This is a genomic window from Empedobacter sedimenti, assembly GCF_030005555.1.
Classification (GTDB): Bacteria; Bacteroidota; Bacteroidia; order Flavobacteriales; family Weeksellaceae; genus Empedobacter; species Empedobacter sedimenti.
The window spans coordinates 1-115,343 of the sequence record NZ_JASCQG010000010.1 but is presented as its reverse complement, the minus strand read 5'-3'; the positions used below and the strand labels follow the sequence as shown (position 1 = coordinate 115,343).

General features: G+C 32.4%; 102 protein-coding genes and 1 tRNA gene (1 of these 103 running past the window's edge). 52 read left to right on the top strand and 51 right to left on the bottom strand.

The genetic code is table 11. The annotated features are described in order from the left end of the window. Positions 1-178 carry the 5' end (the start) of a tryptophan synthase subunit alpha gene (trpA, locus tag QHG34_RS10765; protein ID WP_282630197.1) on the bottom strand. It extends 590 nt beyond the left edge of the window, so the window shows 178 of its 768 coding nt (coding positions 1-178); its start codon is at positions 176-178; the stop codon falls past the left edge of the window. Next, positions 175-1,386 (bottom strand): endonuclease/exonuclease/phosphatase family protein, encoded by a 1,212-nt coding sequence (locus tag QHG34_RS10760; protein WP_282630196.1) that lies wholly within the window; start codon positions 1,384-1,386, stop codon positions 175-177. The genes trpA and QHG34_RS10760 overlap by 4 nt, the downstream gene beginning before the upstream one ends. Before the next feature lie 78 nt (positions 1,387-1,464). Between QHG34_RS10760 and QHG34_RS10755 the strand changes: the two genes are divergently transcribed. The 4 genes from QHG34_RS10755 to QHG34_RS10740 all read left to right on the top strand — a co-directional run bounded on the left by QHG34_RS10755 (position 1,465) and on the right by QHG34_RS10740 (position 10,424). Beyond that, the gene (locus QHG34_RS10755) at positions 1,465-4,221 is read left to right on the top strand and encodes a carboxypeptidase regulatory-like domain-containing protein (protein WP_282630195.1); all 2,757 of its coding nucleotides are present in this window, start codon (positions 1,465-1,467) and stop codon (positions 4,219-4,221) included. A 26-nt stretch (positions 4,222-4,247) separates the two neighbouring features. After that, positions 4,248-5,597, top strand: a complete 1,350-nt coding sequence (locus tag QHG34_RS10750; RefSeq protein ID WP_282630194.1) for a DUF5689 domain-containing protein — start codon at positions 4,248-4,250, stop codon at positions 5,595-5,597. 381 nt (positions 5,598-5,978) lie between these two features. Continuing rightward, positions 5,979-8,975 (top strand): SusC/RagA family TonB-linked outer membrane protein, encoded by a 2,997-nt coding sequence (locus QHG34_RS10745; protein WP_282630193.1) that lies wholly within the window; start codon positions 5,979-5,981, stop codon positions 8,973-8,975. A 12-nt stretch (positions 8,976-8,987) separates the two neighbouring features. Beyond that, positions 8,988-10,424 carry a RagB/SusD family nutrient uptake outer membrane protein gene (locus QHG34_RS10740; protein ID WP_282630192.1) on the top strand — a complete coding sequence of 479 codons (1,437 nt, stop codon included), beginning with the start codon at positions 8,988-8,990 and terminating at the stop codon, positions 10,422-10,424. A 66-nt stretch (positions 10,425-10,490) separates the two neighbouring features. Here QHG34_RS10740 and QHG34_RS10735 read toward each other — a convergent pair whose 3' ends face one another. The 4 genes from QHG34_RS10735 to QHG34_RS10720 are packed head-to-tail and all read right to left on the bottom strand — an operon-like array spanning position 10,491 to position 13,344. Then, positions 10,491-11,450 carry a YheT family hydrolase gene (locus QHG34_RS10735; protein ID WP_282630191.1) on the bottom strand — a complete coding sequence of 320 codons (960 nt, stop codon included), beginning with the start codon at positions 11,448-11,450 and terminating at the stop codon, positions 10,491-10,493. 2 nt (positions 11,451-11,452) lie between these two features. Next, positions 11,453-11,755, bottom strand: coding sequence for a DUF721 domain-containing protein (locus QHG34_RS10730; RefSeq protein ID WP_282630190.1), 303 nt, complete (start codon positions 11,753-11,755; stop codon positions 11,453-11,455). Beyond that, positions 11,752-12,831, bottom strand: a complete 1,080-nt coding sequence (recF, locus tag QHG34_RS10725) for a DNA replication/repair protein RecF (protein WP_282630189.1) — start codon at positions 12,829-12,831, stop codon at positions 11,752-11,754. Before recF ends, QHG34_RS10730 begins: the two co-directional genes overlap by 4 nt. Before the next feature lie 39 nt (positions 12,832-12,870). Further along, positions 12,871-13,344, bottom strand: a complete 474-nt coding sequence (locus QHG34_RS10720) for a cupin domain-containing protein (RefSeq protein ID WP_282630188.1) — start codon at positions 13,342-13,344, stop codon at positions 12,871-12,873. A gap of 186 nt (positions 13,345-13,530) precedes the next feature. Here QHG34_RS10720 and hisS point away from each other — a divergent pair, with 186 nt between their 5' ends. The 4 genes from hisS to QHG34_RS10700 all read left to right on the top strand — a co-directional run bounded on the left by hisS (position 13,531) and on the right by QHG34_RS10700 (position 16,628). Next, on the top strand, positions 13,531-14,904 hold the full coding sequence (gene hisS / locus QHG34_RS10715; protein ID WP_282630187.1) for a histidine--tRNA ligase: 1,374 nt from the start codon (positions 13,531-13,533) through the stop codon (positions 14,902-14,904). A gap of 58 nt (positions 14,905-14,962) precedes the next feature. Then, the gene (locus QHG34_RS10710) at positions 14,963-15,883 is read left to right on the top strand and encodes a PfkB family carbohydrate kinase (RefSeq protein ID WP_282630186.1); all 921 of its coding nucleotides are present in this window, start codon (positions 14,963-14,965) and stop codon (positions 15,881-15,883) included. 78 nt (positions 15,884-15,961) lie between these two features. After that, positions 15,962-16,183 carry a hypothetical protein gene (locus QHG34_RS10705; protein WP_282630185.1) on the top strand — a complete coding sequence of 74 codons (222 nt, stop codon included), beginning with the start codon at positions 15,962-15,964 and terminating at the stop codon, positions 16,181-16,183. A gap of 1 nt (position 16,184) precedes the next feature. Beyond that, the gene (locus QHG34_RS10700) at positions 16,185-16,628 is read left to right on the top strand and encodes a hypothetical protein (RefSeq protein ID WP_282630184.1); all 444 of its coding nucleotides are present in this window, start codon (positions 16,185-16,187) and stop codon (positions 16,626-16,628) included. Positions 16,629-16,669: 41 nt separating this feature from the next. Here QHG34_RS10700 and QHG34_RS10695 read toward each other — a convergent pair. The 4 genes from QHG34_RS10695 to QHG34_RS10680 form a co-directional block, all read right to left on the bottom strand. Then, positions 16,670-16,743: transfer RNA gene (locus QHG34_RS10695), tRNA-Arg, on the bottom strand. An 85-nt stretch (positions 16,744-16,828) separates the two neighbouring features. Continuing rightward, positions 16,829-17,425 (bottom strand): LURP-one-related family protein, encoded by a 597-nt coding sequence (locus QHG34_RS10690; protein WP_282630183.1) that lies wholly within the window; start codon positions 17,423-17,425, stop codon positions 16,829-16,831. 73 nt (positions 17,426-17,498) lie between these two features. Next, on the bottom strand, positions 17,499-17,951 hold the full coding sequence (locus QHG34_RS10685) for a lipocalin-like domain-containing protein (protein ID WP_282630182.1): 453 nt from the start codon (positions 17,949-17,951) through the stop codon (positions 17,499-17,501). 71 nt (positions 17,952-18,022) lie between these two features. Further along, the gene (locus QHG34_RS10680; protein ID WP_282630181.1) at positions 18,023-18,718 is read right to left on the bottom strand and encodes a YjjG family noncanonical pyrimidine nucleotidase; all 696 of its coding nucleotides are present in this window, start codon (positions 18,716-18,718) and stop codon (positions 18,023-18,025) included. Between the two features lie 51 nt (positions 18,719-18,769). Between QHG34_RS10680 and QHG34_RS10675 the strand changes: the two genes are divergently transcribed. From QHG34_RS10675 to QHG34_RS10660, 4 genes are read left to right on the top strand one after another with little or no spacing between them, the layout of a single operon-like run. Beyond that, a complete protein-coding gene (locus QHG34_RS10675) occupies positions 18,770-20,020 on the top strand; it encodes a lipopolysaccharide biosynthesis protein (protein WP_282630179.1) in 1,251 nt (416 codons plus the stop codon). 3 nt (positions 20,021-20,023) lie between these two features. Then, on the top strand, positions 20,024-21,892 hold the full coding sequence (gene asnB, locus QHG34_RS10670) for an asparagine synthase (glutamine-hydrolyzing) (protein WP_282630178.1): 1,869 nt from the start codon (positions 20,024-20,026) through the stop codon (positions 21,890-21,892). Further along, positions 21,882-23,009 carry a glycosyltransferase gene (locus QHG34_RS10665; RefSeq protein WP_282630177.1) on the top strand — a complete coding sequence of 376 codons (1,128 nt, stop codon included), beginning with the start codon at positions 21,882-21,884 and terminating at the stop codon, positions 23,007-23,009. Before asnB ends, QHG34_RS10665 begins: the two co-directional genes overlap by 11 nt. Further along, positions 23,006-24,256, top strand: coding sequence for an MATE family efflux transporter (locus tag QHG34_RS10660; protein WP_282630176.1), 1,251 nt, complete (start codon positions 23,006-23,008; stop codon positions 24,254-24,256). The genes QHG34_RS10665 and QHG34_RS10660 overlap by 4 nt, the downstream gene beginning before the upstream one ends. On the opposite strand, the gene QHG34_RS10655 is transcribed toward QHG34_RS10660, so the two are convergent. The 7 genes from QHG34_RS10655 to QHG34_RS10625 form a co-directional block, all read right to left on the bottom strand. Beyond that, positions 24,239-25,021: a hypothetical protein gene (locus QHG34_RS10655; protein ID WP_282630175.1), complete on the bottom strand. Its 783-nt coding sequence runs from the start codon at positions 25,019-25,021 to the stop codon at positions 24,239-24,241. The two genes, QHG34_RS10660 and QHG34_RS10655, sit on opposite strands and share 18 nt — an antisense overlap. A gap of 95 nt (positions 25,022-25,116) precedes the next feature. After that, on the bottom strand, positions 25,117-26,346 hold the full coding sequence (locus tag QHG34_RS10650) for a polysaccharide deacetylase family protein (RefSeq protein ID WP_282630174.1): 1,230 nt from the start codon (positions 26,344-26,346) through the stop codon (positions 25,117-25,119). A gap of 27 nt (positions 26,347-26,373) precedes the next feature. Continuing rightward, on the bottom strand, positions 26,374-27,075 hold the full coding sequence (gene radC / locus QHG34_RS10645) for a RadC family protein (RefSeq protein ID WP_282630236.1): 702 nt from the start codon (positions 27,073-27,075) through the stop codon (positions 26,374-26,376). Then, positions 27,053-27,517: a hypothetical protein gene (locus QHG34_RS10640; protein ID WP_282630173.1), complete on the bottom strand. Its 465-nt coding sequence runs from the start codon at positions 27,515-27,517 to the stop codon at positions 27,053-27,055. The genes radC and QHG34_RS10640 overlap by 23 nt, the downstream gene beginning before the upstream one ends. 78 nt (positions 27,518-27,595) lie before the next feature. After that, positions 27,596-29,278: a glutamine--tRNA ligase/YqeY domain fusion protein gene (locus tag QHG34_RS10635; protein WP_282630172.1), complete on the bottom strand. Its 1,683-nt coding sequence runs from the start codon at positions 29,276-29,278 to the stop codon at positions 27,596-27,598. Between the two features lie 128 nt (positions 29,279-29,406). Continuing rightward, entirely contained in the window at positions 29,407-29,931 is a 525-nt protein-coding gene (gene rimM, locus QHG34_RS10630; RefSeq protein ID WP_282630171.1) for a ribosome maturation factor RimM, read from the bottom strand. Between the two features lie 24 nt (positions 29,932-29,955). After that, positions 29,956-30,483, bottom strand: a complete 528-nt coding sequence (locus QHG34_RS10625; RefSeq protein ID WP_282630169.1) for a 30S ribosomal protein S16 — start codon at positions 30,481-30,483, stop codon at positions 29,956-29,958. A gap of 158 nt (positions 30,484-30,641) precedes the next feature. Between QHG34_RS10625 and QHG34_RS10620 the strand changes: the two genes are divergently transcribed. From QHG34_RS10620 to QHG34_RS10605, 4 genes are read left to right on the top strand one after another with little or no spacing between them, the layout of a single operon-like run. Beyond that, positions 30,642-31,241 (top strand): HD domain-containing protein, encoded by a 600-nt coding sequence (locus tag QHG34_RS10620; protein ID WP_282630168.1) that lies wholly within the window; start codon positions 30,642-30,644, stop codon positions 31,239-31,241. A gap of 2 nt (positions 31,242-31,243) precedes the next feature. Then, on the top strand, positions 31,244-32,080 hold the full coding sequence (locus QHG34_RS10615; RefSeq protein WP_282630167.1) for a hypothetical protein: 837 nt from the start codon (positions 31,244-31,246) through the stop codon (positions 32,078-32,080). Positions 32,081-32,129: 49 nt separating this feature from the next. After that, complete coding sequence (locus tag QHG34_RS10610) at positions 32,130-33,749, top strand: S41 family peptidase (RefSeq protein ID WP_282630166.1); 1,620 nt, start codon at positions 32,130-32,132, stop codon at positions 33,747-33,749. 4 nt (positions 33,750-33,753) lie between these two features. Continuing rightward, positions 33,754-35,328, top strand: a complete 1,575-nt coding sequence (locus tag QHG34_RS10605) for a S41 family peptidase (protein WP_282630165.1) — start codon at positions 33,754-33,756, stop codon at positions 35,326-35,328. Between the two features lie 128 nt (positions 35,329-35,456). On the opposite strand, the gene QHG34_RS10600 is transcribed toward QHG34_RS10605, so the two are convergent. From QHG34_RS10600 to hisG, 15 genes are all read right to left on the bottom strand, one after another. After that, complete coding sequence (locus tag QHG34_RS10600) at positions 35,457-36,068, bottom strand: class I SAM-dependent methyltransferase (protein ID WP_282630164.1); 612 nt, start codon at positions 36,066-36,068, stop codon at positions 35,457-35,459. A gap of 55 nt (positions 36,069-36,123) precedes the next feature. Next, complete coding sequence (locus QHG34_RS10595; RefSeq protein ID WP_282630163.1) at positions 36,124-36,921, bottom strand: alpha/beta hydrolase; 798 nt, start codon at positions 36,919-36,921, stop codon at positions 36,124-36,126. 32 nt (positions 36,922-36,953) lie between these two features. Then, a complete protein-coding gene (locus QHG34_RS10590) occupies positions 36,954-37,901 on the bottom strand; it encodes an FAD:protein FMN transferase (protein WP_282630162.1) in 948 nt (315 codons plus the stop codon). A 90-nt stretch (positions 37,902-37,991) separates the two neighbouring features. Next, positions 37,992-40,181 (bottom strand): PepSY domain-containing protein, encoded by a 2,190-nt coding sequence (locus QHG34_RS10585; protein ID WP_282630161.1) that lies wholly within the window; start codon positions 40,179-40,181, stop codon positions 37,992-37,994. Between the two features lie 3 nt (positions 40,182-40,184). Further along, a complete protein-coding gene (locus tag QHG34_RS10580; RefSeq protein WP_407080911.1) occupies positions 40,185-40,628 on the bottom strand; it encodes a DUF2271 domain-containing protein in 444 nt (147 codons plus the stop codon). Between the two features lie 56 nt (positions 40,629-40,684). Next, entirely contained in the window at positions 40,685-42,148 is a 1,464-nt protein-coding gene (locus tag QHG34_RS10575) for an ankyrin repeat domain-containing protein (RefSeq protein ID WP_282630159.1), read from the bottom strand. 178 nt (positions 42,149-42,326) lie between these two features. After that, entirely contained in the window at positions 42,327-42,938 is a 612-nt protein-coding gene (gene hisIE / locus QHG34_RS10570; RefSeq protein WP_282630157.1) for a bifunctional phosphoribosyl-AMP cyclohydrolase/phosphoribosyl-ATP diphosphatase HisIE, read from the bottom strand. Continuing rightward, positions 42,935-43,687 carry an imidazole glycerol phosphate synthase subunit HisF gene (gene hisF, locus QHG34_RS10565; RefSeq protein ID WP_282630156.1) on the bottom strand — a complete coding sequence of 251 codons (753 nt, stop codon included), beginning with the start codon at positions 43,685-43,687 and terminating at the stop codon, positions 42,935-42,937. The genes hisIE and hisF overlap by 4 nt, the downstream gene beginning before the upstream one ends. 76 nt (positions 43,688-43,763) lie before the next feature. Further along, positions 43,764-44,123, bottom strand: a complete 360-nt coding sequence (locus QHG34_RS10560; RefSeq protein WP_282630155.1) for a four helix bundle protein — start codon at positions 44,121-44,123, stop codon at positions 43,764-43,766. Between the two features lie 129 nt (positions 44,124-44,252). After that, positions 44,253-44,966 carry a 1-(5-phosphoribosyl)-5-[(5-phosphoribosylamino)methylideneamino]imidazole-4-carboxamide isomerase gene (gene hisA / locus QHG34_RS10555; protein ID WP_282630154.1) on the bottom strand — a complete coding sequence of 238 codons (714 nt, stop codon included), beginning with the start codon at positions 44,964-44,966 and terminating at the stop codon, positions 44,253-44,255. Between the two features lie 83 nt (positions 44,967-45,049). Next, positions 45,050-45,649, bottom strand: a complete 600-nt coding sequence (hisH, locus tag QHG34_RS10550; protein ID WP_282630153.1) for an imidazole glycerol phosphate synthase subunit HisH — start codon at positions 45,647-45,649, stop codon at positions 45,050-45,052. 83 nt (positions 45,650-45,732) lie between these two features. Further along, a complete protein-coding gene (gene hisB, locus QHG34_RS10545) occupies positions 45,733-46,866 on the bottom strand; it encodes a bifunctional histidinol-phosphatase/imidazoleglycerol-phosphate dehydratase HisB (RefSeq protein WP_282630152.1) in 1,134 nt (377 codons plus the stop codon). Between the two features lie 142 nt (positions 46,867-47,008). Next, the gene (gene hisC, locus QHG34_RS10540) at positions 47,009-48,055 is read right to left on the bottom strand and encodes a histidinol-phosphate transaminase (RefSeq protein WP_282630151.1); all 1,047 of its coding nucleotides are present in this window, start codon (positions 48,053-48,055) and stop codon (positions 47,009-47,011) included. Positions 48,056-48,076: 21 nt separating this feature from the next. Beyond that, complete coding sequence (hisD, locus tag QHG34_RS10535; RefSeq protein ID WP_282630150.1) at positions 48,077-49,363, bottom strand: histidinol dehydrogenase; 1,287 nt, start codon at positions 49,361-49,363, stop codon at positions 48,077-48,079. A gap of 71 nt (positions 49,364-49,434) precedes the next feature. Next, positions 49,435-50,292, bottom strand: coding sequence for an ATP phosphoribosyltransferase (hisG, locus tag QHG34_RS10530; RefSeq protein WP_282630149.1), 858 nt, complete (start codon positions 50,290-50,292; stop codon positions 49,435-49,437). 407 nt (positions 50,293-50,699) lie between these two features. Between hisG and hflX the strand changes: the two genes are divergently transcribed. Then, on the top strand, positions 50,700-51,920 hold the full coding sequence (gene hflX, locus QHG34_RS10525; RefSeq protein WP_282630148.1) for a GTPase HflX: 1,221 nt from the start codon (positions 50,700-50,702) through the stop codon (positions 51,918-51,920). 80 nt (positions 51,921-52,000) lie between these two features. Next, positions 52,001-52,711, top strand: a complete 711-nt coding sequence (locus QHG34_RS10520) for a DNA alkylation repair protein (protein ID WP_282630147.1) — start codon at positions 52,001-52,003, stop codon at positions 52,709-52,711. A 58-nt stretch (positions 52,712-52,769) separates the two neighbouring features. On the opposite strand, the gene QHG34_RS10515 is transcribed toward QHG34_RS10520, so the two are convergent. Then, the gene (locus tag QHG34_RS10515; protein WP_282630146.1) at positions 52,770-53,477 is read right to left on the bottom strand and encodes a Crp/Fnr family transcriptional regulator; all 708 of its coding nucleotides are present in this window, start codon (positions 53,475-53,477) and stop codon (positions 52,770-52,772) included. Between the two features lie 75 nt (positions 53,478-53,552). On the opposite strand from QHG34_RS10515, the gene QHG34_RS10510 reads away from it, so the two are divergent. The 18 genes from QHG34_RS10510 (at position 53,553) to QHG34_RS10425 (ending at position 78,611) form a co-directional block, all read left to right on the top strand. Continuing rightward, a complete protein-coding gene (locus tag QHG34_RS10510) occupies positions 53,553-55,949 on the top strand; it encodes a heavy metal translocating P-type ATPase (protein WP_282630145.1) in 2,397 nt (798 codons plus the stop codon). Positions 55,950-56,028: 79 nt separating this feature from the next. Further along, complete coding sequence (gene ccoS / locus QHG34_RS10505; protein WP_019974626.1) at positions 56,029-56,193, top strand: cbb3-type cytochrome oxidase assembly protein CcoS; 165 nt, start codon at positions 56,029-56,031, stop codon at positions 56,191-56,193. After that, positions 56,193-58,460 (top strand): cytochrome-c oxidase, cbb3-type subunit II, encoded by a 2,268-nt coding sequence (gene ccoO, locus QHG34_RS10500; RefSeq protein WP_282630143.1) that lies wholly within the window; start codon positions 56,193-56,195, stop codon positions 58,458-58,460. Before ccoS ends, ccoO begins: the two co-directional genes overlap by 1 nt. Further along, positions 58,460-58,660: a cbb3-type cytochrome c oxidase subunit 3 gene (locus tag QHG34_RS10495; protein ID WP_282630142.1), complete on the top strand. Its 201-nt coding sequence runs from the start codon at positions 58,460-58,462 to the stop codon at positions 58,658-58,660. The genes ccoO and QHG34_RS10495 overlap by 1 nt, the downstream gene beginning before the upstream one ends. Next, positions 58,657-59,604 (top strand): cbb3-type cytochrome c oxidase N-terminal domain-containing protein, encoded by a 948-nt coding sequence (locus QHG34_RS10490; protein ID WP_282630140.1) that lies wholly within the window; start codon positions 58,657-58,659, stop codon positions 59,602-59,604. Before QHG34_RS10495 ends, QHG34_RS10490 begins: the two co-directional genes overlap by 4 nt. 104 nt (positions 59,605-59,708) lie before the next feature. Continuing rightward, on the top strand, positions 59,709-61,190 hold the full coding sequence (ccoG, locus tag QHG34_RS10485; RefSeq protein WP_282630139.1) for a cytochrome c oxidase accessory protein CcoG: 1,482 nt from the start codon (positions 59,709-59,711) through the stop codon (positions 61,188-61,190). Positions 61,191-61,195: 5 nt separating this feature from the next. Then, on the top strand, positions 61,196-61,639 hold the full coding sequence (locus tag QHG34_RS10480; RefSeq protein ID WP_282630138.1) for a FixH family protein: 444 nt from the start codon (positions 61,196-61,198) through the stop codon (positions 61,637-61,639). Continuing rightward, positions 61,624-62,340 (top strand): sulfite exporter TauE/SafE family protein, encoded by a 717-nt coding sequence (locus QHG34_RS10475; protein WP_282630137.1) that lies wholly within the window; start codon positions 61,624-61,626, stop codon positions 62,338-62,340. Before QHG34_RS10480 ends, QHG34_RS10475 begins: the two co-directional genes overlap by 16 nt. A gap of 71 nt (positions 62,341-62,411) precedes the next feature. Continuing rightward, positions 62,412-63,548 carry a helix-turn-helix domain-containing protein gene (locus tag QHG34_RS10470; RefSeq protein WP_282630136.1) on the top strand — a complete coding sequence of 379 codons (1,137 nt, stop codon included), beginning with the start codon at positions 62,412-62,414 and terminating at the stop codon, positions 63,546-63,548. A gap of 126 nt (positions 63,549-63,674) precedes the next feature. After that, the gene (locus tag QHG34_RS10465) at positions 63,675-65,180 is read left to right on the top strand and encodes a serine hydrolase (protein WP_282630135.1); all 1,506 of its coding nucleotides are present in this window, start codon (positions 63,675-63,677) and stop codon (positions 65,178-65,180) included. A 105-nt stretch (positions 65,181-65,285) separates the two neighbouring features. Beyond that, positions 65,286-66,581 carry a serine hydrolase gene (locus tag QHG34_RS10460; RefSeq protein ID WP_282630134.1) on the top strand — a complete coding sequence of 432 codons (1,296 nt, stop codon included), beginning with the start codon at positions 65,286-65,288 and terminating at the stop codon, positions 66,579-66,581. Positions 66,582-66,642: 61 nt separating this feature from the next. Beyond that, positions 66,643-67,344 carry a Dph6-related ATP pyrophosphatase gene (locus tag QHG34_RS10455; protein WP_282630133.1) on the top strand — a complete coding sequence of 234 codons (702 nt, stop codon included), beginning with the start codon at positions 66,643-66,645 and terminating at the stop codon, positions 67,342-67,344. Between the two features lie 68 nt (positions 67,345-67,412). Then, entirely contained in the window at positions 67,413-68,837 is a 1,425-nt protein-coding gene (locus QHG34_RS10450) for a S41 family peptidase (RefSeq protein WP_282630132.1), read from the top strand. Positions 68,838-69,038: 201 nt separating this feature from the next. Further along, positions 69,039-69,992 carry a hypothetical protein gene (locus QHG34_RS10445; protein ID WP_282630131.1) on the top strand — a complete coding sequence of 318 codons (954 nt, stop codon included), beginning with the start codon at positions 69,039-69,041 and terminating at the stop codon, positions 69,990-69,992. Positions 69,993-70,071: 79 nt separating this feature from the next. Beyond that, positions 70,072-70,653 (top strand): Holliday junction branch migration protein RuvA, encoded by a 582-nt coding sequence (gene ruvA / locus QHG34_RS10440; protein ID WP_282630130.1) that lies wholly within the window; start codon positions 70,072-70,074, stop codon positions 70,651-70,653. Then, the gene (gene sov / locus QHG34_RS10435; protein ID WP_282630129.1) at positions 70,653-77,837 is read left to right on the top strand and encodes a T9SS outer membrane translocon Sov/SprA; all 7,185 of its coding nucleotides are present in this window, start codon (positions 70,653-70,655) and stop codon (positions 77,835-77,837) included. Before ruvA ends, sov begins: the two co-directional genes overlap by 1 nt. A gap of 20 nt (positions 77,838-77,857) precedes the next feature. Further along, complete coding sequence (gene gcvH, locus QHG34_RS10430; RefSeq protein WP_282630128.1) at positions 77,858-78,238, top strand: glycine cleavage system protein GcvH; 381 nt, start codon at positions 77,858-77,860, stop codon at positions 78,236-78,238. After that, a complete protein-coding gene (locus QHG34_RS10425; protein ID WP_282630127.1) occupies positions 78,231-78,611 on the top strand; it encodes a VanZ family protein in 381 nt (126 codons plus the stop codon). Before gcvH ends, QHG34_RS10425 begins: the two co-directional genes overlap by 8 nt. Before the next feature lie 235 nt (positions 78,612-78,846). On the opposite strand, the gene nadE is transcribed toward QHG34_RS10425, so the two are convergent. Then, positions 78,847-79,641: an NAD(+) synthase gene (gene nadE / locus QHG34_RS10420; protein WP_282630126.1), complete on the bottom strand. Its 795-nt coding sequence runs from the start codon at positions 79,639-79,641 to the stop codon at positions 78,847-78,849. Between the two features lie 133 nt (positions 79,642-79,774). Here nadE and gldB point away from each other — a divergent pair, with 133 nt between their 5' ends. The 5 genes from gldB (at position 79,775) to QHG34_RS10395 (ending at position 83,747) form a co-directional block, all read left to right on the top strand. Further along, on the top strand, positions 79,775-80,824 hold the full coding sequence (gldB, locus tag QHG34_RS10415; RefSeq protein WP_282630125.1) for a gliding motility lipoprotein GldB: 1,050 nt from the start codon (positions 79,775-79,777) through the stop codon (positions 80,822-80,824). Positions 80,825-80,842: 18 nt separating this feature from the next. Next, entirely contained in the window at positions 80,843-81,169 is a 327-nt protein-coding gene (gene gldC, locus QHG34_RS10410; RefSeq protein WP_282630124.1) for a gliding motility protein GldC, read from the top strand. A 96-nt stretch (positions 81,170-81,265) separates the two neighbouring features. Then, on the top strand, positions 81,266-82,588 hold the full coding sequence (locus QHG34_RS10405; RefSeq protein WP_282630123.1) for a TolC family protein: 1,323 nt from the start codon (positions 81,266-81,268) through the stop codon (positions 82,586-82,588). 88 nt (positions 82,589-82,676) lie between these two features. After that, on the top strand, positions 82,677-83,348 hold the full coding sequence (gene tsaB / locus QHG34_RS10400) for a tRNA (adenosine(37)-N6)-threonylcarbamoyltransferase complex dimerization subunit type 1 TsaB (RefSeq protein WP_282630122.1): 672 nt from the start codon (positions 82,677-82,679) through the stop codon (positions 83,346-83,348). Positions 83,349-83,363: 15 nt separating this feature from the next. Then, positions 83,364-83,747 carry a DUF423 domain-containing protein gene (locus QHG34_RS10395; RefSeq protein WP_282630121.1) on the top strand — a complete coding sequence of 128 codons (384 nt, stop codon included), beginning with the start codon at positions 83,364-83,366 and terminating at the stop codon, positions 83,745-83,747. A gap of 51 nt (positions 83,748-83,798) precedes the next feature. Here QHG34_RS10395 and QHG34_RS10390 read toward each other — a convergent pair whose 3' ends face one another. After that, on the bottom strand, positions 83,799-84,317 hold the full coding sequence (locus tag QHG34_RS10390; protein ID WP_282630120.1) for a hypothetical protein: 519 nt from the start codon (positions 84,315-84,317) through the stop codon (positions 83,799-83,801). 161 nt (positions 84,318-84,478) lie between these two features. Continuing rightward, entirely contained in the window at positions 84,479-85,156 is a 678-nt protein-coding gene (locus tag QHG34_RS10385) for a YceI family protein (RefSeq protein ID WP_282630119.1), read from the bottom strand. 142 nt (positions 85,157-85,298) lie between these two features. On the opposite strand from QHG34_RS10385, the gene QHG34_RS10380 reads away from it, so the two are divergent. Together QHG34_RS10380 and QHG34_RS10375 are read left to right on the top strand one after the other, a co-directional pair. After that, entirely contained in the window at positions 85,299-86,258 is a 960-nt protein-coding gene (locus QHG34_RS10380; RefSeq protein WP_282630118.1) for an ABC transporter ATP-binding protein, read from the top strand. Beyond that, entirely contained in the window at positions 86,255-86,782 is a 528-nt protein-coding gene (locus tag QHG34_RS10375; RefSeq protein WP_282630117.1) for a GNAT family N-acetyltransferase, read from the top strand. Before QHG34_RS10380 ends, QHG34_RS10375 begins: the two co-directional genes overlap by 4 nt. Before the next feature lie 88 nt (positions 86,783-86,870). Here QHG34_RS10375 and QHG34_RS10370 read toward each other — a convergent pair whose 3' ends face one another. Genes QHG34_RS10370 through QHG34_RS10360 form a run of 3 tightly spaced genes read right to left on the bottom strand, consistent with a single transcriptional unit; the run spans position 86,871 to position 89,657 of the window. Next, positions 86,871-87,647, bottom strand: coding sequence for an alpha/beta fold hydrolase (locus QHG34_RS10370; RefSeq protein ID WP_282630116.1), 777 nt, complete (start codon positions 87,645-87,647; stop codon positions 86,871-86,873). A gap of 3 nt (positions 87,648-87,650) precedes the next feature. After that, positions 87,651-88,376 carry a pyridoxine 5'-phosphate synthase gene (locus QHG34_RS10365; RefSeq protein ID WP_282630115.1) on the bottom strand — a complete coding sequence of 242 codons (726 nt, stop codon included), beginning with the start codon at positions 88,374-88,376 and terminating at the stop codon, positions 87,651-87,653. A gap of 9 nt (positions 88,377-88,385) precedes the next feature. Next, positions 88,386-89,657 carry a mechanosensitive ion channel family protein gene (locus tag QHG34_RS10360; protein ID WP_282630114.1) on the bottom strand — a complete coding sequence of 424 codons (1,272 nt, stop codon included), beginning with the start codon at positions 89,655-89,657 and terminating at the stop codon, positions 88,386-88,388. Positions 89,658-89,711: 54 nt separating this feature from the next. Here QHG34_RS10360 and QHG34_RS10355 point away from each other — a divergent pair, with 54 nt between their 5' ends. The 6 genes from QHG34_RS10355 (at position 89,712) to ggt (ending at position 99,916) form a co-directional block, all read left to right on the top strand. Beyond that, the gene (locus QHG34_RS10355) at positions 89,712-90,197 is read left to right on the top strand and encodes a DUF456 domain-containing protein (RefSeq protein WP_282630113.1); all 486 of its coding nucleotides are present in this window, start codon (positions 89,712-89,714) and stop codon (positions 90,195-90,197) included. Positions 90,198-90,307: 110 nt separating this feature from the next. Next, complete coding sequence (rimP, locus tag QHG34_RS10350; protein WP_282630112.1) at positions 90,308-90,769, top strand: ribosome assembly cofactor RimP; 462 nt, start codon at positions 90,308-90,310, stop codon at positions 90,767-90,769. Positions 90,770-90,784: 15 nt separating this feature from the next. Then, on the top strand, positions 90,785-92,020 hold the full coding sequence (gene nusA, locus QHG34_RS10345) for a transcription termination factor NusA (RefSeq protein WP_282630111.1): 1,236 nt from the start codon (positions 90,785-90,787) through the stop codon (positions 92,018-92,020). A gap of 65 nt (positions 92,021-92,085) precedes the next feature. Next, positions 92,086-95,139, top strand: a complete 3,054-nt coding sequence (infB, locus tag QHG34_RS10340) for a translation initiation factor IF-2 (RefSeq protein ID WP_282630110.1) — start codon at positions 92,086-92,088, stop codon at positions 95,137-95,139. Between the two features lie 230 nt (positions 95,140-95,369). Then, positions 95,370-98,171 (top strand): TonB-dependent receptor, encoded by a 2,802-nt coding sequence (locus QHG34_RS10335; RefSeq protein ID WP_282630109.1) that lies wholly within the window; start codon positions 95,370-95,372, stop codon positions 98,169-98,171. 77 nt (positions 98,172-98,248) lie between these two features. Beyond that, entirely contained in the window at positions 98,249-99,916 is a 1,668-nt protein-coding gene (ggt, locus tag QHG34_RS10330; protein WP_282630108.1) for a gamma-glutamyltransferase, read from the top strand. A gap of 64 nt (positions 99,917-99,980) precedes the next feature. Here ggt and metQ read toward each other — a convergent pair whose 3' ends face one another. The 10 genes from metQ to hutH all read right to left on the bottom strand — a co-directional run bounded on the left by metQ (position 99,981) and on the right by hutH (position 109,110). Continuing rightward, on the bottom strand, positions 99,981-100,790 hold the full coding sequence (gene metQ, locus QHG34_RS10325) for a methionine ABC transporter substrate-binding lipoprotein MetQ (RefSeq protein ID WP_282630107.1): 810 nt from the start codon (positions 100,788-100,790) through the stop codon (positions 99,981-99,983). Between the two features lie 8 nt (positions 100,791-100,798). Continuing rightward, on the bottom strand, positions 100,799-101,452 hold the full coding sequence (gene metI, locus QHG34_RS10320) for a methionine ABC transporter permease MetI (RefSeq protein WP_280037273.1): 654 nt from the start codon (positions 101,450-101,452) through the stop codon (positions 100,799-100,801). Next, positions 101,433-102,470 carry a methionine ABC transporter ATP-binding protein gene (locus QHG34_RS10315; protein ID WP_282630106.1) on the bottom strand — a complete coding sequence of 346 codons (1,038 nt, stop codon included), beginning with the start codon at positions 102,468-102,470 and terminating at the stop codon, positions 101,433-101,435. The genes metI and QHG34_RS10315 overlap by 20 nt, the downstream gene beginning before the upstream one ends. Positions 102,471-102,726: 256 nt before the next feature. Next, positions 102,727-103,008, bottom strand: a complete 282-nt coding sequence (locus QHG34_RS10310) for a GNAT family N-acetyltransferase (protein WP_282630105.1) — start codon at positions 103,006-103,008, stop codon at positions 102,727-102,729. A gap of 25 nt (positions 103,009-103,033) precedes the next feature. Beyond that, positions 103,034-103,906 carry a pirin family protein gene (locus QHG34_RS10305; RefSeq protein ID WP_282630104.1) on the bottom strand — a complete coding sequence of 291 codons (873 nt, stop codon included), beginning with the start codon at positions 103,904-103,906 and terminating at the stop codon, positions 103,034-103,036. A gap of 289 nt (positions 103,907-104,195) precedes the next feature. Next, entirely contained in the window at positions 104,196-104,573 is a 378-nt protein-coding gene (locus QHG34_RS10300; protein WP_282630102.1) for a hypothetical protein, read from the bottom strand. Continuing rightward, on the bottom strand, positions 104,573-106,552 hold the full coding sequence (locus QHG34_RS10295) for a urocanate hydratase (protein WP_282630101.1): 1,980 nt from the start codon (positions 106,550-106,552) through the stop codon (positions 104,573-104,575). The genes QHG34_RS10300 and QHG34_RS10295 overlap by 1 nt, the downstream gene beginning before the upstream one ends. Positions 106,553-106,624: 72 nt before the next feature. Further along, positions 106,625-107,002: a ribosomal maturation YjgA family protein gene (locus QHG34_RS10290; RefSeq protein WP_282630100.1), complete on the bottom strand. Its 378-nt coding sequence runs from the start codon at positions 107,000-107,002 to the stop codon at positions 106,625-106,627. A 1-nt stretch (position 107,003) separates the two neighbouring features. Beyond that, positions 107,004-107,558, bottom strand: a complete 555-nt coding sequence (locus tag QHG34_RS10285) for a hypothetical protein (RefSeq protein WP_282630098.1) — start codon at positions 107,556-107,558, stop codon at positions 107,004-107,006. A gap of 4 nt (positions 107,559-107,562) precedes the next feature. Further along, positions 107,563-109,110 (bottom strand): histidine ammonia-lyase, encoded by a 1,548-nt coding sequence (gene hutH, locus QHG34_RS10280; protein ID WP_407080910.1) that lies wholly within the window; start codon positions 109,108-109,110, stop codon positions 107,563-107,565. 100 nt (positions 109,111-109,210) lie between these two features. Here hutH and folE point away from each other — a divergent pair, with 100 nt between their 5' ends. From folE to QHG34_RS10265, 3 genes are all read left to right on the top strand, one after another. Continuing rightward, a complete protein-coding gene (folE, locus tag QHG34_RS10275; protein WP_282630097.1) occupies positions 109,211-109,888 on the top strand; it encodes a GTP cyclohydrolase I FolE in 678 nt (225 codons plus the stop codon). Positions 109,889-109,905: 17 nt separating this feature from the next. Continuing rightward, on the top strand, positions 109,906-111,378 hold the full coding sequence (cysS, locus tag QHG34_RS10270) for a cysteine--tRNA ligase (RefSeq protein WP_282630096.1): 1,473 nt from the start codon (positions 109,906-109,908) through the stop codon (positions 111,376-111,378). A gap of 95 nt (positions 111,379-111,473) precedes the next feature. Then, positions 111,474-113,447, top strand: coding sequence for a putative porin (locus QHG34_RS10265; protein WP_282630094.1), 1,974 nt, complete (start codon positions 111,474-111,476; stop codon positions 113,445-113,447). A gap of 135 nt (positions 113,448-113,582) precedes the next feature. Here QHG34_RS10265 and QHG34_RS10260 read toward each other — a convergent pair whose 3' ends face one another. Both QHG34_RS10260 and QHG34_RS10255 read right to left on the bottom strand, forming a co-directional pair. Continuing rightward, on the bottom strand, positions 113,583-114,677 hold the full coding sequence (locus QHG34_RS10260; RefSeq protein ID WP_282630093.1) for a hypothetical protein: 1,095 nt from the start codon (positions 114,675-114,677) through the stop codon (positions 113,583-113,585). A gap of 97 nt (positions 114,678-114,774) precedes the next feature. Continuing rightward, the gene (locus tag QHG34_RS10255; protein ID WP_282630092.1) at positions 114,775-115,173 is read right to left on the bottom strand and encodes an SH3 domain-containing protein; all 399 of its coding nucleotides are present in this window, start codon (positions 115,171-115,173) and stop codon (positions 114,775-114,777) included. Between the last annotated feature and the right edge of the window lie 170 nt (positions 115,174-115,343).

The window sequence follows — 115,343 nt, the reverse complement described above, 5'->3', positions numbered from 1 at the left end:
TTGGTCCATCAGCTAAAGGATCAGAATAAGGAATTCCAACTTCGATGATGTCAACTTTGTTAATGTCCAATTCTTTTATAACTGTTGGTGTGTCATTTAAATTTGGGTATCCAGCAGTGGTATATATTGTGATAAGATTGTTGCTTTTTTGATCGAATAATTGATCTAATTTGTTCATTTTATTTCTTTTAATAGGATTGTATAAACAGGAAAGTGGTCAGAATATCCATTTGCACGATACGTGTCACCGCTCCACATACGATTAGGTGAGCCTTTGTACGCGCCTTCTGTAGCTTTTAGGTAATCTTTATTGTACACTTCTGTTTTATAAATTTTATAACTTGAGTAATCTTTTTTTGCAGTTGTTAGTGAGCTTGTTGCAATAAATTGGTCAAACAAATTCCAAGCGTCACGATAAGATAATGTTCCGACACCTTTTTTGAATAATGGTAACATCGGATCGTAATATCCGTTTTCTTTTACAGTTGAAGATTCACCAGCTGGATCAAAAGTGTTTTTGATACTTGGAGACGTTGGATCATCATTAAAATCTCCCATCGCAATTACTTTAGCATTTGGATTTTTTGATTTCAATTCGTCAAAAATTCCTTTCATAACTTTAGCAGCTTCCATGCGAGATGGCATCGAAACTTTTTCGCCTCCACTACGAGATGGCCAGTGATTGACCAAAAAAGTGATTTCTTCTCCGTCCAATAATCCTGTTACTTGCAAAATATCACGTGTATATTTTCTGCTACCATCTGCATCATATATATAAATTGGATGAGGTTTTGCGTCTAAAACTTTGAAGCGAGATTTTTGATACATCAAGCCAGTATCTACTCCACGTGCATCAAATGAATTAAAATGTACTACACCATAATTGTATTTTTTAAGGAAAGATGAGTTGGCAAAATCTTCAATAACTTCTTTAGATTCAATTTCACAAAGACCAACTATTACAGGAGCAGAGCCTGTTACATCAGCGCCTAATTCGCTAATAACTTTTGAAATATTATTCACTTTCTGGAAATATTTCTCTGTATTCCAACTTTTTTTACCATTAGGCAAAAATTCTTCTTGTAAGATTAATGGTCTGATGATTTTCTTTCCACTAATATTTTCATACGTGTAAGCTTGTTTAAACTCTTCTGTTTGATATTTGGGAATATCAGCTTCAGCAATCTGAATATGATAGTTTGGGTCATTATAGTTTAAAGTTCCGTCTATATAACCAACAGATTTTATTGTGTCAAAAGTATTTTCAACATTGTAAAAAGCAACAGTTGCACTTGCAAATTTAGTTTGTGCTTCTACTTTTATACTCGAAGTTAAATAAACGCTTAAAATTACTAAAAATGTTAAAGATTTATTAATTTTAATCATATGATGTCTATTGTAAAATTATTAATTTTGGAAGATTATCTTTTAAGATAGCTAATTTATAAATAAAAATTCGTTTGAATGAACAAATTATTGTTAAGTATTTCACTCTTTGCTGCTACTGTAGCTATGGCGCAGGCGCAGACAAAGGTTACTGGTGTAGCTAAAAATGCTGCTACAGGTGAAGAGGTGTATAACCTCACTGTACGATTAGACGGAGGAGCGGTTTCGGATGCTGCCATAACAGATCGTATAGGTTATTTTCAGTTTGTTGATATTCCTGATGGAACATACAAATTGCAAGTTTATGGCGTAGGATATGATCCTTTTGAAAAAGTAATCACTGTAGCAGGTCAAAAAGAGTTAGACTTAGGTGATATAAAATTAACTTTTAATCCAAATACAGCAGAAGTTGGAATTATTACCTTGACAGACGATGAATTGTCTGATGACGAAAGTTCTACAGCTTCTAATTCAGGACTTTTACAATCTTCTCGCGATGTTTTTGCACGCGTATCTGCTTACGAACTTGGTTCGTATTGGTTTAAACCAAGAGGTTTAGATAATAAATATAGCGATGTACATTTTAATGGCGTTCGTATGAACAAAATGGATAATGGACGCGCTACATTTGGTAACTGGGGAGGTCTTAATGATGTGACTCGTCGTCCAGATGAATTAACGTATGGAATTGAACCTTCTTCTTACGCTTTTGGTGATTTAGGAGGAGTTACAAATTTTGATACTCGTCCTTCTACAATGCGTAAAGGAACAAGTTTAGCTTATTCGAGCACAAATCGTTCATATAGAAATCGTGTTATGGCAACCTATAATACAGGGATGATGGACAACGGTTGGGCTTTTATGGTTTCGGGAAGTAGACGTTGGGCGAAAGAAGGAATTATAGAAGGAACTTTTTATGATGCTTACGCTTATTTTGTAGGAATTGAGAAAAAAATCAACGATAAACATACCCTTAATTTTACAAGTTTTGGAGCGCCTACTCGTCGTTCTACAGGATCACCAAATACACAAGAAGTTGTGGATATGATGGGAATTTATTACAATTCTTATTGGGGATGGCAAGATGGAGACAAGCGTAACGAACGTGTAAAGAAAACGTTTGAACCTGTAAATATGTTGACGCACTTCTGGAATATTAGCAATAAATCTAAATTAACAACTACAATATCGTATCAATTCGGGAAAGATAGTGGATCACGTTTAGATTGGTTTAAGGCAAATAATCCGTCGCCAACTTATTATAGAAATATGCCAAGTTATTTAGCTTTTAATGGAGCAAATGCAGCAGCTATTTCGGATAGAGAACAATTATGGAAAAGCGGACAAATTTCTCAATTAGATTGGGGAAGTATGTATCGTGCGAATGAAAATAGTGCGAATGGTAGAGCTGCTTATTGGTTAACAGCAGATGTTAACGAAGATAAAATAGCAACGGCGTATACTAACTTTCAGACGCAATTATCAAATGATATCGATTTAACAATTGCAGCATCTTATCAAAATACGAAATCTAAACTATATCGTGAAATTCAAGATTTGTTAGGAGCTCAATATGTATTAAATGTTGATGATTTTAATGTGACAACGGGTTTACCAGTAAATCATTTCTATAATTATAATTTATTGGATCCTGATTATGTTGCCAAGAAAGGTGATAAACAAGAGTATTATTACGAAATCAATCGTGATTATGCCGATTTGTACGCGCAATCTAAGATCAAAGGAAAGTTATTGGATGTAACAATCGGAATGAAAGCTTCGTTAACTAAGTTTTATCGTGATGGTAAATACCAAAATGAGATGTATAAAGATAACTCTTACGGAAAAAGTAAAACCTATGATTTTACAAATTTCGGAGTGAAATCTAACTTCTTGTTAAAACTTGATGGGCGAAATTTTGTTCAAGCAAATGTAATGTATCAAACAGAAGCGCCAACTTCGGACGAAATTTTCCCAAATGCTCGTCTTAACGATGTTTCAGTAGATGGTATAGAAAGTGCGAAAGTTTTTTCAAGTGATATTTCGTATATCCTAAGAGCGCCACGTATTAAGGCGCGCGCAACAGCTTTTTATACAAGAACGAAAGATGAAATAGAAAAAGCTTTTGGATACATTGACGGAGCTTCGGAACAACTTTTTGTGTCTGAGGTAATGACAGGTGTTGGAAAAGAATATTTGGGAACAGAATTGGCTGTTGAAGCACAAGTTCTACCAGTTCTTACATTATCTGCAGTTGCATCTATCGGTCAATATGTATACAAAGACAATCCGAGTTATAATTTATATTCTGATGAGTTCGGAATTAATGGAGTTCCTTACAAAAATTACGGAACAGCTTACTTAGAAAATTACAAAGTGGCTTCAGGTCCGCAATCAGGATTTTCTTTAGGAGCGGAATATCGTGATCCTAAATTTTGGTGGGTTGGTATTTCTGGAAATTATTTAATGAATAATTATACGGATCCTTCTCCTTACAGAAGAACAATAAGCTTTACTACACAAAATGGAGTTCCAATTAATGGAATAACAGAAGAAGGATTAAAAAGTTTATTGAAACAAGAAAAATTTAGTAACGAATTTATGTTGAATCTTAATCTTGGGAAAACTTTCCGTATAGGTAAATATTCAGCCGGAATTTCAGGTACTATTAATAATGTATTGAATAACAAAAACTACGTAACAGGAGGTTTTGAGCAAATGCGTATTGGGAAATATAACAATGCTATTGACAAAAACTACCAACGCATGTTTGGATCGAAAATGTTTTACGGAATGGGTACAACATATTTTGCGAACATTTATTTCAGATTTTAATTTATTAACTACGAACAAGATTTAAGATGAATAATACAATCACAAAATTATCAATCGCTTTAACATTAAGCGCTGGTTTATTTTTTACACAATCGTGTGTGCAAGACGATGATTATGCAACACCACCTATCGAATGTAATTTGCCGCAAGCAAATATATCTTTAGCAGATTTAGTTGCAAAAGCTACAGCTGGAGGAATTAAGTTGGATGCTAACGGAGCGGTTGCAGAAGAGTTAATCGTTAAAGCTTATGTTATCTCTAGTGACGAAACAGGAAACTTTTATAGTACAATTTCTTTACAAGATAAGGTTGAAAATCCTACAACAGGAATTCAGATTGAAATTGCAGGAGATAAGTTATTTAATAATTATCCAATTGGAGCACAAGTACAAATTAATCTAAAAGGTTTAATTGTTGCAACTGACAGAGGGGTAATGAAAATTGGTTCTGTAGATCCTAAATATCCTGTTGGTCGTATTCCAAGTACTGTTATTTCAACTTATATGGTAAAAACGTGCGAACCAATACAGGCGATTAAACCAAAAGTTGTTACGTCTTTAGCTGATGCTTTGAAACCTGCTAATTTAAATACATTAGTTACAATAGAAGGTATTCAGTTTAAACAACCAGAAATTGACAAAACATACGGAACAGCAACAGAAACTGTAAACAGAGTTTTGGTTGATAAAAAAGGAAGAGAAACAGATTTACGTAATTCTAATTTTGCAAGTTGGGCCGGAGATGCTTTACCAAACGGTAGTGGTGCTATAACAGTTGTGGTTTCTAAGTACAATTCTACTTACCAATTGTTTATTCGTGATACAAAAGATGTAAAATTTGATCAAGCTCGTTTTACAATTTTACCAGAAGGTGTAGAAGAAATAAAAGGAACAAAAGAAGATTTTGAGTTGGCTAAGAAAAATAATTATAATGTCGCGGATTTAGCATTGTCAACTGGAACTTGGATTTTTTCTGATGGAGGAGTTTTCGATCCATCTGATAGTGACTTAAAAACATCAGGAACTAGTTCGGTTCGTTTAAGAGGTACATCAACAGTAGATGGTTTTATACAATCGAAATTTTTTGCAACTGGTCTTAAAACATTAAAAGTAAAATTTGGAGGAGCTACTTTTAGCGAAAGTACAGATGCGGATAAAGAAATCAAATTAGAGGTGTTAATCTCTACTGATTTTGGTGTTACATGGAAATCTGTTGGAGAGAAAACTAGTGAAAGAGGCAAATTAAACTCATTAGAGTTTTCAATTAATGCGGCTTCTACTGACAGGGTTTCGGTTAAATTAGTTAATAAGTCTTTTTTAAGATCAAACAATAATCGTTTACGTGTAAATATTGATGACATAGAGTTTGTTAAGTAATTTAAATTATACTCTTATTAAAAAAGACAGCCATTTGGCTGTCTTTTTTAATTTTATACTGATCTAGGCATGAATTTTATTAATTAAAAATTCAGAATTATTTAACGTTGATATTTTGGTTAAATAATTTTAAGACTTCAATATTTATAGCTATTAAATTATCAATAAACTAATACAGGATTGTGTTAAATTTGTCTTTTTTCATTAATTAGCTATTTTAATTATCATATTAAGTATGAAATAGAATAAAGTTGTGTAATTGTAAAAATATTAGACATTTTTTTTAAAAATATTTGAAAATCAAAAAAAATAGTAATATGTTTTTTGGAAATCTTAAAAAAAAGTTAGAGTTTTGTCCTAAATGTTATAAAAATTAAAACTATGAGGAGAAGATTAACATCTTTGGGCTTACTAGCATTCCTAGGGTTAGGAACTTTTGCTTTTGCCCAGGTAACAGGTGTAGTTAACGATGCAGATAATTTCCCAGAGGCTGATGTAGAAGTTATTGTAAAAGGTACAGACAAAGTTGCTTACACAGACGAAAACGGGAATTTTAACATTGACGCTAAAGTAGGAGATATTTTAGTTGTTAATGGAAAAGAATTTAAAGTTACATCTACAAACTTAGGTGTATTAAAATCTGTTAAAGAAAACGTAGATTTAGGAGAAGTAGTAGTAGTAGGTTTTGGTTTAACAAAATCTGTTAAAGAGATTACAGGATCTACAAGTACAATGACTTCAAAAGCAATCGAAGATGTTCCTGTTGCTTCTGTAGATAAAATGTTACAAGGACGTGTAACAGGTGTACAAACAGGTAATGCTTCAGGGCAACCAGGTGGTATGGCAAGTGTACGTGTACGTGGTATTTCTTCTATCAATGGTGTAACATCGCCAATTTGGATTGTTGATGGTGTACGTGTTTCAAGTGGTGATTTAACAAGAAACAGTACAACTGGTAACATCTTGGCTTCTATGAATCCTGATGATATCGAAAGTGTAACAGTTCTTAAAGATGCTGTTTCTACGGCAGTTTATGGTGCTGATGCTGGTGCAGGGGTTATTATTATTACAACTAAATCTGGTAAAAAAGGAGCTGCTAAATTTAACTTCGCTTCAAGTATTGGTTGGAATGATCGTGCAGTAGATACTTATAGAGGTTTTTCGGCTAACGAGTATAAAACATACTTAAAAGATCAAGTTAATAATTATTTAGGAACAAGCTATACAGATGCTGATATAGCAGCTGGTAAAGTGAATGCTACTTTTGCAAGTATTTTCAAATCTCCGTATTCAACGAATTGGAAAGAAGAAACACAAAAGAAAGGTTTCCAACAAAACGTAGATTTCAATGTATCAGGAGCGAATGATAAATTATCATACTATGCATCTGCAAACTACTTCAAACAAGAATCTGTTATTAAAAACTCAAACTATAAACGTTTAGCTTTTACTAACAAAGTTTCTTATCAAGCAACAGATAAATTAAAATTATCTACTGATATCCAGATGTCTTACTCTAATATGAGAACATTACCAGATGGAGGTGGATTTGCAAACCCAATTTTATCATCATATTTTAATAGACCTACGGATCCTGTAAGAAATCCTGATGGATCTTACTACTGGAATCCAACAACAGGAAGATTGTCAAATAGCCAATTTAACCCTGCTGCATTATTAGATTTAAACTATAGTAAAGCTGCAACAGCAAGAATTTTTGCTAATTTTAAAGCTGAATATGATATTTGGAAAAATATTAAATATACATTAGTATTTGCTCCAGAATATATTAATATAGAAGAAGATAGATACTATAGCCCATTACACGGAGATGGTGCAGGAGCAAGAGGAGGTATGAATAATGCTTATGTAAGTAGATATTTCAACTTCAACGTACAAAATATTGTTAGCTGGAACCAAAAATTTGATTTACATAATGTAGGTGTGTCTTTAATTCAAGAGGCTTACAAAGCAGATCAAAAATTCTTAAATGCTTCAGCTCAAAACGTTGGTTCTCCATCACTTGAAACTTTAACAAACTTTGTTGTTCCATTAGGTTATGGAGGTGATAGAGGAGTTAACTCTCGTTGGGGGTATGCTGCTACAGCTCACTATGATTATGATAAATTAATCTTAGTTGATGCATCTTACCGTCGTGATATTTTATCTCAATTCATGCCAGGACAAAAAGCTGGAGACTTCTGGTCTGCAGGTCTTGGAGTAGATCTTGCACGTTTAGGTAACTTAAGAGATAGTAAAACAATTTCTATGATGAAATTAAGAGCTTCTTATGGTAAAGTAGGTAACCAAGTTTCTGCTAATCCTTATGCAACATATAGTTTTACAACAAACTACAATGATGCAGCTGCAGCTTCTTATGGAGGATTCTTTAATCCAAATTTATCATGGGAAACAGTTAATCCATTAAATGTTGGTGTTGACTTCGGATTCTTAAATGATCGTATTAAATTCTCTGCAGAATATTTCAACAAGAAAACAAAAGACTTAATCTATAGTTTACCTTTATCAGGATCTCAAGGTATGACGTCTTATGTTGATAATATCGGAACTTTAGTAAATAAAGGGTTTGAATTCTCTTTAAATGCAGATATCTTTAGAGGTGATCGTAATCAATTTAACTGGAATTTAGGAGTTAATCTATCTACGTTAAAGAATGAGATTACTGAGTTATATGGAGGAGATGTAAAAACATCAACTACTATTTTAACAGAAGGTCAAGGAGTTCGTACGTTCTACTTAAGAAAATGGGCTGGTGTAGATGCTGCTAATGGAGATCCATTATGGTACAAAAATGGTAAAGATGGTGAAACGACGAATAACTATAATTTAGCTGAACAAGCTATTCAAGGTTCATTTATTAGTGATGTATATGGAGGTGTAAACACAACTTTAGCATACGCAGGTTTCGCACTTGATTTACAGTTTACTTTCGGATTCGGAGGAAAAATTTATGATGATTGGGCTTCTTACTCATTCAGTGACGGACAATATACAATCAACTATCCTGGATATGGTGATGTAATGGGAGATTATTGGACAAAAGATAACCCTAATGCTTCTAATCCTAAACCAGTTTATGGAGGAAATAAAAGATCTAATCAAGCTTCGACTAGATTTATGTATGATGCAGATTACATTCGTTTAAGTAATGCTAGATTATCTTATTCTTTTGATTCTAAAATGTTACAAGGGACTGGATTAAATTCTATCCAAATGTATGTTATGGCAAATAATGCTTGGACACACAGATTTGATAAAGATTTGAAATTTGATCCTGAGACAAACATTGCTGGTTACACAAACTTAAGTTTACCAGTATTGAAAACATTCTTAGTAGGTGTTAACGTTAGTTTCTAAAAAAAATTAAAAATGAAAAAAAGATTATTTACAATAGCAATATTAACAGCGTCAGTATTATCATTAAGCGTTTCTTGTAGTGATGATTTTGTTGATAGAGAGTTTCATCAATCAGTTGAGCAAGCTCCTTTGAAAAATTTACAAGAAATTCAAGCATTTGTTAAAGGTGCTTATGCTTCAATGAGATCAACAAACTATTATGGAGCTGATTATTTAGCTTTCGGAGAGGTTAGATCTGATAAAATGTATAGTAATTTGGCAGGAGGTTATTACCAAAACATCCAAAATTATACAATGCTATCTACTGATGCTTATGCAACTAACACTTGGAATAAAATTTACGAGATGATTGCTAAGACAAACATTGTGATTAATTCTGATGTTGCTGCATTCACTGGGACAGATACAGATAAATCAAGATCTTATTATTCTCAAGGACAAGCATATGGTTTAAGAGCAATTGGTTTCTTTGACTTATTAAGATTGTACGGACAAAAGTATACAGGAGGTAATTTAGGTGTTGTTTTACCAACAAAATATGATCCTAAAGCTAAAATGGCTCGTGCTACTATCGCTGAAACTGAAGCTCAAATTGTTGCAGATTTCGATAAAGCACTTGCATTAATGTCTACAAATACTCCTTTAGCAATTTCAGGAAAAACAGATTTAAGCATTCCTGCTTTAAAAGCTTTAATGTCTAGATTCTATTTATACAAAGGAGATTACGCTAAAGTAAGACAATTAACAAATGAATTAGCTGCTGCAGGTTATGCAGCGCCAATTTCAGCTGGATTAGTAAAAGAATCATTTAATTATACTTTAAATGGTGCAGCTTCTAACTCAATTTTCGAATTAGCAGTAGGTCAAGTTGCTTCATTAGGAACTACTTCATATGGTTATAGATTACAATATGGTGGTTATGCTAATATTCAACCTAAAAAAGATGTTGTAGAAAGTTTGTATGCTAATAATGATGTAAGAAAAACTTTGTTTACAGAGTTCCCAACTAAAGGTAATGGAAACTGGTTTATTTCAGGAAAATATACAAATGGTTCGGGTAATGATAACATCAAAATGGTGCGTAACGAAGAAGTTCTTTTAAATGGTGTTGAAGCAGAATTAAATGGAGGAAGTCCTATTAAAGCTTTAGATTATTACAAAACTTTATTAAGATTACGTTTATTACCAATTAAAAATGCTGATGGTTCTGAGAAATCTGTAGAAGATCAGTTACTTACAATTAATTCAGTAACAATGGACGATCTTAAGAAAGAGCGTTCAAGAGAGTTAATTGGAGAAGGACAAAGACAATGGGATTTATTACGTTGGGGAGACAAATCATTTGTACCTGCATCTGTAGATAAAAACCTTATTGCTTTCCCAATTCCAAGAGCAGAAATCAATATTGTAGATACTAAAATTGTTCAAAACCCAGGTTACGAAAAATAATATTTTAGATTTATATAAAAATAAAATCCCCTCACTGAGGGGATTTTTTTATGTTTTTAAATTCACTTAGATATTACGGATATATTCCCAAGCTCTTATCTCTGCCCAAGAATGCAAATTATTTTCTAAAGGAAAACCGCAATGTCCACCATATTTAGGCATTTCAAATGTGCAGAATTTATGGCTTTTGAAACGTTCGATAGAATAACAATCTTTACCCAGAAATGGATCATTTGTTGCATTTATAACCAAACAAGGTGTTTTAATGTTATCTAAAACAGTTGCAGGCGAAGCTTTATGGTAATAATCTTCTTTGGATGAATAACCATGTAAAGAAGCTGTAAAATACTCATCCACTTCATCAAAAGTTTTGATTTTATCAATCATTTTTTCGTTCAATACACCGGGAAATTGCTCTGCTTTTGCTTTAAATTTTGGAACTAAAGTACGTTTGAAATTATTGAAATAAATAGTATTCGGAAATACTTTCAATGTATCAGCACAAGATTTTAGAGAAATAGGTGCAGAAAAAACAACACCACATTTTACACGATTATTTATGTCGTAATTTCCAAGATAATTCAAAACCAAAGCACCACCCATCGAATAACCAATTAAGTAAACTTCTTGATAATTTTCTTTCAATACCTTTTCTACAACTCTGTGTACATCATCAATTGATCCATGATGATACAAACGACAAGTGTTATTCATTTCACCTCCACACGTTCTATGATTCCAAGCTAGGATATTAAATCCTTTGTTGTAAAAATAATCAGAACACGAGTTAAGATACGTTCTTTTAGAATCGCCTTCTAATCCATGAAAAAGGATGATTAATTTGTCTTTATTATTTTGAAATCGCCAATCCAAATTCAGAAAATCACCATCATCAGTTGTGATTTTTTCTCTTGTGTAATTTGGAATAGGGTATTTCTTGAATTTTGCTGGATAAATGGTAGAGTAGTGCGAATTTCGGTTGAGAAAACTAGGTTTTGGATAACTAGAATGTTCGATGTAAGGCATTGTTAGTAGATTTTGACATCAATTAAAAACTCTTTTTTTAGCTCCTCGTTGATATTCGCAATGATTTTTGATTTTCCCATCATCAATTCTTGTCGCATCGCAGGAGAGTTGATTTTTACATATAAAATTCTTTGTCTTACTTCAACTCGATCAGTATATTTCTCGAAAAATTTTCCCATTACCGTTCTCCAAGCTTCTTCCGCTTTCACTTCCCAAATCAATTCTTCCTTTCCACTTTGTTTAATGAAATGCTCCAAAGCTTGACCAAGCGTTTGCTGATTACTTCTTTTTTCATACTTTTTCATAAACGGAAAACTTTACTTTCAGAATTAATTTGTTTGATGATTTGCTCCGTTCTTTCGGGATGTGTATCGGTGATGAAAATTTGACCAAAACGTTCCTCGTTCACTAATTTTATCAATTGTGTTACACGATGTTCGTCCAATTTATCAAAAATATCATCCAATAATAATAAAGGAGTGATGTTTAATGAAGATTTGATGACTTCTAATTGTGCTAATTTCAAAGCGATTAAATATGATTTTTGTTGACCCTGCGAACCAAATTTTTTGATTGGATAATTGGTAATCGTAAACAACAAATCATCTTTATGAATTCCGACTGTTGAATATTGTGCAGAACGATCTTTGTATAAAGCTTCTTTCAGAACCGTTTCAAAAGGTGCATCATTAAGCTGAGAAACATATTCGATGTTCACTTTTTCTCGACCTTCCGAAATTTCATTATAATATTTCAAGAAAGCATCCAAAAAAGTTTGAATAAATTCTTTTCTAACTTCATGTATTTTTTTTCCTAAATGAATCAATTCTTCATCATAAATTTCTAAAGAAGTTGAATCAAATGTATTATTGGCAGTAAAGTATTTTAGCAAAGCATTGCGTTGAACTAAAACCTTGTTGTATCGCATTAGATCAGCTAAATATTGCTTGTTTGATTGCGAAATAATATTATCCAAAAATTTGCGTCTTACTTCACTTCCTTCTTTGATTAAATCGCTGTCGTAAGGCGAAATCATCACCAAAGGATATTGACCAATGTGATCAGAAATACGATCATACGATTTCGAATTTCGTTTTAATTGTTTGGGCTGACCAGAACGAACTAAGCAGAAAATCACATCATCAGATTCATTTCGATCAAAAGTTCCTTCTAATGTAAAAAAATCACACTCAAACTGAATATTCATCGCATCCGAATGATTCAGATATGATTTACTTAAAGCCAAATAGTGAATAGCATCCAAAACATTGGTTTTGCCTTTCCCATTTTGTCCTACAAATGCATTAATTTTTGGTGAAAATTCGAAATTATTTTCATCAAAATTCTTGAATTGTCGCGCTTTAAGTTCTTTCAAATACATAAAAGCAAAATTACGACAATTTCTAAAGTTTTATACGCTTTAATCTACTGAAGCATCAATCAAAATAGCTAATTGTATACAAGGTTCGTTACTTCTGTTGCTCCAAGCATGATTGGTTCCTCTTTGTATCACAATATCACCAGGCTTCAAAACCGTTTCTCCTTCATCCATAATCAAAACTAATTCACCCGAAAGAATAATAATATAATCTAATGTATCAGTTTGATGCATCAATGGATGTGGTTGACCTTTTACTTCTTCAATTCCCAAATCTTTATCTGGTGGAATAGAAACATATCTAAAATAAGTTCCATTTTTCGGCGTATTAGGAAAAATAGTATTCGGAATTTGTACTTCATCGCCCAAATTTGCTGGAGTTTGTTGTGTACTCCAAATGTCAGAAATAAACAACTCATTGAAATGTTCTTTTACGTTTGTAACGATTTGATCTTCTATGATGACAGATTTATTGTCTTTAATTCCTGTGACAATTCTTCTTGGTATTTTATTCATTTGAGGTAGTTTAACTATAAAATTAGTTGGTTTCGAAATGTTTTTATGTTAATTAATGATTAACCTTGAAAATTATTTGTTGAATTTTTACTCGTTTTATCATCAAATCAATGATTTATTGCTAAAATGTCAAGTTAAAAATCAAAATGATGTATTTTTGCATCTTTAAAAGTAAGATTTAGAAAAATGGCAATTCAAAAACCATCGATTCCAAAAGGGACAAGAGATTTCTCACCTTTAGAAGTGAATCGTCGTCAATATATTATCAACACGATTAAAAAACAATTCGTGTTATTCGGATTTTCTCCAATCGAAACTCCATCATTCGAGAATTTATCAACTTTAACAGGTAAATATGGAGAAGAAGGAGATCGATTAATTTTCAAGATTTTGAATTCTGGAGATTATTTAGCAAAAGTTGATGAGCAATTGTTAACAGATAGAAATAGTCAAAAAGTAATTTCGCAAATTTCTGAAAAAGCATTGCGTTATGATTTAACGGTGCCTTTCGCACGTTACGTGGTACAACATCAGAATGAAATTACATTTCCTTTCAAACGTTACCAAATTCAACCAGTTTGGCGTGCCGATCGTCCTCAAAAAGGTCGTTTCCGTGAGTTTTTTCAATGTGATGCGGATGTTGTAGGTTCGGATTCGTTGTTACAAGAAGTTGATTTTGTACAATTATATGATTCAGTTTTTACTGAATTAAAAACGCCAGTTGAAATTCATATCAACAACCGCAAAATTTTGTCTGGTTTAGCAGAAGTTGCAGATATTTCGGCTCAATTGATTGATTTTACTGTGGCTTTAGATAAGTTGGATAAAATTGGTGAAGAAGCGGTAAAAGAAGAAATGCGTGGAAAAGGAATTTCTGATTCTGCGATTGAAATTTTATCACCTTTATTCTCGATGAATGGAGATTATAAAACACAATTTGCTCAATTAAAAGAAATTTTAAAATCTTCGGAAACTGGATTAAAAGGAATTGAAGAATTAGAATTTGTTTTTGAAAATACAACAACTATTGGTTTACAATCTGCTGAATTAGTCTTGAATTTAACTTTAGCACGTGGTTTAGATTATTATACGGGAGCTATTTTCGAAGTGAAAGCGAAAATCGGAGAATTCTCTTCATCTATTGGTGGTGGAGGTCGCTACGATGATTTGACAGGAATTTTCGGTTTGAAAGATATTTCTGGAGTTGGAATTTCTTTTGGATTAGATCGTACGTATTTAGTTTTAGAAGAAAATAATTTATTTCCTGCTTTAGAAGATTCGACAAATATCCAAGCGTTGTTCATTAATTTCGGAACGAAAGAAGCTGCTGAGGCAATGAAATTGGTGAAACAATTACGTCAAAGTGGAATCAATACAGAGGTATATCCAGATGATGCAAAAATGAAAAAGCAAATGGGATATGCTGATAAAAAAGGAATTAAGAAAGTAATTCTTTTGGGTGAGAAAGAAATTGCAGAGCAAAAAGCGACGGTAAAAGATATGATTTCTGGTGAACAAACCGAAGTTGCTTTTGCTGATTTGGCTAATGCATTGTCTTAATATGACTTAATTCAAATCTATTCAATATATTTGCAAACTATTTAATCAAGAATATAAAATGAGTTTATTAACAGTTGGTACAGTTGCCTTTGATAAATTAGAATCTCCTTTCGGGAAAACAGATAAAATCTTAGGTGGTGCCGCTACATATATCGGTATGGCGTCTTCTTTATTGGGCGTGGATACTGCAATCGTTTCAGTTGTTGGTGGAGATTTTCCACAAGAATACATCGATTTATTAATTTCAAAAGGAATTAATTTAGATGGTTTAGAAATCGTAAAAGAAGGAAAAACATTCTTTTGGGAAGGTAAATACCACAACGATTTGAACACACGTGATACGTTAGCAACAGAATTGAATGTTTTAGAAACTTTCAATCCAGTTGTTCCTCAAGATCGCAAATCTCCAGACGTTTTGATGTTAGGAAACTTACATCCATTGGTACAAAAAGGAGTGTTGACACAATTAGAAAAGCGTCCAGGTTTGGTTGTTTTAGATACAATGAACTTTTGGATGGATTGTGCTTGGAACGAGTTGATGGATGTGATCAAAGATGTTGATGTAATTTCTATTAATGACGAAGAAGCACGTCAAATGTCGGGTGAATATAGTTTAGTGAAAGCGGCTAAAAAAATCATGACATTCGGACCAAAAACTGTGATTATCAAAAAAGGTGAACACGGAGCGTTATTATTTCAAGGAGAAGATGTGTTTTTTGCGCCAGCTTTACCATTAGAAGATGTTTTTGATCCAACAGGAGCAGGAGATACATTTGCAGGAGGTTTCTCTGGATACTTAGCAAAAACGAATGACTATTCTTTCGATAACATGAAACGTGCAATTGTTTACGGATCTGCATTAGCGTCTGTAACATGTGAAAAATTTGGTACTGAATCATTAGGAGATTTAACACGTGATGGTTTAGCTGAACGTTTGAAAGCTTTCAAAAAATTAATGGATTTCTCAATTAATTTATAAGAGAATTATTCATCAAAATATTTAAAGCCTTGCATTTGCAAGGCTTTTTTGTTTTATATTAGATTGTAAATTATCTATATGCAGATTATTCTAGAAATATTAGCTTGGCTTGTATTTGAGTTTTTTGGTGTAATTTTAGGTGCATCAGTAAGGTTTGCTGTATTTAAGATGTTCAAACCATCATTAAAATATAATGAATTTTTAGATTCAGAATCTGGATCAAATGATTTTTATAATTTAATAGTAGGAATACCAACATTTTGCGGTTTGATATTTGGAATATTTTATTTATTTAATTGATATGAAAAACAAAATTATACATCTTCTCATATTGGCATTTTCCTCTTTACTTTCTGGAATAATGATTTCGAAAATGTCATTCATCGGGAAAATTGGAATTACTATTATTTACAACGAATATACCATCCTAAAATCATGGTGGAAAACTGCCTTGTTATTATTCGTTATACAAGCTGTTATTTTCATCGTATTATCCATTTGGAATGAGAAAACAACGAAACGTTTTAAACGTTTGTTATTGCCTCTCATTTTCCTTTTTATGGGAATTATTGGATTAATTTATTGCTATTACGATTTTACTGAAACCTCACATCGTTTATTGAAAAAGACGTTCCATTTCGGATTTTATATTTTTTGGTTTACGTGGTTTGGGAATTGTATTTTCTTTATGACAAAAAAATCTCAAAAAGTAGAAGAAATTCCACAAGAAACAGAAGTGTATTAAAATAAAAAAGCTCATCAAAATTTGATGAGCTTTTGCTTTTGTGACCGAGACAGGATTCAAACCTGTAACCTCTTGAGCCGTAATCAAGTGCGCTATTCAGTTGCGCCACTCGGCCATTCCTGATAAGAAACTGTTGTTCTTATTTTGGACTGCAAATATAAAGACTATTTTTTAATCTGCAACTATTTTTTAAAATAAAATTATCCTCGACTTCTGTCTGTAATTAACATCAAGATAAAACTCAATACAAAAAGAGTATCATTTTCGGATGATTGATATTGATTTAATTTAAATTTTCGTCCAAAAAATGAAGGTTCTTTTGAGACTTCCATCATTTCTTTTCCTTGTAAATCAGTTAGAACATATTTCGGGTTGAAAACATAACCAGAGAAAAATCCAACAACAGGAATTTCTCCAACCATTCCATCCATCATGCGCGTAAAACCACTTCTTTCTTTTATCGTAAAAATGTGATTATCATTAGAATCGTAAATATGGAAAGTCGCTGTCCAGAAAGATTTAAGCGTTTTTCGTTTTGCTTTTCCTACAATATTTCCGTTAGCGTCTGTAATAGTAAAAGTTTGTTGGAAATCAATAACTCTATTTGAACGTAGTTGAAAAAGTTCTTCTTTTTTAGACGAATCACGGTAGATTTTAATTACATCTCGCCACGAAAGTATTTTTTCGCGAACATAAAATACAGATTGATTATTAGCGTCTGTTACAGAAAAATCATTTGAAAAAGTTGCGATATGAAACTTTATATCAAGTGGAAATTTTAGGTTGTTTAAATTCATATTGATTAATTATTCATCAAAAATAGATTTTTTTCGGACATAAAAAAAGCTCAGAATTTCTGAGCTATTTATCTTATCGTTTTAAAACTAAAATATCGATTTCATTTTTTCCATCTTTATCAAGATCTTCTCCGTAATCAGATTTTAGAATTAATTCGTTTTTTGTTAGTTTAGAAATTTCACCTTCACCAAAATCTCCTTGTTTATAATCTATACGAATCTTGTTACCTGTTATTGTGTAGGTACCTTCTTCTGTCCAATCAATTTTACATACATTATTTGCATCTGTATCATATCCTGTCGCAGAATATTTATTGTCTTTAGCAAATGTATATGAGTCTTTAGAATTACATGCATCTGCTAGATATTGATCTTCTATTTTATTGTCCTTTGAGTATTGGGTTTGGTACTTTACAAAGCTCCAAGTTCCGACAATATTAGCATTGTCGATAGAAGAATCATCATCATTGTTGCAGCTAAATAATAGACCAAAAGCAAAAATACTTGGTAAAATAAACTTTTTCATAAATATTGAAATTTTAGATTGTTGCGCGAAAGTAAATAATCAATATTAGATATTCGGTTATTAAATGACTATTACAAATAATTCCTTACTTCATCCAAATGTGTAATTGTCGGAACATCATCCATCGAAAAATTATCATCTAATCGATCAAAGAAAATAGCCGACATTCCGAAAGCTTTTGCACCAACAGCATCCGCAATCCAATCATCTCCAATATAAATAGATTCATCCTTTTTTGCACCCGATTTTTCCATTGCCAAAGAAAAAATACGCGGATCAGGTTTCAAGATTTGGATTTCATCTGCATAAGTTACTGTATCAAAATAGCCATTCAATTCTGATGTTTCAATTTTACGTTTCGAAACTTCGATAAAACCATTTGTAATAATATGCAGTTGATAGTTTGGTTTCAAATAATCCAATAATTCCATCGCACCATCTACTACTTCATTATAATTGGTAATCGTTTCCATATATTCCTCTTCAAAAATCTTAGCCAAAGCATCATTATCAATTCCAAGATTATCAAAAGCTTCTTTGAAACGGCGTTCACGTAATTCTTCTTTCGTAATTTTTTTGTCACGAATCAAAGCCCAAAGACCTTCGTTGCTATCGTGATAAAAAGGGTGAAACTCCTCGAATGTAAAACCATATCTATTTTCTACATCATACTTTTTGTAAAGCTCATCCAGCGCGAATTTTGCATTTTTTCTGAAATCCCAAAGTGTGTTATCAAGATCGAAAAAAACGTGTTTTATTGTGTTCATAAATGCAAAGCTAAGGATTTTATGTAGATTTGCTGATGAAGAAAATATCAATTGAAAGCGAAGTTAGAGAAATTTAAAACGAAGAATGCCAAAGGTGTTTTGTCTTTGTTGGCGGGTAACACGATTGCTCAAGTTATTATGCTTGTAGGTGGTTTGGAACTGGCAAGGATTTATGGACCTGAAGCTTCTGGGATATACAATGCTTTTTTAGGTTTTGTAGCGATTCTTTCAATCTTAACAACTTTTCGATTAGAAAATATTTTTGTGATTTCGAAATCATCCAAAGCGATTCGAAATTTGTTTACAACATTATTGTTGATAAGTACAGTTGTTACAACAATTTTCTTTTTAGGATATGCTGTTTTAGAAGAAATTTTTACATTCAAAACATCCTTGTTTATTGTTTCATTAAGTTGTATTGCAGGGTTATTTACAGCTTGGAATAATGTGCAGAACTCGTTATTTACCAAATATAAATTTTTCAAAAGTATTTCGACAGGATTTGTGATTAATGCAATATTTTCAGTCATGTTTCAATTCATTTTTTATTGGATGGGCTACAAAGAAACGGGCTTGATTTACGGAACAATCTTCGGAACAGTTTTGTCTTGTGCGTATTATTTTTCGATTACCAAAGGACGATTTACATCAATCGATTTTGATTTAGCAAAGAAAACGATTACAAATAATAAAGAAATTATTAAATATACATTACCATCAGAATCATTGAATGCTATTGCAAACAATCTGATGACAATATTAATGTTATTTTATTTTACAAAAGAAGATGCTGGATTTTTTGGTAATGCCTCAAAAGTTTTGGTTGTACCGTTGATTTTGCTTTCTAATTCAATGTCGAAAGTTTTCTTTCAGAAATCTGCCGGAATGATGGAACATCGTGCACATCAATTGTATGATTTATCCAAAAAAGTTATTCTATATAATGTAGGAGCTATCGCATTTTTTTTATTGCTAATGAATTTTGTCGGAATTTTTATTCTGGAATGGATTCTTGGTCCTGAATGGAAAGGTTTACACATTATGACATGGATACTTTCTTTCTGGATTTTGTGTCGTTCTGCAATGAATCCTATTCAGCAAATTGTAGTTGTAATTAAGAAAAATCATTACGCTCTAAATTTTAATATTTACTTGGTTCTTATTACAATTGTAACTTGTGTGATTGGTGGATTAAATAAAAACATACTTTTAACGTTATCCCTGTATTCTTTCTTTGCAGGAATTGGCTATCTCGTTCAGCTATATTTCGTCATGAAAGAGCTGAAACGTTATAAAAAGTAGCAAATGTGTGGGATTTCAGGTATTTTTTCAAAAAATAAATTAAGCGACTCTTCGATATTAAATTCTTTGACTTCGATAAAACATCGTGGTCCAAATAATACAATTCATACAAATTTTTTTGATAAACAAATTCATTTCTATTCTAGTCAGTTATCCGACAAACGAACACAATTTGATTTAAGAAATTCAGGCGGAATTCAATCTAATAATTGGGTTGGATTTAATCGTCTTTCTGTTATTGATTTATCAAATAATGGAATGCAACCATTGTATGATGACGAATTGAAAGTATCTTTTTTGATGAACGGAGAAATCTATAATTTTCGCGAATTAAAAGAAGAATTTCTACAAGATGTAACGCTTTTTTCTAACTCTGATTCGGAGGTTATTTTTCAACTTTATATCAAATTAGGCGAAGATTTTGTGCATCATCTACGTGGTATGTTTACGATTGTAATTGTTGATTATCAAAAAAATGAGGTAAATATTTGGCGAGATCGTTTTGGTATTAAGCCATTTTATTATTTTGTTGATGAGGATAATTTTGTCTTTTCGTCTGAAATTGAAGGGATTTTTGCTACAGATTTAGTCCAAAAAGAAATTGATTTTAAACATTTGGCTTATACTTATTATCTAAATTCAAGTTTTGCGCCGAATACAATATACCGCAACATATTTTCTTTAGAAGCTGCTACAAAACTGAAAGTTGATTTAAATTCTTTCAAAGTTGAAAAGAAAATTTACTGGCAATTAGATTATCAACCAACTAATCAACAAATTTCTTCAGAAGAATTTCTTGAAGATGTAAAACAATTAGCCAAATTATCTTCTATTGCAGATGTAAAACAAGCGGTAATGTTGAGTGGAGGTTTAGACTCGGGATTATTGGCTTATCAATTTACTCAAAATAAAATTGATTTAGATGCTCTTACAATTTATAACAACTCTGTAAATGAGCAAAATGAATTGAAATATGCAGAAAGTAATACTCGTAATTCAAACCTTTCTATTAAAGGGTTTGAGATAGATAACAATGTTAATTTACAAACGATAAGAGAATATTGTTTAGCAGAAGTTGAACCAAATACTTCTCCTGAACCAGCTTATTTTATTTCGAAAAAAGCGAAAGAAAATAATTATACAGTTTTACATAATGCGCTTGGTTTGGACGAATTATTTTACGGGTATTCATATTATGTTAAAGCAAAGAAAATACAGAAATTGCCAAGTTTCATCTGGAAGTTTGGTGGTTATTTTTTGAAAGGTTCAAAAAAGAGAAAGCATGATGAGATTTCAAAATTAGGATTAGAATCAACACCATTTGTGATGCGAAGTATTGCTTCTTGGGATGAAATTCAGAAACTATTCAAACAATATGGAAGCGAAAATTGGGAGCATCCTATTTCAGTTCTGTTGAAACAAGTTAAAACGCTTAATCAAAGTTTTGATCAAATGCCTCTGTTAAAAAAGATTTCTTACTTGGATTTTTATTATTATATCAGTTCTCATCATTCTTTGCGATCAGATGTACCTTCGATGAAGAATGAAATTGAGATGCGTTTCCCATACTTGGATCATCTTTTTGTTCAAAAATATTTTAATCAATCCAATTTAGATGACAGATTAACTTTAGATCATAATAAACCATTTTTGAGAAAGTCAGTCCAAAATATTCTACCAAAAGATGTTTTATCAATGCCTAAAAAAGGTTTTTCGATGCCAACTTCAAAATGGTTAGAAAATGTTAATTTAGAGCAAAATTTTCCAGAATTATCGTCTATTTTCGATCAAAATGTGATGAAATGGGCTGATAATCCTGAAAAAAAGTGGTTGTTAATTTCAACTGTTTCTATCATTAATAATGACAAATAAACTGAATATATTATTTTTAGCAAGTTGGTTTCCTTCGAAAAAAAATGCTTTTGATGGCGATTTTATCGAGCGTCATGTTAAAGCTGTTGCATTGCAACACTTTGTTACAGTTGTTTATGTTGAAAGTTTGGATGGAATTCTGCAAATTGAAGAAGAGCTAGAAGAATTAGAAAATCTTACTATCATTCGTATTTATTTCCCGAAAAAAACTAGAATTTATAATCAACTTACTAAGTTTCGTTTGTATCTCAAAGAGATTAAAAAACTAAGTAAAATCGATTTGATTCACGTTAATGTTACTTATCCAGTGGGTTTGATAGCGTTATATTTTAAATTGAGATATAAAATTTCGTATGTTATTACAGAACATTGGACTGGATATTTACCAATTGATCCGACTCAGATTTCTTTTTTCAGAAAATTTTTGACAAAAAATATTGTCAAAAATGCTTCATTTTTATTACCTGTTTCAGAGAATTTAGGAAAAGCTATGAATAGTTTAGGTTTAAATTGTAAAACCGTAATAATTAGAAATGTAATTGATTTTGATGTTTTTAGATTTCAGAATTTAAGAAAAAATAATGTCGTTAAGTTTTTACACATCTCTAATTTATCTGAGCAAAAAAATGTAAAAGGAATACTTTCTGTAGCTGATAAACTTTGGAAACAAGGTTTTGATTTTGAATTGCATATAGGAGGGAATGGTGATTTGAAAAATCTTCTTCATTTTAAAAATGAATCAAGTTTTTCAGATAAATTAATTGTTTTTGGAGAATTATCTCAACAACAAGTTTCAGAAAAAATGAATCAATCTGATTGTTTTATTTTATTTAGTTTATTTGAGAATCAACCTTGTGTACAAATCGAATCTTTTGCATCTGGTTTGCCTGTTATAGCAACAGAAGTAGGAGGGATAACAGAAGTTTTTCCAGAAGGTTTTGGTCAAATTATTTCTCCAAATAATGAGGAAGAATTACTTGTTTCGATGAAAAATTTTATTGAAAACAAGCTAATTCTAAAATCGAGATCTGAGATCAATCAATTCGCTCAAGATAACTTTTCAATGCAAAAAATTGCTCAACAATTTAATGAAGTTTATTCGAAGGTTTTAGAATGAAAGATTTAATCAAATTTATACAATCGTTCTTACAAAATAACGGCTTCTACGTTTTTTTATCTTTCATTATCGAAAAGTTGGTGATGTTAATCAATACCATTTTTATTGTGAAGATGATTCCGCAAGATGAGTTTGGTCGTATAACATTAATAGCTTCAGTTATTGCATTTATTGCGCCTTGGAACGGATTAGGTTCTTTACAAGTTTTGATGAAGTTTGGTGCAAGTGAAGAAAATGAATTAAAACGTAGAGATTTAAGTCGAAAATTATTTCGTAATGGAGTAATTAATCAACTGATTTTATGCGTTATTTTTATTGTAATTGCGAATTTTTATGCCTTAAAATTTGATCATTTATTGTGGATTATTCTCTTATTCTCAATACGACTTTTTGGTATGTTTTTGCAATCTCATCTTACAATTGATTATCGTATAAATGGTTTCAATAAGAAATTTGCAACATTAAATATGTTCATCAATTGTTTAGGATTGGTCTTCACTTTTTTCTTAACCATCAATTTTGGTGCAATTGGTTACATGATTTCATTAGCAATAGCACCATTTATTAGTTTATTTTTCTTTTCTAAGTCTATTTTACAACAATCTATAAGTGATTTGAGTGAAATGAATTGGAAAACGATGTGGAAGTATGGTAGAATGGAGTCTTTAGCTTATTTTGCTTCCGAATTATTGTTTTCGATTGATATTGCGATGATTGCAATTTTTATGGCTGATAAGGACATTGCAATGTATAAAGTTGCGATTATTCTACCAATGAATTTATTGTTTTTGCCAACGATATTATTCCAAACAGATTTTCCTCGAATCATACAAAATAGTCAGAACAAGGATTTTCTAAAATTTTACATCAAAAATTATTATAAACTGTTTATTCCACTCGGAATTGTAATTCTGTTCGGTAGTTATTTTTTAAGTGATCGGTTGATCGAACTATTTTTTAATAAAACCTATTTAGCAGGTGATACTGTGTTTTTCATCGCAACGATTGCTGTTGTTTTAGCAATGTTGTTTAGAGTGCTTTATCTTAACTTGTTTAGTGCTATTGGTTTGTTTAATTATAATGTAAGAGTTTCGATTATTTCAATTATAACGCTAATTATTGCAGATTTAGTTTTGATCCCTTTTTATGGAGTAGAAGGAGCGGCACTTGGTTTTCTTATTATGTTTATTGTTTCGGGATTTTATGCTACTTATTTGTTTAAGAGCTACTTAAAAGAATTGAAATAGTTTACTTTTATATAAACAATAATGCTTTATTTCGGCTGCAAAACTTCTATTAAACTCTTGAACACCTTTTAAACTAGAACCTTCAAAGTCAAAAATATACTGATTGTCAGAATAATATTCAATTATTTTATAAATCAGAAAAGCAAAACCACCTTTCGTTTCGATGTTTTTATTTCGTGCAGAACTTAATAAAATGACTCTTTTATTAGTTTTTAAAAGTAGTGCAGAACATAAAATTTTATCATCTTTTGTCTTCAAATAAAATTGTGTAAGATGACTAAAAATAGTTTCATTAGTTAAGAAATTTTTAAAATAATTTAAATCTAGACTTTGTGTAAAATGATGATTTGATTGCTGTATTTCGATGAATTTATTAATGTTAGTTTCTTGCGTAATTTTATATTTTTCTATGTTATTTCTTTTAAAATCTTTTTTTCTATCTTTAAAAGTATTTTCAAATATTACATCAAAAGGTTGCGAAATATCTAGAATCTGATTAACTCGTTTCTCTCCCTTCGGCTCAAACATCTCTGTATTTTCTTCATTAAAAGTATAAGCTCTCACTAAATTTCGATGTAGTTTTTTCTCAAAAAGTTGAAAAGTTTCTTTTGAAAAATTTTCTTGATGAAAAATACCCAATTGTTGGCAATATATAGGTTGTGTGATAAATTTTATACCTAATTTCTTTGTGTATGGCAAGGGCATTATTGCTTCATAGTCATTCAAAATATAACAATCCCAATTATTTTCAACTAAAGAATCCAAGTAAAAAACTTCTGCATAAATGCGGTAATTCACCGACTTGTTGAGGCATTCGGTGTATTTATTAACATCTAAATTTTTTCGAGAAACTCTTTTTATCATTCAAAAATGCTTTCGTAAACTTTTCGCCATTCAGCCCAATCTTCGTTCAAATTTGATTGATGGAACAATGTTATAAACGTTCCGTTTACAGCTTTAATTGTTTGTTTCAATCGTTTTATTTCTTCTAAAGCTTGTTGTGGTGTTAATTTTAAATAATTTTTCAATGTAACATCCATCACAACAAAAGGATATATTGTTAACAATGTTTGTTGATTTGTTGATAAGTCAAACCATTTGTATGGAGTAGACGTTCCTGCTCTAAAGCCTAACTGATGTGGAAATCCCATTGTATAGTCTTCCGAAATTTTGTTTATTAACAATTGTTGATAAGTATGAGGAAAGCTTAATTTTATGAAATGTTGACGCGATTTTTTTGTTGATTGATTGATGATTTTTTCTAATCGATTAATTTCAGTTGTTAATTTATTTCCTTCAATATTAGATTGATAAGAAGGGTGAATTCCAATTTTTGCCCAAGTAGAAACATTGTTTATTAAATCTTTTTGAGCATTATTTTTCCAATGATGATTTTTATCGAAAGTAGAATAATCACCCAATAACCAAAAGAAAATTGTTTTTATTTGATGTTTTTCAGCTAAATCTTTCAAATAATCAAATGTATCATAAGGGTCTTTTTCTAGCTTATTTAAAACTTTGATTTGCTGTTTTGCTTCCGAAAAATTTCCTTTAATAATTTTCTTAAAAAGTGAACCAAATTTCACTTTAGGTGAATGATGAAGATATTTCCATGCATAATCTACATCGTGAGTATTAATTTGTTTGTAAACTCTCTGTTTGAAATAAATTTCAGGAAATTTAGACTTTATCTTTTTTTCAATTTCAATACAAATTTCATCTACAATTGGTTTTGAATAATCTAAATTCGAACCTAAAAAACGATTATGTTGATCAAATTGTTCTGGTTTTGCAATGTATTCTTCATAACGAGTAAGCCAATAAAAACATTTACCAAATTCATTTAAAATTGAATAATCAACATCTTTTTGAATACTTGTTTCTAATAAAATATCATCAATTTTATAATTGATTTCATTTTCTAAAAATTGATTTGAAAAGTTGATTTTTGGTAAAATTGATTGTGAAAATTCATCAAAATCTGTAGTCGTTTTGTAGTCAATTCCAGAAAAATCATGAAAAATAAAATCGAAAATATATTCAATCCGATTCGTTATTTTTTCTGTAAATAGGATAATTTTTTGACTCAAAACAGTTTTCAATAAAGCTTAAAGATATCAAATTAGACCATCATCCGCAAACGAATAAAAATCTTTTTGAGAAACGATAATATGATCTAACACCTGTATATCTAAGAGTGTAGCTCCTTCTTTTATCTTTCGTGTGATATGTGTGTCAGCCTGGCTTGGAGTTAGATTTCCTGAAGGATGATTATGGGAAAGAATCATTGCGGTAGCCATTAACTCTAGCGCACGTTTAAAAATTACCCGAACATCAACAGCTGTTTGTGTGATTCCTCCACGAGAAATTTGTTCAGTTTTGATAATTCGATTTCCTTGATTAAGAAACATTACCCAAAATTCTTCATTTGGTAAATCACCAATTTGTTGTTGTAAAATGATCGCTGCATCTTTGCTTGATGCGATTTTTTCACGTTCCAAAACTTCTTGCGAATTTCTTCTTCTTCCAATTTCCATTGCTGTAATAATTGAAATGGCTTTTGCTTCTCCAACTCCTTTGAATTTGCTTAAATCTACAATTGAATATTTTGCTAACTCATTCCAATTATTATTTGCAGAATTTAAGATTCGTTTAGCTAATTCAACAGCCGACTCATCACGATTTCCGCTTCCCATAATAATGGCTAACAACTCAGCATCAGAAAGAGATGAACGTCCTTTTAACGCAAGTTTTTCACGTGGGCGATCATCTTCATTCCAGTTTTTTATTGAATTTTTATTCTCTAAGTAATCCGTCATCATTTTTGCCAATTTTTATATAATTGTAATAAAATCCATCATACATTTCCTCACTTATTCCCAGTTTGTCTTTATCTAAATGATAACTTTTACCCATTTCTGTATGACCATTTGTAAAAATCATTGGCACAAGTTCGGTTTTATGAATACTTTTTCCTTTTCCTAAAGTGTAAGATGTTTTAGTCGTTATTTTACCATTGATGATTGTAATTAATTCTGTCGGAGTAAATTCAATTACAATAATTTGTCCAATTGGTGGATCTTGCTCACGACCTACAAATCCGCCAGAAAGTTTAATCAATTTCCATCTTCCAATGAGTGTAGATTCTTGTGGTTTTTCAGTAGAATCATTCGTTTTTTCCTGTGTCGTAATTTTTGTGGATTGGCAACTTGATAAAGTAATAAAAGCAGTAAATATGATGTAAGAGATTTTATTTTTCATGTTCGAAAATTTAGATTAAATATAATAAAAAAGCTCGAACAAATTTGTTCGAGCTTGATATATAATGAAATAGAATTTTTATTTATTGACTTTTGCCCAAGTATCTTTAAGTGTAACTGTTCTGTTGAAAATTAATTTTTCTGTAGAAGAATCACGATCTAAAGCAAAATATCCAATACGTTGAAATTGAAATTTATCCTCAACTTTAGCTTCTTTCAAAGCAGGTTCTGCAAAACCTTCTTTTATGGTTAAAGAGTTTGGATTGACAAATTGTAAAAAGTCAACATCTTTCTCTGCATCTGGAGATTCCACTGTAAATAAACGATCGTATTCGCGCACTTCGATAGCAATATTTTCTGTTGCAGAAACCCAATGTAATGTACCTTTTACTTTACGTTTAGAAGCTTCAGTTCCGCTTCCAGACTTCGTTTCAGGATCGTAAGTCGCATAAATAGTTGTGATATTTCCTTCAGCATCTTTTTCTACTCTTTCCGCTTTGATAAAATACGCACCTTTCAGACGAACTTCGTTTCCTAATGATAAACGGAAGAATTTTTTAGGCGCTTCTTCCATAAAATCTTCACGTTCAATATAGATTTCACGTGTAAAAGGAACGATACGTGTTCCAGCAGTTTCATCTTCCGGATTATTCTCAATTTCTAATTCCTCCACTTGTCCTTCTGGATAATTTTCGATGATCACTTTTACAGGATCAATCACAGCAAAAACGCGGGGTGCAATTTTATTTAAATGATCACGAACAGAAAACTCTAACAACGAAATATCTAATACATTATCACGTTTTGCAACACCAGCTGTATTCCAAAAATTCTTGATAGATTCTGGCGTATAACCACGGCGACGCAAACCAGAAATTGTAGGCATACGTGGATCATCCCAACCTGTTACAACTCCTTCCTGAACCAATTTCATCAACTTACGTTTACTTGTAATCATGTACGAAACATTACCACGGGCAAATTCGCGTTGTTTTGGCTTTTGAGGTTGATTTGGTAATTCAACATTGTTCGCATACCATTCGTATAAATCGCGGTGATTTTTGAATTCTAACGAACACAATGAGTGAGAAATTCCTTCGATATAATCAGATTCTCCATGCGTCCAATCGTACATTGGGTACATTTTCCATGTATCCCCAGTGCGGTGATGAGGACGTTTCAAAATACGATACATAACAGGGTCGCGCATGTTCATATTAGGAGAAGTCATGTCAATTTTTGCACGTAAAACGTGAGTTCCTTCTTCAAATTCTCCTGCTTTCATACGCTCGAAGATTTCTAAATTTTCTTCAACAGAGCGTGTTCTGAAAGGAGATTCGATTCCAGGTTCAAAAGGAGTTTTACGTTGTTCATTAATTACTTCCGAAGATTGGTCGTCGATGTACGCTTTTCCTTCTTTAATTAATTGAACAGCCCAATCGTAAAGCTGCTGGAAATAATCAGAAGCATAGCGTTCTTCAGCCCACTCGAAACCTAACCATTTCACATCTTCGCGGATAGAATCTACGAATTCTTGCTCTTCTTTGTCAGGATTAGTGTCATCAAAACGTAAGTTTACAGGTGCATTGTAACGCTGTCCTAAACCGAAGTTTAAGCAGATCGCTTTTGCATGCCCGATATGCAAATAACCATTTGGTTCTGGTGGGAAACGAAAACGTAAATTTTCTTTTGACATCCCGTTGGCTAAATCATCTTCAATGATTTGCTCAATAAAATTCAATGATTTTTTTTCTTCTTCCATTTTTTATTACGATTGAGTTTGCAAAGGTACGAAATTGACAATAAATATAATGTCGAAAATTTCGGATTTTACTATTAGAAAGATTCAATCAAAAAATAGAAGTAAATAAATGATTTGTAAGGGTTAAATTACCCCAAATAAATTTCTAACAGTCCGTCAGGAATTTGGATAAGCATTGCTTTTTCTTCGCGATTAACTTCAAGAATCCATTCGTCGATCATCGGAATTAAGATTTCTTTTCCATTGGCATCAACTTCGAAATAAGCTTGTGCTGCAGAATCATTAACAGATTTTATTGTTCCAACTTCTGTATTTGATTGGTCATAAATAGTGAAACCAACAATTTCGTGGTAATAAAAATCTGTTCCAGTAAGTTCTGGTAATGATTTTAGGGGTAAATAAAGTTCTCGATTGATTAATTTATCGACGTCTTCGTCTTCAACATCTTCAAACTTTACTAATAATTTTGTGCCTTGATAAGACTGAGAAGTTTCGAAAAAAAATGGAATCAGTGTACCATCTTGCTCGATGTACACTGCTTCCAAAGTATCGTATAATTCTGGTTCGTCTGTATCCAAGTGAATGATTAAATTACCTTTGAAACCATGTCTCTTAGTAACTTTACCTAAATAGTAGCAATCATTTTTTGTCATTTGGAACGTCTCTGAACTTAAAAATTATTCTTCTGTAGCAACTTCTTCAGTTGTACCTTCTGCTTCTTCAGCAGGAGTTTCTTCAACTTGTGCAGCAGCTTCAGCTTCCTGAGCAGCTTTTACACGAGCTTCGTTAACAGCTTTTTCAGCTTCTAATGCAGCAGCTTTAGCCGCAGCAGCACCTGAAGTTAAACCGTCTTTTTTAGCTTGTACTTTTGCATCTTTAGCTTCTAACCAAGCTGCGAAACGTTTGTCAGCTTCTTCTTGAGAAAACGCACCTTTAGCAACACCTCCTAATAAGTGTTTTTTCATAAAAGCACCTTTGTAAGATAATAAAGCTTTAGCTGTGTTTGTAGGTTCAGCACCAGTTTGTAACCATTTTACAGCAGAATCAACGTTTAATTCTACAGTTGCAGGGTTAGTAATTGGGTTGTAAGTACCTAATTTTTCGATGAAACGACCATCACGTTTTGCTCTTGAGTCAGCAACTACGATGTGAAAGAATGGTTTTCCTTTACGACCATGTCTTTGTAATCTAATTTTTGTAGCCATAGTATAACTAATTATTTTGGGAACTCGTCCCGTTTTACAAATTTGAGGTGCAAAGATAAGAAATTTTTATCAAAAAATTATTTTAATATGATTAATCAATAAAATATTCAGTTGATTTGAATTACTTGATGTATTTTTAAATCCAAATTATATAGAAAATGAACAAATCTGAAATCTTAGAATTAACCAAAAATCATATAAAAAAAACCTTTTTAGACGAAGGAACTGGGCACGATTATTTTCATATTGAACGTGTTGTAACGAATGCAAAAAAAATTCTTGAAACAGAAAATGCAGATCCATTTTTGGTCGAATTAGCCGCTTGGACACATGATATTGGTGATTATAAATTGCATGGAGGAGTTGATAAATCAGAAGAGTTAATTAGAGCATTTTTAGAATCAGTTCTTGTCGAAGAAGAAACGATAAAAAAAGTATTAGAAATTGTTTCGCAAGTATCGTTTAGTAAAGGAAACCAACCAACAACAATTGAGGCTGAAATTGTACAAGATGCTGATCGTTTGGATGCGATTGGAGCTGTTGGTATAGCGCGTTGTTTTGCTTACGGAGGAAGTGTCGGAAGTATTTTATATAATCCTTATGATAATTCGAAAGATGCATCAAGCGTGCAACATTTTTACGATAAATTATTTAAATTGAAAGATTTGATGAATACTAAAACGGCTAAGGAAATAGCTTTACGTCGACATGAATATATGGAGCAGTTTATAGAAGAATTTTATAACGAAGTAAAATAGAAATGAAACATATTTTAAACGCTTTAGTTATCTTTTTTGCGCTAAATATTGCTTGTGGTCAGGAGACTTTCCAGTTTAATGTGAAACTTCAACCAGGATCTTCATATAAGACTAATTTTGAAATGAAGCTTGGGATGAAAATGCAAGTTGATAGCGAAACAGAAAAGAGTTTAGGTAAAAACAATGTCGAAACGAATATGTTGATGAGTTTCGAAACCTTGACAAAAACACAAGAAGTAAGTAAAGAAGGAAAACTACCTTTTGAGATTTCTTATACAGATCTTGATACGAAAATGTCTGTGAATGGAAATGAAATTCCTAATATTACAGAAAGCATAAAAAGTGAGATTTTAGGTTTGAAACTAAAAGGAATTGAAACTGATAGAGGCAGAGAATATTCATATCAAGGGGAGTCTGAGAAGATGAAAGAAAGCTATGAAAGCATGATGAATACAATGTCTTTGTTAACTTTTTATCCAAAAGAGGTATTTAAAGTAGGAGATTCAAAAGAGGTTTTAGTTCCATTTAATATGCCACTTCAACAAGGAATGAAAATGGAAATGAATGTAAAAGCGACTTATACTTTGACGAAATTAGACTCGGAGAAGGCTTATTTTGATGTTAAAATGACTTCTGAAGGCAATATTAATCCTTCGGATCAACTTAAAATTCATATTGATCAATATCAGCTATCAGGAAAGTTAACAATTAACCGAAAAGATCAGAATATTAATGATTCAGAATTCTCTGGACCAATGAATATGATGATGGATATGGATACTGCAAAAATCAAAATGATGTCAGAAAATAATTATAAAACTAAATCAATAAAATTATAGAAAGCTGTAACTTTTTACCTATTCAATCGTCTACATATAAACCTTATTTATGAATAAATTTTTTACATTTTTATCACTTATTTTTTTGAGTTCTTGCGTTTCTGTTCAGAAATATAATGCACACATAGATAAGAAAATTGATGTTAAAGAGTTGCATCAAGATATCGACTATACAAAAGATAAATTATTGACGAGACATGTTGATATCGATATGTATTATTCGAAAGAAGTTATAGCAAACCGATTTGATAGTTTTAGAAATACGGTTCAACAACCAATGTTACCCAATGATTTTTCGAGAGAATTGTCAAAAGTAATTGCAAGTTTGGGACATGGGCATACCGTTTTGTCTTATTTACAAAAAAAATCGACTAAGGAAGAAAAGAAAAAGTTCAAAAAGTCAAAATCACCTTTTAGCTTGGTTGATTTAAAATCATATGATGGACGACTTTATTTAGATAAAAATAGATCAAAAGACACGACATTAGTTCAGAATGGAGAAGTTTTAGCAATTGACGGAATTTCTTTCAAAGATTATTACAAAGAAAATGCAAGAATTAGAAAAGGCGATGGTTTTATCAAAACTTTTGATAGTTACGCATTGGGAAGTTATTATACAGCTTTTGTTCGCAATACGATTGGTTTAACAGACTCGATTGAATTGACAATGGTCAAAAACGATTCGATTTTTACCCAAACGATTAAGCGAGAATACACAAAGAAAGTAGATAAAAAACAGTCTGAAGTGAAAAAAGATTCTACAAAAATTGTAAAGAAACATGTAGAGCCAAAGAAAAAATTAACAAAAGAAGAGAAAAAAATAGCGAAGGAAAGGAGAGAACATGATGTTTTAGTCAAAAAATACTTTGCTTATAATAAATCAAAGAAAAACTATCTTAGAGAGTTGAAGTTCCCGAATTCAGAAGATTCAACTACAGCAGTTCTTCAAATAAAAACGTTTTCTGTTTCGCACGGAAAAAAAGCCTATCCTTTTATTTTTGATTCGATTAAAAAACGTAATATTCACAACTTAGTTTTAGACTTACGCGATAATACAGGTGGTTATGTATCTGATATTAATTATTTGTACTCGTTTCTTACTTCTCGAAATGAGAAACAAATGGTTACTTCTGACGACGTAAAAGTGAGTTCTAAATATACGATGGTCAATAAATATTTCAGAAAGCCAAATGTAATTGGATATACTGTAGGTTTACCTTTTGTGTTGTATGGTTCGGTTAAATCGTTGTTTAATATTCATAAGAAAGATGATAATTATTATTTAGATGTAAAGAAAAAGAAAGCGATGTTAAATCAGCAAAACAAATATGATGGAAATCTATATGTTTTAACAAATGGTTTGACATATTCAGCCTCAAGTATTATTTCGGCATCATTGCAAAACGAAGGAAAAGCAATTTTTGTAGGCGAAGAGACAGGAGGCGATTACAATGGAACAGTGGCAGGACAATTTATAGATTTTAAATTACCAAATTCTAAAGTAAGATTAAACATGGGAATCATGACTTATAAACCTAATAATGGTAGAACATTAAAGGGAAGAGGTGTAATTCCTGCGGTTCCTATTAATCGATCTTTTGAGGATTTAGTCAATAAAAAAGATCCGCAGTTAGATTGGATTTTGAACGATATTAAAACAAAAAAATAGTGAAATGAAGTTGAAATCTTTCTTATGTTATCTCTTCCTTTTATTGATTTGTAGTTGTACCTCTGTCCAAAAGTATAACGCACAAATTGATGAAGAAATTTCGGTAGATAAGTTAAAGAAAGATGTCAATTTTGTTCAAAAAAAACTGAAAAGATATCATCCAAAGTTAGATTGGTATATCTCAAAACAAGAGATTGATTTTAAATTTGATAGTTTCAAGAAGTCGATTAATAAAGCTCAAAAACCGAATGATTTTTATGTTCAGTTTAGTTCTATTTTCCGAAGTTTAGGACATGGTCATACCGATCTTTATCCATTGTTCAAAAAGTTAGACAATAAGCAGAAAAAAAGATACAAAGAGTCAAAATCTGCTTTTTATAATTATGGTTTTTTTGTAGAGAAAGATTCTATTTTTTTGGTCAAAGATTATTCAAAAGAGAACCAAATTAAATCTGGAGCTAAATTGCTTTATATAGATAGTCTATCAACAAGCCAAATATTAAGCAAATACAAAAAAACAATTTACGGAGATGGTTACAATAAAACGTTTGAGAATAACTTATTCAATCGTTCATTTCTCAATTTTGTAACCTTAGAAGAAAATGTAAAAGACTCGGTTTTATTAACGTTCCAAGAGAACGGAAAGTTGGTTACTAAGAAATCTTTTAGAATTTATCCTACACCAAAACCTAAAGTAGTTGAAGCAAAAAAGGATACTGTGACCAAAGTTTCTAAAGTAATAGAACGTCAAGTTAAGATTAAGCAAAAACGCTACGGATACAATAAAACAACACGTAAATACTCTAAAGAACTTATTTTTCCGACGAATGATAGTACCATTGCGTTGCTTAGAGTAAATGATTTTAGAAGAGGAAAGACGAAAGAGCTATATAAAAATGTTTTTTCGGATATCAAAAAACATAAAGTAAAAAACTTAGTTATCGATCTTCGTGATAATGGTGGTGGTTATGTTAACGATGCGCATTATTTGTATTCTTATCTCGTAAAAGATTCTAAGGAATTTATAGGGGATAAAATTGTAGCGTCTAAAACATCCTTCGGTCGATCTATTTTAAAGCTTTCTCCAAAAATATCCTATCCAGTTCTTTGGTTAGTTTCGCTTTACACTTCGCTTGTAACAACTCAAAATAATCAAAATGAATACGAGTTGCATGTTCCTTTTTCGAGAGTGAAGATTGAAGATGATTTAGTATACAACGGAAATTTATATGTCATCATAAATGGAGGTTCTTATTCGGCTTCAAGTCTTATTTCTACTAATTTGCAAGCCAACAAAAGAGCTTTTTTTGTAGGTGAGGAGACTGGTGGAGATTATAACGGAACCGTTGCTGGTTTGATGCCGAAATTTAAGTTACCAAACTCTAAATTAACAATGTCTGTTGGTACGGTTTATCTTTCTCCATTAAAAAAACGACAAGAAATCGGTCGTGGAATTTTTCCGAACAAAGAAATAAAACAAACGCTAAAATCTAAAATTAAAAACCAAGATGTTGAGTTAATTTGGATTCTGAACGATATCAAACAAAATAATTCAGCTTATAAAATGGTATTAGACTAAAAAAATCATCGCTCAAATTTTGGAGATGATTTTTATATTTTGGGCGTTCGGGAGGGCTATTCGTTTCAATCTTTTTTGTAGACGCTGCGTCTACAAAAAAGGATTTTCACTTCTATCCCTAACGCATTTTATTTTTTGTTGAAACTACAAAAAATAAAATTCTGTATCGTATCAAACGGCGTTTTATGATCAATTGTAAAACATTCTATTTTCTCAAAATTAGCATCGAAAGTTGAGGTTAACGAAATTTCATCATTTTGTTTAATTTCTAAACCGCTGCATTTTAATGGTCCATTTGTCGAAAAAGTTCCAATTACCATATTTCCTTTTACAGCTTTTGCAACCAAATCTTGGTATTTTTTGATGTCATTTTCATCCGTCAAAAAATGAAAAACAGCTCTGTCATGCCAAACATCGTATTGTTCTGTAGGTTGAAATTCGGTAATATCAGCTACTATCCAAGTCACATTTTCAGCCTTTTCACCCAAGCGCTTTTTGGTTCTTTCCAACGCATTTGCAGAAATATCCAAAACCGAAATATTTTCGTAACCTTCTTCTAATAAAAAGTCAACCAATTTACTATCTCCACCTCCAATATCGATAATTTTAGCTGTTTTATCTTCTCCAAATGAATGAATAAAATTCAAAGAAGTTTCTGGTTTATTTTGTGTCCAACTTACTTGTTCTGGTGTTTTTACATCGTATATGTGCTCCCAATGAGATTTTTTATTGTCGTTCATGGCTTTTATTTTAACGCAATTTCGAACTTTTATTTAAAATGAAGTGTAACAAAACTTACAATATGGAATCTATTTTCTGTTGTAAATAGTAATTTTTTAAAATTCCATTGTGCCCAATATCTTGAATTTCGGTAAAAGAAATAGTCGGTTTATTTAGTTCCTTAATCAATTTTCGAGAGTTTTCAATCGGAATAACACTATCCTCATTTCCGTGAAAAATATAAATAGGTAAGTTGACGCTTTGTAGATATTTATTTGTTTCGAGTGGATATTTTAAGATAAGTGACGGAACAAATGGAACTTTTGTTTTAGATAATGATTTGAAACTATAATATGGAGAAACTAAAATCAATGTTTTAGGATGATTTTTTGAAGCTAAATATGCAGAAGGTCCAGTTCCAATCGAGTATCCAAGAATAACAATTTGATTTTCTGAATATTTTTTCTTTAAATAATTATATCCAGTTTGTACATCATCTAAAAGTTGTTTTTCATTTTTTAGATCTCCCGTACTTTTTCCAAAACCCGGATAATCTATCATAAAAACATCATAATTGTTATCTAAGAAATATGACGCAACATCACCCCAACCACTTAAATCTCCAGAATTTCCGTGAAGAAAATAAATAACACCTTTTGGTTTTTCAGCATAGAAAAGTAAACCGTTCAGCGTTTCATTATCAGTAGTTTTTAAGTTTATTTCATCAAATTTTGTTTCAAACTCGAAAACATAATTTTGATCTAACTTACTTTGATGAAATATGAGTTTTTCTTGAAAAAAGTAAACTGAAATAACCACAATTAGATATGTAGCAACAAAAAATAATATGGTACGAAGGATAACTTTATTCATTTCATCAACAATTATGATGAATAAAAATAAGCTTATTTCGCAAGATTTTGTTTAATCTTTTTGTAGTTTTTTGAACGAATAATTTTTCCTTTATCTGTAATCAAAAGAGCTGCGTAATCTTTTTGTTGATTTATCAAATTTAATCCTTTTTCTTTTCCTAAAACCATTATAGATGTGCTAAAACCATTGCAGGTTTCTGCGTTAGGACCAATCACCGTAACGCCTGTAAGACCAGTTGCAGGAATCCCAGTTTTAGGATTAATAATATGTGAATAACGAACTCCATCAATCAAAATAAATTTTTCGTAATCGCCAGAAGTCGTTACCGCTGCGTTTTTCATTGAGAGAATATCCAACATTTTATGACGATTAAAAGGGTTTGTAATTCCAATTTTCCACGCTTCTCCATTTGGTTGATTTCCCCAAGTTGTCATATCACCAGAGGCATCAATAATACCAGCATTAATCCCTAAACCTTGCATAAAAGTTCGTGCTTTTTGTGCTGCATAACCTTTACCAATAGAACCAAAACCGATCTTCATTCCAACTTTTTTCAAGAAAATGGTCGAATTTTCTTCATCCAAAATAATGTTTTGATAACCAATTTTTTCGATGGCTTTTGAAATTTCTTCTTGAGTTGGAATTTTTTCCATTGAACCATCAAATTTCCAGATTTTGTCCATTGCCGCAAAGCTAATGTCAAAAGCACCATCTGTTAGTTCCGAAAAATAAATCGCACGTTTTGTTAAGTCAAAAACTTCTCGATCTACTTTTATAGGTTTAATTCCAGCATTTTGATTGACAAGAGAAACTTGCGAAGTTAGTTTCCAATCAGAAATCAAATTCTCGATTCTGATCATTTCATCAATAGCTTTATTGATATTTTTTTCAACAGAAATAGAATCGGTATCAACCAAAGTAATTTTGAATTTACTTCCCATCAAAATTGTATCTCTAACTCCAACCGTTTGAGCATTCATCGGAGTTAGAACATACAATAGTATAAAAGTGAATATATTTTTTAGAATGAATTGCATGTTGGTTTATTCATTTGTTATTGTGAGTAAATTCTAATAACAATCCGTCAAAAATTGTCCGTTTGTTTTGAACTCTTCGAATGATTTCTTCAAATGTTGTTGACAAATTTGTTCCAAAACTTTCTCTACATCATGTTGCATTATTAGAGCGCCACAAATCATAAGAATTCCACCATTTTGTAACGTTTCAGCAAAGAATTTAGCATCGCGATTGACTAAATCCATCACATATTGTTTATTTTCTTCACGAGAAAATGCAATGTGAAATTGGCTCAAATGATTCGTAGAAATTTGTTTAGCAGCAAATTCTTGATAAGATTTTGTTGTTTCATTATCGTGTCTGAAACCGCAATATAAATGTGTTTCAACCTTTTTTGAATTCTCATCAATCATACCAAGAAAAGGCGCAATTCCAGTTCCATTTGCAATCATCACAATTTTCGAAGCTTTTGGAAATCTAAAGGCTTTATTCTTTACAATTCGCGCTTTAATCGTAGAATTTTCAATTAAATTATATAAATATTGAGAACCTAATCCAAACTCATGTAATTTTACAATTAGTTGCAATTTATTATTAACTTTTCCAACCGAATATAAGCGTTCTTTGTGACCACTTTCTGGATAAATTGCCAATAAATCTCCAGATTTGTACTTCTCTTTTACATCAAGAATAACTTTAAATGTTGCATCTTCTTCTGTCACTTTTGTGGTAGAAATTACCTTAACATTTTTTAGTTTTGGTGCTTTTCCAACATACATTGCAGGCGTTGTTGCCAACGGAATATCTGTCGTTTCTTTGTAAGCAATTACCCAATTTGTAAACTCTTCTGGCGATTTATCGTTTATGGTTCTTAATTCAATTAATCGAGTTGCCCATTTTTGGTTATTCAACCATTTATCAACTTTAACTGCGTAACCACAATAATCTGAATACGCACGAGAGCCAAATCCTACAACCGAAAACTTAATCTCTTGTTGTTGAGGAAATTTTTCTAATAAATTTTCGAATTTATTTGCATTCGCTGGTGCATCACCAATTCCGTAAGTTGAGGTAAGAATAATGAGTTGTTTTGCATTTGGATAAATTTCGTATTGATTCATCTGAGTGATGTACGATTTTTTTCCATTTGCTAAAAATTGCTCCTGAATTTTAGAGGCAAAACCTAAAGTTGCTCCATTTTCTGAACCTACTAAAAGTACAATTTCAGCTTCGTTAGCGTTATATTTATTTTTACCAATTTTTGTTCGTGTACGTTTGAAAGTAATGACAAATCCTGACCAAATAAAGAACAAAATATTAAGCGAAGCAATTCCTAAAATAGCTGCCCAAACTACATTGGTACGACCAGTGTGTAAATCAACATTGAATTTTTCTACAATTGCAGAATAAGGATTCATAGATTCCGAAATAATAGCTCCATTTACTTGATTAACCGAAACCGATTTCTTTCTTAAATGAATGATAAATGGCTCAGCTTCATCATCTGGAATAAAAGGAAACTCAATCTTTTCAACACTACTTAATTTCGTGTTTTTGAAGAATTCGATGTCTTTTAAATCTTTTGGAGGCAAATTTTCTTTAGCTTGATGTTCGATTTCTTTTGGCTGACCAATTAATGGTTCTAATCTAGCTAAGAAAATCAACGTTCCTGTTAATGCAACGATTAAGACAGGAATCAATAACCAACGCCCAGTTACAACGTGGAAATATTGAGAAAAAGAATCTTTGTTAACTTTTGTAAAGAAATTTAGAATGCCTTGTTGACGTTTTACGATTAGGATTAATCCGCTTATTGAAATTAACATCAACAAAAAAGAGACAACACCAACAATTGCACGACCAGTTTCTTTTAAGAATAAAGAACGATGTAAGGCTGTTGTCCAATTGATGAAATCACTTTTTGGAACAATTTTTCCAATTTTTTTTCCTGTTGTAGGATCAATATAAGCTTTGATAGGATTTCCATCTTCGTCCATCGCATCAATCGTTACAAAATCGTTGTGATCAACTTTAACTTCTAATATTTCAAAATAATTCTCGCGCAAAGTTGGTAAAACTTGCGCGAGTGTAATATTATCGAAATTTTCTACTTTGTATGCGGGAGATTTCTCATTAATCGCATCTACAGCTAAAATTACTCCTGTTATAGATAGTATTACTAAAAAAGCTGAAGATAAAATTGCGAGACTCAAATGCGCATATCTCCAAATAGATAATGTCATTTTTTACTGAACTTTTATAAAACGTACGGCTTTAATGTATACAGATCCTTTGATACCAGCTTTGTTGTCTAATGCGGCTGAAGTTAACGCGACTTCTGCGTCTTTTGCTACATATTTTTGTGTTTCAACTGCTGATTCGAAACGTAACTTATATCCTTTGTTTAATTTTGCTGTATCAAACTCGATTACACGTGTTGCTCTCGCACCACCTGCTACAGAAGCTCCTGTAATTCCGTTTAATTTTTCTTTCTTTTTACTGTTGAATTTATGCCACTCTTTTAGTGTGTTGTACCACTCGTTGTCTGGTCCTAAAACAGCTAATGTTTTTTCGTATTGTCCTTTTGGATTGATTAATGAAATCACTACATAGGCTTCTTTTCCTGTGTAATTATTCATCTGTATCATTGTTTTGTATTTCGTTGTTTGTGCAAAAGTGGCTGTTGCCATTAAGATTACAACTAATCCAACTATTTTTTTGATTATATTAAATTTCATCTCCTTTATTATTTTAAAAAGTCAATAGACACATTATTTTTCTTTAAAAATTCGTTTTCTCCAGCTAAATCATAAGCTGTTTCTTCAAATTCTGTTTTAATATCTTTTTTCGCTCCAGCAGCAACCAATGTTTTCAAGATAGTATCATCTTTTGCAATCAAAGCTGCTTTGTGTAAAGCTGTATTTCCGTCTTCGTCTTGTGCATTAATATTTACACCTAACTCAACTGCTTTTTTTACCAAATTTACGTTTCCTTTATCAACCGCAATATGTAACAAAGTTGCACCTTTGCTTTGAGTTGCTTTAAAATTAACTTTCGCGTTTGTTAATAAAGTTTGTTTTTCTGCGAATGATTCGTCATTTGGTTTAAAAGAATTGAACCAATAAAAAGCCAAATTATTTCCGTCTTTATCTACAATATCAGCTTTTGCACCTTTCTCTAATAATAAAGCTACGATTTGAGAAGTACCTGAAGCAACTGCTTTAGTTAAAGTAGATTCACTGTTTGTATTTACAGAATTGATATTATTTGCTTTTGATAAAAATGTATTGATTAATTCTATATTTTTTCCACCAGAAGCAATCATTAATGCAGTGTTTCCTTCTTTATCTGCAACTTTAGCGTCAACACCATTTGATAGTATGAAATTGATTGTTTCTGAGTTTCCTCTGCGAGATAAAGCATGTAATAACGTTTGTCCATTCGGATTTAACGCTTTCGGATTTAATTTATATTTTGTAATTAATTCTTGGAAAACTTCTACACCATTTTCTTTTGTTCTCGAACCTTGAGTGGCAAAAAATAAAGCTTGATCTGTAGGTTTTACACCTTTCACAATTAATTTATCTATGATTGTTAAGTTTCCTAATTTGGCAGCGTAGTCTGCAACAGTACGTCCATTAGCATCTTTTTCGCTTAATGATAACCCTTTCGAGATAAAATATTCAGTAACTTTCAAATCGTTATCACCAGCAATCGCTTGCATAATTAAGTTTGCGCCATTTTCTCCTTTTACTTTTGGATTTGCACCAGCTTTAATTAAAGCATCATAAACCGCAATATTTTGATTGCCTGCACTAGCTGCATAAGTAATTACATCATCGCCGTGGCTGTCTTTATAATTAACATCAGAACCTTTGGCTAATAAATAATTTACTAATTCTAAGTTTCCAGCTGCAGCAGCCCATTGAAGATAAATTCTTGAGTGATGCGTTTTCTTGTCAACAGAGTTTCCTTCTTGTTCTATTAAAAATTTAGTCACATTAAAATCTGCTTTATTGTTAATCGCGATAACAACAGGATCGAAGAAACCTCCATTTTGAAATGATGGGCTATTTCCTTTAGAAATTTCAGCTTTTACAGTTTCAATAGTTGGATTGTTTTTCCAGAAACCAGCATCCATTAAGGTATTAGTTTGAGCCTGAATAAATGAAGCGAGTAGAATAGCAACAGAAATGAATAATTTTTTCATATGAATAGAATATATTGTAATGATTATTTAGACTAATTTTAATTTGATTTCAAAAGTATTATTTTTATTTATAATAATTCTAATTAAAATGGTTAATTTTCGTTAATTCTGCTAAACATCAGTTTTTTGTGCATAAAAAAAGTTGCTATTTAGCAACCTTAAATTTGTTTATAAGTATTTATTCTGATCTTCTCGGACCATTTTCTCTCGATTTTAAGACATTTTCTACATCTTCTAATTTGAAACCTTTCGCTTTTAACAAAATTAAATAGTGGTACATTAAATCGGCTGCTTCACCCAAAAAAAGATCATCATTGTTGTCTTTCGCTTCAATTACAATTTCTACAGCTTCTTCACCTACTTTTTGGGCAATTTTGTTAATACCTTTATTATATAGTTTATAGGTGTAAGAATCTTTGTCTTCGGCTAAAACAATTCTATCATTAATAGTTTGCTCTAATTCATACACAAATCCATGATTCGAAACTTCATTAAAACAAGTCGTAGAACCTGTGTGGCAAGTTGGTCCAAATGGTTTTGCTTTGATCAGAATCGTATCGTTGTCGCAATCAACTGCAATAGATTTCACTTCTAAAAAATTACCTGATTCTTCGCCTTTTGTCCATAATCTATTTTTTGAACGAGAATAGAAAGTCACTTTTCCAATTTCTTGGGTTTTCTCGAATGCTTCTTCGTTCATATAACCTAACATCAAGACCTTGTTGTTAAGATAATTTTGAATAATAACAGGAACTAATCCGTCATTACTTTTATTGAAATCGATGTTCATCGTATCGGAATATTTTGTTCTTTTAAATAATTTTTAAGCGTCGGAATCGGAATTTCTCCAAAGTGGAAAATACTTGCCGCCAATCCACCACTCGCTTTAGTTTGGGTAAAAACTTCTGTAAAATGTTCCATTTTTCCTGCTCCACCAGAGGCAATCACTGGAAGATTTACAATATCCGCAACCGATTTAGTAATATCAATTTTGAAACCAGCTTTTGTTCCATCACCATCCATTGAAGTTAATAGAATTTCGCCAGCGCCCAATTCTTCTACTTTCTTTACCCAATCCAAAGTTTCCCAATCGGTTTCGATTTTTCCACCGCTAACAAACACTTTTTGTGTTCCGTTCACATTGCGTGTATCTACTGCAACTACGACACATTGCGATCCAAAACGAGCCGCTAAATCAGCTACTAACTGTGGGTTTTTAACAGCAGAGGAATTCACTGAAACTTTGTCTGCACCTGCTTTTATGACCGCAGAAGCGTCTTCCACCGAATTGATTCCGCCACCAACTGTAAACGGAATATTAATCGCCGAAGCAATTTTTTCGACCATTTCAGCCAAAGTTTTACGTTTTTCAATGGTTGCTGTGATATCCAAAAACACCAATTCATCAGCGCCTTCTTCTACATATTTTTTTGCCAATTCAACTGGATCTCCCGCATCGCGTAATCCTTCGAAATTAACACCTTTTACCGTTCTTCCATCTTTGATATCAAGACACGGAATGATTCTTTTTTTTAACACAGTTTGTATTTTTGATTTACGAATTCAGATTTACGATGTATTTCAACTGTTAATCTTAAATCATCAATCGTAAATATTAAGTTTTATTCTGTTTGTTTCTCAAAGTTTTTATTGAACTTACAACGATTGATAAAATTTCATTGAGTTCAATTTTAAGTTCTTTAATTTTTGGTGATTGAAATAATTTGGATTCTTCTAAAATCTCTAACCAATAAATGGTTTCATCTGTTTCTTCTTCAACTATTTTCAGTTTGTTAATAAAATCTGCCGTTGATTTAGCTCTGCAAGCAGCTCTATAGTTTGCTCCAATTGAAGTTGCACTTCGGATGATTTGATTAGAAATAGCTCTAGTTGCAATTGAATTTGGGAATTGATGAATCAAAAGAATAATATCTATTCCAACTTGCTTCGTTCTTTTCTTAATGATCTCTTGCATAAGATTAATTTTAGATTTACGAGATACAATTTACGAAATCTTTATTTTGGATCTACGGTTCTAGATTTACGATGTTTGATTTTTAAATTTATTAATAATCATCAATCATCAATCATCAATCGTCAATCGCTAAATCAACAATCGTAAATCCTTCAAATCTATTCTTCCTTCATAAATCGCTTTTCCTAAAATTGCTCCTTCGCAACCTAATTCTTTCACTTTAATTAAATCGTCGATTGAAGAAACACCACCCGAAGCAATTAATTTGATGTCAGCAGCGGCTAAAATTTCTGCATACAATTCGTTTGAAGTTCCTTGTAACATACCATCTTTAGCGATGTCTGTACAAATTACATACTCAATTCCTTTGGCTTTGTATTCTTTGATAAAATCAATCACATCCAATTCAGAAGTTTCTAACCAGCCGTGAGTAGCAATTTTTCGGTCTTTAGCATCTGCGCCTAAAATGATTTTATCGCTTCCGTATTGATTAATCCATTCCTGAAATAACGTCGGATTTTGAACCGCAATACTTCCTCCAGTAATTTGATTAGCACCACATTCAAAAGCAATTCGGATATCATCATTTGCCTTAATTCCACCTCCAAAATCAACTCTTAAATTGGTTTTAGACGTAATTAATTCTAAGGTTTTATAATTTATGATTTGCTTTGATTTCGCTCCATCTAAATCCACCAAGTGTAGATATTCAATGCCGTAATCCTCAAATTCTTTCGCAACTTCCAATGGATTTTCGTTGTATATTTTTTTTGTATCGTAATCGCCTTGTGATAAACGAACACATTTTCCGTCGATAATATCTATTGCTGGGATGATTCTCATATGTTTGATTTTAGGATTTATAATTTTAGATTTACGATTTTAGATTTTTTAATCGTAATTCGTCAATCAACAATCGTAAATAATTAAATACTTAAAAAGTTTTTCAATATCTGTTCTCCAATTCCAGCTGATTTCTCTGGGTGAAATTGAGTTGCGTAAAAATTATCTTTATGTAAAGCAGCCGAATATTCTAAAATGTAATTCGTCTTAGCAATCGTGAAATTAGATAATTCACAATAATAGCTGTGTACATAATAGATGTCGGAGTTTTCTTTAACATTTTCAAATAATTTTGCTGGAAGATTATAGATGATATTTTGAAAATCATAAATGGTATTCCAACCCATGTGAGGAACGATTTCTTTTGACGGAAATAATTTTACTTGAATTGGGAAAATTCCTAAACAATTTGTATTTCCTTCCTCCGAATATTCGCACATCAATTGCTGTCCTAAACATATTCCTAAAGTTGGTTGTTTTAAATTTTTGATGACTTTGTCTAATCCTTTTTCTTTCAGATAAGCCATTGCCGAACTCGCTTCTCCGACACCAGGGAAAATTACTTTATCTGCGTTTCGCAAGGTTTCAAAATCGTCTGTGATTACTGCTTCATAACCCAAACGAGTTACGGCATTGTATACCGATTTTACATTTCCTGCGTTGTATTTTACTATTGCTATCATATATTTTGATTTACGAATTCAGATTTTAGATTTACGATTTTAAAATCAAAATAATCGTCAATCGTAATTCTACAATCTAAAATTTATAACATTCCTTTCGTCGATGGTAAAATCATTTTTTCTGGATCGCGTTTCACCGCCACTTTAATCGCTTTGGCAAATGCTTTGAAAATCGCTTCGATTTTATGGTGCTCATTTGTACCTTCTGCTTTGATATTTAAGTTGGCTTTTGCTCCGTCCGTAAATGATTTGAAGAAGTGATAAAACATTTCAGTTGGCATTTGACCAATCATTTCTCGTTTAAAATCCGCTTCCCAGACCAACCAATTTCTTCCACCAAAATCAATCGCTGCTTGCGCCAAACAATCGTCCATTGGCAATGTAAAACCGTAACGCTCGATACCTAATTTATTGCCTAAAGCTTGTCCAAAAACTTCGCCCAAAGCAATCGCCGTATCTTCAATCGTGTGGTGTTCGTCAACTTCTAAATCGCCATCAACTTTTATCACTAAATCCATTTGTCCGTGACGCGCAATTTGATCCAACATGTGATCGAAAAAGTGTAAACCCGTGGAAATATCCGATTTTCCAGTTCCGTCAAGATTTAAATCGATTTTGATTTTCGTTTCATTGGTGTTTCGAACGATAGAAGCGGTACGATTTTGAAGTTTTAAGAACTCATAAATCTCTTTCCAAGAAGTTGTTTTTAAAGCTATGGCATCATTCAAACCTTCGTTATCGTTAATTTCTTCTGCGCCTAAAGCTTCATCATTTGCAATAAAAATTCCTTTTCCGCCAAGATTTTGAGCCAATTTAACATCCGTGATACGATCACCAATCACAAACGAATTAGTTAAATCATATTCAGGATTATTGATGTATTTCGTCAATAAAGCTGTTCCTGGTTTACGTGTTGGTGCATTTTCGTGCGCAAAAGTTTTGTCAATGTAAATATCTGTGAACTTCACGCCTTCATTTTCAAAAGCTTTTACCACGAAATTCTGTATTGGCCAAAACAATTCTTCCGGATTTGCAGGTGTTCCCAAACCGTCTTGGTTGGTTACCATCGCCAATTCGTAATCCAATTCTTTCGCAATTTTACCTAAATAAGTAAATGCTTCTGGATAGAATTCTAATTTCGAAAAGTTATCAACTTGATAATCTTCTGGCTCTAAAATCATTGTTCCATCGCGGTCTATGAATAGTATTTTTTTCATAATTTAATTAATGTACGATTTACGATTTTTGATTTACGATTAAAAGAATTTACGAGTTAGTATTTTAGATTTACCATTATAGAGAATCGTAAATCGTCTATCAACAATCGTAAATAATTCTTCGTAATTCACCAATCATAAATTATATTGTTTTAAGTGTTTGTGTTAATTTCTGATTTTCAAGTTCCGTTCCAACAGTTATACGTAAGCAATTCTTGCATAAATCATCGTTGTTTCGGTTACGAATAACAATTCCTTTTTCAACCAATTGATTGTAACGTTCGTTCGCATTATCTACTTTAATTAAAATGAAATTGGCATCGCTTGGATATATTTTCTCTACAAATGAAATCTCAGTTAAAGCATTTTCTAAAACTTCTTTTTGTTGAATAATAGTATTTGTTGCAGCTACCACTTTATCGTAATCGCTTAAAATTTCAATCGCTTTTAATTGCGTTAATTGGTTAATATTATAAGGAGGTTTGATTTTATTTAAAACATCAACAATTTCTTTAGATGCATATAAAATTCCTAAACGGATTCCGGCTAAACCAACGGCTTTCGATAGAGTTTGCGTTACGATTATGTTAGGATAATTGTTGATTTCTTCAATCAAAGACGGTTCACTTGCAAAATCAATATACGCTTCGTCGATAATGACTAAACCATTGAAACGTTTTACAATTTCTAAAATCGAATCTCTTTTGATAATTTCTCCCGTAGGATTGTTCGGAGAACACAAGAAAATCATTTTTGTGTTGTCATCAATTTTTGAGAAAATATCTTCGATGTTAGGTTGGAAATCGGCTTCGTTTAATAATGATTTGCGGTATTCAATTGCATTTAGATTAGCTAAAACTCCGTACATTCCATAAGAAGGAGAAATCGCAATAACATTATCTTGATTCGGTTCGCAGAAGGCACGAAAAATTAAATCCAACACTTCATCGCTGCCATTTCCTAATAAAATCTGATTCGCAGGAAAGTTTTTCAACTCACTTAAAATCGATTTTACATTGCGCTGCAAAGGATCTGGATAACGATTTAATCCATTATTGAACGGATTTTCGTTTGCATCTAAGAAAACGAAATCGTAATTTATTTCTTGAAATTCGTCACGAGCCGATGAATACGCTTTCATTGCTTTTACGTTGGGACGAATGATATTGTTTATGTTGAATGTATTCATTTACAATTTTTGAATTACGATTTACGATTTTAGATCATTTAGTCTTAAAGTCACTGCATTTTTGTGCGCAAATAATTCTTCGGCTTCCGCCATTAATTCGATTGCTGGACCAATGTTTTGAATTCCCTCTGCTGTTAATTTCTGAAACGTGATTTTCTTGATGAAACTGTCCAAAGAGACGCCCGAATAGTTTTTCGCATAACCATTTGTTGGTAAGGTATGATTAGTTCCTGACGCATAATCTCCTGCCGATTCGCACGAATAATTTCCTAAGAAAACAGAACCTGCATTGATGATTTTATCAATATATTCTTCAGCTGTTTCGCAAGCAAAGATTAAGTGCTCTGGTGCATAAATATTAGAAAAACTTACGCATTCATTGATAGAATTCAATACAATTCCTCTTGAATTTTCTAAAGCTTGAGCAGCTAATTCTTTTCTTGGAAGAACTTTTAGTTGAGCATTAATTTCTACAATGGTTTCAGTTAGAATTTTTTCACTTGTTGTTAATAAAATCACTTGAGAATCAATTCCGTGTTCAGCTTGTGATAATAAATCAGCAGCAACATATTTAGGAACAGAGGTTTCATCTGCAATCACTAAAACTTCGCTTGGACCAGCGGGCATATCAATCGCAACGCCAAAATTTTGAGCAACTTGTTTTGCAGCAGTTACATATTGATTTCCAGGACCGAATATTTTATCGACTTTCTGAATGGTTTCTGTTCCAAAAGTTAATGCGCCAATCGCTTGAATTCCACCGATTTTGTAGATTTTCTCAATTCCGATTAAGTTCGCAGTATATAATATTGCTGGGTGAATTTTTCCTTCTTTGTTAGGAGGCGTACATAAAATAATATTTTGACAACCCGCCAATTTTGCAGGAATTCCTAACATTAACGTTGTAGAAAATAAAGGAGCTGTTCCACCAGGAATGTAAATTCCAACATTTTCAATTCCGCGAGATTCTCTCCAACAATTCACACCTTTCGTTGTTTCAATGGTTTGAATTTCTTCTCGTTGAGCAGCGTGAAATTTCTCAATATTCGAAGCGGCTAATTGGATCGCTTGTTTCAATTCTTCAGAAATTAAGCTTTTTGCTTCTTCAATTTCTTCTGTAGCAACTTCCAAAGAAGTTAATTTAACTTTGTCAAATTGTTCGGTAAAATCAATTAAAGCTTGATCTTTTTTGGTTTGAATCTTTCCAAAAACATCTAAAACGATCTTTTGTAAATCTTGTGCTTCTTTCGTTGGTCGAGCCGTTAAGTCTGACCAATCCGAAAGTTGAGGGTTAATGTATGTTTGCATTTTGTTACGAATTACGATTTTAGAATTACGAATTACGATTCAATCGTAAATTGTAAATCGTCAATCAAAAATTATAAAATCATTTTCTCAATTTCTAACACTAAAATTCCTTCGGCACCTAAAGCTTTCAATTGTTCGATGATGTCCCAAAAAGTATCTTCTTTAATGACGGTGTGGATAGATGACCACCCTTCTTCGGCCAATGGTAAAACGGTTGGAGATTTCATTCCAGGTAATAAAGCAATGATTTCTTCTAGTTTTTCGTTTGGTGCATTTAATAAAATGTATTTATTCTCAGAAGATTGTTTTACTGCTTCAATTCTGAATAAAAGACGATCTACAATAGCTTGTTTTTCAGCGTCAAGATTTTTATTTGCAATTAAAACAGCTTGAGATTCAACAACAGTTTCAACTTGTTTCAAACCGTTTGTAAGTAGAGTAGAACCTGTAGACACAATATCAAAAATAGCATTTGCAAGACCAATACTTGGCGCAATTTCTACGCTTCCGCCAATTTCTTCAATTTTGACATTGATTTCTTTCTCGTCGAAGAATTTTTGAAGAATTTTCGGATAAGAAGTCGCGATTTTTTTATCCTGAAAATAACTTAAATCAGTATAAATTTCATCTTTAGGAATAGCTAAACATAATTTGCATGCTGCAAATCCTAATTGACGAATTTGTGCAACATCTTTATCTTTTTCCCATACTTCATTTTCACCTAAAATTCCGATGTCAGCAACGCCTTGCTCTACATATTGAGGAATATCATCGTCGCGTAAAAATAAAACTTCGATAGGGAAATTTGGAGATTCTGTTCTTAGTTTTCGATTACTTGTTGAGATTTTAATCCCGCAATCTTTTAATAATTCGAGTGATTTTTCACTTAATCGACCACTTTTCTGAATGGCTATTTTTAATTTACTCATTTATAGTATTTTATATTTTTAAGTTTGAGTAAATCGAAAAGTTTTTAATTTGAAAGAATAAAAAAATCCCGTTCGATTTACTCAAACGGGATTTGATATATCATTGACACATGTCCATATCACAATCAGCTCGCTTGAGTGCAAGTATGATAATGATGATGATGGAACTGAATTGTGTACATTTTTACTTTTTTGTTGAAACAAATTTATAAAGTATATTTCAATTGACAATGAATAATTTAAAAAAAAGAAAAAGTTTAGTTTTATTGAAATGTAATAGCTTTTTTGTTCTAAATAATTTTAAAAAAGGTTAATTTGTAATTGATTTTGATTAAATCTATAAAATGGCAAGATTTTTACTAAAGTTCTGTTACATCAAAAACTTTACTTTATTTTTGCAGTAATATATGTTAGAAAAACAAGAAACACAATACGAAAAAGTTGTTTTAGTAGGATTGATCACTCGTGAACAATCTGAGGAAAAACTGACTGAATACATGGACGAATTGGAGTTCTTAGCTTATACAGCAGGAGCTACAGTTGGAGAACGTTTTACTCAAAAAATGGATCGACCAGATTCTAAATTTTTTGTAGGAAGCGGAAAGTTAGATGAAATCACAGCTTTTGTAGAAGAGTATGATATAGATACGGTTATTTTTGATGACGAATTAACTCCTTCTCAATTGAAAAATATTGAGAAAGTGGTGAATCGAAAAATTATTGATAGAACACAGTTGATTTTAGATATTTTTGCTCAACGTGCGCAAACTTCATATGCGCGTACGCAAGTAGAGTTGGCACAATATCAATATTTATTACCACGATTAACACGTATGTGGACCCATTTAGAGCGTCAGCGTGGAGGTATTGGTATGCGTGGGCCTGGAGAAACGGAAATTGAAACGGATAGACGTATTATTCGTGATCGTATCACATTACTGAAAGAGAAACTGAAAGGTATTGATAAACAAATGGCTACTCAACGTAAGAATCGTGGACAATTGGTTCGTGTTTCTTTAGTTGGTTATACAAATGTGGGTAAATCTACGTTAATGAATGTTTTATCTAAGTCAGAGGTTTTTGCTGAAAATAAATTATTTGCGACATTAGATACAACAGTTCGTAAGGTTGTAATTGGTAATTTGCCTTTTTTATTAACGGATACAGTAGGATTTATTCGCAAGTTGCCAACTCAATTAGTAGAGTCTTTTAAATCTACGTTAGATGAGGTTCGTGAAGCAGATTTGTTGGTGCATGTTGTAGATATTTCGCATCCAAGTTTTGAGGATCATGTCAATTCTGTGAATCAAATTTTAGCCGAAATAGAATCTAAAGAAAAGCCTACTGTGATGGTTTTTAATAAAATAGATAATTTTTCGTATGTTAAACAAGATGATGATGATTTGACTGAAAAGAAATTCGAAAATTATTCGCTTGAAGATTGGAAACGTACTTGGTTTGCTAAGACAGATTATCCAACATTATTTATTTCTGCAACAGAAAAAGATAATTTAGAGGAGCTACGCAAAACAATTTATGAAGAAGTGAAAAATATTCACACAAAACGTTTTCCTTACAATAATTTCCTTTTTCAGTATTATGATGAGGAGGAAGAAACAGAAGAATAAGATATTCAATAAATAAAAAAAAAAGAGTTCGAGCTATTGAACTCTTTTTTTTTGTTAACTTCAGTATTAATTTAATAATTATGGTTGTAAATCAAGTAAGAAACTCATTGCAAGATTTAGTTGAAGAAGGTAAAGCAGAAATTATGAAGCGCTTTTTCAAGACAGGTAAAGGCGAGTATGGTGAAGGTGATCAGTTTTTGGGAATTACAGTTCCTAATCAGCGATTGGTAGCAAAAGAGTTTTATTTGGCTATTTCTTTAGATGAACTCAAAGAGTTGTTACAATCAACCATTCACGAATACCGTTTGACAGCATTGTTGATGTTAGTTTCAAAATATCAAAAATCAAAAGATATTGATGAGCAAAAGCGTATTGTAGATTTTTATTTATCTAATACTACTTACATTAATAACTGGGATTTGGTAGACACAAGTTGTTATAATATTTTGGGGCATTATTGCTTTCATCATAATCAAGAAAATTTATTATTTGATTTAGCACAATCCGATGATATGTGGGAAAAACGAATCGCAATTGTTTCAACCAATTATTATATCCGGAAAAAAGTATTGGATGTTGTGCCAGAAATTGTAGTGATAAATCTTAATCATCCACATGATTTAATGCACAAAGCAAACGGATGGATGTTACGCGAAATGGGTAAAAAAGATGATGAAAAGTTAATTCATTTCTTAGATGAATATACGTTAAAATTGCCGCGAACAACTTTACGTTACGCAGTAGAAAAAATGGATCCTACACTGAAAGATTATTACATGAAGTTGAAATAAAATGATAATAAAAAAGTCGCTATATAAGCGACTTTTTTTATTGTATATAGTATATTTTTTATAAAATAACGTGACCTAATTTAGTTAATTTTTGGTGATCTAAAACTTTGATTTTTCTTCCTTCAACTTCAATCAACTCATCTGTTTTAAATTCAGAAATCAAACGAATTGCAGATTCTGTTGCAGTACCAATCAAATTCGCCATTTCTTCTCGCGTTAACGAAATGTTGATAAAACCATCCTTGTCCGTTCCTAACTTTCCTTCTAATAAAATTAAAACTTCTGCTAAACGCTCGCGAACTGTTTTTTGGGCTAAATAAGTAATTGTACGTGCATATTCACCTAAATCTTTCGCAATTCTTTGCAAAATATTGAATGCTAATTTAGGATTAACTTCTAATAATTTTAAGAAGAATTTTTCAGGAATATAATAGATTTCTATCGACGTCATTGCAGTTGCAGAAGCTCCAAAAACTTCTTGGCTCAAAATAGAACGATAACCAATTATATCACCTTCATTAATAAAACGTAGAATTTGCTCTTTTCCATTGAAACCAATCTTGAAAAGTTTTGCAGTTCCTTTCATTACACAATAAATACCCTTTGGCGTATTTCCTTCTTGTATAATTTCGTCACCTTTTTTCAGATTAATAATTTTCTTCTCCTGTTCAAACTCCAGTAATTCTTCTTTGGTAAAAACTCCAAAAGATTCTGGGTTATCAAACATTGCTCTTATCGACTCTACATTCTCATTAAACTCTGGCATATCGTATAGTTATGACTTAATTCATACAAAGTTAACGTTATTTCTGGTAAAAGGAAAGTAATTTTGTAAAATAGTATGGAAGAGAATTGTTTTCACTGTGGTCAACGAATTGAAGAAGAGGTTATTCAGTTCGATGAAAAAGACTTTTGTTGTCAGGGTTGTAAGACGGTTTATGAGATTTTGAATATAAATGATCTTAAGGATTATTATGATCTTAATCGAAATGCAGGTGTACGACCTGATGCGAAGAGTAATCATCAGTTTGATTTTTTAAATACCAAAGAAATTTTTGACAAAGTAGTCGATTTTTCTGATGATGGTGTTACCGTTGTTTCGTTTTTTGTGCCAGTTATGCACTGTACTTCTTGTGTTTGGCTGTTAGAGAGTTTGGATACAATTAATCCAAATATTATTTCATCTAATGTCAATTTTACGCAAAAAACGGTTCAGATTACCTATCGTGACGCAGATTTGCAGTTAGGAGATTTAGCTAGATTTATCACAAATCTGGGTTACAAACCATCTATTAATCTTAAAACTTTAGACAAAAAGAAGAAAAGTAAAGTCGATCGTTCTTTGGTGAGCAAATTGGTTATTGCAGGTTTCTGTTTTGGGAATATTATGCTTTTATCGTTCCCAGAGTATGTTGAGGTTTTTGGAAATGTGAAAGAACAATGGTTAGATCAGAACAAAGGTTACTTCCGTTGGACGATGTTTGCCTTATCACTTCCTGTTTTCTTTTATTCATCTACCGATTATTTTGTTTCGGCTTGGCAAGGTCTTAAAAATAAATACATCAACATTGATGTGCCAATTGCATTGGGAATCATTGTGATTATGTTCAAATCAACTTATGATATCATTTTCGATATTTCACCTGGTTATTTTGATACATTAGCGATGCTTCTGTTTCTGATGTTGACAGGAAAATGGTTTCAACAACAAACAATGCAAGCATTAGCGTTTGATAGAGATTATAAATCATTTTATCCTATTGCGGTTGCTAAAATTGAAAATGGACACGAATTACCAATTTTGTTGTCAGAATTGAAAAAAGGCGATCGAATCTTAATCAGAAATGAAGAAATTATTCCAGCTGATGCGATTTTGATGAAAGGCGAAGCAATGATTGATAACTCATTTGTAACGGGAGAATCGCGTTTAATTCCTAAAAAAGCAGGAGATAAAATTTTTGCAGGAGGAAAACAATCTGGTCATGCGATTGAGTTGGAAATTATTTCGGATGTTAATCAGAGTTACTTAACACAATTGTGGAACAATGATGCTTTCCAGAAAGAAGAATCAGAACTAAATGCACTTACCAATAAAATTAGTCATTATTTTACTATAATCATTTTGATTATTACAGCAATTTCAGCCGTTTACTGGTATTTTCATGATACTTCAAAAATATTAGAGGTTGTTACATCTATTTTGATTATCGCTTGTCCGTGTGCGCTAGGACTTTCTTCTCCATTTATTTTGGGACATATGATGCGAATTTTTGGGAACAAAAAGTTGTATGTAAAAAATACGTCTACCGTAGAACGTATGGACAAAATTACAGATATTGTTTTTGATAAAACGGGAACAATAACAGAAAGTGATGAAGCACAAGTTACATACGAAGGAAAAGAATTGTCTGAGTATCAGAAGCAGTTGGTAAAAACACTGATTAGAAATTCAAATCATCCGTTAAGTAGAACACTTTATAAAAAAATAAATGTGAATGATCACTTACCAATTGAGCATTACGAAGAAGTGGTAGGTAAAGGTCAGCAAGCCGAAGTAGATGGACATCAAGTAAAAGTTGGTTCGAGAAGTTTTACGAATGCAATTTTTAATGAAAATATATTGAATCAATCTCAAGTTTTTATATCAATTGATGGAGAAGTTTTTGGTAAATTTGTTTACACAAATCGATATCGAAAAGGTTTGGATGAATTGTTAAATGAATTGAATATGTATCAATTACATGTTTTGTCAGGAGATAATGATTCGGAGAAAGAATATTTAGAAACAATTTTTCCTGCAAATTCAAAGTTGATTTTTAATCAATCACCAGCAGATAAATTGGAATATATAAAAGCGTTAGAAACACAAGGAAAAAAAGTGATGATGCTTGGAGATGGATTGAATGATGCTGGAGCTTTGAAGCAAAGTACAGTCGGAATTTCTATCTCAGAAGATATTAACAGTTTTTCGCCTTCGTGTGATGGAATTTTAGATGCGAAAAGTTTTAAGGCAATTCCAAATTTTTTGAAATTATCTAAAACAACAATGAAATTTGTAAAGATCGCTTTCTTGATAAGTTTCTTGTATAACATTGTAGGGCTTAGTTTTGCTGTAACTGGTTATTTACAGCCAGTTGTAGCGGCGATTTTGATGCCTGTAAGTTCAATTTCCGTATTGATTTTTGCAACGGCAAGTACCCGAATTGCAGATAAATTAACAAAATGGAATTTAGACTGATTTTAAATTAGGGATATAAATACTGCTGTGACCAAAATCATTGTGATAAGAACTTACAGCTTTGTAATTTTGTACGGCTATGGGGATATTATTATTAATGATATTGGTTAGTGTCTCTTTAGGGGCAATTTTCCTTCTTTTATTCTTTTTGGGATACAAGAAAGGGCAATTTGATGAAGATGAATCTCCCGCAGTGAGAATGTTAAAAGATGATAAAAAAACACAAGATAAAATCGACTCATAATGCAAATGCAGACTTTTAGTTACGACAATAAGATCGTAAAGTATTTCCTTTATGCCACATTGTTTTGGGCAGTTATGGCATTTTTCTTTGGAGTATTGGTTGCAACTTTGTTGTTTTTTCCTACGTTACCAGAATACATCTTCGGATCAGATGATGGTACAATTGGAGGGAATATTCAAGGTTTAATCAATTCGCAAGGAAAACTTGGTTTTGGTAGATTAAGAATGATACACACAACATTTGCGGTTTTCGCCTTTGTTGGTAACTCTTTCTTTACCGGAGCTTATTATTCAATGCAAAGGTTGTTGAAAACCAGAATGTACAGCGATGTTTTAAGCTGGATAATTTTCTGGGGATGGCAATTATTTATTGTATTATCATTTGTAACATTCATCTTAGGATACAATACTTCTAAAGAGTATGCTGAGCACGAATGGCCAATTGATATTTTGATTGCACTTGTTTGGGTATTGTTCGGAACGCAAATGTTCTTAACGATTGCTAAACGTCGTGTACGTCACTTGTATGTAGCAATTTGGTTCTTTATCGGAACTTGGGCTGCAATTACAATGTTACACGTTTTTAATAACTTAGAAATTCCAGTTACTTTTAGCTTATCAGCTCCAAAATCGTATTCATTATACTCAGGGGTTCAAGATGCATTAGTACAATGGTGGTACGGACACAATGCCGTAGCTTTCTTCTTAACTACACCTATCTTAGGATTAATGTATTACTTTGTACCTAAAGCGGCAAATAGACCTGTATTCTCATACAAATTATCTATTATCCACTTCTGGTCATTAATCTTTATTTATATCTGGGCTGGTCCTCACCACTTGCTTTATACAGCATTACCAGGTTGGGCACAAGCTTTAGGAACAGGTTTCTCTATCATGTTAATCGCTCCATCTTGGGGAGGTATGTTAAATGGTTTATTAACATTACGTGGTGCATGGGATAAAGTAAGAGAAAATCCTGTATTGAAATTCTTCGTAGTTGCTTTAACTTGTTATGGTATGGCTACTTTTGAAGGTCCAATGTTAGCAACAAAAACATTAAATAAAATTGGTCACTTTACAGACTGGGTTCCTGCTCACGTACACGTAGGTACTTTAGGATGGAATGGATTTATCGCTTTTGGTATGATCTATTACTTAGCACCAAAATTATTCAACACAAAATTAGCATCTGTTAAGATGGCTAATGCTCACTTCTGGATTGGTACTTTTGGTATCTTATTCTGGGTAATTCCTATGTATGTTGCAGGATGGACACAAGGTTTAATGTGGAAACAATTTGCAGCAGACGGAACATTAGAATATGGTAACTTCTTACAAACAGTTACAATTCTTAAAAAATGGTTATATCCATTACGTGCATTTGGTGGTACATTATATTTGATCGGATCAGTATTAATGATTATCAATGTATGGAAAACAGCAAAAGCTGGATACTTTGTAGCAAACGAAGAAGCAGAAGCTCCTGCTTTAGCTCCAAAAACAGCTGCGCGTACACAAGGAGAAGGTGTTCACTCTTGGATTGAAAGAACTCCAATCGTTTTAACTATCGGAGCTGTATTAACATTAGCAGTTGGTGGTTTAGTAGAGATTGTTCCTACAATCGTTGTTAAATCTAATGTACCTACAATCGCAAGTATCAAACCTTATACTCCATTAGAGTTAGAAGGTCGTGATTTATATATTCGTGAAGGATGTAATGCTTGTCACACGCAAATGGTTCGTCCATTCCGTGACGAAGTAAAACGTTATGGTGAATACTCTAAAGCGGGAGAATTCGTATACGATCACCCATTCTTATGGGGTTCTAAGAGAACAGGTCCAGATTTACACCGCGAAGGAGGTAAAAATCCAGATGCTTGGCATTACAAACATATGTGGAATCCACGTTCTACATCAGATGGATCAATCATGCCACGTTACCCATGGTTAATTGAAAATAAATTAGACCGAGAGTTAACGCGTGATAAAATGAAATCAATGGTTGCATTAGGTGTTCCTTATCAAGATGAAGATTTTGATAGCATGAAGATTTCTATGGATAAGCAAGCTTTAGCTATTGAGCAAACAATCTTTAAAGATGCAAGTGACTTGAAAGAGTTATACGCAAAAAAAGAAGCTGAAGCGAAAAAAGAAGGCAAAGAATTTGTTCCATTAAGAGATCGTGAGATTACAGCTTTAATTGCTTACTTACAACGTTTAGGAACAGATATCAAAGCTGAACAAGTAGAGACAGCAAGTAACTAATGTTAAAATATTATAAAGAATTCCTATCTCAGTATGAGTATGCATCTTTGTTGCAGACCTTAATCTTAATCGGATTTATTACCGTTTTCGTAACGATATTTGTTCGAGTAATGAAAAAACCAAAAGGTTATTATAAAGACAACGAGTCTGCAGCATTAGATTTAGAACCAGAAGAGAAAGAAAAAAATAATACAAAATGAGACAACGTACCCCGGCTTATATTTTTATACCGTTAACGCTATTAGCAGTTATCTTAGCGTTTACAATGGTTACGCCAGTAGATGTGGTGCCAGAACCAGGTTTTCAAGGAATGATGCACAATTTATATGAGCACTTGAAACATGTTTTTGCACAAGGAATCTTCTGGGCTGTTTTGGCAGTTGCAATTGTGATGCTTTTAATTATCAATGCTTTAAATAAAGTTGTTGAGGCAGAAAAATTCAAACGTTTATCAACTGAAGAACAAAATCAATACCTTGCTGATGGTAAAATCGGTTACTTCAAAAGATTATTCAGCAGTGCTGGTAAAAAACAATCAGACGCAGAAGAAGAAGCAATCATTTTAGATCACGGTTTTGATGGAATTAAAGAGTTAGACAACGCTTTACCACAATGGTGGTTATCATTATTCTACTTTGGTGTAGTATTTATGGTAGTTTATGTAATGGCTTATAGCTTTACAGACTTTGCACACTCTGATAAAGAATTTGAAGAAGAAATGGTATACCTTAACGAGAGAGATAGTGTTTGGGCAGTTGCTAATGATATTGATATCACAGGAGCTGTAAACAAATCTAACGATCCTGCAATGGTAGAGCAAGGAAAAAAATTGTTCGAGCAAAACTGTACACAATGTCACATGGAAGGTGGTAAAGGTGGTATTGGACCAAACTTAACAGATGATTACTGGGTTAATCATGTAGAAGATAGTTTGTTCAAAAACATTTATCATATCATTTATGATGGATCTCCAAAAAATCCTCAGATGCGACCTTTCGGTCAACGTAAAGAGTTATCAGGTTTAGCAATCGAAAAAATTGCTTCTTACGTTTATTACATCAACCAAAAAGAGCCTACGAAAACTGTTGCTGAAGGAGCTGCAGATAAGCAAGGTGACTTGATGGAAGCGTGGAAACAAAAGTAATTTAGATTTATCTAAAACAACAAATATCATAGTAGAAGAGAGCTTATTTATAAGCTCTCTTTTTATTTTTAGTCGTATCTTTGATTAATATAAAATTCAGTAAGATGAGTGCTCAGAATTCAGATAAAAGGGATGAATTTAAGTTAGATGATTATTTAGACGAAAATAGTCAAATGAACGAAGGTGTACGTTCATCAATTGGTACTATGGAGACTACTGGTGAGCGTAAATGGGTATACCCAAAGAAACCTCACGGAAAGTTTACGAATTACAGAACCTATGTCAGTTATGTATTATTAGCAATATTGTTAGTAACTCCGTTTGTGAAATTACCTAATGGTAATCCTTTATTTAAATTTGATGTTTTGCATAGTCAATTCGTTTTATTTGGATTTCCATTCTTTACATCAGACTTTTTCCTTTTAGCCTTAGGAATGATTACCACAATTATTTTCATCGTATTATTTACGATGGCTTATGGTCGATTGTTCTGTGGTTGGGTCTGCCCACAAACTATTTTCTTAGAAATGGTTTTTCGTAAAATAGAATATGCTATCGAAGGCGATCGAGCTAAACAAATGCGATTAGACAAACAGGAATGGGACGAAGAAAAAATTCGTAAAAAATTATTGAAATGGACCATCTTTGCAATCATTTCATTTATCATAGCAAATGTTTTCTTAGCATATATTATTGGAGCTGACGCCTTATACGCAGTCATAAAAGAAGGACCAGCAGATAATGTAGGAACATTAGTTGGGTTAGTATTCTTTTCTGCGATGTTTTACTTTGTATTTGCATGGTTTCGCGAACAAGCTTGTACATTGGTTTGTCCTTACGGACGTTTCCAAGGGGTATTAATTGATTCGCACACAATCAATGTTACATATGATTTTAAACGTGGAGAAGGAACTTCTGGTCGTGCTAAATTCAAAAAGAATGAAGATCGCAAAGCCGAAGGAAAAGGTGATTGTATAGATTGTGGACAATGTGTAGTTGTTTGTCCTACTGGAATTGATATTCGTAACGGAATTCAATTAGAGTGTGTAAACTGTACTGCTTGTATTGACGCCTGCGACGAAGTAATGGAAAAAGTTGGTTTACCAACAGGACTAATTCGCTATGCATCAGAAGACGATATCAAACGTGGAGAAAAATTCAAGTTTACAAAACGATTAGCAGCCTATACATTTGCATTATTACTATTAATTGGTGCAATGACAGCTTTCTTATTCTCTCGTTCTGATGTAGAATCTAAATATCTTAAAGTTCCAGGAACAGATTATAAAGTAGAAGGACAATATTACGTTAATCAGTTTGAATATACTTTGTACAATAAAACAAATGAAGATCAAATTGTTTCTGTACAGCTTTTATCACATAAAAACTCAAAGGTCGAAATGTATGAAGGTTCAAACAAATTGAACATGGAAAAAGGTCAAATCGTTCAAGGAAAATTCTTCCTTAAAATTCCGATGAACGAGATTAAATCATACAAAGAAAAAGTTGTAATAGGTTTAGTTAACAGTAAAGGAAAAGTAATCGATAAATACGAAACGAGCTTCTCAGCTCCATTCAAATATTAGAAATTATGAAGTTAAATTGGGGACATTATGTAGCAATTGCCTTAGGATGTTTTATCATCTTTATTTTGTCATTGTTATATTTTGCAGGAGATACAGGCGGAATGGTAACGGATAATTACTATGAAAAAGAATTGCATTTTCAAGACGAAATTAATGCTGAAAAACGTGCAAACGTTTTAGCCGAAAAACCAGAAATTATTACTCAAGCCAATGGATTTTTGTTTCAATTTCCTGAAACTACTGCGGCTGATTTTAAAGGAGATATTTATTTGATGCGTAACGACGACGAAACAAAAGACGTAAAGTTACCAATCAAATTAACGGATAAAAAGAATTTTTTAGTTTCTTCAGCCAAGTTAATTAATGGAGAATATGAGTTAACATTAAGCTGGACAGAAAACAAACAAACGTATTTGATTAAAAAGTCCATTCGATGGATTTCACAATAATCATAATAGCACTTTCTATAGGTCTTACATCATCCTTGCATTGCGTGGGGATGTGCGGACCTATTGCTTTATCTTTGGGATTAGAATCTCAGAACAAACTAAAATTTACACTTCGTAATTTAACCTATCAATTAGGACGAGTTACAACGTATACAATTCTTGGTGCAATTTTAGGGTTGATTGGCGAATCACTTTCTTTCGCAGGTTTACAAAATTATTTAAGTATTTTGATTGGGGTTTTGATGATTATTATGGTCATGATTCCAAAATTCTACGAAAATGGAGCAACACAACTTCGCCCAATCAATGCTTTAATGGTAAAAGTAAAGCTTGCATTAGGGAAATACTTAATAAAGAAAGATTCATCATCACTTTATATTATTGGACTATTAAATGGATTGTTGCCTTGTGGAATGGTTTACGCTTCACTTACAGCGGCCATTGGTTTAGGATCTATTTACAAGAGCGCAATGTTTATGTTCTTTTTCGGACTTGGAACATTACCTTTGATGTTTGCAACCGTTTTATTTGGTAATTTTTTATCTGTGAAACAGCGCCAAACTATCCTGAAAATCTTACCAATTATCACACTTATTTTGGGTGTATTATTTATTCTTCGCGGATTAGAACTAGATATTCCTTTTATCTCGCCAGCCAAAGAAGCACTTCAGCTAAATGGTATGGATGAGCATTGTATGTAGTTTTTTATAAAAAAATGTATTTTCTCAAAGAGGTGAAAAAATATTACATTTGATTTTGTATTCAAAACAAAATGGACAACTTCACTTTTAAAGAAATAGCCGCTTTTATTGGGATTTTCCTTGTGCTTGTCCTTGCCTTATTTTTGGTAACAGTAAAGACAAAGCACAAACTGTCCAATTGTTTGCTGGCATTTTTTCTTTTTACGACTGCTGCAGATGGGTTGAAGTTTTTGATGCGTGATTTCCCTATCAATTATATGAAGCTTGAGGCTTTCCGTTGGAGTCTTAATTATATTTTTCCTGCCTCATTTTACTTGTACGTTTTGTCAGTCTGTTATACCAAATTTCGATTAAACCCGAAATATTTATGGCATATCGTTCCTTTTATTGCGTTCAATTTGTATATGGCGTATGGGATTTATTTTCAAGATAGAGCAGGGAAAATCAGTTTCATCAATGGGTTGGGAGCATCGCCAATTATGGACTTTTTCCACATTCTTTTCGAAGTTCTATTTCAGGTTTATTTCATTGCTTCATTTTTGGTGATTAGAAAATCGAAAACGGTCTATCTCGAGAATTATACCAATCCCAATATTTCGATTCTTAATGCACTTTACAAGATCAACATTCTATTTTATGTTGTACATTTTTTAGTATTGATAAGATGGTGGGTTACTTTTACTTATGGTTTCGGCGAATTGAGAGAATGGATTGTGATGCTTGATGGTATTTCTTTTTTTGTCTGTACCTGTTGGTATCTATTTGTAGCATTAAACAATCCCGATTTTTTCCGTGGTGTGAATTCGGATTTAAAACCGATTAAAGAAGTCGTTTCCGAAGAAAAACCGAATCCCCAAATTAATGAGGAGAAAAATACAGCAATCGAATCTTTAAAAGATTTTATGCTTAAAAATGAACCTTATTTGGATTCTTCGTTAACGATTCAGGATTTGGCGGAGCAAGTCAAAATGCCCGTGAAAGATTTATCGGTTTTGATTAATTTGTACATGGACAAACATTTTTTTGATTTTGTAAATGAATACCGAATCGAAAAAGCAATGAAAATTCTAAAAGATCCTTCTCAAAAACAATTAACCGTTTTGGAAATTCTGTATCAAGTTGGATTTAATTCCAAATCTTCATTCAATACGTCCTTCAAAAAATACACAGGGAAAACGCCGACCGATTTTAGGAAAGAAGCTTTGTAAAATCGTATTATTTTCCAGAAAATGAGTTCGACTTTTTTTAGTCGGTCGCGTACTGAAGTTATTTATCGCAGTTTTGCGGAAAAATAATTAATATTGAATATGAATCACAATCAAATGGTTTCACTTATGAAAAATGCAATCCTTTTCCTTTTTCTGATTTTTTCAGGCTTCACTTTTGGTCAAAGTGTCAACGAAAAAATCAAATCTTTAGAGAATAATCTAAACGCTTGGGACAAGACTAAAACTAAAAAAACGACTTTAAAAGAACGCATGGATTTTTATGAAGTCAAGGCCGTAAGTATTGCTGTCGTTAAAAATTACAAAATTGAATGGACAAAAGCATACGGTTTTGCGGAAGTTTCTGAGAAAAGACCTGCAACCACGAAAACGCTTTTTCAGGCAGCTTCGATTAGTAAATCGTTTAACAGTCTGGGAATTTTAAAGTTGGTTGAAGATCAAAGATTAAATCTGGATCAGGATATTAATACCTTTTTGAAAACGTGGAAATTCCCTTACGATTCTATTTCAAAAGGAAAAAAAATCAACATCGCTCAATTGTTAAATCATACGGCAGGACTTTCTGTAAGTGGTTTTGGAGGTTACGAACGAGGACAAGATTTGCCTACAATTACGCAAATTTTGGATGGCACAAAACCTGCAAATTCTGATGCCGTTCGTTCGATTTTTGAACCAAGTTTAAAGTTTCAATATTCGGGAGGCGGAACGACCATTTCTCAATTAATTTTGGAAGATACAACTGGCGAAAAGTATGCGGATTATATGCAAAAAAACATATTGCAATCTTTAGGAATGACACAAAGTTCTTTTAATCAACCGCCATCGCCGGACAAGCAAAATCTTTTAGCAACGGGTTACAATGGAAAGGTCGAGGTTGTTGGCAAATACCATATTTATCCCGAACAAGCTGCGGCTGGTTTGTGGACAAATCCGGCAGATTTGGCAAAATACATCATCGAAACGCAATTGTCTTTACAAGGAAAATCCAATAAGATTCTTTCAAAAGAAATGTCAATAAAAAGACTTGATAACAATTTAGGTGTATTTGTTCAAGATTATAACGGTACAAAATACTTTGGTCACAGCGGTGGAAATGATGGATTTGTTTGCCATTACATTGGAAGTTTGGAAGATGGCAATGGCGTTGTTGTAATGACCAACGGCAGAAATATGCAGCTGATCAATGAAATAGTTTCAAATATTGCCTATCAAAATCAATGGAAAAACTATCCTTTTGAACCCATAAAAGAATCTATTTCGTTAACAATTAAAAAAATGGCAAAGCAAGACATTGATAAAGGTATTGAGCTTTACAAAAAACTAAAATCAAACAATCCGAGTGGTTACAATTTCTCAGATGCAAGCGAATTGAATACTTTGGGTTACGAGTTTTTAAGAAATAACAAAATTGATGAAGCCATAAAGATTTTCACTTTGAATATTAATCAATTTCCAGATTTAGCAAATGCGTACGATAGCCGTGCTGAAGCTTATTTTGATAAAAAAGATTACGCAGCATCAAAAGCTGATTATCAAAAAGTATTGGAGCTGGAGCCGACCAATCAGAATGCAAAAGAAATGCTTTCAAAAATCGAAAAAGAATCAAAGAAATAGACATTTATGAAAATAAATAATCTCACAAGAAATATCAGTTTCCTTTTGCTGATTTTTTCTTGCTACACTTTCGCTCAAAATGTCTCCGAGAAAATAGATTATCTGATGACAAAATCTTACGAAAGAGGATTGTACAATGGAAATATTTTGGTTGTCAAAAAAGGAAAAATCATCTATCAAAAGTCATTTGGTTATACAGACGAAACGAAAAAAACTCCCTTAACAAAAAATTCAATTTTTAATTTTGGTTCTATTGCAAAGGAGCTTAATGCCGTTGCGATTATGATGTTGGTAGAACGTGGTCAACTCAATCTTGACGACCCGATTTCGAAATACAATTTAGATTTACCAAAATGGTCGGAAAAAGTAACGACAAGACATTTGATTAATTACGCCAGCGGAATTCCAAGAATAGAAAACGGACTCGTCGTCCCGAAAAACGATGAAGAAGCTTGGAAGATTTTGAGAAAAACGGATACGTTGTTATTTGAGCCTGGAAAGGATTACCGATACGATAATGGCAATGTTTTTTTACAAAGAAGAATTATTGAAAAGATTACAGGAATGACTTTCCAAGATTTTGTAAAGAAAAATATTATCAAACCTCTGAAAATGAACAATTCCGTGTTTGACGCAAAACCGGACTATAAAAATCGAACGTCTTGCTACGATATGGATAATAACCGTTGTCCAGAAATGGAATTTATCAGCGGTTGGCTTTGGATGGACACTAATAATATGTACAAATGGATTGATGCGATGGATCATCATCGTTTGATTTCCAGAAAATCCTATGAAGCTTTATTGAATAATCCCTACACAAAAGACCATCAAGGCGGGTCGTTTGGCGATTATTTTGGAGAAGAAGAATTGCAGCGTCATAATGGTGTTTCCTACAAATTTGAATCGCTGGTGTTAAATGATATGAAAAATGATGTTGTCATCATTTTAGCATCCAACAGTCGCAATAAAGTTTGGAATTTAGGACATATCATTCGTGATATTATGTTGGGAAAATCGTTTGAAATCCCTAAAAAATCGATTTACCAAGCGTTAAGAAAAGAGGCACAAACTGATGTCAATAAAGCGATTGAGAATTATTATCAATTGAAAAATACTTCCGAAAAAGAGTATAGTTTTGAAAATCCAACTGAACTTAACACATTGGGTTACGAATTATTAAGAGCAGGCAAAATTAATGAGTCCATCAAAATATTTCAATTGGTTGTAAAAGAGTTCCCGAATAACGCAAGTGTTGCCGATAGTTTGGGCGAAGCTTATCTTACTAACAAGCAATATGATTTGGCGTTAGAATGGTATAACAAAGCCATCAGCCTCGGCGGAACCAACGGAAATGCCGAAAAAATGATTGAGAAAATTAAGGAATTGAAAGGGAAATAATCTATCAATCTATATTTGATTTTTTGTACATTGGTTGGGTTAAGATTGACAAAAAGAAGATATGAGTGTTAGAAAAAAAGCAGTATTTAATTGGAGCGGCGGAAAAGATTCAGCTTTTGCACTTCAAAAAATTCTTCAAGAAAATGAGTTTGAAGTCATTTCTTTATTGACAACCATTAATGATGATACGCAAACGTCTTCTATTCATGCAATTCCTTTAATCTTGTTACAGAAGCAAGCGGAAAGCATCGGAATTCCTCTTTACACAGTTTCTTTATCAAAAGATACCAAAACCTACGAAGAAGGAATGACCGAAGCAGTTGAACATTTCAAAGACCAAGGTGTAAAACATTTTATTTTTGGTGATATTTTTTTGGCAGATGTGAAGTCGTATCGAGAAAGCAAACTTAATCCTTTAGGTATAGAAGTCGTTGAGCCACTTTGGGGAAAATCTTCGGAAGAAATTTTTGAAGACTTTTTAAAATCAGGTATTAAAACCAAAATCATTGTAACACAAGCCGACAAGCTGGCCGAAAGTTTTATTGGAAAAGAAATCGATGAAAATTTCTCAAAACTGCTTCCCGAAGGTATTGATGTCTGTGGCGAAAATGGTGAATATCACACTTTTTCTTATGATGGTTGGCTTTTTAAAACCAAAATTGATGTCAAAATTTCCAAAGTCAGCAAAATATCTTACGAATTCAAAATGGATACTGGCGAAATGAAAAGTTTCTATTATTGGCAAGCGGAACTTTCTTTGTAGCAGAAATTATTTATGTTTCAGTATTTTTGTTTAAATATCTGGAATTAACGACAAACAACATTTGGATAATGAATTATAAACTACTTTTCTTCTCTTTTTTATTTGCAATTAATTTTAGTTTTGGACAGAAAAACTTGTTGTTGGAGAAAACTCTCAATAAAGACAGTATTTCTGCAGAGTTTACGGAATTGTACAATTTGACAAACACCATTCATCCGGGGGAGTTTATGTTCACTTCTAAAAAGGAGTTTGACAAAACGTATTTTGATTTAAAAAAATCCATTAAAACCAATCTTTCCATCATAGATTATTATAAACTTACGGCGGCTTTGATGGCAAAAATTAAAGATGGGCACACAACAGTTGATAGAGGACAGATTACTGCTTTATTAAAGGATGAACAGGTTTTTCCTTTCAGTATTTATAAAATTAATAATAAATACTATTTTGATAAATCGACCAACGAAAATAAGAATTATAAAGGCTTACAAATCCTTACGATAAACGGAAAAAATATTGCCACGATTGTTAGTGAAGTTAAAAAATACATTCATCTTGAAGGAAGAAACGAATCGGGTTTGAATTTAAAGTTTAAAAATTTTCCTTTTTATTATTTTATCTACGACCAAGCAGATAAATTTGATGTTGAATATTTAGATGATAAAAATCAAAAACAACAGATTGTTTTAAACGGAATAACATTCGGAAATTTCACAAAAAGTATCGCTGAAAATATCCCGTCATTAAGCACAGAAATACGCAAAGATAATATTGCAGTTCTGAAATTTCATTCTTTCGCAAATGGTTATAACGAAGCTGATCGAAAGGTTGCCAAAAAACAATTAGACGATTTTTTCGCTAAACTTGATAGCCTAAAAACCAAGAATCTCATTATTGACCTTCGCGACAACGGAGGTGGTTCAGCTGACATTGCCAATTATCTTTTTTCTTACTTGACGGATAAACCTTACTACTATTTAGACTACTATGGTGCAAAATACAACAGTGTAAAAAGTTGGAAACATTATGCTCAAAACCCTGATAATATTGAAGAAATTGATTTATCAGAGACGAAGAAAATGAATAGTTTGAATTGTTATAATTCAACCAATACCGATGATTGGTGGTTTAAAAAGCAGCAAAATAAAGCTAATTCATATAAAGGAAAAGTGAGCGTTCTGATTAATGGAGGTTGTTTTTCGACAACAGGACATTTTTTGGCTTTACTACGCGAATACAAAATTGGAAAATTCTACGGCGAATATTCTCAAGGAAGTAATTACAGCAATGCAGGAGGTCAAGCTTTTGTTTTGCCATATTCCAAAACGTTGGTTTGGATTCCCCATTTCCAATATAAAATGCGAATGCCTAATTTTAAAAGTGACGCGAAAGGGATAAAACCCGATGTTGAAATTCCACTTCAAGCAGAAGATTTAAAAACTGGTTTTGATAGACAGATGGATTTTGTGGTAAGGGAAATTGAGAAAGGTTAGCGGTCGATGGATAAATAAGAAAGTAGAAAGCTTAAATTGTCTTTACGGAGCTAGCGGAAACGCTGAAAAGAATAATTGAGAAAATTAAGGAGTTAAAAAAACTAAAAATTGATTTCATAAAATATTTCATTAAAATCAATACATTCATCCATCCTTACAAAATAAATTGTATTTTTAATTTAATGAAATGCGATTAACGCGATGAAGTTCAAATCAGAATATATAGGAATTATTTTAGGAGCATTGTATGGTTTGCTTTTTCGGTTTGTAATAGGTGATAATTCATACAATATATTTGATAATGGTGTACTAACATATACCTTCCTTTTCGGGATTCCAGTTGTTATTGGAGTAGTTCCGATTTTGTATTCTTCTACAGAAATCTATAAATCAAAATTGAAACAATTTTTTTATCCAATAATTACAGTTGTGATTTATATTATGACGTGCTTAATGACAGGAATTGAAGATTTGGTTTGTGGATTAATATTGGGATTTCCAGCTTTAATAGTTGCAGGAATTGCAGGATTAATTTGTGGGAGTAGAACAGCAGAAAGAGAGAATGATAAAAAACTATACTCAATTTTATTATTGCCGTTGTTTTTATTTCCAATTGAAAGTGTTTTTCCTGATAAAAATGAATTCTTTACTATAGAAAGTTCTATTGTTGTGAATAATCAACCTGAAAATATTTTCCCTAATTTGATTGAAGTCAAAGAAATAAAGCAAGATGAATATAAAGAGGGATTTTATCAATTTATTGGCGTTCCGCGACCAATAAAATCGACATCATTTATAGAAAATAATCAATTGGTTCGTATTGGAAAATTTACAGATGATTTGGAGTTATTTGAGTATGTTACAGAATTGGAAGAAAACAAATTTGTAAATTTCAAAATAGATATTTCAAAATCTAAACTTCGTCAAAAACCAACAGATCAACATATATTGAAAGGAAATTATTTTAGGTTTGAAAATATAAATTATCGTTTAGAAAAAATAAATTCAACACAAACAAAAATTACTCTTTCCTGCGAATATCAAATAACTTCTAAACTAAATTGGTATGGAAACTTTTGGGCTGAAATTATTATTCATGATTTTGAAAAACGATTATTGCAGTCTCTAAAACTCAAATTAGATTCACCTCAATAAATCAATTATTTCATCCTTACAAAATAAATTGTAATTTTGGCGTTATCACTATATGTGGTATAACTAAATAAACTTCAGAATGATAACACAATTAAGAGGTAAATTAATCGAAATTTACCCAACAAATGCTGTAATAGATTGCAATGGTGTAGGATATTGGGTCAATATTTCATTGAATACATACTCAACTTTAGAACACGAAGAAGCAGTTACAATTTTTTCACATCTGATTGTTCGCGAAGATGCACACATTTTATATGGTTTTGCAACAAAATTAGAGCGCGAAATTTTTCAGAAATTAATTAGTGTTAATGGAGTTGGTCCAGCATCGGGAATGATGATAATTTCAACACTTTCTTCCAAAGAAATTGCTACGGCAATCGCTTCAGAGGATGCTAAATTATTGCAAAGTGTAAAAGGAATTGGAGCCAAAACAGCACAAAGAATCATCATTGATCTAAAAGATAAATTGGATCAAAATTTAATATTAGATGTTAATTCAGGGTCTTCAAAAAATAAATCTAAGAATGAAGCGTTATCTGCATTAGAAGTTCTTGGAATTCCGAAAAAATCTGCTGAAAAAATCATGGACAAAATCCTACAAGATACACCAGAAGCAGATGTAGAATTCTTAGTAAAAGAAACCTTGAAGAAAATTTAATGAAGATTCACCGCGAACCAAAATCTATTCGTAAAGGCTCTACAATTGCAGCATTATGTTTCCTTTTTGTAATGGGAGCAATGGGCGACGTTGTAGCGCAAGAAAGTGACACACTAAAGTTTCCTATCCGAGATCAGAAAGGAGGATTATTTTTAGATAATCAAGTAAAATACGATGTTCAGTACGATGCGATAAAGCGTCAGTATATCTTATACCCACAAATTGGGACAAGTTTAGTCTCAGAACCTATTTATTTAACTCGTCAAGAATATTTGACTTTGGTACAAAACCAAGATATGAAGAGTTATTTTAGAACCAAATCGCAAACCAACGATCAATTTTATCGTGAACAACGTTTTGGAGATAAAGAAGGGAAAAAAGAGAGCAATATTTTACCAAGTTTTAGAGTAAAATCGAAAGCTTTTGAAATGATTTTTGGTGGATCAGAAATTTCTTTGATTCCACAAGGTTACGCAAATCTTGATTTAGGCGTTTTCTTACAAAAAATAGATAACCCTATGCTTTTGCCTCAGAATAGACAAACGCTTACGATGGATCTTAATCAACGTATGCAATTGAGTATTTTGGGTAAAGTAGGTGAAAACCTACAAATGAAAGTGAATTATGATACACAAGCCGGTTTTGGGTTTGAGAATCAAATGAAACTTCAGTGGAGAAAAGCATTAGGAACAAAATTAGATCCGTTTGGTGGAGAAGATGATATTTTACAAAACGTAGAGTTAGGAAATATCTCGATGCCGCTAAGTACATCATTAATTACAGGTGCGCAGTCGCTTTTTGGAGTTCGTACTGATCTCAAATTTGGACGTACAAACGTAACTGCTGTTTTTTCTGAGCAACGTTCTGAGGCAAAAAACATCGTTGTACAAGGTGGTGGTGTAATGACAGATTTTAAAGTTGCAGCGGAAAAATACGAGTACAACCGACATTTCTTTTTAGGACAATATTTCAGAAATTCTTACGACAGAGCTTTGTCCAATTATCCAGCGATCAATAGTAATATTAATATTAGTAATATCGAAGTTTGGAAAGTTGATAAATCTGGTGGTAATCAGCAAAATAGACGTTCGGTAATTGCGATTAGAGATATTGCAGAAAGTAATGCAGCACCAAATAATAGTAATAATGGATTATTTAATGACATTAAAAACCAGAATTTTACAAAGATTAGTGATGCAAGAAATTTCTTGAATGGGTACAGTTATAATGGTGAGCAATTTCAGGATGGCGAAAATTTCGTTGTCAATGAAAGTGTACGAAAACTTGATCCTTCTGAATTTACTTTCTATCCAAAATTAGGATATGTTTCCTTAAATACACCTTTGGTTGATGGGGAAGATTTATTAGCGGTTTCTTTTCAATATACATTAAGCTCAGATCCAGGTAAATTATACACTGTTGGGCAAATGTCTAATGAGACAGATAAACCAATTATTGCGAAATTAATCAAACCAAATTCTGCCGTAAACGTGGCTTCGCCAATGTGGGATTTGATGATGAAAAATATTTATTCATTAAATGCTTACGGAGTTTCGAATGAGGATTTTATGTTGAATATTAATTTCAAGGATAATGGAGAAAATTCTTCTGGTAAATTAAATTATCTTCCAAACTCGGCTGTAGCTGAACAACCATTACTTCAGGTAATGAATATGGATAGGTTAAATACGAATAGGCAAGTACAACAAAATCCGAATGGCACATTTGGAGATGGTTTATTCGATTTTGAACCTGGTTTAACAATTGATACCGAAAGAGGAAACATTATATTCACAACTGTTGAGCCTTTTGGGGCAAATTTGACTAAAAAATTACAAGGCCAAAATCCTGAGTATGTTTTCAACGAAATTTATGATCAGTTACCAAATACTTTAACTGGAGAAAAATTAGCCAACCGATATACAATAGAAGGTCGCTACAAAGGAACCGTTTCTGATGGTATTCCATTAGGAGCTTTCAATGTACCACAAGGTTCTGTAAAAGTAACTTCTGGTGGAGCAACTTTGACAGAAGGTGTTGACTATACAGTAGATTATCAATTGGGACGAGTTAAGATTATTAATGATCAACTTAAAAACTCTGGTGCTCCAATTAATGTAAGTTTAGAGAATCAATCTACTTTCAACTTACAGAAAAAACGTTTTATGGGAATTAATGTCGAACATAAGTTTAGCGATAAATTTATGTTAGGTGGTACATTAATTAATTACCAAGAACGTCCAGTTACGCAAAAAACTCAATTTGGTTCGGAACCAGTTAATAATACAATTTTTGGACTAAATACACAGTATAACTCCGAAGCGGAGTGGTTAACACGATTAACAAATAAAATTCCTGGAATCAAAACAGATGAAATGTCGAACATCACCGTTCAGGCAGAAGCTGCTTATTTGATGCCAGGTGTAAATAAAGTAACAAGTGGTTATTCTTACATCGATGATTTCGAAGATGCGCAATCTCGTATCAGTATTTTAGATGTAGGTGCTTGGCGTTTTGGTTCTACACCAGGAAAGCCAGCTGGTTTATCAGGAACAAATTATCACCCATTTTTTCCAAATGGAAACAAAAATGATGATTTAAGTTTCAATAACGGACGAAAAATGCTTTCGTGGTATACAATCGATCCTCGCTTTTATGGTCTTGGTGGTAGTTCGCCGTTATCAGATCAGCAAATGTCGACGCATAAATCTCGCCGTGTAAAGTTGAAAGAGTTATTTGATCAGCGAGATGTAATGGCGGGTACTAATTCGTATATCAGCACGTTTGATATGACGTTTTATCCACAAGAAAGAGGTCCGTACAATGTAAATCCAATGGCAACAGATACCAAAAATTGGGCTTCTGTAATGCGTCCTATTTCAGTTTCAAATTTCAAAGATTCTAATGTCGAATATGTTGAATTTTGGATGATGGATCCGTATGCAGACGGAGATGGAGGAAATGGAGAATTATTACTTCATTTAGGAAATGTATCTGAAGATGTGCTGAAAGATGGTGAGTTGATGTACGAAAATGGAATGCCTCATTCTAGCAATAATACGCAAACAGTTGCGACAAATTGGGGTAAAACGCCTCAGTTAAATCCAATTCTTTATGCTTTTGACACAGAAGGAGCAGCTCGCAAAGAACAAGATTTAGGATTTAATGGATTAACAGATCAAGAAGAGGTTAATCGTTATGGTTTTTCGAGTAATAATATTGTTACAGGTGAGTTAGACCCTGCAAATGATAATTATTTATTCTTTTTAGATGATCGTTTCAAAAGTTCTTCTATCGGAAATACGGTGCAAGATCGTTACCGATTTTTCCGTAATCCGCAAGGAAACAACTCGACATCAAACCCATTACACGCTTCGTCTTTAATGCCCGATACAGAAGATATTAATGGAGATTTTAACTTAGATCAAACTGAAAATTATAATCAGTACACATTAAAAATTGATCGTCAAAGTTTAAATGATCCTGAAAATAAATTTATTGTAGCAAGAAAAGAAGTTGACGGAGAATTTCCAGACAAATCTTCACATAAAGTAAAATGGTATCAAGTTCGTATTCCTGTTGATAATTTTGACTTGGATATTGACGGAGATGGTGTAGAGGAGCTAAATAATCCTGCTTCAATTTCTCAGGCAGAAAGCGTTTTGACAGCAGCGCGTTATATGCGTTTGGTAATGCGCGGTTTTGATGAGCAAACAACATTACGTTTTGGTACTTTTGATTTGGTACGCTCTGAATGGAGACGTTATCAAAAAAATATTTATCCTTTAATTGTTAATAATCAAGAAGGAGAATCTCAAGATCAAAATATAGATGATTTAGAAATTGGAGAAGTAAGTATTGAGCGTAATAATGGTGATCGTCCTCCATATAAAATGCCTCCTGGTGTTTACCGTGAGCAAACGCAAGGTACAACAGGTTATCAATCGCAGAATGAAGCGTCGATGACGTTAAAAGCGAAATTTAAACCAGGAAGTACATCAAAAGCGATTTTCAAGAATACGAATTTAGATCTGAGACGATACAAAAAATTACAAATGTTTGTATCTGCTCAAGATTTATTAGATCGTACAAATAGTCAAGTAGACAACGGAACAAAATTATTTATTCGTTTAGGTAGCGATTATACTGATAACTACTACGAATATGAAATTCCGGTAAAATATACGCCACAAAGTGCTTCGACAGAAAGTGCAATTTGGCCAGACGAAAACTTTATTGATCTTACAACAGATTTGTTTACAGATGCCAAAAAACAACGTGATTTAGAGTCTTTTAGTACTTTACAGCGTTATGCTTTTGCTTTTGATCAACAAAATCCAAATAAAGCAGTTTATGTAAAAGGACGTCCAACTTTAGGCAACGTATCGTCGATGATGATTGGTGTGCGTAACACTTCTGGAGCGTCAAACAAAGAAGTTTTACTTTGGGTGAACGAATTACGCTTAAGCGAAATTGACAATGACGGTGGTTATGCTGCTGCAGCCAATGTACAGTTTAATTTAGGAGATTTTGCCAATGTGCAACTTTCTGGTAGTACAAGTTCGGTTGGTTTTGGAGCGATAGATCAAGGTCCGTCAGGAAGAAATCAAGACGAATCATTGCAATATGCATTGAATGCTGAAATAAAATTAGACAAGTTTTTACCTAAGAAATGGGGAATGGAAGTTCCGTTTAACTTTACAATTCAAGAAAGTTTTGTTGATCCGAAATATAACCCATTAGATAATGATATTATTTTTGACGAAGCGCCTAATAAAGCAGAATTAGAAAAAGTAGTACGTACCTATACACAATTCAAAAGTTTTGCTTTTAACAATATTCGTAAAGTAAGATCAACAAAAAATAATAATCCAGTACGTTTTTATGATCCATCGAATTTTACTGTTTCGATGATGTATTCGGATAATTATTATAGAGATATTTACACACAATATAATGTTAATCAGCAGTTAAGAGCTTCTGTTAATTATAATTTTGGGTTTAAAGGAAAATCGTATCAACCATTCAAAAATTGGCGAGCAGCACAAGAAAAAGAAGAATCTGGTAAGTATTTACAATTTATTAGAGAATTTAATATCAATCCTTTACCAACAAGATTTGCTTTCCGTACAGAAATTGCGCGTACATATAGTGAAAGACAATACAGAGATATTAGCCAATATTTAACTGGAGGATCGTCGAGTTCATCTTTGATTCAGCCAACTTATAGCAATAATTTCTTGTTCAATTGGCAATATAATTTAGGATTTGACTTGACAAAATCGTTGCGATTAGATTTAACATCTTCAACAATGACCTTGAATGATGGAACAACTTTTCAGAAAGCAGATCAAGGTCTGATTTGGCAAAATTTGTTTACAATAGGACGTCCAGTACAATATGATCAGCAATTTCAGGTCAATTATAAATTACCATTCAAATTCTTTCCGTATTTAAGTTTTATGAATGTTGAGTTAGGTTTTACATCTAATTACAATTGGATGGCAACGCCAACGGCTTATCGCAGATTTGAAACGGATGTTGTAGATGCGAACGGAAATGTAACAAGTCGTATTGCAGATTTGGGACGTGGAACAGCGCAAAACTCTAATTCGGTTAATTTAATCGGTGATTTTGATTTCGCTAAATTTTATCCAGAATTTAAAGGTTACAAACGATTTGACTCAATTTTGAAAGGTCGTCGTGAAGAAATAGATTCATTGAATCAAGTTTATACTGATCTTTATGCGAAGAAACGTAATCGCAATAAGAAATCACAATATAAGTTTAAAAACAAGTTTACTGCAAAAGATTACGGTTGGATGGTTTTATCGTCACTAAAACGTGCCAACTTTACGTTTAATCAACGTCACGGAGCATTTATTCCGGGATTATTGTACGAGCCAGGTTTCTTTGGTGTAAATGGTAAAAATGGACCAAGTTTAGGGTTTGTTTACGGAACACAATTCGATATTAAACGTCAATTAATAGAACGTGGTTTGATTGTAAATGATGAATTGATGACAGATGCTTATCAGTTAACAAAAGGATCAGACTTTACAGCAACTGCTTTGATAGAGCCAATTCCAGATTTACGAATTGACTTGAATGCGAAGCGAATGAAAGATCGTCGTATTTATCATTCAGGTTTCAATCTTGATGTCGAAAACCCATATATTGATGAATTATCAAACCTTAATATTTCTACGGTAAGCTTAAAAACGGCTTTCAAGAATGGAGATTTAATTTTTAATCAATTCTTAGATAATACAAGAACAATCTCTAATCGTTTAGGTAGACAACGTGGTAGTAATCAAGATGGATTAGGGTATTATGAAGGTTTTAATGCTCGTAGTTCTGATGTTATTTTACCAGCTTTCTTAGCAGCAGTAGAAGGAAAAGATGCTAATTCGTCTAAGTTAGGATACAACCGTACAATTCCAGTTCCTAACTGGCGTGTAACATATACAGGTTTAAAATCTATACCAATTGTAAACAAATATTTTGATAATGTAGAAATCTTAAGTGCTTACAATTCTACGTACACAGCTTCATCAATCCAATCTAATCCAAATTATATGTTAGATGCTGGTGTGATGAATGGCGGTACAGTAACAGGAAAGGATGATAATGGTAACTATTACACAAAGAATTTATATGGAGCTGTAACGATGATCGAATCTTTTTCGCCATTGTTAGGTGTAGATTTAACTTTCCGTAACAGTATGCAATTGCGTGCGCAATATAACCGTGATCGTATGTTGTCATTAAGCACAACAAACTATACATATACAGAAGATTATGGTTCTGAGTATATTGTAGGATTTGGATATATTTTCAAAGACTTCAAAATGAAGATTCGTTACCAAGGAAATCAAAAAACAATCAAAGGAGATTTAAATATTCGTGGAGATTTTTCTTTACGCGACAATCAAACCACGATTCGTAAAATAGTTTATAATTTTAATGATCAAAATTTACCAACAAGTATTTATGGAGATTCTCAGATTACTGGTGGACAACGAATTATGTCATTAAAATTAACAGCAGATTATAATGTAAGTAAGAGTCTTAACGTGAGATTTTACTGGGATCAGATGATGAGTAAATATAAAATTTCAACAGCTTTTCCAATTTCTCAGATTCGTGCCGGATTTAGTGCTACATTTACATTCGGAAATTAAAAACAATAAAACAAACAATTATGAGCATTCCAAACAATTTAAAGTACAGTAAAGATCACGAATGGATTTCTGTAGAAGGAGACGTTGCAACAATTGGTATCACTGCTTTCGCACAAGGTGAGTTAGGAGATATCGTTTATGTTGATGTAGAAACTGAAGGAGAAACTTTAGGTCAAGAAGAAGTTTTTGGAACAGTAGAAGCAGTAAAAACAGTTTCTGACTTATTTATGCCAATTAGTGGAGAAGTAGTAGAATTTAACACTGAATTAGAAGGTGAGCCAGAATTAATCAACACTGATCCTTACGGAAAAGGGTGGATTATCAAAGTAAAAGTTGAAGACGCATCTCAATTAGATGCTTTATTAGACGCTGCTGCTTACGGAGATTTAATCGGTGCATAAGACAAAAAAAATAATATTCTTTGCGTATGTAGCGTTAGTATTTTATCTGACGCTTCTTCCGCAAGAAAACTTTTCTAAACTTAGTAAAATAAGACAATTAGAAATCTTTTTAGAGATTGATAATTTAGATAAAGTTGTACATTTTGGCATGTTTGGTTTGATGACGATTTTGTTCTTCTGCTGCTACAAAATTTTTGATCTTCGGTTAATTATTGTTCCATTTTCAATCAGTTTTTTGATTGAGATTTTACAAGGAACTTTAACTTTTTTACATCGAAGCTTCGATTTTGTAGATCTTATGGCAAACTTATCCGGAATCACCATTGCATACATTATTGTAATATATTATTTACAACATAAAAAAACTCAGTAGTTCTACTGAGTTTTTTGTTTTTTCAAATGTCATTCCGACGAAAGGAGGAATCTGAGATTCTTTATTCCGCTAGAGCTACATTCAGAATGACATAACTAAAAGTCATGTTGAACTCGTTTCAACATCTCATCAAAAACAAAAAAAGCAAACTTTCGCTTGCTTTTAAATTGTATTCTAGTTATAAGTTTTATCGAAGTTCGAATTTCGAAACTCGGAATATGTTTTACCTGTTCACTTACTTCATCAATTCCTCAGGAATATCACAAATCGGAATTGGAACCATCTTGTGTTGGTTGATACGATTTAATCTCAAATAAATCTCGAAAACTTCTTTTTCTCTTCCTTCAAATTCATCGGCAGTTTTTCCAGCTTCTTTCGCTTTCATTGCCCATTCCAATTCATCGTAATTTGCTCCTAATTGATCTTCATCCGAACGATCATCGCCAAACAAACCATCGGTTGGTTTTGCTTTTTGTATATCGGTATTAATACCTAAAAACTCTGCAATTTTATACACTTCAGATTTCATTAAATCAGCAATCGGACTTAGGTCAACACCTCCATCACCATATTTTGTATAAAAACCAACACCAAAATCTTCGACTTTATTTCCTGTACCAGCGACCAAATAATTGTGCAAACCTGCAAAATAATACAAGGTTGTCATACGCAAACGAGAACGTGTATTAGCCAAAGCTAAATTTACTTTATCAGTAGCCTCGGTTTGTGGTAATGCTGAAACCATTGCGTCAAATGTTGAAGTTAAATCTACCTCAATCGAATCAATTGGTGACGAAAATTTAGCTTTTAACCATTCGATATGACGTTTTGCTCTATTTGCTTGATTTTTTTCTTGATGAATAGGCATTTCCAAATTAAGCAAAGGATAACCTGTCATGGCACAAAGTGTTGAGGTTACTGCAGAATCTATTCCACCAGAAATTCCAATCACAAAGCCTTTTTGATGTGAGGTTTCCAAATAATCCTTTAACCAAGAAACAATATATTGTACAACTTTTTCAGTTTGCATATGCGTTATTTTAACTCAAATATAAGTATAATATGAGAAGAAAGCTTTTCAACTTTTCAAGAATCATTCAAAATTTTAATGTGCAATAGTCTACAGATTATTTCCTATTTTTGTTTGCTAAATAACCAACGCAATGAAATTTATTTGTCGCCTTGCTTTTGCGAGTTTAATTTTATTTACAGCATGTAAAAAAGAAAAGTCGTGGGATGTTGACGTTCAACAACAAAACGTAAAGTTGACGATTCATGATATTAGTAAAGATTTTTTTAACGATACAATTCCGTTAGCAACTTTACGCAAAGAATATCCGTTCTTTTTTGATGAAAAGACGCATGATAGTATTTGGGAAAAACAACGTAAAAACAAAGAAGAATTAGCTATTTATAGTTTAGCAAAGAAGAATTTTGGAGATTATAGCCAACTTGATAAAACGCTTACACCAATGTTTCAGCGTTATCAATATTATTTTCCTGAATATAAAACGCCAACAGTTTTTACATATTCATCTGGTTTGCAAAATATAGATTATCCAGTGATGTTTAGTCAACAATCTGGAATGATGTTTATCGCAATGGATGCTTATTTGGGCGAAAAGAATAAATTATATGATAGCATAAGAGTTGATCGTTATTTACGCACAAATCTTGAAATAGATCGTTTACCATCGCAGGCAGTAGATGCAATTGCGAATGATATTGTGACATTTAGCCCAAGAAATCAATTATTTATTGATAAAATTATTTACGAAGGAAAGAAGTTAATTTTGCAAGATGCTTTGTTAACTGATACGCCCGACGAATATAAAATGGGTTACACGCCAGAGCAAATAGCGTGGTGTATAGCAAATGAAGGACAGATTTGGAACTTTTTTGTTGAACAAAATTATATTTTTAGTTCGGATGCTTCATTAGACAAACGCTTTTTGGTTACAGCTCCTTTCTCTAAGTTTAACAACGAAATAGAGCAAGAATCTCCAGGGAAAATTGGTGCTTGGTTGGGTTGGCAAATTATTCGTCAATACATGAGAGAGAATCCTAAGGTTGAATTGAAAGCATTGTTGGAAGATATGGATGGACAAAAAATCTTTAAAGATTCGAAATATAAACCAGCTTTAGATGGAAATAGCGAATCAACATATACAACGAAATCAATAAATGGTAAAAATTATCATTTTATAAAATAATAGTAGAATTTGAATTTTATGAGAACAACAAATATTTCTGTAGACATCGAATTAGATGAAAACAATGTTCCAGAAAAAATGACTTGGAATGCACCAGATGGTGGAATTAGTCACGAAGAAACAAAAGCAATGTTACTTTCTGTTTGGGATGATAAATCAAAAGAGGCTTTACGTATCGATTTGTGGACAAAAGATATGACACAAGATGATATGAAACGTTTCTTTCACCAAATCTTAATCTCTATGTCTAGCTCTTACCAAAGAGCAACTGATGAAGAAGAAGTAGCGCAAAGAATTGCAGCTTTTGCAGAAGAATTTGCACTTGCATCAAAAATTAAAGGATAGAAAAATTTTTTTTCTCCTTTTTGAAGTCGAATTTCGTAACATATTGTTTAGAAATTCGACTTATTTTATATCTTTAAATTTCTGACTAACGATTATATGAAACGTCTATTATTTGCGCTAACATTTTTAGGATCAATTTATTCTTTTGCCCAAGAAGATTGGACAATAGAACAATGCATTATGTATGCGAACAAGAACAACTTGACGGTTCAGCAAAATAAAATCAACGAAGAGCTTTTTAATAAGGACAAAGAGTTGATGTATAACTCGTGGTTGCCAACAGTTTCGGGAACTATGGATAATAGTTTTACGATTGGTTCCTATAATCCAACGATTGATAAAGGATATTATCAATTTTCTCATTCGGTTGGTGCGCAATCAAGTATCAATATTTACAGTGGTGGAGTTGTAAAACTAAACAAAGAAAAAGCAGAGATTGATTTACAAGCTGCAAAAACACAGACAGAAATTACTGTAAATGATATTTCGTTACAAGTTGCCAATTATTATTTGGCAGTGCTTCTGAATAAAGAATTGAAACAAGTAGCGGTTGGTAATTTGGATATTTCTAAGTTATTATTAGATCAAAACAGAAAGAAATTTAAAGCCGGTACTGTAGCACAATCTATTGTGGCACAATCTGAATCTGAGGTTGCAACAAATACAAGAGAGGTGGTAAATGCTCAAATTGAAATAGAACGCGCTTTGTTTAACTTGGCTATGTTGTTACAATTAGAAGATTACCGAAAATTTAATGTAGTTAGTGTTAAATTGCCAGATAATGTGTCTTCTCAGTTGTATAATTTAGATGATGTTTTAGAATATGCTTATGCAAATCAACCAGCAGTAAAATATGCAGAGTTGCAAATAGAATCTGCTGTAAAACAAACTGAGATAACGCGTACCTCATTGTTTCCTAAAGTTACAGGTAGCTTTAACTTCGGAACAAGTTACTTACAATATTTTAACAAAAGACTACGTCAAGATGCTTTTCTAACGCAATTAGGACATAATGTAACAGGTGTTTTTGGAGTGAGTGTTATTGTGCCAATCTGGAATCAATATTCGTATAAAATTAATATTCAGAAAGCGTTAATCAATCAAGATTTAGCAAAGAATAATTTGATGCAATCTCGTCAAGAAATTCAGAAAAATGTACAATCTGCTTATTTCGAAGTTAATAGTTCTTTTGCATCTTATGATTCGTCAAAGGAAGCAGTGAAATATGCAAAGATTTCGTATGATTTTGCTCAAAAATCGTATAATGCTGGCGTAATTAATCAATATGATTTTAACCGTTCGCGAAATGACTTGATGGTATCAGAATCGCAAATGCTACAAGCAAAATACAACTACATTTTTAAACAAAAAGTGTTAGATTTCTATGCAGGAGTTCCGATTACGTTGGAGTCGAAATAGGGTTTTAACGTAGCAATTTCGCCAAAACCTATTCTAAAATCATTATTTTTTAGACAATCTTCTAACTTTCGTGATGTATCTTTGCATCATGGCAACAATCTTAAATTTAGAAACTTCAACAAAAAATTGTTCAGTTTCGATTGCTAAAGACGGTGTTCAACTATGTTTAGTTGAAGAAAGTGCAGAAAGTTTCGCGCATGGAGAAAAACTAAATCAATTTGTTGATTGGTGTATTGATGGGGCTGAAATTGAGTGGAAAGATCTAGATGCAGTTTGCGTTTCGAAAGGACCAGGCTCTTATACAGGTTTGCGAATTGGAGTTTCGTCTGCAAAAGGATTTGCGTTTGGTCTTAACCTTCCATTATTAGCCATTAATTCTCTTCAAATTTTAGCAGAATCTCAAATTAATCAAGGCTATGATATAATAATACCTATGATTGATGCGCGTCGTATGGAAGTTTATACAGCACAATTTGATACACAAGGAAATCAATTAACAGAAACTGAAGCAAAGGTAATTGACGAGACTTCTTTTGAAGAATTGAAAGGGAAAAAGATTGTTTTTGTAGGTGATGGCGCTGAAAAATGTCAAGAGGTTTTAGCGCATTTAGATGCTGTTTTTGTACAAACTTTTCCGTCAGCTAAATGGATGAGTTCATTAGCAGAGAATCGTTTTGAAGAAAAACAATTCGAAGATGTTGCTTATTTCGAACCTTATTATTTGAAGGATTTTGTTGCAGGAAAAAAGAAAACGGAATAAATAAAAAGAAATATCATGAAGAATCTTGTATTAACAATTGCGTCTTTGTACGGAATGACAGCAATTATTTTGGGTGCTTTTGGCGCGCATGCATTCAAGAAATTTTTGCCAGAAGATAAATTGGTAAGTTTTGAGGTTGGTGTTCGTTATCAAATGTATCATGCGATTGCGTTGTTAGCGATCGGAATGTATTTTCAGTTCGATAAAAGTTTAGAACGTTCTGCAGCTTGGTGTCTTATTGCAGGTACATTTATATTTTCTGTAAGTATTTATTTGCTTTCGTTTGCCAATCATTGGGGAGCAAATCTAAAATTCTTAGGACCAATTACACCACTTGGAGGTTTATTAATGGTTGTAGGTTGGGGATTATTGGCTTGGATTTTTATGAAAGGAAGATAATATCAATTATATAAGAATAAAAAACGGCGCTATTTCAGCGCCGTTTTTTGATTATTTTGGTTGAGCTATTTCTTCGAAATCATCTTCATTAAATTCAAATTCTTCAAAAGTACATTCTACTTCAAAAGGAATATCTCCATCTGTTTCTTCAGTAAAATCTTGCACTTCTCCTTTCCAATTAAGAGTCAAAATACCATCGTCATTTACACTAAACGTTAATTCGTTGTTGACAGTTTCATAATCTTCTTCCGAAACATTCAACGTTGTGTAATAAACTTCTACTGTTTCACCTTCTTCGTCCTCTTCTTCTGCAAAACCATAAGGAATAGAAACTTTTTTACCGTTTAATTCTTCTACAGATTCTACATCTAACGGAAAATCATCGATAAAGAAAGAAAGTTGAGGAAAATCGTTCTGTAACGAATCTCCTTCTACGTGTTCTAAGTCATCATTGGAATGGATTTCGACCAATAAACATTTTTTATTTCCCTGAAAAACGACTTTGCAAAGTGCTTTTTCAATTTGGTAATTAAATGTTTCCTCCGAATGGAAGAACTTAATTGTTTTCATTGTTTTGTTAATGTATGTTATTAATTATGAGTACGAATATAAATAAGTTCAATTAATTTTCACAATAAAAAATGATAAGAAATTATTTTTTTTAACATTTTAAATCAAAAAAGCCACACATTTTCATGTATGGCTTTAAATTATACTATTTTACGTTTTGATTATTTTGCTGGTGTAGCTGCTGCTTTCGCAGTTAAATCAACTTGTAATAATACTTCGTCTTTTACGATAGAACCTCCAGCTCCTGTAAATGTAATTCCGAAATCTTTACGGTTAATTGCAAATTCTTCAGATTTGATAGATACTCCATTCGCATCAACAGTTACGTTAGCTTTGAAAGTTACATTTTTAGGAACTCCACGGAAATCTAAGTTTCCAGAAATTTCTGTATTGTAATCTGCTCCTTGTAAAGCTTTAACTCCAGTAATTTCGAAAGTTGCAGTTGGGAATTTAGCTACATCTAAGAAATCTGGTGATTTTAAGTGTCCGTCTAATTTTCCTTTGCTTTCTGCATCAGCATCTAAATCTTTAGATTCGAAAGTAGCAAAATCAGCAACTAATTTACCTGATTCTAAAACTCCATTATTTACTTTTACAGACCCTTCTTTTAATTTTACTACTCCGTAGTGTCCTTCTTCTGGTTTTTTAATATCATCAAAAGTTTTTCCACCTTTCCAGTTAACAACAGAAGTTGTTGTGTCTAATGCATATTCTGTTGCACCTTCAGTAGATGTTGCACCTTCTTGTGCTTCTGTAGCAGCTTTAGTTTCAGTTTTGTTATCACATGATGTTAATACAACTGCAGAAACTACGGCAAGGCCTAAAAATAATTTTTTCATATCGCTTTTATTAATTTTTTTTCAAAATTATCACTTAAATTGATTCTAGGTATTGATTTAAGTCAATTAATGAAATAATTATATAAATCATTTTGAATAATTCTAAATACCTTTATCAAAAATAATCAAAATTTATTCAATCGTGCTAAATATTCAGAATCTTAATTATAATTATCCTGATTTTAACAAAAATGTGGTAGCTGATATCAATTTTGTTGTAGAAAAAGGTGAGGTAATTAGTATTATTGGAGAAAGTGGAAGTGGCAAATCAACGTTACTGAAATTGATTTATGGTTTGTTAGATTTTAATGAAGGAGAAATCTTATATCAAACCAAAAAATTACGTGGACCAGCTTACAATCTTATTCCAGGCCATGAAATGATGAAATATGTAGCACAAGATTATGATTTGTTAGATTTTGTGACTGTAGGAGAAAATGTAGGAAAATTCTTAAGTAATTTCGATTTAGAGCTTAAACAACAAAGTATTGACGAAGCATTAGAAGTTGTTGAAATGTCAGATTTCAAATATATTTTTCCGAATAAATTAAGTGGAGGACAACGTCAACGTGTTTCTATTGCACGAGCTTTGGCTCAACAGCCCGAAATTTTGTTGTTAGACGAACCTTTCTCTAATCTCGATCAAACCTTGAAATTGACTATTCGAGAAAAAATTATGGATTGGTGTAAAGCGCATCAAATAACGGTGATCTTTACAACACACGATTTGAATGATGCTTTTTATACATCTGATAAAATATTAGTCCTTCAAGAAGGAAAAATGATTCAGTTTGATGAGGTAGAAAAGGTGAGAGAATTTCCTGTATTAGAATATGTGGCAAAACTTTTTGGTTATGTTAATATATTGAATGACGCAAAGAGTCTGGAGATTAATTCAGCTAATGTTGTAGTTTATCCAGAGGAAATTGTCATCTCAGAGAAAGGAAAATTTGAAGGAAAAGTAATTTCGACTAAATTTCAGGGACGAGATTATTTAATTAGATTTATTTATAAAAATATAGAATTAGTTACTTTTTCACCCCATAAAATATTGACAAATGATTTGCTTAAATTTGACATCGTAAAATTTCATCAATTATGAGTTTAGAAAGTTTGCAAGTACTGAAATTATCTACAGAAAGATTGCTTTTAATTCCATTTACAACAAAGTTTTGTGAAAATATATTAGCGAATAATTTTTCTGATTTAGATAAGTTGAATTTAGTTAGAGGAACTGATTGGCCAGATCGTGTTGTGATGGATACTTTACCTAGAATTATGAATAATTTAGCTAAAGTGGATTATCCAACTGGTTTTGAGTCGTGGATGATTATCAAGAAATCTACGCGTGAAGTAATCGGTGATATAGGGTTTAAAGGTTTAAATTTTGTAGAGAAAAGCTGTGACATCGGTTACGGACTTGTAGCAGCAGAAAGAAAAAAAGGATATGCAGAGGAAGCTGCTGTAGGATTGATTAAATGGGCTTTTTCTAACGAATTGTTAGAAGAAATTACAGCGAGTTGTTTAATTACTAACATTAGTTCTATTAATCTGTTGAAAAAATTGAATTTTAAAGAGTTAAGCAGAGATGCCAAGTATATCCATTGGTCGTTATTGAAAGAGTAAAATAGCATTCTTCGTTTTATATTTATATTGGACAGAATGATAGTAAGATAAAAAAGCGAAATTCAAGTTGAATTTCGCTTTTTAGTTTTTATTTATTCAACAAAAAATCTAAGATTTCTGCTGTAAAGTCTTTCGGATTTTCTGCATGCAACCAATGTCCTGCGTTTGCAATTTTCTTGATTTCAGCATTCGGAAAACGATTTTTGATCATCATTTCATCTTCGGGCATGATGTAATTAGAATTTGCGCCACCCAAAAATAAAGTTGGACCATCAAATTCTCCTTTCAATAATTCAGAACCAATCATTTCTTGGTAATATTTATCTAAAACATCTAAATTGAATCGAAAAGCATATTTCCCGTTTTCTGCATTGTATACGTTTTTTAATAAAAATTGTCGCACACCAATTTCAGGAATAAATTGTTCTAAGGTTGTTTCGACATCTTTTCGAGTTTCAATTTGATCAAAATTAACAGATTTCAGCGCCTTGAAAATCGCATTATGATGAGGTTGGTACGCTTTTGGAGCCATGTCAGCAACGATTAAATGATCTAATCTATTTTGATGAATCATCGCAAAATCAATCACAATTCTTCCGCCAAGTGAATGTCCCAACAAATGCGCTTTTTCGATAGAATTGGCATCCATATAATTCACGATATCTTGTGTCATTGCTGCTAAAGAAGAATCTTCGCTATGAAAACTACGCCCGTGATTGCGCAAATCAATCAAATGTGTCGTAAAATGTTCTCCAAATTGTTTTCCTAATGTACTCCAATTGTCTAATTGTCCGAATAAACCATGAAAAACCAATAAATGTTTTTCACCAGAACCAACAATTTTACTGTGTAAGATTTCTGCCATTTTTTACAAATTTGCTAATTCAATTTTACGTAAATACGCTTGTATTGTATTTTCTAAACCTAAATATAACGCTTCAGAAATCAAGGCGTGACCAATAGAAACTTCCGCAATTGTTGGAATTTCACGAATAAAATATTCGATATTATCTAAACTCAAATCGTGTCCAGCATTTACAGCCAAGCCATTTTCGATTGCCAATTTTGCCGTTTCTTTATAAGGATTGATTGCTGCAAGATTCCCTAAACCATATTGTGTTGCAAACTCTTCTGTATATAATTCGATTCTGTCTGCACCAGTTTTCGCAGCACTTTCAATTAAAGCAGGATTTGGATCTAAGAAAATAGATGTTCTGATTCCAGCATCTTTAAACGTTTTAATCACATCCGTTAAATAATCAAAATGTTTGATTGTATCCCAACCAGCATTTGACGTAATCGCATCTTCTGCATCAGGAACCAAGGTAACTTGTTCTGGTTTTGAATTTAAAACCAACTCCATAAAACTATCAATCGGTTTCCCTTCAATATTAAATTCAGTTGTTACAACAGGTTTCAAATCGTACACATCTTGGTAACGAATATGACGTTCGTCTGGACGTGGATGAATTGTAATTCCTTGTCCACCAAATTCCTGAATTTTGATTGCCGCTTCTACAAGATTTGGCGTGTTTCCACCTCGTGCATTACGAATTGTGGCAATTTTATTTATATTAACACTTAATTTAGTCATGATTTTATGTTATAATTTTTTAATATCAGAAAGCGAAATGCTTTGCATAATTTCTAAGTCAAATTTACGACAAGCTGTCAACAAATGATCGAAAATATCGGACTGAATTCTTTCGAATTCTGAATTATTTGCTGAAGTTGTAAAACATCCAATTTCTAGAGGCATTCCAAGTGGAGAAACGGGTAATTGTTTCACTATAATTGGATCATTTTGAGAAACTGTTTTTAAACTTTTCAAATAATGTTCGACATAAATTCTAAACACACCAATATTGGTTAAATTTTTACCATTGATGTCCAAATCAGAATTTTCGATGTTTTGATTATATAAAGAGATTTCGTGCCTTTTTTGTTGAATGTATTGTTGTATTAAAGTGATATTTTCGAAACGATTTAGCATTTCTTCGTTACAAAACTGAAATGAATTGACGTTAAATGAAACCGAACGTTTTATTTGACGTGTTCCTGTCGCCATCATTGCCATGTGATTAGTTACTTGTGATGACACCAAATCTACAGTTGGTACAGTTGCGATTGATTTATCAAACTTCTCAATTTTCACTAAGTTGATGTTAATTTCTTTGACGATTCCTTCGATATCTCCTTTCGAAATGGTAATCCAATCTCCAACTTTTACAATTTTAGAATAGGAGATTTGTAGTCCAGATACAAAACCGAAAATAGCGTCACGAAAAATCAATAAAACTGCAGCTGTTAATGCTCCTAATACTGTTATAATGGTATTTTGTTCAACAGTAAACAGAATCATGATACCCAAAATAATGGAGAAAAAGACAACAATAAATTTTAACATTTGTCCAAAAGTTCTTACACCAACCGTTGTGTAGCTGTTTTCTTCGTTGTAAACATCAATAATTGTATTAATAACTCTGAAGATAAGCTGCGTAAACAGAATTAAAGAAATTAATTCGGTGATTCGTTGTACTACATGAAAAATATTACCATCATCCTTAAAAAGAATAACGTTCATACTTAATGCAAAACTAGTCGGAATAAGATGGATGACAGATGTAAAGACTTTGTTTATGTACAAAAATTTCATCCAATCATTCTCCGTAAAATTTTTAATCTTTTTCAGCAAAGGAAGAATGATGATTCTTAAAATAAAATCAATAATAAATAGGATTGAAATCCAAGAAACAATTTCAAAAAAAGTGAATAAATTTTCTGACAAATCAATTTTGAAATATTGATTGAAAAAAAACTTTACACCATCAGAAAATTCTTCATAAAAAGATTTATCTTGCACAAGCAGTTTCATATAAATAGAATGGAATTGAATTGTACAAAGTTACATTTTTAAAAATACAAAAACATGGATAACGACTCGATACTAAATATAATCAGCGGAATTTTACTAGTTGTAGGATTAATCGGAACAGTATTACCAGTTTTACCAGGAGCTCCATTGGCATTGGTAGGATTGCTAGTCTTTAAATTTAGTGGAGATTGTAGTTACAATTGGGGAACGATAATTATAGCAGGATTATTTGTCCTAATTGGCGCATTACTAGACTATTTATTGCCAGCTTATATGACCAAGAAATTAGGAGGAACAAAGTATGGGATTTGGGGCTCAATTGTTGGGTTAATTGTTGGGTTATTTTTCCCACCAATCGGATTTATAGTAGGTCCATTTTTGGGAGCATTGTTAGGTGAATTAATTTTTAGCGCAGCAGAGCCAAAAGTAGCATTGAAATCTGCATTTGGATCATTCGTAGGATTTATTTTAACAACAGGTTACGATGTCATTTTAACTCTAGTATTTATCGGAATATTTGTTTATCAATTAATGAATTAAAGAGATTAAATTGCTGAAATTAGGTCAGTAAAAAATATTTACCTATATTTGCAGAGAATTTAAAGGAATAAATGGAGGAGGGCTGGTTATAGCTCTCTTTTTCGTTGTATATGGATTCTAACAAAGTAAAACAACTGATAGAAGAAGCAATTGCGGAGAATCCGTCATTGTTTCTAATCGATTGGAAAATCACTCCAGATGATAAAATTGTCATTTTAGCAGATGGAGACGAAGGTCTTTCAGTCGAAGAAATTGTAAGAATAAGCCGACATGTAGAACACAATCTTGATAGAGAAGAATGTGATTTTGCATTAGAAGTTTCCTCTCCTGGTGTAGGAAGTAACTTAACAATGCCTCGTCAATTTGTCAAAAATATAGGTAGAACTTTAGAAGCTACATTAAATGACAAAGTGATGGAAGGCGAAATTGTAGAAGCCGATGAAGAAGGTGTTACAATTTTTTGGGAAGCACGCGAACAAAAGGCAGTAGGAAAAGGTAAAATTACAGTAGAATACGAAGAAAAAATAAATTACGCTGACATCAAGAAAGCGATTATAAAAGTCACCTTTTAAAAAAATTAAAGTTTAATGGACAATCTTGCATTAATTGAATCTTTTGGAGATTTTAAAGACGATAAGAACATCGACCGTATTACGCTGATGGCAATCTTAGAAGAAACCCTGAAAAGTGTTTTGAAAAAGAAATATGGTACAGATGATAACTTTGATATTATTGTAAATCCTGATAAAGGAGACTTAGAGATTTGGCACAACCGTATCGTTGTAGAAGACGGTTTCTCAGAAGATGATGCAACAGATATTGAATTATCTGAAGCACGTAAAATTGAGCCAGATTTTGAAGTAGGTGAAGAAGTATCGGAAAAAATTCCGATCGAAGCATTAGGTCGTCGTGCTATTTTAACATTACGTCAAACATTGGTTTCTAAAGTAATGGAGCATGATAACTCTAATTTATACGAGAAATTTAAAGGTTTAATAGGAGAAGTAGTTTCAGGAGAAATCCACTATGTACGTCACAAACAAGTGATTATTATGGATGACGAACAAAACGAAATGATTTTACCAAAAGAAAATCAAATTCCATCAGATTTTTTCAGAAAAGGAGATACATTACGTGCTGTTGTAGATGACGTAAAATTAAGAGGAGCAAAACCTCAAATTATTTTATCAAGAACATCACCAAAATTCTTAGAGAAATTATTTGAACAAGAAATTCCAGAAATTTTAGATGGATTAATTACAATCAAAAATGTAGTTCGTATCCCTGGAGATAAAGCAAAAGTTGCAGTAGAATCTTACGATGATCGTATCGATCCTGTTGGAGCTTGTGTTGGTATGAAAGGATCTCGTATCCACTCGATCGTACGCGAATTACGTAACGAAAACATCGACGTAATTAACTATACTAACAACCAAAGTTTGTACATACAACGCGCTTTAAGTCCTGCGAAAATTGCGAATATCGAAATTAACGAGGAAGAGAATAAAGCATTAGTACATGTAAGTCCAGAAGAAGTTTCTAAAGCAATTGGTAAAGGAGGTTATAACGTACGTTTAGCATCTAAATTAGTTGGAATGGAAATTGATATTTTCAGAGAAGGTGCGCAAGACGAGGATGTAGAATTATCAGAATTCTCAGACGAAATTGATGCGTGGGTAATCGATGCATTTAGTGCAATCGGATTAGATACTGCAAAAAGTATTTTAGAACAAGATGTTGATGACTTAATTAAGCGTACTGACCTAGAAGAGGAAACAATTTTAGAGGTTATCCGTGTCTTAAAAGAAGAGTTTGAAGATTAATTCACACTCAATTCATAAACAATTTGTAAATTTGCAAACATTATAAAATAAGAGATTAGTTTCATATGCCGGAAATAAGATTAAGTAAAGTATTAAAAGAATTAAATATATCAATAGATAGAGCTGTTGATTTTTTAGAAGCCAAAGGTAAAACAGTAGAAAAAAACCCAAACTCTAAAATCGATGTGCCGACTTACGATATTTTAGTTAATGAGTTCCGGTCAGATGCTAAACAAAAGCAAGCTTCTGGTGAAGTAGTCATTAACAAAATTTCTGATATCAAAGCAGCAGAGAAAAAAGAAGCAGATGCTAAAGTAGCTGCTGAAAAACCTGTTGTGGTAGAAAAACCAGAAGTAGTGCAAACGACTAAGGTAGAGTTAGAAGGTCCTAAGACTGTTGGTAAAATAGACTTAGATGCTTTGAAACCGAAAGCAAAGGTGGAAAAAACGCCAGCTAAGGAAGAAGTAAAACAAGAAATCAAGAAAGAAGAAACTCCAGCTCCTAAAGTTGAAGAAAAAACTGAATCAAAAGAAGAAGTAAAAGGTCCGAAAGTGATCAAAGTAATCGATCTTGATAAAATAAATAATACGGGTAAACCTAAAAAACAAGATTCTCCAGCTCCTAAAAAAGAGCAAGCAGAACCTAAAAAGGCGGAAGCACCGAAGGCGGAAGTTAAAAAAGAGGTGAAGAAAGAAGAACCTAAAAAGGTTGAAGAGGTTAAAAAGCCTGAAATAAAATCGGAAGCGAAGCCTGAAGTGAAGAAAGAAGAAACAGAAGAAGTAGCAGCTGAATCTCAAAAAATTGAGACAGTTTATACCAAATTAGATGGACCTAATTTTACTGGAGCTAAAATTGACTTATCTAAATTTGATAAGAAAAAACCTGATCCAAAACAAGGAAATCAAAAAGGTGGTAACAACAATGCTGCTGACAAGAAGAAGCGTAAACGTATCCAGAAAAATGTTAAGCCAGAAGATGTAGCAAAAGCTGGTGAAAACGGAGGAAACAATAATAACAACCGTCAAGGAGGTAATAACAACCACCAAGGTGGAAACAATAACCGTCAAGGAGGTAATAACAACCACCAAGGAGGAAATCGTCCAGGTGGAAATAACCGTCCAGGCGGACAAGGTGGTGGAAATCGCCAAGGAGGAAACAATCGTCCAGGAAATAATAACTTTAGAGGTGGACAACGTGCACCGCAAGTAGAACTTTCTGATGAAGATGTTAAAAAACAAATTAAAGACACTTTAGATAAACTTACGAATAAAGGTAAGGGAGCAAAAGGTGCAAAACACAGAAGAGATAAACGTAACCAACGTCGTGAATTTGCCGAAATGGAGCAAGAAGCGATGGATATGGACAAAACATTACATGTAACAGAATTTGTTACTGTTAATGAATTAGCATCTTTAATGGATGTATCTGTAACAGAAGTTATTTCTGCATGTATGTCTTTAGGTATCATGGTAACAATGAACCAACGTTTAGAAGCTGATACAATTCAGTTAGTTGCAGATGATTTCGGATTCGAAGCTGTATTTGCAAATGCTGAAGAGGAAATCTCAACAGAAGAAGAAGAAATCGATAACGAAGAAGATTTAGTAACACGTGCGCCAATCGTAACTGTAATGGGACACGTTGACCACGGTAAAACATCGTTATTAGATTACGTTCGTAAAGCAAATGTAATTGCAGGTGAGTCTGGAGGTATTACACAACATATCGGTGCATATAATGTAACTTTATCAAGTGGAAAACGTGTAGCGTTCTTAGATACTCCTGGTCACGAAGCTTTTACAGCGATGCGTGCTCGTGGAGCTCAAGTAACAGATATTGCAATTATTGTGATTGCGGCGGATGATCAAATCATGCCACAAACACGTGAGGCAATTTCTCACGCACAAGCTGCAGGTGTACCAATGATTTTTGCAATCAACAAAATTGATAAACCAGCTGCTAATCCAGAAAAAGTAAAAGAGCAATTAGCTCAAATGAACTTATTAGTTGAAGATTGGGGTGGTACTTACCAGTCTCAAGAAATCTCTGCTAAATCTGGTTTAGGTGTTGATGATTTATTAGAAAAAGTATTATTAGAAGCTGAAGTATTAGATCTTAAAGCTAATCCAAAACGTAAAGCATCAGGTACAGTTGTAGAAGCTGCTTTAGATAAAGGACGTGGATATGTATCTACTATTATTGTACAAACAGGTACTTTACACATCGGAGATTATGTATTAGCAGGGTCTCACCACGGTAAAGTTCGTGCATTGTTAGATGAGCGCGGTAACAACGTAAAAGTTGCTGGGCCATCTACACCAGTTACAATTTTAGGTTTAGACGGAGCGCCAACTGCAGGTGATAAGTTTAAAGTTTACGAAGACGAGCGTGAAGCGAAACAAATTGCATCTCGTAGAGATCAATTACAACGTGAGCAAACTATTCGTACACAAAAACACATTACGCTTGATGAGATTGGTCGTCGTATTGCTTTAGGAGATTTCAAAGAGTTAAATATTATCTTGAAAGGTGACGTGGATGGTTCTGTTGAAGCATTAACAGATTCATTACAAAAACTTTCTACTGAAGAGATTATCGTTAACATCTTACATAAAGGTGTTGGACAAATTACAGAATCTGACGTATTATTAGCTTCTGCTTCAGATGCGATTATTATCGGATTTAACGTTCGTCCAGGTGGATCAGCTCGCGAAATTGCAGATAAAGAAGAAGTAGAAATCAGAACTTATTCTATCATCTATGCTGCGATTGAAGAGATCAAAGAAGCGATGGAAGGTATGTTATCTCCAGAATTGAAAGAGCAAGTAACTGGTAATATTGAAGTTCGTGAGACTTTCAAAGTTACTAAAGTTGGTACTATTGCAGGATGTATGGTATTAGATGGTAAAGTTTACAGAAACTCTAAAATTCGTATCATTCGTGATGGTGTAGTAATTCACGATGGTGAATTAGCTTCATTGAAACGTTTCAAAGATGACGTGAAAGAGGTTAGTAAAGGTTACGAATGTGGTCTTAACATCAAAAACTTTAATGATATTCAAGTAAATGATATTATTGAAGCTTATGAAACTGTAGAGGTTAAAAAGAAATTGAAATAAGATTAATTTCTCTCAATATATAAAAAGGGAACTCATTACGAGTTCCCTTTTTTGTTTCAAAATGTTTTGTTAACTGCCACTTATTTAGAATTTAATTCTAAAAATAGTAAAATATTTAGAATATGTTTTTAAATTATCTAAATTTTATTGTTTTCTTTTATTTTATCTAATCAGGACTTGTTTTGTATTCTATAAAGTCTATAACTTTGCTAGACTTTAAAATTATAGATATGAACAAGAAATTATACTCACTCAAAAAAATATTTTTTATCACCGCTCTTTTCGGCGGAACACTTTTATTTGCCCAAACGAAAGTAACAGGTACGGTTGAAGATTTAAATGGACCAATCGATCAAGCAACCATTAATGTAAAAGGAACCAATATTACAACAATTACTGATGTAAGTGGTTTGTATCAATTAACATTAGAGCCTGGTAAATACGAGATTACTGTTTCGAAAATAGGTGAGCCAACAACAACGCAAACAATTAATGTAAGCGAAGATGCTGAAGTAGCTTTAGATTTTTTTTTAGAGCAAACAGAAGAACAAACGAATCTTAACGAAGTTGTTTTGATTGGTTCTCGTGCAGTAGGTCGTACACAGTTAGACTCTTCAACACCAGTTGATGTAATTGACATCAAAGAAGTAACAAAAGATGTGGGACAAGTTTCGTTGAATCAAATCTTAAATTATGTTGCGCCATCTTTTAGCTCGAATACGCAAGTTATTTCTGATGGAACAGATCATATTGATCCTGCTTCTTTGCGAGGTTTAGGACCAGATCAAGTATTGGTTTTGATTAACGGAAAACGTCGTCATACAACATCATTGGTTAATATTAATGGTTCATTTGGTAAAGGTTCTGTCGGTACAGATTTGAATGCGATTCCAACTTCTGCGATTAAAAGAATTGAAATTCTTCGAGATGGAGCCGCTGCTCAATATGGTTCTGATGCGATTGCAGGTGTGATCAATATTGTCTTGGAAGATTCGACAGATAAATTGCGTGCATCAATTTCCTATGGAGGAAATCTATCGAAAAATGCAGAAGATAATTTTGATGGTGAAACTTTTCAAGCGAATGTAAATTATGGTGTAAAAGTGGGTGAAAAAGGAGGATTTGTAAATCTTGCAGGTTCTTACGACAAACGTCAACCATTTAATCGTCAAAAAGAGTTTACAGGAACAATTTTTTCTGATTATAATCGACCAGATTTATACCCAAATCCAACAGGAAAAGATATTACAAACGAAGAATTAGCACGCCGTGGAGAAACACGTGCAGATTATGTTTCTCGAATCGGACAATCAAAAAATGAAGGAGGAGCAATCTTTCTTAATTCACTTTTTCCAGTTTCAGATAAAACTGAAATTTATACGTTTGGAGGTTTAAATTATCGTTTGGGTGAATCGACAGCTTTTCGTCGTCAACCTGCTCAATTACACCAAACAGTTGCTTCAATTTTTCCAAATGGATATCTGCCTTTAATTGAAACAAATAACTATGACCGTTCATTATCAGCCGGGATTCGTAGTGAAATTAACGGTTGGAAAGTTGATTTTTCGAACACATACGGAAATAATACCATCGATTTTGGAGTCAAAAATACAGTTAACGCATCGATGAAAGAATCTTCGCCAACATCTTTTGAAGCTGGTGGATATCGTTTTACTCAAAATACGACTAACCTAGATTTTACACGATTTTTTGATGATGCCTTAGCTGGAATTAATGTGGCTTTTGGTGCAGAATTTCGTTACGAAAATTATCAAATTGTAGGAGGTGAAGAATCATCTTATGCAAATTATGGTAAAGTTCGCCAAATTGGTGTAGACGGAAATGGAAAGCCAATTTATGTACAAGATTTTAACGGAAATATCAATACATTATTCGCTGCAAATGGAACTGCTTTAGCGGGTGGAGCGCAAGCTTTTCCTGGATTTTTACCAGCGAACGAAGTCAACGCAAATCGTCATTCTGTAGCGGCATATTTGGATACGGAATTTAATTTTTCAAAAGATTTCTTAGTTGCTACAGCCTTACGTTACGAAGATTATTCAGATTTTGGATCAACGTTAAATGGAAAAATTTCGACACGATACAAATTAGGAAACTATGTATTGAGAGCCGCTGCAAGTACAGGATTTAGAGCACCATCTTTGCATCAATTATATTTTAGTGCAACATCAAGTTTATTCTTAGACGGAGCAATTTCTAATTCAGGAACTTTTACAAATGATAGTCGCGCCGCAAAATTATTAGGAATCCCACAATTGAACGAAGAAAAATCGAAATCAGTTTCTGCTGGTATAACAGCAAATTGGGGAAAATTCAAGTTGAGTGTTGATGGATATTTCATTCGTATAGATGATCGTATTATTTATACAGGGTCATTTAAAGGAAGTAATGCTGCAAATGCTTCAGCTCAAGACAAAGAGATTTATGAATTATTGCAACAAGCTAATGCAACTTCTGCACGTTTCTTCGCCAATGCAATTGATACCGAAACGAAAGGAGTAGATGTTGTTTTAACATATCAAGATCGTTTGGGAGCTGGGAAATTACGTGGAGATTTATCGGCGACTTTTAGTAAAACAAATGTTGTGGGCGACGTTCATGCTTCGGATTTATTGAAAGGAAAAGAATCTACTTATTTTGATCGTTCAAGTCGTATTTATTTAGAATCGGCTGTTCCTCGTACAAAGGTTAATTTATCACTTAATTATTCTCTAGATAAATGGAATGTTTATTTGCGAAATGTTTACTTCGGAGAAGTTGATGCAGCGACAAATACTATAGAAGAATCACAAACATTTAGCGGAAAAGTTGTAACGGATTTAAGTTTTGGATATGCTTTTAATAAAAATATATCGTTGACGATCGGTGCAAATAATTTGTTTGATATCTATCCTGATGAAACGAAAATTGGAGGAAATAGAGGTGCAGGATATTTCGTGTATTCACGTACTGGACAACAATTCGGAACTGGAGGACGTTTTGCCTTCGCTCGTTTATCATTGAATTTATAATTGAAATAGTTTATATGTTTTACCAAATCTTTGTCTTAATTGATGAAGGTTTGGTATTTTTGTTTAAATCGATTTTTATGAAAAAAATATCATTTATTATAGTTTCATTCTTGGCGATTATTCAGTTGAATGCGCAAGAATCATACAAAAATGGAGTTGTTGTAACAGCTCATCCAGAAGCTTCAAAAGTTGGAGTTGAAATTCTGAAAAAAGGTGGAAATGCGATTGATGCTTCTATTGCAGTTCAGTTTGCGTTGGCGGTTGTTTACCCAAATGCAGGAAATATTGGTGGCGGTGGATTTTTGGTTTATCGCGATGCAAAAGGAAAGACCGATGCGTTAGATTATCGTGAAAAAGCACCTTTAAAAGCGAGTGAAGATATGTATTGGGACAAAAACGGCAATGCAATTACTGATCTTAGTTTGTATGGACAATTTGCTGCAGGTGTTCCCGGAACAGTTGATGGAATGGTAAAAGCGCACGAAAAATATGGTAAATTAAATTGGAAAGAATTAGTTCAGCCAGCTATTAATTTAGCTCAAAAAGGATTTAAAATCACAAAACAGCAAGCGAGCGAATTGACAAATAAACACAATGATTTTGTAAAATATAATCAGAAAATAAATGCTTTAACCTCTAAATCATCTTGGAAAGAAGGCGATTTACTAATTCAGAAAGATTTAGCTAATACGTTAAAATTAATTCAGCAAAAAGGTCGAGCTGGTTTTTATGAAGGAAAAACAGCTGATTTAATAGTGAAAGAAATGAAAAGTGGAAACGGAATTATTTCACACGAAGATTTAAAAGAATATCAATCGGTTTGGAGAACGCCAGTTTCTGGAAATTATAAAGGTCTTAAAGTGATTTCGATGCCGCCGCCTTCAAGTGGTGGAATTGCTTTGGTTTCGTTATTTCAATCAATTGAAGATTATCCAATCAACAAATGGGGATTTCAGGCAGATTCTACAATTCAAGTGATGGTAGAAGCAGAACGTCGCGTTTATGCTGATCGCGCAGAGCATTTAGGTGATCCAGATTTTATAAAAGTTCCGCAAAAACAATTATTGGATAAAAGTTATAATGTGAATCGAATGAAAGATTTTTCGTTTGATAAAGCAACACCAAGTTCAGCAATTAAAGCGGGAGAAATGATTGGTAAAGAATCGATGGAAACAACACATTATGTAATTGTTGATAAAGATGGAAATGCGGCTTCTGTAACCACAACGTTGAATAATTCGTACGGATCTTTGGTTGTTGTAGAAGGAGCTGGATTTTTGTTGAATGATGAAATGGATGATTTTTCTGTAAAACCAGGAACGCCTAATTTATATGGTTTGGTTGGAGGAAAAGCCAATGCGATTGAACCTTCGAAAAGAATGTTAAGTTCGATGACACCTTCGATTTTAGAGAAAGATGGTAAATTGTTTATGGTTGTGGGAACGCCGGGTGGTTCTACAATTATTACGTCTGTTTTTCAAGCAATTTTGAATGTTGTTGATTTTGGAATGACAATGCAAGAAGCTGTTGCAGCACCAAGATTTCATCATCAATGGTTGCCAGACCAGATCGATTATGAACCAAATGCGATTTCAGAAAATGTTCGCGAAACGTTAAAACAAAAAGGTTATAAGTTGAAAGAACGTAAACCTTATGGACGTGTAGAAGGAATTTTGGTAAACAAGGATGGAACATATCAAGCTGGAGCAGATCCGCGAGGAGATGATAAGGCAGTAGGGTATTAAAAAAGTTAGATAAACAAAAAGGCTATTCAATTGAATAGCCTTTTTAATATTATAAATAATTATTTTACCAACCTTTTATAGCTCCACCTTTGAATACTTCGTCTGCTTTTTTAGCAACTTGTTCAGATTGGTATGCTTGTACAAATTTCTTCACTTTTTCATCGTTTTTGTTGTCTTCACGACTCACAATGATATTGACATAAGGAGATTCTTTATCCTCTGTAAAAATTCCTTGTTTTTTAGCATCTAAACCAGCTTGTCCTGCAAAATTATTATTAATAACAGAAATCGCTACTTTTTCATCATCTAAAACACGAGGTAATTGAGGAGCTTCTAATTCTAAAATCTCTAATTTTTTAGGATTAGAAACAATATCAGTTAATTTAGGAAATAACCCTACACCATCTTTCAATTTAATTAAACCTATTTTTTGTAACAACAATAAAGATCGACCTCCATTAGCTGGATCATTCGGAATAGCAATTGTATTACCTTCTTTTAATTCATTTATAGATTTTATTTTTTTAGAATATCCAACGATTGGGTATAAAAATGTATTTCCAATAGGTTCTAATTTGTAACCACGTTGTTTTTCTTGTTCTTCTAAAAATGGAACTGTTTGGTAAGCATTAACATCTAAATCTCCTTGATTCAACGCTTCATTCGGAATAATATAATCATTGAAAGTGATCAATTCTACTTCCAAATTGTATTTTTCTTTTGCAACTTGTTTCGCAACCTGAGCCACTTCAAATTCAGGTCCAGTCATTACACCAACACGTATTGTATTTGCATCAGTTTTAGATTCTCCACATGATGTTAAAGCAAGTGCTGATAGTGTTGTAAGAAGTATATTTTTAATTAACTTTTTCATTGTTTAAATTATTTATGATTGAATTTTTTTGATAAGAAATCACCAGTAAATTGGATGATAAAAACGATAATTATTAATAGAATTAAAACGGTATTCATAATAAAAGTATCATATCCTACATAACCATATTGATATCCGATTTGTCCTAATCCGCCAGCTCCTACAGCGCCACCCATTGCCGAATAGCCGACTAAAGTAATTAACGTAATTGTTGCGGCATTTATTAACGATGGTAATGCTTCTGGTAACAAAACTTTGAAAATGATTTGCGAAGGTTTTGCACCCATAGAACGTGCTGCTTCTATCAAACCTTCAGGAATCTCTAATAAACTATTTTCTACTAAACGCGCTATAAATGGTGCGGCTCCAATACTAAGAGGTACCAAGGCAGCAGAAACGCCGATTGATGTTCCAACTAAACTTCGTGTAAAAGGAATCATCCAAACGATTAGAATAATGAATGGAATTGATCTGAAAATATTGACAAAAAAGGCTAAAATTTGATTAACCAATTTGTTTTCTAATAATTGTCCTTTTCTCGTTAAAAACAAGAAGATTCCGATTGGAAGACCAAGTACAAAACCAAAAAATCCGGAAACAAATGTCATCAAAACTGTTTCCCAAGTTCCCTTAAGTAATAGATTAATAACTGCTTCTGACATAACCGATTTTTTCTAAATTAAATTTATTTTGCTGTAAATATGTTTCGATTGCTGAGTTTTCTTTTGAATTAATTTTCAAGAAAAATGTTCCGTAATTGATTTCTCCAGCATATTCGATTCTTGAATTTACGATTTCTGCTTCAATATTATACAACGAATTTATTTCTGCAATAAGTTGATTGAATTTTGGTTGATTCGTGAAATTGATTTTATAAATTGTTGAGTCATTTTCTGAATAAGTATCAACCAAATTTTTCTGAAAACTTAGTGGTAAAGCTATATCCAATGAATTTTTGATAAATTCTTGCGTGATATTTTCTTTCGGATTAGTAAAAATTTCTTCTACTGTACCATGTTCTACCAATTTTCCATTTTCAATCACTCCAACTTCATCACAAATAGAATTAATCACTTCCATTTCATGAGTAATCAATAAAATTGTCAGATTAAGTCGTTGATTGATTTCTTTCAACAATCTCAAAATAGATTTTGTAGTCGCAGGATCTAACGCACTTGTTGCTTCGTCACACAACAAAACAGTTGGATTATTAGCCAAAGCACGCGCTATTGCAACACGTTGTTTTTGTCCGCCCGATAAATTTGTAGGATATTCCTTTGCTTTTTCGTGAATACCAACAAGGTGTAAAAGTTCGTCAACCTTTGTTCTTATTTGGCTTTTTGAGATACCTTCCAATTCCATCGGAAAAGCAATATTTTCTTCTACAGTTCGCGAAGAAAGTAAATTGAAATGTTGAAAAATCATTCCGATTTTTCTTCTTTCTAAAGTTAATTTTGAATTACTTAAGTTCAATAAATTTGTTCCATTTATCAAAACTTCTCCTGTATCAGGTCGTTCTAATAAATTAACACAGCGAATCAAGGTGCTTTTTCCGGCACCAGATTTACCAATGATTCCAAAAATTTTTCCTTCTTCAATCTGCAAAGAAACATCGCGCAAAGCATGAATTTCTCTTTTAGAAGTTCTGAAAGTTTTGGATATGTTTTTTAGTTCAATCATTTTAAAAATCTTAATAAAAAAACCTCTCAATTATTATAAATAAATGCAGAGAGGTTGTGTTTTTTTGCTTTTATAAAGTCTATTAAAATTATGGACTTATAAAAAGTTATGCAAAAATAATTAGTTTTTTTTGAATGATTTTTTATTAAAAATGAAATTTATTCTACAAAATAACCATCTTGCAGAATAAATTTTCAAATTAATATTTAAGATTACGATTTATTATTGTATAATCGAAATTCATAGTAATTATTTCTTAAGATAAGATATCTCTAATTTCTGGATTTTTTTCAAACTGCGCTTTTGCAAAAGGACACAAAGGAATTACTTTGATGTTTTCTTTTCTTGCCCAATCTACTAAAGCAAGTAAAGCTTTTTTACCAACTCCTTGTCCACCATAGGCTTCGTCAACTTCTGTATGATCGATAATGATCTTATCATCACCAGCCCAAACATAAGCCATTTCTCCAGCTTTTTTATCTCCATCTAACACGAAAAAAGCTCCATTTTTCTTGTCGTCAATTTGTTTAATTTCCATCAGTTTTATGTTTTTAAGTTGTTTATTAATCCTCTAAAGTACCAAATTTTCCGTTATTGAAATCGTCAAATGCTTCGCGAATTTGCTCTTGTGTATTCATCACAAAAGGACCATAAGAAGCAATTGGTTCATTCAAAGGTTCTCCACTCAAAATTAATACCACACTATTTTCTGTTGCTTCGATAGAGAAATCTTCGCCTTCATTTGTAAATAATAATAAATGATCTGTTGGTACAACTTCTTGGTTATTTACTTTTACTTCGCCTTCAATAACTAATAAAACGGTATTGTAATTTGCAGGAAAACTGAAATTTGCTTTTCCTCCTTCATTCAATTTTGCATTCAACATATTAACAGGAGAAAATGTAGACGCAGCACCTTTCGTTTTGTTGTATTCACCTGCAATAACTTCTACAAAACCATTTTCAACTTCTACCGTTGGAATGCTTTTGTGTTCAATCGCTTGATATTTAGGCGCACTCATTTTATCTTTTGCAGGAAGGTTTACCCATAATTGAACCATTTGGAAAATACCTCCTTGTTTATAAAATTCTTCTGCATGATATTCTTTGTGCAAAACACCAGAAGCCGCAGTCATCCATTGTACATCTCCTTGATGAATTGTTCCTCCTCCACCAGAACTATCGTGGTGAGAAACGCTTCCTTCATAAGCAATTGTTACCGTTTCGAAACCGCGATGTGGATGCACACCAACACCTTTTGGTTTGTCTGTTGCTGGAAAATGAAATTTCGAATTATAATCTAACATAATAAATGGATCCATTCTTTTCATATCTAAATGATAACCACTTGGAATAAAATTGTGAACTCTAAATCCGTCTCCTACATAATGTGGTTCTCTTGGAGCGATAACTGCTTCTATATTTTTTGTATTCATAATGATATGTTTTATACGTTTTTACTTTTGTTATACAAATTTACGAAGCCATATTATCGATTATCTTGATGTAGGTTAAGAAGCGATTTTAAGTAAATTATGGTTGATTATGAATGCGATTTAAGAATAATGAGTAATTGTCATTCTGAGTTTGTCGAAGAATTTTCTCGTGATTCGTCATTTAGATAACACTACATTCTGAACGACAAACAAAGTCATCCTGAACTCGTTTTAGGTGCGCATTAAGTGATTAAACTATAAAAGCATCTCATTTGAGATGCTTTTATGATTAAGGTTCAATATTTTTTATGGAACCATCAATATTATAAGTTTTACCATCACATTCCCATTCATGAGAAATAATACTATCTCTTTTGTGAATGTTAAATGTTAATTCGCCTTTTCTTTTGATGATTGTGTCACCAATATTTATTTCTTTTCTATAGTTCGCCCACCATCGATTTTGTTCATTACAATCACATTTTTCATTGGTAAATGGATTTCGTCCATCCATTGCTAAATTCCCACTTGTTCCCCAATCTTTATTTTCTACAATCATTAAACATTCATCGTTTTTATCTATTCTAAGAAAAGCTTCACAATTTGAATTTTGATTACAAGAAAAGATAATAAATAATAAACTAAATGCAGAAATAAGTCTATTCATTATAGTAATTTTTCATCAACCATATTTGGTAATGTCACTTTCAACAAAGGTTCTTCTTCCATCGCGCGTTTGATCGCAAAAATAGCTTCTTCATTTCTTGCCCAAGAACGACGAGCAATTCCATTGTTTACATCCCAATGCAACATCGATTTTAAACGTTGTTCAGCATCCGAAGATCCATCTAACAACATTCCGAAACCACCATTGATAACTTCTCCCCAACCAACGCCACCACCGTTGTGAATAGAAACCCAAGTTGCACCACGGAAACTATCGCCAATTACATTGTGAATTGCCATATCAGCTGTGAATTTTGAACCATCATAAATATTAGACGTTTCACGGAAAGGAGAATCTGTTCCAGAAACATCATGATGATCACGACCTAAAACAACTGCTCCGATTTCACCTTTTGAAATTGCATCGTTAAAGGCTTTCGCAATTTTAATTCGTCCTTCTGCATCTGCATATAGAATACGTGCTTGAGATCCGACAACCAATTTGTTTTCTTGCGCACCTTTTATCCATGTGATATTATCTTGCATTTGTTGTTGAATTTCCTTCGGAGAATGTTGCATGATTTCTTCTAAAACTTGGCAAGCAATTTCATCCGTTTTTTGTAAATCTTTAGGATTTCCTGATGTACAAACCCAACGGAAAGGTCCAAATCCAAAATCGAAACACATTGGTCCCATAATGTCTTGAACATAACTTGGGTATTTAAAATCGATATTATTTTCAGCCATAACATCTGCTCCAGCACGAGAAGCTTCTAACAAAAAGGCATTTCCATAATCGAAGAAATACGTTCCTTTTGCAGTATGTTTGTTGACAGAATCTGCATGACGACGCAGCGATTCTTGTACTTTTTCTTTGAATAATTCAGGATTATTTGCCATCATTTCATTGGCTTCGTCAAATGATAATCCAACAGGATAATAACCACCAGCCCAAGGATTATGCAAAGAGGTTTGATCTGAACCTAAGTCGATGTATAGATTTTCTTGGTCAAATTTTTCCCAAACATCCACCACATTTCCATCATAAGCAATCGAAACAACTTCTTTATTTTCTTTGGCTTCGCGAACACGAGCAACCAATTCATCCAAATCAGTAATCACTTCGTCCACCCAACCTTGTTCGTGACGTTTGTATGTCGCAGCAGGATTCACTTCGGCAGTAACAGATACAACTCCTGCAATATTTCCCGCTTTCGGTTGCGCACCAGACATTCCACCAAGTCCTGCCGTAACAAATAATTTACCAGCAGTTCCTTCATTGTCAATTTTGCGACAACCATTCAAAACGGTAATCGTTGTTCCATGAACAATTCCTTGCGGACCAATGTACATATAACTTCCTGCAGTCATTTGCCCATATTGAGAAACACCTAACGCATTCATCTTTTCCCAATCATCCGGTTTCGAGTAATTAGGAATCACCATTCCATTCGTAACGACAACGCGCGGAGCATTTTTGTTTGAAGGAAATAAACCCATTGGATGCCCAGAATACATCACCAAGGTTTGCTCTTCTGTCATTTCAGACAAATATTTCATCGTTAATAGATATTGCGCCCAGTTTTGGAAAACGGCACCATTTCCACCATAGGTGATTAATTCTTCTGGATGTTGTGCAACTGCGTGATCCAAATTATTTTGAATCATTAATTGAATTGCTTTTGCTTGTTCTGAATCTCCTGGATAATCTGTAATTGGACGAGCAAAAATTTTGTAATCAGGCATCAAACGATACATGTAAATTCTTCCGAAATCTTCTAATTCTTGCTTAAATTCTGGAATTAGTTCAGCATGATCTTTTGGTTCGAAATAACGTAACGCATTTTTAAGTGCTAACTTTTTTTCGTCTTCCGATAATATTTCTTTACGCTTTGGTGCGTGGCTTACATTAGGATTTCTGTCTTTTTTTTGAGGTAAAACAGAAGGAATACCTTGTTTTATTTGTTCTTGAAAAGTCATTTTTTGGTGTTTTTATGTTTTACGTTGAACGTTTTTTGTTGTCACTCTGAGATTGTCGAAGAATCTCTAGGATTATAATTTATTTTTCTTCAAATCTTTATCAATAAAAAATAATAGAACAAATCCGACGAAATAACATAGTAAATCGATCCACGAAAAAGATGTTCCGATAATTATTCGAGCTGCTTTGTTATGTCCTAAACCAATCATTTCTACAAAATTGAAATATTGTAAAATTTCTACAACAAAAGAAAAAATCAATGTAAAAATGGCAATGTTAATCGCTTTTGTGTTGATAAATGCTTTGATAAAATAGTAAATAAAAATTACGACTAAAATATCGCCAACAAAAGGGCGAATGATTTTGTCTTTGATAAAAAGTGCAATAAAAACTTCCACTAAGAAAATTATAATCGCAATGATGAATGATTTTTTATCGAATTTGAACATCTTATTTACTCCATTTATCAAGTTTACTAAAAGCTTCTTCTATACGTTCTTGCGCTTTTGCAGGAAGCTCGTTATAGTTAGAAGATTTCGTTATTTTACCATCTTTATTCTCTTCTATCGTAAATAAATTATCCTTGTATAGAATAAAATATCCGACAATAAAACGTTCTTCAGTCTTTAAATTTTCTTCGCTAAAAGCCGTATATGCAATTCCAATTTTTGCATCATCTGTAAAAAATCCTCCACGTTTTCCCCAGATAAAAATCGTGTTATTACTACTTCTTTTGTCTTTCAAATTCTGTTTCCATTCCAAGCCATCTTTTTTATATTCTTGTATAAAAATGGTGTCTGGCGTTATACCTTTTGCGGGTTTTGAGTAAACGATACAAAATTTTTCATTTCCCATATCAACACGAAAACCTTGTATAATTCGGCTTCCTTCGTAAGGTAAAAACTCAAATTCCTCTGGTTTACTATCTCCAAAAGTTGTGGTTTGGGCTTGAGAAATAATTGATATTAATAAAAATAAAAGTAGGATTAGGCGGTTGTTTTTCATATTATTAGAAACTTAAAATTAATTTTTTGAAATCATCTGTTTGTAGTAAATCGATAATATTATTGATATCATCTCCAATCAAACGATCATCTTCTAATTTTGGACAAACTGAACGAACTTTTGCGAAAACGTCTTCTAAGAAAGCACTTGTTTTTCGAGGTCTCCTAAATTCTAAACCTTGACAAGCGTACATTAACTCAATTGCTAAAATACGTTCTACATTGTCTAAAACTTGGTTGAATTTTCGTCCAGAAATACTTCCCATCGAAACGTGATCTTCTTGTCCCAAAGAAGTCGGAATACTATCTGCCGATGCAGGGAAACACAAGGTTTTGTTTTCTGTGCAAAGTGCGGCTGAGGTATATTGAGGAATCATGAAACCAGAATTTAAACCAGAGCTTTCGGTTAACAATTTTGGTAAACCATATTTTCCTTCGATTAATAAGTATTGACGACGATCCGAAATATTTCCTAATTCTGAAGCCGCAATTGTTGCATAATCTAATACCATTGCTAATGGTTGTCCGTGGAAGTTTCCACCAGAAATAGCTTCTTCGTCTGAGACAACGATTGGATTATCTGTTACAGAATTTAATTCGATTTCTGCTAATTCTTGTAAATGGAAAAATGCATTTCGTGATGCACCATGAACTTGAGGCATACAACGCAATGAATATGGATCTTGTACACGACCACATTCTGCATGAGAGAAAGCAATTTCAGAACCTTTCAATAAATTTCGCATACGTTCTGCAACCAATAAAGTTCCTTTGAATGGACGAACTTGGTGCAATTCTTCTTCGAATGGACGAGGAGAACCTTCGTATGCTTCTAATGATAAAGCACCGGCAACGTCAGCTAAATTCAATAAATATTCGAATTTTTCTAAACCATTTAAAGCGTGAGATAAAATGAATTGTGTTCCATTAATTAATCCTAAACCTTCTTTCGCAGAAAGATGTAAAGGTTGTAAATTGTGTTTAGCTAAAGCTTCTTTTGTCGAAACAATAGCATCCCCATCCCAAACTTTTCCTTCGCCAATTAATGGTAAAAATAAATGTGATAATGGTGCTAAATCTCCAGATGCTCCAACAGATCCTTTTTCAGGAACGACCGGAATAATATCTTTTTCGACCATTAGTAAAATTCGTTCTACAACATCTAAAGTCACACCTGAATATCCTTTTGATAAAGCATGTGCTTTTGCAATTAACATGGTTTTAGAAATTTCTTTCTTAATTGGATTTCCAACACCAACTGCGTGACTGATTAATAAATTGTGTTGAAGTTGACGTGTTTCTTCTTCAGAGATTTTAGTGTCGCAAAGTGGTCCAAAACCAGTGTTAATTCCATAAACTGTTTGTCCAGAAGCAACTATTTTAGCAACATTTTGTTGCGATTTTAAGATTTGTTGTTTACTCGCTTCATTAAGTTCAATTTCGATGTTTCCTTCTTTGATTCCTTTGTAATCCTCGAACGAAAGAAAATCGATACCGTAAGTTTTCTTGATCATTTTTTCGAATTTGTGATACTTCAAAGATAATCTTTTCATTGATTTGATAAAAGATAGAAATCATTTCAGATGTAATAAATTGAGATTTGATAAGGTTTTATAACACTATCTTTTATAAATTTGCTAAAATTTTTATGTAATGTGTGATAAACATCTTCATGACGAAATGGGGGACGACCATATGTCAGCAAACTTAGAAACGCCTTTGAGAGCTGATGCATTTGAGTTGTCTGCTGAAGAAAAAGTGGAAAAGATAGAAGCGGATTTCCGTAACATCATGGAAACTTTAGGCTTAGATTTAACAGATGATAGTTTGAAAGGAACGCCAAAACGTGTTGCGAAAATGTTCGTAAAAGAGATTTTTGGTGGTTTATTGCCAGAGCGTAAGCCTGGAATGTCAACTTTCGAAAATAAATATAACTACAATCAAATGTTGGTTGAAAAGGATATCGTGGTTTATTCGACTTGCGAGCATCACTTTTTACCAATCGTTGGACGTGCACATGTTGGTTACATCTCGAAAGGAAAAGTAATCGGTTTGTCTAAAATGAATCGTATTGTAGAATATTATGCAAAACGTCCGCAAGTACAAGAGCGTTTGACAATGCAAATTGTAAAAGCAATGCAAGAAGCGTTAGGTACAGACGATGTAGCATGTATTATTGATGCGAAACATTTGTGTGTGAATTCGCGTGGAATCAAAGATATCGAATCTAGCACGGTAACGGCTGAATTTGGTGGAGCTTTTAAAGAAAGTGAGCAATTAAGAAAAGAGTTCATTGCGTATATCGGAATGAAAACTCCTTTCAATGTTTAAATTATAAATCCTATAAAATGGTAAAAGAAAATCAATTAAAATTACATAATTCCTTAACGGGACTGAAAGAAACGTTCGAACCAATTAATCAAGATAATGTTGGTATGTATGTTTGTGGACCTACCGTTTATAGTAATGTGCATCTTGGTAATGTGCGTACGTTTATGTCTTTTGATATGATTTACCGTTACCTGAAGTTTTTAGGTTACAAAGTTCGTTACGTTCGTAATATTACGGATGCTGGGCATTTGACAGATGATGGAAATGTAGAAAATGATCGTTTTGTAAAACAATCTAAATTAGAGAAATTAGAACCAATGGAAATCGTACAGAAATATACGGTTGATTTTCATAAAGTTTTAGAAAAATTTAATTTACTACCTCCAACAATCGAGCCTACAGCGACAGGTCATATTTTAGAACAAATTGCTTTAGCGGAAAAATTAATTGATTTAGGATTTGCTTATGAAGTAAACGGATCAGTTTATTTTGACGTAGAAGCTTACAACAAAAAAGGACTTGATTATGGTGAATTGAGTAACCGTAACATTGAAGAATTAATCAATAATACAAGAGATTTAGACGGGCAAGGAGAGAAGAAAAATCCTGTGGATTTTGCACTTTGGAAAAATGCTTCGCCTGCTCATATTATGCGTTGGGCTTCACCTTGGGGAGATGGTTTCCCAGGTTGGCACTTAGAATGTACGGTGATGAGTACCAAATATCTTGGTGATTATTTTGATATTCACGGAGGTGGAATGGATCTTAAATTCCCTCACCACGAATGTGAAATTGCGCAAGCAAAAGGTTCTAACGGTCACGAACCAGTAAAATATTGGATGCATGCCAATATGTTGACGATGAATGGTCAGCGTATGAGTAAATCGACTGGAAATTACATTTTGCCAATGCAATTAGTAACGGGTGAAAATGATTTCTTCGAAAAACCATTTCATCCTGCTGTTGTACGTTTTTGTTTCTTACAAGCGCATTATCGCAGTGTTTTAGATATTTCAAATGATGCAATGTTAGCTTCTGAGAAAGGATTTAATCGTTTGGTAGAAGCATTGAAAACGTTAGAAGTTATTGCTCCTAAAAATTCATCTTCTGTTAATATAGAAGAGTTAGAAGCGAAGCTGTATGCGGCTATGGATGATGATTTCAATACACCAATTTTGATTGCACATTTATTTGATGCAGTAAAAATGATTAATTCTATCAAAGATGGTTCAGAATCTATTACAGCAGAAGATTTAGAACGTTTGAAAGCTATGATGAATGGTTTTGTTCATGATGTTTTAGGTTTGGATACTGAAGAAATCAATGAAGGATCAGACAAATTAGATGGTGTTGTAAAAATGCTAATCGAAATGCGTAATCAAGCACGTGTGGATAAAAATTGGGCTTTATCTGATCAAATTCGTGATCAATTAAGCGCTTTAGGAATTCAATTAAAAGACGGTGCTGAAGGAACAACGTTTACGTTTTAAGAAAAGTTTATAAAATATTTAACCCACTTAGAAATAAGTGGGTTTTTTTGTATCTCTCAATTTTAGATTACTTTTGTAAGGATTTATTCAATAGGATGAAAAAAACAATCATTGGTTTATTTTTATTAGGAGCTGTTGTAGCACAAGCGCAGGAGCAAGATTCTATAAAGATTTTGAAACCACTTAAAGGATCATCAGCAAACGATTCGATTACATATTTTAAAACTAAGATTGACGATTATAAATTTTGGACAAATGGCAGAAAGCCAGAAGTTATTGATACAACATTAAGTATTAAAAATTATTATAATCAAAATTTTATTCGACGAGATGCATTTGGAAAATTATTTTTCCCGAATGTTGGTGGAGTAGTGGTAGATTTAGAGTATCAAGATTTGCCTTTTGCTACAAGTATGTTACCTACTGGGAAACGTTACAATTATTACCAAGCTTCGGAGATTAAGTATTATGATGTTAAAACGCCTTACACAGAATTTATTTATGAGAATGGAGTAAAGGAAGGTAATTTTTTGTCTTCAACGTTTACGCATAACATCAACAAGCAATTTAATTATGCGTTTCATTATCGCGGTTTGATTTCGGAAGGACGCTATCGAAACGAAAAAGCGCAAAATAACACGTTTGTTTTTTCATCTAATTATAAAACAAAATCTGAACGTTTCAAATTATGGTGGCATTATTCGGCACAGAATCTGAAGAATAATGAGAACGGAGGAATAAGGGATATTAACGATTTTATTTTGCAAGATGAACGCAGAATGACAAATGTGCGAAATATTCCGGTAAATTCTCAAACGGCAAAATCCGAATTTGATGCTCGTCGCATAGAAGCGAACGCATCGTACGGAATTTTGAAAAGATTGAATGTTAAAGATTCGACTTATTATAATCCGATTATCTTAAAAAATACAGTCTCTTACGAAAAGCAAAAATTCAGATACGAAGATTCTTCTCCGAATGGAGAGTTGTATTCAACGTTAATTATTCCTGGAATTGGTTATAATAATCGTAAAAGTGCAACGGACTTTTCTAATGTTACAACGGCTGGTTTTCAGTGGACAGATCGTGTACAAATAGAAGCTGGAGTGAAGTTTCAGAGTTTAAACATATTCTCGGATCAAGCATTATCTCATAAATTTCTTCATCCAAACTCTTCTGCCATAATAATACAAGAAGTTAATAATCCAAAAGAAATGAAAGAGAATCTTTTTGGAGTGGTTGGAAAAGTAAATTTTGATTGGAATGAGAAGTTGAAATTATATGGTAATGTAGAGTTTTTACAAAGCGATAATTATAAAACCGTTTATAATGTAGATGCAATTTTGGATATTACGCCTGTGGAAGGTTATACATTGACGGCCGGAGCATTGTTACAGTCAAAGATTCCGTCATTAAATCAAATTTATAATCAAAGTTTTTTTGCAGATTTTAATTATGCAAACCGATTTGAGACAGAAAATATTCAGAAACTTTATGCAAAGTTAGACTTGCAAAAGGTGAATACAACTTTTGAAGGAGCGCTTTATAATATTGATAATCATGTTTATTTAGATCAGGATTTGGTTTATAAACAACTTACAGATAATATCAATTATTTTAAAATAAAAGGTGTTAATCATCTAAAGTTTGGTCATATTAATTTGGTTTCTACTGCTCAATATCAGCAAGTAACTAAAAATGATGCGTATATGCCTTTGCCAGATTTTATGATTAGAGAAACGTTGTATTGGCAAGGGGAATTGTTCAATAAAAATGCACAATTACAAGCTGGTGTTAATGTAACTTATTTCACGAAATACAATGGAATGCGTTATATTCCGATTATGAATGAATTTGCTTTGCAAAACCCTTCAACAGCACAAGAAATAGGCGGATATCCATTGATTGATTTGTTTATTAATTTTAAGGTTCGTAATATGCGTTTTTACATTAGAGGAGAGCATATTAATGCGTCGTTTACAAAACAACCCGATTATTTTGCAGCGCCAAATGTTCCGTACCGAGATTTCAAATTCCAACTTGGTTTGAAATGGAATATTTTTAGTTAAAAAGATTCAACAATTATAAACAAAAAACGACTTCATGATGAGGTCGTTTTTTTGTTTTATATAAGAAGATATTATTTTAAAGAAAACAATAGGATAGGTATGATGAGTAGGAGGGGTTTTATAAAATTATTATATCTACTCCATTCCAGGTAATGAAACGCCTCCATATTTTGTTTCTTCCCAAATTTCTTTAAAATCAGAAATTCCATAGTAATTATTTTTCTTAAAATCATTATCATATCTTTCACCTCCTTCGTCACTACCTAAAATGCTAAAAAAATCATAATACATATTGTGTTTTTCTCCTATTTTAGTCCCGTAATAAGCCAATTTTCCTAATATTTCGGATTTTTTAGCTAGATTTTTACTTAGTTCCGTATTTCTGTTATTTTGTTCTTTTACTATATAATTTGAAATAGCTAATAAATATTTTTTTTGATCTTCAGAAGAAGATTCAGTAATCACATCCATAACATCTTTATTAAATACAATTTTTCCATCACATTTTTTATTCCATAATATTTTTTCAAATTCATCAATATTTTTATAATCCTTTCTTAAAACATGAATTACTAGACTTTTATCTTTTGTATATCCAAATGTTTTTACTAAAGATTCTAAAAATAGTTTATCATTGAATTTAAGCCAAGTTAAACTGGCTTTGTCATCATTGAATAAGTATTTGTTTCTATGGATTAATTTTTGGCTATTTGTAAATTGTATTTCATTTAAATTTTTGACATCTTTCCACTTTATTATATCATATGTTGTTCCTTCTATAATTTTTTGTTTTGAAATATTTTCTTCATTTTGATATATGATTGGATATTTTGTTTTATAATCTAATAGTTCAGGAATAAATAGAGATTCAAAGATTAGTTTATTATTTGGATCAATAAATAAAGGATTATTATTACTGATAACATAATTTCCGTCTAATTGATAAGTTATTTTTTCACTTTTACAAGGGTATTCAATCAGAAAATTAATTTCGTTATTTTCATCATTAAAACTAAAAATAGAATCTAATTTATTTTCAAATTCCTTATTATCTAAAAATTTATAACCACTATTTTTAAGAATATTTATTGATACTTCTTTAATAGCATTAAAATCGTCTCTTTTATATTTATAATTATTCATCATATCAAGTCCAACTTCTTCAATAGCATAACCAGATTGAATCTGTCTGTTAAGGACTTTTTCTAAAGAATCATTATCTACATTCATATTGTTTGTTTTTTCTACCAAAGAATTACTTTCTTGTGAAGTTCCTCTACAAGAAAACAGTATGATAAGTATGGTGAGTAGGAGGGACTTCATTAGGTTAGTTATTCTTTATCCTACTTTTATGCACATAACCTTCTTTTCCTTCTTTAGTTTGGACTAAAAACCAATCATTAGAATTATCAAGAACCTCAATATGTTCTCCAGATTTTATTTGTTGAATGATTGCTGATTGTACGTTTTTTTCTTTTCTAAGATTGGTATAACCATCTGGGTCTTGGATATTGTTTTTGACGAAAGAATTTTTAATGAAAGATAATATTTCATCAATTTTAGAATATGAAGGGTCATAATATTCTACTATATCTAATTTTCCATGTAAAGAATCTTTATATATCTTTTTTGATTGAGCGGCTTCAATTTGTTTTTTGGAAAAAATATAATTTTTACTAAGTGTCTTTACTGCTGCAAAATCTTCTTGGTTAATCGCTGTGCTCATTAAAGTGTCAATAATTGATTTATCAAATTTGTATTTTGTTGTAAAGTACTTTAACCAACTATCATCTATATAATATTCATTATTACTAAATTGTAATCTTCCCTAAAAACCGGACCGTTTAAAAATATAGTTTATTAACTTAGGGATAATTATGAAACAGAGCAATTTTA

Bases quoted from the DNA above. Each gene is read 5' to 3' on its own strand.
- QHG34_RS10760 (WP_282630196.1), bottom strand. From the start codon at position 1,386: ATGATTAAAATTAATAAATCTTTAACATTTTTAGTAATTTTAAGCGTT.
- QHG34_RS10755 (WP_282630195.1), top strand. From the start codon at position 1,465: ATGAACAAATTATTGTTAAGTATTTCACTCTTTGCTGCTACTGTAGCT.
- QHG34_RS10750 (WP_282630194.1), top strand. From the start codon at position 4,248: ATGAATAATACAATCACAAAATTATCAATCGCTTTAACATTAAGCGCT.
- QHG34_RS10745 (WP_282630193.1), top strand. From the start codon at position 5,979: ATGAGGAGAAGATTAACATCTTTGGGCTTACTAGCATTCCTAGGGTTA.
- QHG34_RS10740 (WP_282630192.1), top strand. From the start codon at position 8,988: ATGAAAAAAAGATTATTTACAATAGCAATATTAACAGCGTCAGTATTA.
- QHG34_RS10735 (WP_282630191.1), bottom strand. From the start codon at position 11,450: ATGCCTTACATCGAACATTCTAGTTATCCAAAACCTAGTTTTCTCAAC.
- QHG34_RS10730 (WP_282630190.1), bottom strand. From the start codon at position 11,755: ATGAAAAAGTATGAAAAAAGAAGTAATCAGCAAACGCTTGGTCAAGCT.
- recF (WP_282630189.1), bottom strand. From the start codon at position 12,831: ATGTATTTGAAAGAACTTAAAGCGCGACAATTCAAGAATTTTGATGAA.
- QHG34_RS10720 (WP_282630188.1), bottom strand. From the start codon at position 13,344: ATGAATAAAATACCAAGAAGAATTGTCACAGGAATTAAAGACAATAAA.
- hisS (WP_282630187.1), top strand. From the start codon at position 13,531: ATGGCAATTCAAAAACCATCGATTCCAAAAGGGACAAGAGATTTCTCA.
- QHG34_RS10710 (WP_282630186.1), top strand. From the start codon at position 14,963: ATGAGTTTATTAACAGTTGGTACAGTTGCCTTTGATAAATTAGAATCT.
- QHG34_RS10705 (WP_282630185.1), top strand. From the start codon at position 15,962: ATGCAGATTATTCTAGAAATATTAGCTTGGCTTGTATTTGAGTTTTTT.
- QHG34_RS10700 (WP_282630184.1), top strand. From the start codon at position 16,185: ATGAAAAACAAAATTATACATCTTCTCATATTGGCATTTTCCTCTTTA.
- QHG34_RS10690 (WP_282630183.1), bottom strand. From the start codon at position 17,425: ATGAATTTAAACAACCTAAAATTTCCACTTGATATAAAGTTTCATATC.
- QHG34_RS10685 (WP_282630182.1), bottom strand. From the start codon at position 17,951: ATGAAAAAGTTTATTTTACCAAGTATTTTTGCTTTTGGTCTATTATTT.
- QHG34_RS10680 (WP_282630181.1), bottom strand. From the start codon at position 18,718: ATGAACACAATAAAACACGTTTTTTTCGATCTTGATAACACACTTTGG.
- asnB (WP_282630178.1), top strand. From the start codon at position 20,024: ATGTGTGGGATTTCAGGTATTTTTTCAAAAAATAAATTAAGCGACTCT.
- QHG34_RS10665 (WP_282630177.1), top strand. From the start codon at position 21,882: ATGACAAATAAACTGAATATATTATTTTTAGCAAGTTGGTTTCCTTCG.
- QHG34_RS10660 (WP_282630176.1), top strand. From the start codon at position 23,006: ATGAAAGATTTAATCAAATTTATACAATCGTTCTTACAAAATAACGGC.
- radC (WP_282630236.1), bottom strand. From the start codon at position 27,075: ATGACGGATTACTTAGAGAATAAAAATTCAATAAAAAACTGGAATGAA.
- QHG34_RS10640 (WP_282630173.1), bottom strand. From the start codon at position 27,517: ATGAAAAATAAAATCTCTTACATCATATTTACTGCTTTTATTACTTTA.
- QHG34_RS10635 (WP_282630172.1), bottom strand. From the start codon at position 29,278: ATGGAAGAAGAAAAAAAATCATTGAATTTTATTGAGCAAATCATTGAA.
- rimM (WP_282630171.1), bottom strand. From the start codon at position 29,931: ATGACAAAAAATGATTGCTACTATTTAGGTAAAGTTACTAAGAGACAT.
- QHG34_RS10625 (WP_282630169.1), bottom strand. From the start codon at position 30,483: ATGGCTACAAAAATTAGATTACAAAGACATGGTCGTAAAGGAAAACCA.
- QHG34_RS10620 (WP_282630168.1), top strand. From the start codon at position 30,642: ATGAACAAATCTGAAATCTTAGAATTAACCAAAAATCATATAAAAAAA.
- QHG34_RS10615 (WP_282630167.1), top strand. From the start codon at position 31,244: ATGAAACATATTTTAAACGCTTTAGTTATCTTTTTTGCGCTAAATATT.
- QHG34_RS10610 (WP_282630166.1), top strand. From the start codon at position 32,130: ATGAATAAATTTTTTACATTTTTATCACTTATTTTTTTGAGTTCTTGC.
- QHG34_RS10605 (WP_282630165.1), top strand. From the start codon at position 33,754: ATGAAGTTGAAATCTTTCTTATGTTATCTCTTCCTTTTATTGATTTGT.
- QHG34_RS10600 (WP_282630164.1), bottom strand. From the start codon at position 36,068: ATGAACGACAATAAAAAATCTCATTGGGAGCACATATACGATGTAAAA.
- QHG34_RS10595 (WP_282630163.1), bottom strand. From the start codon at position 36,921: ATGAATAAAGTTATCCTTCGTACCATATTATTTTTTGTTGCTACATAT.
- QHG34_RS10590 (WP_282630162.1), bottom strand. From the start codon at position 37,901: ATGAATGCTCAAACGGTTGGAGTTAGAGATACAATTTTGATGGGAAGT.
- QHG34_RS10585 (WP_282630161.1), bottom strand. From the start codon at position 40,181: ATGACATTATCTATTTGGAGATATGCGCATTTGAGTCTCGCAATTTTA.
- QHG34_RS10580 (WP_407080911.1), bottom strand. From the start codon at position 40,628: ATGGCAACAGCCACTTTTGCACAAACAACGAAATACAAAACAATGATA.
- QHG34_RS10575 (WP_282630159.1), bottom strand. From the start codon at position 42,148: ATGAAAAAATTATTCATTTCTGTTGCTATTCTACTCGCTTCATTTATT.
- hisIE (WP_282630157.1), bottom strand. From the start codon at position 42,938: ATGAACATCGATTTCAATAAAAGTAATGACGGATTAGTTCCTGTTATT.
- QHG34_RS10560 (WP_282630155.1), bottom strand. From the start codon at position 44,123: ATGCAAGAGATCATTAAGAAAAGAACGAAGCAAGTTGGAATAGATATT.
- hisA (WP_282630154.1), bottom strand. From the start codon at position 44,966: ATGAGAATCATCCCAGCAATAGATATTATCGACGGAAAATGTGTTCGT.
- hisH (WP_282630153.1), bottom strand. From the start codon at position 45,649: ATGATAGCAATAGTAAAATACAACGCAGGAAATGTAAAATCGGTATAC.
- hisB (WP_282630152.1), bottom strand. From the start codon at position 46,866: ATGAAAAAAATACTATTCATAGACCGCGATGGAACAATGATTTTAGAG.
- hisC (WP_282630151.1), bottom strand. From the start codon at position 48,055: ATGAATACATTCAACATAAACAATATCATTCGTCCCAACGTAAAAGCA.
- hisD (WP_282630150.1), bottom strand. From the start codon at position 49,363: ATGCAAACATACATTAACCCTCAACTTTCGGATTGGTCAGACTTAACG.
- hisG (WP_282630149.1), bottom strand. From the start codon at position 50,292: ATGAGTAAATTAAAAATAGCCATTCAGAAAAGTGGTCGATTAAGTGAA.
- hflX (WP_282630148.1), top strand. From the start codon at position 50,700: ATGTTAGAAAAACAAGAAACACAATACGAAAAAGTTGTTTTAGTAGGA.
- QHG34_RS10520 (WP_282630147.1), top strand. From the start codon at position 52,001: ATGGTTGTAAATCAAGTAAGAAACTCATTGCAAGATTTAGTTGAAGAA.
- QHG34_RS10515 (WP_282630146.1), bottom strand. From the start codon at position 53,477: ATGCCAGAGTTTAATGAGAATGTAGAGTCGATAAGAGCAATGTTTGAT.
- QHG34_RS10510 (WP_282630145.1), top strand. From the start codon at position 53,553: ATGGAAGAGAATTGTTTTCACTGTGGTCAACGAATTGAAGAAGAGGTT.
- ccoS (WP_019974626.1), top strand. From the start codon at position 56,029: ATGGGGATATTATTATTAATGATATTGGTTAGTGTCTCTTTAGGGGCA.
- ccoO (WP_282630143.1), top strand. From the start codon at position 56,193: ATGCAAATGCAGACTTTTAGTTACGACAATAAGATCGTAAAGTATTTC.
- QHG34_RS10495 (WP_282630142.1), top strand. From the start codon at position 58,460: ATGTTAAAATATTATAAAGAATTCCTATCTCAGTATGAGTATGCATCT.
- QHG34_RS10490 (WP_282630140.1), top strand. From the start codon at position 58,657: ATGAGACAACGTACCCCGGCTTATATTTTTATACCGTTAACGCTATTA.
- ccoG (WP_282630139.1), top strand. From the start codon at position 59,709: ATGAGTGCTCAGAATTCAGATAAAAGGGATGAATTTAAGTTAGATGAT.
- QHG34_RS10480 (WP_282630138.1), top strand. From the start codon at position 61,196: ATGAAGTTAAATTGGGGACATTATGTAGCAATTGCCTTAGGATGTTTT.
- QHG34_RS10475 (WP_282630137.1), top strand. From the start codon at position 61,624: ATGGATTTCACAATAATCATAATAGCACTTTCTATAGGTCTTACATCA.
- QHG34_RS10470 (WP_282630136.1), top strand. From the start codon at position 62,412: ATGGACAACTTCACTTTTAAAGAAATAGCCGCTTTTATTGGGATTTTC.
- QHG34_RS10465 (WP_282630135.1), top strand. From the start codon at position 63,675: ATGAAAAATGCAATCCTTTTCCTTTTTCTGATTTTTTCAGGCTTCACT.
- QHG34_RS10460 (WP_282630134.1), top strand. From the start codon at position 65,286: ATGACAAAATCTTACGAAAGAGGATTGTACAATGGAAATATTTTGGTT.
- QHG34_RS10455 (WP_282630133.1), top strand. From the start codon at position 66,643: ATGAGTGTTAGAAAAAAAGCAGTATTTAATTGGAGCGGCGGAAAAGAT.
- QHG34_RS10450 (WP_282630132.1), top strand. From the start codon at position 67,413: ATGAATTATAAACTACTTTTCTTCTCTTTTTTATTTGCAATTAATTTT.
- QHG34_RS10445 (WP_282630131.1), top strand. From the start codon at position 69,039: ATGAAGTTCAAATCAGAATATATAGGAATTATTTTAGGAGCATTGTAT.
- ruvA (WP_282630130.1), top strand. From the start codon at position 70,072: ATGATAACACAATTAAGAGGTAAATTAATCGAAATTTACCCAACAAAT.
- sov (WP_282630129.1), top strand. From the start codon at position 70,653: ATGAAGATTCACCGCGAACCAAAATCTATTCGTAAAGGCTCTACAATT.
- gcvH (WP_282630128.1), top strand. From the start codon at position 77,858: ATGAGCATTCCAAACAATTTAAAGTACAGTAAAGATCACGAATGGATT.
- nadE (WP_282630126.1), bottom strand. From the start codon at position 79,641: ATGCAAACTGAAAAAGTTGTACAATATATTGTTTCTTGGTTAAAGGAT.
- gldB (WP_282630125.1), top strand. From the start codon at position 79,775: ATGAAATTTATTTGTCGCCTTGCTTTTGCGAGTTTAATTTTATTTACA.
- gldC (WP_282630124.1), top strand. From the start codon at position 80,843: ATGAGAACAACAAATATTTCTGTAGACATCGAATTAGATGAAAACAAT.
- QHG34_RS10405 (WP_282630123.1), top strand. From the start codon at position 81,266: ATGAAACGTCTATTATTTGCGCTAACATTTTTAGGATCAATTTATTCT.
- tsaB (WP_282630122.1), top strand. From the start codon at position 82,677: ATGGCAACAATCTTAAATTTAGAAACTTCAACAAAAAATTGTTCAGTT.
- QHG34_RS10395 (WP_282630121.1), top strand. From the start codon at position 83,364: ATGAAGAATCTTGTATTAACAATTGCGTCTTTGTACGGAATGACAGCA.
- QHG34_RS10390 (WP_282630120.1), bottom strand. From the start codon at position 84,317: ATGAAAACAATTAAGTTCTTCCATTCGGAGGAAACATTTAATTACCAA.
- QHG34_RS10385 (WP_282630119.1), bottom strand. From the start codon at position 85,156: ATGAAAAAATTATTTTTAGGCCTTGCCGTAGTTTCTGCAGTTGTATTA.
- QHG34_RS10375 (WP_282630117.1), top strand. From the start codon at position 86,255: ATGAGTTTAGAAAGTTTGCAAGTACTGAAATTATCTACAGAAAGATTG.
- QHG34_RS10370 (WP_282630116.1), bottom strand. From the start codon at position 87,647: ATGGCAGAAATCTTACACAGTAAAATTGTTGGTTCTGGTGAAAAACAT.
- QHG34_RS10365 (WP_282630115.1), bottom strand. From the start codon at position 88,376: ATGACTAAATTAAGTGTTAATATAAATAAAATTGCCACAATTCGTAAT.
- QHG34_RS10360 (WP_282630114.1), bottom strand. From the start codon at position 89,657: ATGAAACTGCTTGTGCAAGATAAATCTTTTTATGAAGAATTTTCTGAT.
- QHG34_RS10355 (WP_282630113.1), top strand. From the start codon at position 89,712: ATGGATAACGACTCGATACTAAATATAATCAGCGGAATTTTACTAGTT.
- rimP (WP_282630112.1), top strand. From the start codon at position 90,308: ATGGATTCTAACAAAGTAAAACAACTGATAGAAGAAGCAATTGCGGAG.
- nusA (WP_282630111.1), top strand. From the start codon at position 90,785: ATGGACAATCTTGCATTAATTGAATCTTTTGGAGATTTTAAAGACGAT.
- infB (WP_282630110.1), top strand. From the start codon at position 92,086: ATGCCGGAAATAAGATTAAGTAAAGTATTAAAAGAATTAAATATATCA.
- QHG34_RS10335 (WP_282630109.1), top strand. From the start codon at position 95,370: ATGAACAAGAAATTATACTCACTCAAAAAAATATTTTTTATCACCGCT.
- ggt (WP_282630108.1), top strand. From the start codon at position 98,249: ATGAAAAAAATATCATTTATTATAGTTTCATTCTTGGCGATTATTCAG.
- metQ (WP_282630107.1), bottom strand. From the start codon at position 100,790: ATGAAAAAGTTAATTAAAAATATACTTCTTACAACACTATCAGCACTT.
- metI (WP_280037273.1), bottom strand. From the start codon at position 101,452: ATGTCAGAAGCAGTTATTAATCTATTACTTAAGGGAACTTGGGAAACA.
- QHG34_RS10315 (WP_282630106.1), bottom strand. From the start codon at position 102,470: ATGATTGAACTAAAAAACATATCCAAAACTTTCAGAACTTCTAAAAGA.
- QHG34_RS10310 (WP_282630105.1), bottom strand. From the start codon at position 103,008: ATGGAAATTAAACAAATTGACGACAAGAAAAATGGAGCTTTTTTCGTG.
- QHG34_RS10305 (WP_282630104.1), bottom strand. From the start codon at position 103,906: ATGAATACAAAAAATATAGAAGCAGTTATCGCTCCAAGAGAACCACAT.
- QHG34_RS10300 (WP_282630102.1), bottom strand. From the start codon at position 104,573: ATGAATAGACTTATTTCTGCATTTAGTTTATTATTTATTATCTTTTCT.
- QHG34_RS10295 (WP_282630101.1), bottom strand. From the start codon at position 106,552: ATGACTTTTCAAGAACAAATAAAACAAGGTATTCCTTCTGTTTTACCT.
- QHG34_RS10290 (WP_282630100.1), bottom strand. From the start codon at position 107,002: ATGTTCAAATTCGATAAAAAATCATTCATCATTGCGATTATAATTTTC.
- QHG34_RS10285 (WP_282630098.1), bottom strand. From the start codon at position 107,558: ATGAAAAACAACCGCCTAATCCTACTTTTATTTTTATTAATATCAATT.
- hutH (WP_407080910.1), bottom strand. From the start codon at position 109,110: ATGAAAAGATTATCTTTGAAGTATCACAAATTCGAAAAAATGATCAAG.
- folE (WP_282630097.1), top strand. From the start codon at position 109,211: ATGTGTGATAAACATCTTCATGACGAAATGGGGGACGACCATATGTCA.
- cysS (WP_282630096.1), top strand. From the start codon at position 109,906: ATGGTAAAAGAAAATCAATTAAAATTACATAATTCCTTAACGGGACTG.
- QHG34_RS10265 (WP_282630094.1), top strand. From the start codon at position 111,474: ATGAAAAAAACAATCATTGGTTTATTTTTATTAGGAGCTGTTGTAGCA.
- QHG34_RS10260 (WP_282630093.1), bottom strand. From the start codon at position 114,677: ATGAATGTAGATAATGATTCTTTAGAAAAAGTCCTTAACAGACAGATT.
- QHG34_RS10255 (WP_282630092.1), bottom strand. From the start codon at position 115,173: ATGAGCACAGCGATTAACCAAGAAGATTTTGCAGCAGTAAAGACACTT.